The sequence below is a fragment of the Streptomyces sp. NPDC005820 genome (assembly GCF_040630255.1).
GTDB lineage: Bacteria > Actinomycetota > Actinomycetes > Streptomycetales > Streptomycetaceae > Streptomyces.
On record NZ_JBEXXE010000032.1, the window covers coordinates 1 to 115,343 of the forward strand.

General features: G+C 70.3%; 93 protein-coding genes and 9 pseudogenes (1 of these 102 running past the window's edge). 53 read left to right on the forward strand and 49 right to left on the reverse strand.

The window, feature by feature from the left end:
• The 5 genes from ABZ464_RS33410 to ABZ464_RS33430 all read right to left on the reverse strand — a co-directional run.
• A partial coding sequence (locus tag ABZ464_RS33410) for a CoA-transferase (protein ID WP_359283258.1) occupies positions 1–272 on the reverse strand: 272 nt, incomplete at its 3' end.
• A 64-nt stretch (positions 273–336) separates the two neighbouring features.
• Positions 337–1,125 carry an SDR family oxidoreductase gene (locus ABZ464_RS33415; RefSeq protein WP_359283260.1) on the reverse strand — a complete coding sequence of 263 codons (789 nt, stop codon included), beginning with the start codon at positions 1,123–1,125 and terminating at the stop codon, positions 337–339.
• Positions 1,126–1,146: 21 nt separating this feature from the next.
• Entirely contained in the window at positions 1,147–1,998 is an 852-nt protein-coding gene (locus ABZ464_RS33420) for a fumarylacetoacetate hydrolase family protein (protein ID WP_359283263.1), read from the reverse strand.
• Positions 1,995–2,867, reverse strand: coding sequence for a fumarylacetoacetate hydrolase family protein (locus ABZ464_RS33425; protein ID WP_359283265.1), 873 nt, complete (start codon positions 2,865–2,867; stop codon positions 1,995–1,997). The genes ABZ464_RS33420 and ABZ464_RS33425 overlap by 4 nt, the downstream gene beginning before the upstream one ends.
• Before the next feature lie 79 nt (positions 2,868–2,946).
• Positions 2,947–3,513, reverse strand: a complete 567-nt coding sequence (locus ABZ464_RS33430) for a carboxymuconolactone decarboxylase family protein (RefSeq protein WP_359283268.1) — start codon at positions 3,511–3,513, stop codon at positions 2,947–2,949.
• 104 nt (positions 3,514–3,617) lie between these two features.
• Between ABZ464_RS33430 and ABZ464_RS33435 the strand changes: the two genes are divergently transcribed.
• Complete coding sequence (locus ABZ464_RS33435; protein ID WP_359283270.1) at positions 3,618–4,433, forward strand: IclR family transcriptional regulator; 816 nt, start codon at positions 3,618–3,620, stop codon at positions 4,431–4,433.
• Between the two features lie 11 nt (positions 4,434–4,444).
• Here the strand turns inward: ABZ464_RS33435 and ABZ464_RS33440 are convergent, their stop codons facing one another.
• The 3 genes from ABZ464_RS33440 to ABZ464_RS33450 all read right to left on the reverse strand — a co-directional run bounded on the left by ABZ464_RS33440 (position 4,445) and on the right by ABZ464_RS33450 (position 9,435).
• The gene (locus tag ABZ464_RS33440; protein ID WP_359283272.1) at positions 4,445–5,200 is read right to left on the reverse strand and encodes an SDR family oxidoreductase; all 756 of its coding nucleotides are present in this window, start codon (positions 5,198–5,200) and stop codon (positions 4,445–4,447) included.
• A gap of 577 nt (positions 5,201–5,777) precedes the next feature.
• Positions 5,778–7,313 carry a DUF4331 domain-containing protein gene (locus tag ABZ464_RS33445; protein WP_359283275.1) on the reverse strand — a complete coding sequence of 512 codons (1,536 nt, stop codon included), beginning with the start codon at positions 7,311–7,313 and terminating at the stop codon, positions 5,778–5,780.
• An 877-nt stretch (positions 7,314–8,190) separates the two neighbouring features.
• The gene (locus ABZ464_RS33450; protein ID WP_359283278.1) at positions 8,191–9,435 is read right to left on the reverse strand and encodes a metallophosphoesterase; all 1,245 of its coding nucleotides are present in this window, start codon (positions 9,433–9,435) and stop codon (positions 8,191–8,193) included.
• Positions 9,436–9,622: 187 nt separating this feature from the next.
• On the opposite strand from ABZ464_RS33450, the gene ABZ464_RS33455 reads away from it, so the two are divergent.
• The 15 genes from ABZ464_RS33455 to ABZ464_RS33525 all read left to right on the forward strand — a co-directional run bounded on the left by ABZ464_RS33455 (position 9,623) and on the right by ABZ464_RS33525 (position 27,871).
• On the forward strand, positions 9,623–10,804 hold the full coding sequence (locus ABZ464_RS33455) for an ROK family transcriptional regulator (RefSeq protein ID WP_359283280.1): 1,182 nt from the start codon (positions 9,623–9,625) through the stop codon (positions 10,802–10,804).
• A 302-nt stretch (positions 10,805–11,106) separates the two neighbouring features.
• On the forward strand, positions 11,107–12,630 hold the full coding sequence (locus ABZ464_RS33460) for a sugar ABC transporter ATP-binding protein (protein ID WP_359283283.1): 1,524 nt from the start codon (positions 11,107–11,109) through the stop codon (positions 12,628–12,630).
• Positions 12,627–13,655 carry an ABC transporter permease gene (locus ABZ464_RS33465; protein ID WP_359283285.1) on the forward strand — a complete coding sequence of 343 codons (1,029 nt, stop codon included), beginning with the start codon at positions 12,627–12,629 and terminating at the stop codon, positions 13,653–13,655. The genes ABZ464_RS33460 and ABZ464_RS33465 overlap by 4 nt, the downstream gene beginning before the upstream one ends.
• Before the next feature lie 82 nt (positions 13,656–13,737).
• On the forward strand, positions 13,738–14,784 hold the full coding sequence (locus tag ABZ464_RS33470) for a substrate-binding domain-containing protein (protein WP_359283287.1): 1,047 nt from the start codon (positions 13,738–13,740) through the stop codon (positions 14,782–14,784).
• A gap of 67 nt (positions 14,785–14,851) precedes the next feature.
• Positions 14,852–16,042, forward strand: coding sequence for a Gfo/Idh/MocA family oxidoreductase (locus ABZ464_RS33475; RefSeq protein WP_359283290.1), 1,191 nt, complete (start codon positions 14,852–14,854; stop codon positions 16,040–16,042).
• A 31-nt stretch (positions 16,043–16,073) separates the two neighbouring features.
• Positions 16,074–17,081 (forward strand): sugar phosphate isomerase/epimerase family protein, encoded by a 1,008-nt coding sequence (locus ABZ464_RS33480; RefSeq protein ID WP_359283293.1) that lies wholly within the window; start codon positions 16,074–16,076, stop codon positions 17,079–17,081.
• 334 nt (positions 17,082–17,415) lie between these two features.
• Positions 17,416–18,567: an inositol-3-phosphate synthase gene (locus tag ABZ464_RS33485; RefSeq protein ID WP_359283294.1), complete on the forward strand. Its 1,152-nt coding sequence runs from the start codon at positions 17,416–17,418 to the stop codon at positions 18,565–18,567.
• Complete coding sequence (locus ABZ464_RS33490) at positions 18,564–19,499, forward strand: SCO3242 family prenyltransferase (protein WP_359283296.1); 936 nt, start codon at positions 18,564–18,566, stop codon at positions 19,497–19,499. Before ABZ464_RS33485 ends, ABZ464_RS33490 begins: the two co-directional genes overlap by 4 nt.
• Positions 19,496–20,374 (forward strand): sugar phosphate isomerase/epimerase family protein, encoded by an 879-nt coding sequence (locus ABZ464_RS33495; RefSeq protein WP_359283297.1) that lies wholly within the window; start codon positions 19,496–19,498, stop codon positions 20,372–20,374. Before ABZ464_RS33490 ends, ABZ464_RS33495 begins: the two co-directional genes overlap by 4 nt.
• Positions 20,371–21,009, forward strand: a complete 639-nt coding sequence (locus ABZ464_RS33500) for an EboA domain-containing protein (RefSeq protein WP_359283300.1) — start codon at positions 20,371–20,373, stop codon at positions 21,007–21,009. The genes ABZ464_RS33495 and ABZ464_RS33500 overlap by 4 nt, the downstream gene beginning before the upstream one ends.
• Positions 21,009–21,857 (forward strand): TatD family hydrolase, encoded by an 849-nt coding sequence (locus ABZ464_RS33505; protein ID WP_359283303.1) that lies wholly within the window; start codon positions 21,009–21,011, stop codon positions 21,855–21,857. The genes ABZ464_RS33500 and ABZ464_RS33505 overlap by 1 nt, the downstream gene beginning before the upstream one ends.
• Before the next feature lie 3 nt (positions 21,858–21,860).
• Complete coding sequence (eboE, locus tag ABZ464_RS33510) at positions 21,861–23,030, forward strand: metabolite traffic protein EboE (RefSeq protein WP_359283305.1); 1,170 nt, start codon at positions 21,861–21,863, stop codon at positions 23,028–23,030.
• Positions 23,027–24,409 carry a nucleotide pyrophosphatase/phosphodiesterase family protein gene (locus ABZ464_RS33515; RefSeq protein WP_359283307.1) on the forward strand — a complete coding sequence of 461 codons (1,383 nt, stop codon included), beginning with the start codon at positions 23,027–23,029 and terminating at the stop codon, positions 24,407–24,409. The genes eboE and ABZ464_RS33515 overlap by 4 nt, the downstream gene beginning before the upstream one ends.
• 59 nt (positions 24,410–24,468) lie before the next feature.
• Positions 24,469–25,647 carry a sugar phosphate isomerase/epimerase family protein gene (locus tag ABZ464_RS33520; protein WP_359283309.1) on the forward strand — a complete coding sequence of 393 codons (1,179 nt, stop codon included), beginning with the start codon at positions 24,469–24,471 and terminating at the stop codon, positions 25,645–25,647.
• Positions 25,648–25,750: 103 nt separating this feature from the next.
• Positions 25,751–27,871: a PQQ-dependent sugar dehydrogenase gene (locus ABZ464_RS33525; protein WP_359283312.1), complete on the forward strand. Its 2,121-nt coding sequence runs from the start codon at positions 25,751–25,753 to the stop codon at positions 27,869–27,871.
• Between the two features lie 71 nt (positions 27,872–27,942).
• Here the strand turns inward: ABZ464_RS33525 and ABZ464_RS33530 are convergent, their stop codons facing one another.
• Positions 27,943–28,833, reverse strand: a complete 891-nt coding sequence (locus tag ABZ464_RS33530) for a helix-turn-helix transcriptional regulator (protein WP_359283315.1) — start codon at positions 28,831–28,833, stop codon at positions 27,943–27,945.
• A 191-nt stretch (positions 28,834–29,024) separates the two neighbouring features.
• Between ABZ464_RS33530 and ABZ464_RS33535 the strand changes: the two genes are divergently transcribed.
• Both ABZ464_RS33535 and ABZ464_RS33540 read left to right on the forward strand, forming a co-directional pair.
• Complete coding sequence (locus tag ABZ464_RS33535) at positions 29,025–30,041, forward strand: zinc-dependent alcohol dehydrogenase family protein (protein WP_359283318.1); 1,017 nt, start codon at positions 29,025–29,027, stop codon at positions 30,039–30,041.
• 43 nt (positions 30,042–30,084) lie between these two features.
• Positions 30,085–30,498: a cupin domain-containing protein gene (locus tag ABZ464_RS33540; protein ID WP_359283320.1), complete on the forward strand. Its 414-nt coding sequence runs from the start codon at positions 30,085–30,087 to the stop codon at positions 30,496–30,498.
• Between the two features lie 20 nt (positions 30,499–30,518).
• Here the strand turns inward: ABZ464_RS33540 and ABZ464_RS33545 are convergent, their stop codons facing one another.
• Positions 30,519–30,761, reverse strand: coding sequence for a hypothetical protein (locus ABZ464_RS33545; protein ID WP_359283323.1), 243 nt, complete (start codon positions 30,759–30,761; stop codon positions 30,519–30,521).
• Between ABZ464_RS33545 and ABZ464_RS33550 the strand changes: the two genes are divergently transcribed.
• The 4 genes from ABZ464_RS33550 (at position 30,736) to ABZ464_RS33565 (ending at position 42,079) form a co-directional block, all read left to right on the forward strand.
• Positions 30,736–31,341, forward strand: coding sequence for a hypothetical protein (locus tag ABZ464_RS33550; protein WP_359283325.1), 606 nt, complete (start codon positions 30,736–30,738; stop codon positions 31,339–31,341). The genes ABZ464_RS33545 and ABZ464_RS33550 overlap by 26 nt on opposite strands.
• 11 nt (positions 31,342–31,352) lie before the next feature.
• Positions 31,353–39,413, forward strand: coding sequence for a type I polyketide synthase (locus ABZ464_RS33555; protein ID WP_359283493.1), 8,061 nt, complete (start codon positions 31,353–31,355; stop codon positions 39,411–39,413).
• Positions 39,410–40,903, forward strand: coding sequence for a tryptophan 7-halogenase (locus tag ABZ464_RS33560; RefSeq protein ID WP_359283327.1), 1,494 nt, complete (start codon positions 39,410–39,412; stop codon positions 40,901–40,903). Before ABZ464_RS33555 ends, ABZ464_RS33560 begins: the two co-directional genes overlap by 4 nt.
• Positions 40,904–41,308: 405 nt before the next feature.
• Entirely contained in the window at positions 41,309–42,079 is a 771-nt protein-coding gene (locus ABZ464_RS33565; protein ID WP_359283330.1) for a GAF and ANTAR domain-containing protein, read from the forward strand.
• Between the two features lie 122 nt (positions 42,080–42,201).
• Here the strand turns inward: ABZ464_RS33565 and ABZ464_RS33570 are convergent, their stop codons facing one another.
• On the reverse strand, positions 42,202–42,879 hold the full coding sequence (locus ABZ464_RS33570; protein ID WP_359283332.1) for a helix-turn-helix domain-containing protein: 678 nt from the start codon (positions 42,877–42,879) through the stop codon (positions 42,202–42,204).
• A 194-nt stretch (positions 42,880–43,073) separates the two neighbouring features.
• On the opposite strand from ABZ464_RS33570, the gene ABZ464_RS33575 reads away from it, so the two are divergent.
• Both ABZ464_RS33575 and ABZ464_RS33580 read left to right on the forward strand, forming a co-directional pair.
• Positions 43,074–43,775 (forward strand): SDR family NAD(P)-dependent oxidoreductase, encoded by a 702-nt coding sequence (locus ABZ464_RS33575; protein WP_359283334.1) that lies wholly within the window; start codon positions 43,074–43,076, stop codon positions 43,773–43,775.
• Between the two features lie 516 nt (positions 43,776–44,291).
• Positions 44,292–44,648: a DUF805 domain-containing protein gene (locus tag ABZ464_RS33580; protein WP_359283335.1), complete on the forward strand. Its 357-nt coding sequence runs from the start codon at positions 44,292–44,294 to the stop codon at positions 44,646–44,648.
• 243 nt (positions 44,649–44,891) lie between these two features.
• Here the strand turns inward: ABZ464_RS33580 and ABZ464_RS33585 are convergent, their stop codons facing one another.
• A complete protein-coding gene (locus ABZ464_RS33585; protein ID WP_359283337.1) occupies positions 44,892–45,581 on the reverse strand; it encodes a TetR/AcrR family transcriptional regulator in 690 nt (229 codons plus the stop codon).
• Positions 45,582–45,821: 240 nt separating this feature from the next.
• The gene (locus tag ABZ464_RS33590; RefSeq protein WP_359283340.1) at positions 45,822–46,688 is read right to left on the reverse strand and encodes an NmrA family NAD(P)-binding protein; all 867 of its coding nucleotides are present in this window, start codon (positions 46,686–46,688) and stop codon (positions 45,822–45,824) included.
• A gap of 63 nt (positions 46,689–46,751) precedes the next feature.
• Here ABZ464_RS33590 and ABZ464_RS33595 point away from each other — a divergent pair, with 63 nt between their 5' ends.
• Complete coding sequence (locus tag ABZ464_RS33595) at positions 46,752–47,090, forward strand: helix-turn-helix domain-containing protein (protein WP_359283342.1); 339 nt, start codon at positions 46,752–46,754, stop codon at positions 47,088–47,090.
• 14 nt (positions 47,091–47,104) lie between these two features.
• On the opposite strand, the gene ABZ464_RS33600 is transcribed toward ABZ464_RS33595, so the two are convergent.
• The 4 genes from ABZ464_RS33600 to ABZ464_RS33615 are packed head-to-tail and all read right to left on the reverse strand — an operon-like array spanning position 47,105 to position 52,054.
• Positions 47,105–47,863 (reverse strand): SDR family NAD(P)-dependent oxidoreductase, encoded by a 759-nt coding sequence (locus ABZ464_RS33600; RefSeq protein WP_359283345.1) that lies wholly within the window; start codon positions 47,861–47,863, stop codon positions 47,105–47,107.
• Positions 47,860–48,663 carry an enoyl-CoA hydratase/isomerase family protein gene (locus ABZ464_RS33605; RefSeq protein WP_359283348.1) on the reverse strand — a complete coding sequence of 268 codons (804 nt, stop codon included), beginning with the start codon at positions 48,661–48,663 and terminating at the stop codon, positions 47,860–47,862. Before ABZ464_RS33605 ends, ABZ464_RS33600 begins: the two co-directional genes overlap by 4 nt.
• A 2-nt stretch (positions 48,664–48,665) precedes the next feature.
• Positions 48,666–50,303 (reverse strand): AMP-binding protein, encoded by a 1,638-nt coding sequence (locus tag ABZ464_RS33610; RefSeq protein ID WP_359283350.1) that lies wholly within the window; start codon positions 50,301–50,303, stop codon positions 48,666–48,668.
• Complete coding sequence (locus tag ABZ464_RS33615; protein WP_359283353.1) at positions 50,300–52,054, reverse strand: CocE/NonD family hydrolase; 1,755 nt, start codon at positions 52,052–52,054, stop codon at positions 50,300–50,302. Before ABZ464_RS33615 ends, ABZ464_RS33610 begins: the two co-directional genes overlap by 4 nt.
• 424 nt (positions 52,055–52,478) lie before the next feature.
• On the opposite strand from ABZ464_RS33615, the pseudogene ABZ464_RS33620 reads away from it, so the two are divergent.
• Positions 52,479–53,027 (forward strand): annotated as a pseudogene (locus ABZ464_RS33620) (hypothetical protein); the annotation flags it as partial.
• A 111-nt stretch (positions 53,028–53,138) separates the two neighbouring features.
• On the opposite strand, the gene ABZ464_RS33625 reads toward ABZ464_RS33620, so the two are convergent.
• Positions 53,139–53,348, reverse strand: coding sequence for a hypothetical protein (locus tag ABZ464_RS33625; protein WP_359283354.1), 210 nt, complete (start codon positions 53,346–53,348; stop codon positions 53,139–53,141).
• A complete protein-coding gene (locus ABZ464_RS33630; RefSeq protein WP_359283357.1) occupies positions 53,345–53,623 on the reverse strand; it encodes a hypothetical protein in 279 nt (92 codons plus the stop codon). The genes ABZ464_RS33625 and ABZ464_RS33630 overlap by 4 nt, the downstream gene beginning before the upstream one ends.
• Before the next feature lie 100 nt (positions 53,624–53,723).
• On the opposite strand from ABZ464_RS33630, the gene ABZ464_RS33635 reads away from it, so the two are divergent.
• Positions 53,724–54,404, forward strand: coding sequence for a DUF6304 family protein (locus tag ABZ464_RS33635; protein ID WP_359283359.1), 681 nt, complete (start codon positions 53,724–53,726; stop codon positions 54,402–54,404).
• A gap of 4 nt (positions 54,405–54,408) precedes the next feature.
• Here ABZ464_RS33635 and ABZ464_RS33640 read toward each other — a convergent pair whose 3' ends face one another.
• Together ABZ464_RS33640 and ABZ464_RS33645 are read right to left on the reverse strand one after the other, a co-directional pair.
• A complete protein-coding gene (locus ABZ464_RS33640; protein ID WP_359283360.1) occupies positions 54,409–54,783 on the reverse strand; it encodes a hypothetical protein in 375 nt (124 codons plus the stop codon).
• A 253-nt stretch (positions 54,784–55,036) separates the two neighbouring features.
• Positions 55,037–55,386: pseudogene (locus ABZ464_RS33645) on the reverse strand (transposase); the annotation flags it as partial.
• Between the two features lie 199 nt (positions 55,387–55,585).
• Between ABZ464_RS33645 and ABZ464_RS33650 the strand changes: the two are divergent.
• Together ABZ464_RS33650 and ABZ464_RS33655 are read left to right on the forward strand one after the other, a co-directional pair.
• Positions 55,586–57,790 (forward strand): WD40 repeat domain-containing protein, encoded by a 2,205-nt coding sequence (locus ABZ464_RS33650; RefSeq protein WP_359283362.1) that lies wholly within the window; start codon positions 55,586–55,588, stop codon positions 57,788–57,790.
• 126 nt (positions 57,791–57,916) lie between these two features.
• Positions 57,917–58,309: pseudogene (locus ABZ464_RS33655) on the forward strand (ATP-binding protein); the annotation flags it as partial.
• 48 nt (positions 58,310–58,357) lie between these two features.
• On the opposite strand, the gene ABZ464_RS33660 reads toward ABZ464_RS33655, so the two are convergent.
• From ABZ464_RS33660 to ABZ464_RS33675, 4 genes are all read right to left on the reverse strand, one after another.
• Positions 58,358–58,633, reverse strand: coding sequence for a hypothetical protein (locus ABZ464_RS33660; protein WP_359283364.1), 276 nt, complete (start codon positions 58,631–58,633; stop codon positions 58,358–58,360).
• Positions 58,634–58,672: 39 nt separating this feature from the next.
• Complete coding sequence (locus tag ABZ464_RS33665; RefSeq protein WP_359283366.1) at positions 58,673–59,896, reverse strand: acyl-CoA dehydrogenase family protein; 1,224 nt, start codon at positions 59,894–59,896, stop codon at positions 58,673–58,675.
• 392 nt (positions 59,897–60,288) lie between these two features.
• Complete coding sequence (locus ABZ464_RS33670; RefSeq protein WP_359283367.1) at positions 60,289–62,457, reverse strand: 3-hydroxyacyl-CoA dehydrogenase NAD-binding domain-containing protein; 2,169 nt, start codon at positions 62,455–62,457, stop codon at positions 60,289–60,291.
• Positions 62,458–62,490: 33 nt separating this feature from the next.
• Positions 62,491–63,702 carry an acetyl-CoA C-acetyltransferase gene (locus ABZ464_RS33675; RefSeq protein WP_359283370.1) on the reverse strand — a complete coding sequence of 404 codons (1,212 nt, stop codon included), beginning with the start codon at positions 63,700–63,702 and terminating at the stop codon, positions 62,491–62,493.
• Between the two features lie 102 nt (positions 63,703–63,804).
• Between ABZ464_RS33675 and ABZ464_RS33680 the strand changes: the two genes are divergently transcribed.
• Positions 63,805–64,575 (forward strand): enoyl-CoA hydratase-related protein, encoded by a 771-nt coding sequence (locus tag ABZ464_RS33680; protein ID WP_359283372.1) that lies wholly within the window; start codon positions 63,805–63,807, stop codon positions 64,573–64,575.
• Positions 64,576–64,600: 25 nt separating this feature from the next.
• Entirely contained in the window at positions 64,601–65,593 is a 993-nt protein-coding gene (locus ABZ464_RS33685; protein ID WP_359283374.1) for a nitronate monooxygenase family protein, read from the forward strand.
• A 333-nt stretch (positions 65,594–65,926) separates the two neighbouring features.
• Here ABZ464_RS33685 and ABZ464_RS33690 read toward each other — a convergent pair whose 3' ends face one another.
• The 3 genes from ABZ464_RS33690 to ABZ464_RS33700 are packed head-to-tail and all read right to left on the reverse strand — an operon-like array spanning position 65,927 to position 69,376.
• Entirely contained in the window at positions 65,927–66,490 is a 564-nt protein-coding gene (locus tag ABZ464_RS33690; RefSeq protein WP_359283377.1) for a TetR/AcrR family transcriptional regulator, read from the reverse strand.
• Between the two features lie 42 nt (positions 66,491–66,532).
• Positions 66,533–68,080: an acyl-CoA synthetase gene (locus tag ABZ464_RS33695; RefSeq protein ID WP_359283379.1), complete on the reverse strand. Its 1,548-nt coding sequence runs from the start codon at positions 68,078–68,080 to the stop codon at positions 66,533–66,535.
• Positions 68,081–68,113: 33 nt separating this feature from the next.
• Positions 68,114–69,376 (reverse strand): cytochrome P450, encoded by a 1,263-nt coding sequence (locus ABZ464_RS33700; protein ID WP_359283382.1) that lies wholly within the window; start codon positions 69,374–69,376, stop codon positions 68,114–68,116.
• Positions 69,377–69,515: 139 nt separating this feature from the next.
• On the opposite strand from ABZ464_RS33700, the gene ABZ464_RS33705 reads away from it, so the two are divergent.
• The 7 genes from ABZ464_RS33705 to ABZ464_RS33735 all read left to right on the forward strand — a co-directional run bounded on the left by ABZ464_RS33705 (position 69,516) and on the right by ABZ464_RS33735 (position 76,374).
• Entirely contained in the window at positions 69,516–70,481 is a 966-nt protein-coding gene (locus ABZ464_RS33705; protein WP_359283384.1) for a PDR/VanB family oxidoreductase, read from the forward strand.
• A 13-nt stretch (positions 70,482–70,494) separates the two neighbouring features.
• A complete protein-coding gene (locus ABZ464_RS33710) occupies positions 70,495–71,319 on the forward strand; it encodes an SDR family oxidoreductase (RefSeq protein WP_359283385.1) in 825 nt (274 codons plus the stop codon).
• A gap of 10 nt (positions 71,320–71,329) precedes the next feature.
• Positions 71,330–72,712 carry an aldehyde dehydrogenase family protein gene (locus ABZ464_RS33715; RefSeq protein ID WP_359283388.1) on the forward strand — a complete coding sequence of 461 codons (1,383 nt, stop codon included), beginning with the start codon at positions 71,330–71,332 and terminating at the stop codon, positions 72,710–72,712.
• A 23-nt stretch (positions 72,713–72,735) separates the two neighbouring features.
• Positions 72,736–73,143: an SCP2 sterol-binding domain-containing protein gene (locus ABZ464_RS33720; protein ID WP_359283391.1), complete on the forward strand. Its 408-nt coding sequence runs from the start codon at positions 72,736–72,738 to the stop codon at positions 73,141–73,143.
• Positions 73,144–73,153: 10 nt separating this feature from the next.
• Positions 73,154–74,311 carry an acyl-CoA dehydrogenase family protein gene (locus ABZ464_RS33725; RefSeq protein WP_359283394.1) on the forward strand — a complete coding sequence of 386 codons (1,158 nt, stop codon included), beginning with the start codon at positions 73,154–73,156 and terminating at the stop codon, positions 74,309–74,311.
• A gap of 201 nt (positions 74,312–74,512) precedes the next feature.
• Positions 74,513–75,274, forward strand: coding sequence for an SDR family oxidoreductase (locus tag ABZ464_RS33730; protein WP_359283397.1), 762 nt, complete (start codon positions 74,513–74,515; stop codon positions 75,272–75,274).
• 23 nt (positions 75,275–75,297) lie between these two features.
• Entirely contained in the window at positions 75,298–76,374 is a 1,077-nt protein-coding gene (locus tag ABZ464_RS33735; RefSeq protein ID WP_359283399.1) for a CaiB/BaiF CoA-transferase family protein, read from the forward strand.
• Positions 76,375–76,505: 131 nt separating this feature from the next.
• Here the strand turns inward: ABZ464_RS33735 and ABZ464_RS33740 are convergent.
• The 3 genes and pseudogenes from ABZ464_RS33740 to ABZ464_RS33750 form a co-directional block, all read right to left on the reverse strand.
• A pseudogene (locus ABZ464_RS33740) lies at positions 76,506–76,918 on the reverse strand (ISAzo13 family transposase); the annotation flags it as partial.
• Positions 76,919–77,074: 156 nt separating this feature from the next.
• Positions 77,075–77,305: pseudogene (locus tag ABZ464_RS33745) on the reverse strand (acyl-CoA dehydrogenase family protein); the annotation flags it as partial.
• A gap of 9 nt (positions 77,306–77,314) precedes the next feature.
• A complete protein-coding gene (locus tag ABZ464_RS33750; RefSeq protein ID WP_359283495.1) occupies positions 77,315–78,109 on the reverse strand; it encodes an acyl-CoA dehydrogenase family protein in 795 nt (264 codons plus the stop codon).
• A gap of 71 nt (positions 78,110–78,180) precedes the next feature.
• On the opposite strand from ABZ464_RS33750, the gene ABZ464_RS33755 reads away from it, so the two are divergent.
• Positions 78,181–78,468, forward strand: a complete 288-nt coding sequence (locus tag ABZ464_RS33755; protein WP_359283402.1) for an Lrp/AsnC ligand binding domain-containing protein — start codon at positions 78,181–78,183, stop codon at positions 78,466–78,468.
• A 33-nt stretch (positions 78,469–78,501) separates the two neighbouring features.
• Here the strand turns inward: ABZ464_RS33755 and ABZ464_RS33760 are convergent, their stop codons facing one another.
• Entirely contained in the window at positions 78,502–79,809 is a 1,308-nt protein-coding gene (locus ABZ464_RS33760; RefSeq protein WP_359283498.1) for an FAD-linked oxidase C-terminal domain-containing protein, read from the reverse strand.
• A 193-nt stretch (positions 79,810–80,002) separates the two neighbouring features.
• On the opposite strand from ABZ464_RS33760, the gene ABZ464_RS33765 reads away from it, so the two are divergent.
• Entirely contained in the window at positions 80,003–81,985 is a 1,983-nt protein-coding gene (locus tag ABZ464_RS33765) for a GAF domain-containing protein (protein WP_359283405.1), read from the forward strand.
• 181 nt (positions 81,986–82,166) lie between these two features.
• Here ABZ464_RS33765 and ABZ464_RS33770 read toward each other — a convergent pair whose 3' ends face one another.
• Positions 82,167–82,331 carry a hypothetical protein gene (locus ABZ464_RS33770; protein ID WP_359283407.1) on the reverse strand — a complete coding sequence of 55 codons (165 nt, stop codon included), beginning with the start codon at positions 82,329–82,331 and terminating at the stop codon, positions 82,167–82,169.
• Here ABZ464_RS33770 and ABZ464_RS33775 point away from each other — a divergent pair.
• The 3 genes from ABZ464_RS33775 (at position 82,320) to ABZ464_RS33785 (ending at position 85,557) form a co-directional block, all read left to right on the forward strand.
• On the forward strand, positions 82,320–82,784 hold the full coding sequence (locus ABZ464_RS33775; protein ID WP_359283409.1) for an alpha/beta fold hydrolase: 465 nt from the start codon (positions 82,320–82,322) through the stop codon (positions 82,782–82,784). The two genes, ABZ464_RS33770 and ABZ464_RS33775, sit on opposite strands and share 12 nt — an antisense overlap.
• 301 nt (positions 82,785–83,085) lie before the next feature.
• Positions 83,086–84,261 carry a serine hydrolase domain-containing protein gene (locus ABZ464_RS33780; protein ID WP_359283412.1) on the forward strand — a complete coding sequence of 392 codons (1,176 nt, stop codon included), beginning with the start codon at positions 83,086–83,088 and terminating at the stop codon, positions 84,259–84,261.
• Between the two features lie 33 nt (positions 84,262–84,294).
• Entirely contained in the window at positions 84,295–85,557 is a 1,263-nt protein-coding gene (locus tag ABZ464_RS33785; protein WP_359283414.1) for an alpha-hydroxy acid oxidase, read from the forward strand.
• Positions 85,558–85,640: 83 nt separating this feature from the next.
• On the opposite strand, the gene ABZ464_RS33790 is transcribed toward ABZ464_RS33785, so the two are convergent.
• Positions 85,641–85,988 carry a hypothetical protein gene (locus ABZ464_RS33790; protein WP_359283417.1) on the reverse strand — a complete coding sequence of 116 codons (348 nt, stop codon included), beginning with the start codon at positions 85,986–85,988 and terminating at the stop codon, positions 85,641–85,643.
• Positions 85,989–86,200: 212 nt separating this feature from the next.
• On the opposite strand from ABZ464_RS33790, the pseudogene ABZ464_RS33795 reads away from it, so the two are divergent.
• From ABZ464_RS33795 to ABZ464_RS33805, 3 genes and pseudogenes are all read left to right on the forward strand, one after another.
• Positions 86,201–86,429: pseudogene (locus ABZ464_RS33795) on the forward strand (IS5/IS1182 family transposase); the annotation flags it as partial.
• A 507-nt stretch (positions 86,430–86,936) separates the two neighbouring features.
• Complete coding sequence (locus ABZ464_RS33800) at positions 86,937–87,770, forward strand: PIG-L family deacetylase (protein WP_359283419.1); 834 nt, start codon at positions 86,937–86,939, stop codon at positions 87,768–87,770.
• A 67-nt stretch (positions 87,771–87,837) separates the two neighbouring features.
• Positions 87,838–87,990: pseudogene (locus tag ABZ464_RS33805) on the forward strand (integrase); the annotation flags it as partial.
• Positions 87,991–88,308: 318 nt separating this feature from the next.
• Here ABZ464_RS33805 and ABZ464_RS33810 read toward each other — a convergent pair.
• Positions 88,309–89,229 carry a hypothetical protein gene (locus tag ABZ464_RS33810; RefSeq protein ID WP_359283422.1) on the reverse strand — a complete coding sequence of 307 codons (921 nt, stop codon included), beginning with the start codon at positions 89,227–89,229 and terminating at the stop codon, positions 88,309–88,311.
• Between the two features lie 170 nt (positions 89,230–89,399).
• Here ABZ464_RS33810 and ABZ464_RS33815 point away from each other — a divergent pair, with 170 nt between their 5' ends.
• Both ABZ464_RS33815 and ABZ464_RS33820 read left to right on the forward strand, forming a co-directional pair.
• A complete protein-coding gene (locus tag ABZ464_RS33815) occupies positions 89,400–92,267 on the forward strand; it encodes an NACHT domain-containing protein (RefSeq protein ID WP_359283425.1) in 2,868 nt (955 codons plus the stop codon).
• 686 nt (positions 92,268–92,953) lie between these two features.
• Positions 92,954–93,799, forward strand: coding sequence for an oxidoreductase (locus ABZ464_RS33820; RefSeq protein WP_359283427.1), 846 nt, complete (start codon positions 92,954–92,956; stop codon positions 93,797–93,799).
• A 109-nt stretch (positions 93,800–93,908) separates the two neighbouring features.
• Here ABZ464_RS33820 and ABZ464_RS33825 read toward each other — a convergent pair whose 3' ends face one another.
• From ABZ464_RS33825 to ABZ464_RS33845, 5 genes and pseudogenes are all read right to left on the reverse strand, one after another.
• The gene (locus ABZ464_RS33825; protein WP_359283430.1) at positions 93,909–96,809 is read right to left on the reverse strand and encodes a tetratricopeptide repeat protein; all 2,901 of its coding nucleotides are present in this window, start codon (positions 96,807–96,809) and stop codon (positions 93,909–93,911) included.
• Positions 96,806–97,276 (reverse strand): hypothetical protein, encoded by a 471-nt coding sequence (locus ABZ464_RS33830; RefSeq protein ID WP_359283432.1) that lies wholly within the window; start codon positions 97,274–97,276, stop codon positions 96,806–96,808. Before ABZ464_RS33830 ends, ABZ464_RS33825 begins: the two co-directional genes overlap by 4 nt.
• Before the next feature lie 531 nt (positions 97,277–97,807).
• Positions 97,808–99,148 (reverse strand): annotated as a pseudogene (locus tag ABZ464_RS33835) (bifunctional diguanylate cyclase/phosphodiesterase); the annotation flags it as partial.
• Positions 99,149–99,345: 197 nt separating this feature from the next.
• Positions 99,346–99,891 (reverse strand): sigma-70 family RNA polymerase sigma factor, encoded by a 546-nt coding sequence (locus ABZ464_RS33840; protein WP_359283434.1) that lies wholly within the window; start codon positions 99,889–99,891, stop codon positions 99,346–99,348.
• A gap of 334 nt (positions 99,892–100,225) precedes the next feature.
• A pseudogene (locus tag ABZ464_RS33845) lies at positions 100,226–100,692 on the reverse strand (dihydrofolate reductase family protein).
• A 203-nt stretch (positions 100,693–100,895) separates the two neighbouring features.
• On the opposite strand from ABZ464_RS33845, the gene ABZ464_RS33850 reads away from it, so the two are divergent.
• A complete protein-coding gene (locus ABZ464_RS33850; RefSeq protein WP_359283500.1) occupies positions 100,896–101,333 on the forward strand; it encodes a glutaredoxin domain-containing protein in 438 nt (145 codons plus the stop codon).
• Between the two features lie 177 nt (positions 101,334–101,510).
• On the opposite strand, the gene ABZ464_RS33855 is transcribed toward ABZ464_RS33850, so the two are convergent.
• Entirely contained in the window at positions 101,511–101,693 is a 183-nt protein-coding gene (locus ABZ464_RS33855; protein ID WP_359283435.1) for a hypothetical protein, read from the reverse strand.
• A gap of 280 nt (positions 101,694–101,973) precedes the next feature.
• Here ABZ464_RS33855 and ABZ464_RS33860 point away from each other — a divergent pair, with 280 nt between their 5' ends.
• The 3 genes from ABZ464_RS33860 to ABZ464_RS33870 all read left to right on the forward strand — a co-directional run bounded on the left by ABZ464_RS33860 (position 101,974) and on the right by ABZ464_RS33870 (position 105,412).
• The gene (locus ABZ464_RS33860; RefSeq protein ID WP_358993018.1) at positions 101,974–102,270 is read left to right on the forward strand and encodes a hypothetical protein; all 297 of its coding nucleotides are present in this window, start codon (positions 101,974–101,976) and stop codon (positions 102,268–102,270) included.
• Between the two features lie 54 nt (positions 102,271–102,324).
• Entirely contained in the window at positions 102,325–104,118 is a 1,794-nt protein-coding gene (locus ABZ464_RS33865) for a S8 family peptidase (RefSeq protein ID WP_359283437.1), read from the forward strand.
• Positions 104,119–104,722: 604 nt separating this feature from the next.
• Positions 104,723–105,412: a hypothetical protein gene (locus ABZ464_RS33870; protein ID WP_359283439.1), complete on the forward strand. Its 690-nt coding sequence runs from the start codon at positions 104,723–104,725 to the stop codon at positions 105,410–105,412.
• A gap of 48 nt (positions 105,413–105,460) precedes the next feature.
• Here ABZ464_RS33870 and ABZ464_RS33875 read toward each other — a convergent pair whose 3' ends face one another.
• The gene (locus ABZ464_RS33875) at positions 105,461–105,832 is read right to left on the reverse strand and encodes a hypothetical protein (RefSeq protein ID WP_359283441.1); all 372 of its coding nucleotides are present in this window, start codon (positions 105,830–105,832) and stop codon (positions 105,461–105,463) included.
• A 326-nt stretch (positions 105,833–106,158) separates the two neighbouring features.
• Between ABZ464_RS33875 and ABZ464_RS33880 the strand changes: the two genes are divergently transcribed.
• Entirely contained in the window at positions 106,159–107,652 is a 1,494-nt protein-coding gene (locus tag ABZ464_RS33880) for a tyrosinase family protein (protein WP_359283443.1), read from the forward strand.
• A gap of 315 nt (positions 107,653–107,967) precedes the next feature.
• Here ABZ464_RS33880 and ABZ464_RS33885 read toward each other — a convergent pair whose 3' ends face one another.
• From ABZ464_RS33885 to ABZ464_RS33915, 7 genes are all read right to left on the reverse strand, one after another.
• The gene (locus tag ABZ464_RS33885) at positions 107,968–108,852 is read right to left on the reverse strand and encodes a hypothetical protein (RefSeq protein ID WP_359283445.1); all 885 of its coding nucleotides are present in this window, start codon (positions 108,850–108,852) and stop codon (positions 107,968–107,970) included.
• A gap of 238 nt (positions 108,853–109,090) precedes the next feature.
• Positions 109,091–109,783, reverse strand: coding sequence for a hypothetical protein (locus ABZ464_RS33890; RefSeq protein ID WP_359283448.1), 693 nt, complete (start codon positions 109,781–109,783; stop codon positions 109,091–109,093).
• Positions 109,784–110,595: 812 nt separating this feature from the next.
• Entirely contained in the window at positions 110,596–110,808 is a 213-nt protein-coding gene (locus tag ABZ464_RS33895) for a hypothetical protein (RefSeq protein WP_359283450.1), read from the reverse strand.
• Entirely contained in the window at positions 110,805–111,863 is a 1,059-nt protein-coding gene (locus ABZ464_RS33900; protein WP_359283452.1) for an LLM class flavin-dependent oxidoreductase, read from the reverse strand. Before ABZ464_RS33900 ends, ABZ464_RS33895 begins: the two co-directional genes overlap by 4 nt.
• Positions 111,864–111,876: 13 nt before the next feature.
• Positions 111,877–113,553: an ABC transporter ATP-binding protein gene (locus tag ABZ464_RS33905; protein ID WP_359283453.1), complete on the reverse strand. Its 1,677-nt coding sequence runs from the start codon at positions 113,551–113,553 to the stop codon at positions 111,877–111,879.
• Positions 113,550–114,473, reverse strand: a complete 924-nt coding sequence (locus ABZ464_RS33910) for an ABC transporter permease (RefSeq protein ID WP_359283456.1) — start codon at positions 114,471–114,473, stop codon at positions 113,550–113,552. The genes ABZ464_RS33905 and ABZ464_RS33910 overlap by 4 nt, the downstream gene beginning before the upstream one ends.
• Positions 114,470–115,343 carry the 3' portion of an ABC transporter permease gene (locus tag ABZ464_RS33915; protein ID WP_359283459.1) on the reverse strand. Its footprint extends 86 nt past the window's final position, so only the last 874 of its 960 coding nucleotides appear in the window; its start codon lies beyond the right edge, outside the window; it ends in the stop codon at positions 114,470–114,472. Before ABZ464_RS33915 ends, ABZ464_RS33910 begins: the two co-directional genes overlap by 4 nt.

Here is a 115,343-nt window from a genome sequence, read left to right on the forward strand (position 1 = left end):
CCCGACAGGTACTGGCGGGCGAACTCCCTGTTCTCACCCACGTAGGAGCCCGTCACCCGGGCGATCCGGCCGTCGGCGAGGAGGACGCCCAGGCCGCGCCCGTCCACGCCGCAGTTGTTCGACACGACGTGCAGGCCGCTCGTGCCCTGCTCGTGGAGGGCACGGATGACGAACTCGGGCACACCGCTGAGGCCGAAGCCGCCGACCGCGAGGGACGCCTCGTCGGGGATGTCGGCCACCGCGTCCGCGGCGCTCGCGCAGACCTTGTCCATGGAGGGTCCTCGGAAAGTCGTTCTGGTGTGGTCCGGCGGAGGAGGAGGCGGAAGGCGGCCTTCCTCAGGCGCCGATCATGTTGAAGCCGCCGTCGGCGTTGAGGTAGACGCCGGTCATGTGGGCGGCGTCGTCGGTGGCGAGGAAGAGGGCGGTGCCGGCGAGTTCGGCCGGTCCCGGGACACGGCCCATCGGCGTCTTGGAGATCATGTCCTCGCGGCGGCCGGCCTTCCAGTCGGCGCGGTTCAGGAGCGTCTCGGTCTCGATGAAGCCGGGCGCGAAGGTGTTGACCCGCACATGCGGGGCGAACGCCTGGGCGTAGGACTTGGTGATGCCGAGGATGCCGTACTTCGCGGCGGCGTACTGCGGGGCCCGCGAGCTGCCGCGCACGATCACGGTGGAGCCGATGTTGACGATGGCGCCGTGGCCCTGGTGGAGCATGCGGGAGCCGAACTCGTGCACGCAGAGCATGGTTCCCTTGACGTCCACGGCGAGGACGTGGTCGATGGACTCCTCGGTGAGATCGCGCCAGGACATCTGGTCGCCCGCCACGTCACCCACGTTGTTGACCAGGACGTCCAGGCCCCCGAAGTGGTCGAAGACCTCCTCGGCCATCCGGACCACGTCCTGGTGGACGGCGATGTCGGCCTGGACGGTGAAGGCCTCGCCGCCGACGTCCTTGATGCGGGCGACGGTCTGCTCGGCCCCCGCGGCGGAGCTGCGGTAGTGGACGGCGACCCGGGCGCCCTCCTGCGCGGCGCGTACGGCGATCTCGGCGCCGTATCCGGTGCCGGCGCCGGTGACCAGCACGGTACGGCCTTCGAAGCGGCGCGGGATCGGGGTGTGGTCGGACATGGTGATCCTTGTCTGTGCGGGTCAGATGATTTCGGGGGCCGTGAAGCGCTGCCGGATCTCGCCGATTCCCTCGATCCGGCTGACGAGTTCGTCGTCCGGCGTGAGGTAGCGGGGCGGGTTCATCCGGTTGCCCACGCCGGCCGGGGTGCCGGTGAAGACCAGGTCGCCGGGGAACAGGGGCAGTACGGCCGAGAGGCGGGCGATGAGCTCCGGCACGGGGAAGATCATGGATTTGGTGCGGTCGTGCTGCACGGCCTCACCGTTGAGCAATCCGGTGATCTCCAGGTCGTCGGGGTCGTCGAACTCGTCCGGGGTGACCAGGACGGGACCGGTGGGACCGAAACCCGGGAAGGACTTGCCCAGACTGAACTGGGCCGGCTTCCCCTGGAGCTGGCTGACGCGCTCGGACAGGTCCTGGCCCACGGTCAGGCCGGCCACCGCGTCCCAGGCGCGGTCCTCACTCACCCGGTAGGTCTCCCGGCCGACGACCGCGACGAGTTCGACCTCCCAGTCGACCTTGCCCGGCGGGAGCGCGACGGTGGTCTGCGGGCCGGTGACACAGGCCGGGAACTTGGTGAAGACGAGCGGCTCCGCGGGCGGCGTGTAGCCGGCTTCCGCCGCGTGCGGCGGGTAGTTGAGGGCGACGGCGAACACCTGCCGGGGGCGTGGCACCGGCGCGCCGAGCGCGGCGGGGTCGACCCGGATGTCGTACGCGCTCCCGGGCAGTCCGGCCGCCCGGTCGCGCAGCCGGGCCCATTGCTCCATCAGGGCCGTTGGATCGTCGGGCAGTTGCCCCCGCGAGGCCTGGCGGATGTCCGCGGCCAGGTCGCCGCGGACGACCACGGCCCGGCCGTCCAGTACGCCGAACCTCACCAGTCCACCTTCTTCGGTACGGGGGTGCCGTGGCCGTCCTCCCAGCTGACGACCGGGTTGCGCAGGATGCCGAGGCGTTCGACCTCGGCCTCGACGACGTCGCCGGGCTTGAGGTACATGTCGGGGTCGCCGCTGAAGCCGGCGACGCCCTGGACGGTGCCGGTGGTGATCAGGTCGCCGGCGCTGTAGCCCTGCGGGGAGTGGTAGGCGACGAGGTGCGGGATGGAGACCGACATGCGGCTGGTGTTGGACTTCTGCCGGACCTTGCCGTTGACCCGCAGTTCCATGTCGAGGTTCTGCGGGTCGGGGATCTCGTCGGCGGTCACGATGTACGGGCCGACGGGGCAGAAGGTGTCGATGGCCTTGCAGAAGGAGAAGACGCCGGACTCCATCTCACGGCGCTGGATGTCACGGGCCGTGATGTCGTTGAAGACGACGTACCCGGCGATGTGGTCGGGGGCGTCGTCGACGCCGAAGAACTTGCCCGGCTTGCCGAGGACGACGGCGATCTCCAGCTCGTAGTCCAGCTCGCCGGTCAGGTGCTCGGGGTGGATCACGGGCTCGTCGGGGCCGACGATCGCGTCCACGTTCTGGAAGAAGACGATGCCCTTGTGCATGGGGTGGGACCAGTCGACGTTCTTCGACTCGTCCTCGTGCTCACGGAAGTTGCCGGAGGTGTGGAAGAACTTCTTCGGCACGATCGGCGCGCGAAGTGTCACATCGTCCAGCGACAGCCGCTCACCGGTCTCCGTGACCTTGCCCTCGCGCTCGAAGTACTCCCGGGTGCTCGGCACCTCCAGCGGCAGTACCAGCCGCTCTTCCAGCTCCAGCCTGCCGACCCGTCCGTCGTCGAAGGTGATCAGTTTCACGGGCGCCCTACTTTCGAGGAGTGAAAGTGTAGTTCACTGAGTGAATTCGACTTGAGTATTGACGGGGTGGAGTGCCCTGTCAAGGCCCCTCACCTGCGAAAACGCGAAGGTGAAGGGCGAGGGTGGCGTAGTACCCGACCAGGGTCGTGAGGTCGAACAGCGCCCGCTCTCCCACCGCGGACACGGTGGCGGCGTACTCCTCGTCGTCCAACGTGCCCCGGCTCAGCAGCGCGGAGGCCGCCCGCAGGACGGCCCGCTCGCCGGGGTCGGAAAGGTCCGGCGCGGTCCCGGTGCGCAGTGCGGTCAGCTCCCGGCCGGTCAGGCCTACGGCCCGGCCCACCGCTTCATGCGCCTCTCGCTCGAAGGCGCTGTTCCAGTGCGCCGCCACCGCGAGGATCGCCAGCTCCCGCGCCCGGTCGGTCAGCGCGGAGCCGTACCGCACCGCCGCGCCCAGCGCCTGCAGGGCGTGTCCCACCGGCGGGCTGAGCAGCATGGCGTTGAAGGGCCCGCGCAGCTGCCCGTCCGGATCGGTCAGCGCGAAGGCCTGCGGTCCGGCCGCGCGCGGGCCGCCGGTGATGGCCCGGTAGACCTCCCGCTGTTCCGCGTCCAGTTCGCCGGGCGCCAGCCCGGCCAGTCGTGCTCCCATGAGCCCTCCGTGTCCCGTGCGTGTTTCCTGCGTGATATCGACTTCCATACAATGAAAGTGAAAGTGCCCGTCAGGCATGTGCCCGTCCGGAAAGCGAGCCCCGAGTGCCGCCGCGTGATGAACCGACCTCCCCGCCCGCCGAGGACTCCCCGCCGAGGCGCAGCTACCACGTCGAGGCCCTGGCCAAGGGGCTCAGGCTGCTCGCGCTGTTCTCCGAGCAGCGCCCGTCGATGAAACTCACCGACATGGCCGCCGCGACCGACATCCCGCTGCCGACCGCCTTCCGGATGGCCGCCACCCTGGTGACCGAGGGATTCCTGGAGCAGCTGGCGGACGGCGCCTACCGGCCCGCGCCGAAGGTCCTCACGCTCGGCTTCGCGGCCCTGCGCGGCATGGACCTGGTGGAGCTGGCGGACGGACCGCTGCGCCGGCTCGCCGCGACGACCGGCCAGACCGTGAACCTCGGCACCCTGTCCGACGACCGGGTGCTGTATCTGATCCGGCTGCGCAACAACGACCTGGTGACCGCCAACATCCAGGTCGGCTCCCGGCTTCCGGCGGTCTCCACCTCGATCGGCAAGGTCCTGCTGGCCGGCCTGGACGACGACCGGCTGGCGGACCACCTCGGCGAGACCTCCTTCGCCGGGGCGACGGGGCCCAACGCGATCCGGTCGCTCACCGGACTCAGGCCCGCCCTCGCCGAGATCCGCGAGCGCGGCTGGGCGGTGCAGGACGAGGAACTCGCCTACGGGCTGCGGTCGGTGGCGGCTCCCGTGAGTGACGCGTCCGGGACGGTGGTGGCCGCCGTCAACGTGGCCGTGCCCGCGATGGAGTTCCCCGTCGCCCGGCTGCTCGACGAACTGCGCCCGCCCCTGCTGGACGCCTGCCGGGAGATCACGCTGCTGCTCGGCGGGCGCTGAGGCCGGCCGGTTCAGACGAGGGTGCGGCCGCCGTCGACGTACAGCACCTGCCCGGTGACGAACGACGACCGTCGTGAGGCCAGGTACAGCACCGCGCCGACCACGTCCTCCGGGGTGCCCAGGCGTCCGGCCGGGACCAGGCCGACCATCTCCTCGCGCATCCCGGGGCGGTCCAGGTACTCCCTGGTCAGCTCGGTCTCCGTGTAGCCGGGCGCCACCGCGTTGACGGTCACGCCGTCGGCCGCCCACTCGCGCGCCATCACCCGCATCATCTGGTCCAGGCCGCCCTTGGTCGCCGCGTACGGGGCGTGGTGCTTGTGCGCGAGCCGGGACGAGACCGAGGAGAAGAACACCATGCTGCCCCCGTCGGCCCCGCGCATCAGCCGGCCGGCGGCCCGGCCCGCGTAGAACGCGCTGGACAGGTTCAGGGCCAGGATCCGCTCCCACACCTCGTCCGGGGTGTCCACCACCGGACGGCGATCGTTCGTGCCGACGGCGTGCACCAGCACGTCGAGTCCGCCCAGTTCGGCGGCCGCCGACGCGACGACCTCCTCGCACCCCTCGGACGTCGCCACATCCGCACGGAACACGCGCAGGTCGGCGTCCGCGAGCGCCGGGGCGTCCCGCAGCGCCTTCAGCCGCGACTCGTCCACGTCCACGACGGCGAGGCGCGCCCCGGCCTCCGCCAGCCCCCGCACGCACGCCGCGCCCAGGCCTCCGGCCCCCATCACCAGCGCCCTGCTGCCATCCAGCCCCAACCATCCCACGACAGCCTCTACTCTCACATGGTAAAAGTCGCTTTCAGTGAATGCAGCCGACGATAACCCCGAAATCAACGCGATGTCCATGGCGCCGGCCTGCTGCGGGTGAGGGCGGCCGACCGCGTCAACCACGGTCGGCCGGGGCGCAAGAACCGTTACCGGCGTTCGAACCGGCCGAAGCGGAACCCCGCCCCGGCCGGTCACCGCCAAGTGGCTGCGTGACTTGGCGCCGACCAGTGGGCCGGCGGCACCGTCCCCGACTTCGTGCCCGACCCCGCCGACGAAGCCGCCCGCCGCGCCTCCGCCCCGGGGAGATGTGGCGGGCCTACGGCGACCTGGATCTGCTGCGTAGCCAGTACCCCTCGATGCGCGCCCGGGTCGACCTCGCCGCACACCGGGCCCACACCTGCCGCCGCCCCGACCGCGCCGCCACCGCCTACCTGCACCTCTCCGCAGACCTGCTCGCCCGCACCGACGGCGACTCGACGTCCGTCTTGGACGCCGACACAGGACGGCGGGAGTCCCTCTCGGTGACTCCCGCCCTCTTTCGCTGTCTCTCACCGCGCCGTTCGTGTCGTGCCGCTCAGTTCGGCCGCTGCGTACGACGACGCCACCACGCCAGACTCAGGCCGATCAGCAGGATCCCCACCGCGCCCGAGGCTGCCGACGCGGCGATCAGGCCGGTGTTGCGTGTGCCGTCGGCGGAGTCGGCCGGCCGCAGGGCGTCGCCCACCTGGTTGAGGACGTCATTGCCGCCGGTCGTGCCCTTCGCGAGCGGGCCCCGTGAACCGGCCACGGGCTCGGCCAGGTAGGGGAAGGAGTCGCCGAACTTCTGATCGTTGACGTCGACGGCGTCACCCAAGTCGTTCGCGGAACCGACCAGTTCACCCTCGACGACCTGCAGCGCGATGTCCACGACGTCATCGGTGAGCCGGCGCCCGTTCGGGAAGCCCGCCTTGTCGCCGTCGAGCACACCGAGCCGTTTCGGCTCGGCGGCCGGCTCGATCGAGGTGTTCAGGCGCAGCATCTCCGCCGGTCGCACGTTCGGCGGCTGGTTGAGGCCCTTGACGCCTTTGAGGAAGACATCGACGAGATCGTTGCGCGGTCCTGCGGGCGCCTTGATCTTGTAGACGGCCTCCATGAGCTTCGGCAGTTCCGGATCGGTCACGTTCTTCAGGAACTGGCCGTCGTTCCACGGCGAGGACGCGTTGAACCTGTCCTTGTCCTTCAGCGGGTTGACGACCTCGTTGACCAGCGGGTTGCCCAGGCGTGAGACCTGCTGGTAGGAGCCCTGGGCGTTCTTCCGCTGGGTGGTCGACCAGATGCCCACGACCGGCTGGTGCTTCGATTCGGTGATCATGTCTGTGGGCAGTTGCAGGGCGACCGAGTTGACGTCGTAGCCCTTGAGGGTGTCGTTGCCGACCTCGGAGAGGTCCCCGCCGTACAGCAGGTCGAACACGCGCAGGTCCAGGAAGAACGGGTCGTCTGCCTGGCCGGCGAACGTCCGGACACCGTCGGCGAGTTGACGGACGGCCTGCCCTCGCAGCACGCCGTAGTCCGGCATCGACGCCTTGCCGACGTTCGACGGAGCCACCGGCAGGTCGTCGGCGAGCTTCTTCTCCGACACGACCTGCTGGTTGTGCAGCTTGAACAGCTCGATGTCGTAGGTCTGCGTGACGTTCAGGTCCGGGTCGTCCAGGCTGGTGACCGGGCCTGTGGTGTACAGGAACGTCTTCTTGGACTTCGTGTGCGTCTTGAAGGTGTAGCGCAGCAGCAGTTCGCCCTGCGCGTCACCGTTGTTGTCGATGTGGATGTCGTACTGGGCGTCGTCCGCGAACGTGTAGAAGTTCGGGCCGCCCGCCGGGTCCTCGAACGGGATCCAGTTCGCGATGATCGTCGTTGTCTCCGGATTGTCCGGACTGACGAAGGCGTACACGTCCGTGTTGTCGTACCGCGGTTGTCCCGAGATCAGCGGTGCCTCCCGGTGACTGGACGCGGAAGCCGCCCCCGGTACCAGTGTCGCCACGCCGGCTGCTGCGAGTCCCCCGGCGGCCAGTGCACCCGCTATGAGGGTCGCGAGGCCCCTGCGCCCCGCACCGCTCCTGGAGATAGGTGTCATACCGTCCGTCCTCCATGCCAACTTCCCTGACACCCGAGGATTCGGAACGGCGCCCCCTGAGGATTGGTGAACATTGACCGATCTATCGGTTGATCTATCGACAGATCCCGGCGAGCCGCTGCCGTACCTCCGAGGCGCCGGGGGCACCGAGCCTGTCGAAGATCTCCAAAGCCTTGCGCCAGTAGGGCGCGGGGGGTGCGGTGGACGGTCAGGGCCTCGCCCTCGCGGCCGAGGGCGAGGAGCACGCTGCCGCGGGTCACACGGGCGGCGGCCCGGAAGTACTCGTCGACGTCCTGGTCGCAGAGGGCGGTGGCGGGTGCGGCCGAGGTTGGTCTGCCGGTGCAGCTGGTTGTGCTGGTTGTCCAGGTCCGCCGGAAGACCCTTCGCCCGGAGGAAGCAGTCGAGTGACTCCGGCAGACGGCCCAGGTGGCGCAGGACGTTCGCGAGGTTGCCGAGGGCGGCCGGGTGCCCGTCCGGCAGGCCGCTCCGCCGGTCGAGTTCCGTCGCCCGTTCCGGATGCTCCGCGCTGCGCCGCAGCCGGCCGCTGATCCGGGTGACCATGCTGAGATCGGTGTGCGCGGTGGCGGCGCCCTCCGGCCCAGTCGGCGGCCTCGGCCGGCGCGAGGAACTGCTCGAAGTGAGCGGTCGCGGTGGCGGGGCGGCTCTGCCGGATGTGCGCGATACCGAGCAGGTTGTGCACGGCGCCCACGGCCCTCGGCTGCCCGGTGACGCGGGCGGCGCCCAGGGCGGCCTGGCCCAGGGCGGTCCGGTCCACGGCGTTCTTGCGGCTCCGTGCCGAGACCGTCCAGTGGACGAACCCGGGCGGGTTCACCGCTGTGACGGTGGTGTTGAACGGTGCTCTGCAGATCTCCGGCGGCTACGCCGGCTGACTGGGCCCGCTCGCCGAGCTGATGGGCGGGTGCGGGGAGCGGAGCACGAGCAGGGTGATCTCGCTGGGGGCGAAGACGCGGAACGGCGGGCCCCAGAAGCCGGTGCCGCGGCTGGTGTAGAGGAGGGTGCGGGTGCCGTGCCGGCTGAGGCCGGCGAGGGCGGGCTGGTCGAGGCGGACCAGATGGTGGAAGGGCCAGATCTGGCCGCCGTGGGTGTGGCCGGAGAGCTGGAGGTCGACGCCGGCGGCCGCCGCCCGGTCGACGAACTTGGGCTGGTGTGCCAGGAGCAGGACGGGGAGGTCGGGGTCCGCGCCGTTCAGGGCTCCGGCGAGGTGGGCGCGGTGGCCCGCCAGGCCGGAGGACTCGGCGGTGACGTCGTCCACGCCGGCGACCACGAGGGTGTCGCCGCCGCGTTCGAGCAGCAGGTGGCGGTTGCGCAGCGGCTCCCAGCCCAGCTCGTCCATCAGGTCGACCCAGCCCTGGGCCTCGCTGTAGTACTCGTGGTTGCCGGTGACGTAGACCCGGGCCCGGGTGGCCCGCACGGTACCGAGGGGCACGGCCTGGGCGCGACGGCGTTCGGCCGTGCCGTCCGCGATGTCGCCGGTGTGGCAGACCAGGTCGGCTTCCAGGGTGTTCACCGTCTCGCACACCCGTGCCGACCAGCGGGCGCGATCGAGCGGTCCGTAGTGGGTGTCGGTGATGAGGACGACGCGGGTGCCGTCCAGCCCGGCGCCCAGTCGCGGGAGCCGCACCTTGAGTCGGCGCACGCGGGGTACCCGGCGGGCCTCGGCGTACCCCCAGGCGAGCAGCACGGCGGTCGCGCCGAGGACGGCCCATGTGACGATGCGGGCCCGGTCCTGGCTCTCGCCGACGCCGGCCACGGCCAGGGCGAGCCGCAAGAGGACGCCGAGCAGAACGGACCAGGTGAACAGGACCCAGCTGGTGCCCAGCAGGGTGTCACCGAGGATCGCCGCCCGGTCCTGCTGGCGCCGGCCGTGGCCGCGCACCATCGCGAGCGGCATACCGACGAGGCCGAGGGCGAACAGGGCGGTGCCGGCCGGCGTGACGGGCAGCGGCCAGTGCTGGCCGCCGTACAGGAGCACCCAGCAGGGCACGGCCCACAGCAGGACGGGGGCGATCAGAGGGAGGTAGCGCATCAGGCGGTGCAGTCGGCCCTGCCTCGGCGCCTGCGCTTCCCCCTCGGCGGGCCGGGCGTTGCTGGTGTCGGTCACGTTTCCCTCCCTGACCGGGCTGCCTTCTCGCGCACTGTATCCGGTCACCCCCGCACTTTGTCCTGTGCGTGGAAAAAGTGGCACCCTACTCGTGCGTAACTACTTCACAGGTTGGAAAATCGTTGTTACGTTCCTCTCCGACAGCCTGACGAAGCAGGCGGCGGAGAGAGGAGGGATCGTGAGACGGATGACTGCTCGACCTGAGAACGCGCATCAGGCGCGGCTGCTTCGTCTACTGCGTGACAACGGGTCCAACTCTCGTGCCCGGCTGGGTGATCTGGTGGACCTGTCCCGTTCGAAGCTGGCAGTCGAGGTGGACCGGCTGCTGGAGACGGGACTGGTGGTCGCCGACGGACTGGCCCCCTCCCGGGGCGGTCGGCGGTCGCACAACATCCGGCTGGCGCCGACGCTGCGTTTCCTCGGTGTCGACATCGGTGCCACGTCGATCGATGTCGCCGTGACGAATGCGGAGTTGGAGGTCCTGGGGCATCTGAATCAGCCCATGGACGTCCGGGAGGGGCCGGTGGCGGTCTTCGAGCAGGTGCTGTCGATGGCCGCCAAGCTGAAGGCCTCCGGTGTCGCGGAGGGCTTCGACGGCGCCGGAATCGGCGTCCCGGGGCCGGTCCGCTTCCCCGAGGGCGTACCGGTCGCGCCGCCGATCATGCCGGGCTGGGACGGCTTCCCGGTCCGGGAGGCGCTCAGCCAGGAACTCGGCTGCCCGGTCATGGTCGACAACGACGTGAACCTGATGGCGATGGGGGAGCAGCACGCGGGCGTCGCACGCTCCGTGGGCGACTTCCTGTGCGTCAAGATCGGTACCGGCATCGGCTGCGGCATCGTCGTCGGCGGCGAGGTCTACCGCGGGACGACGGGCAGCGCCGGCGACATCGGCCATATCCAGGTGGAGCCGGAAGGCCGCACGTGCGCGTGTGGCAACCGCGGCTGCCTGGAGGCCCACTTCAGCGGCGCCGCGTTGGCCGTCGACGCGGAGCAGGCCGCGCGTGAGGGCCGGTCGGCGCAGTTCGCCGCCAGGCTGGAGACGGCCGGGCGGCTGACGGCCGAGGACGTGTCGGCTGCCGCGGCGGCGGGCGACCCGGTGGCTCTCGAACTGATCCGGGAGGGCGGGAGGCGCCTGGGCCAGGTCATCGCCGGGCTCGTCAGTTTCTTCAACCCGGGGCTGGTGGTGATCGGCGGCGGTGTGACCGGGCTCGGGCACACCTTGCTGGCCAGCGTCCGGACCCAGGTGTACCGGCAGTCCCTGCCGCTGGCCACCCGCAACCTGCCGATCGTGCTGGGCGAGTTGGGACCGGCGGCCGGAGTCATCGGCGCGGCCCGGCTCATCAGCGACCACGTCTTCTCACCGGCCTGACGTCTGCCCGACCCATGGGCAACGCAACATCCTCGAGTCACCACAACACGCCCTAGAGCCACCGCGACACGCCTAGAGCCACCTCACCCTCCACAGCCCCGCCGTAACCACCTATGACACCTCGGCGGCCGGCTCCCACCACGGCATGGCCGCCGAACCCTCAGGCCTGCCCTGCCCTGCCCTGCTCAGCCCCCACGCCCCGGCGCCCGCGACGCCAGGGGCTCTCCAGAGCCGCCCAGGTACCCGAACCACCGTGCCCGGCCCTGCCCGCTCACGGCCCGCACCTGCCGAGGGGATTCCTCATGGCACCACAACCACCCCTGCTCACCATGTCCGGCATCACCAAGTCGTTCCCCGGCGTTCGCGCCCTGGACGGTGTGGATCTCGAGGTCCAGGCCGGCGAAGTCCACTGCCTCCTGGGCCAGAACGGGGCCGGCAAGTCCACTCTGATCAAAGTGCTCGCCGGAGCCCACCAGCCCGACGGCGGCGAGATCACCTGGCGGGGCGCGCCCGTGACCCTGGGGTCGCCGATCGCCGCCATGCGTCTCGGCATCGCCACCATCTACCAGGAACTCGACCTGATCGAGGGGCTGTCCGTCGCGGAGAACGTCTTCCTCGGGCACGAACCCACCTCCGCCGGGTTCGTCGTGCGCGGCTCCGCCGCCCGCACGGCGACCGCGCGCTTGCTGCAACGCCTCGGGCACTCGGAGATCGATCCCGCGCGGCTCGTCGGCGAACTGTCCGCGGCGCAGCAGCAGATCGTCTCGATGGCCCGCGCACTGTCCCACGACGTCCGGCTGATCGTGATGGACGAGCCGTCGGCGGCGCTCGACCCCGAGGAGGTGGACAACCTTTTCAGGATCGTGGGCGATCTGACGGCCGACGGTGTCGCCGTCATCTACATCTCCCACCGTCTCGAGGAGATCCGGCGCATCGGCGAGCGGGTCACCGTCCTCAAGGAGGGCCGGTCGGTCGCCGGCGGTCTGCCCGCCGAGTCGACGCCGACCGAGGAGATCGTGGCGCTGATGACCGGGCGGAAGGTGGAGTACGTCTTCCCCGAACGCCCCGAGGCCGGCTTCGCCGCGGGGAGGGAACCGGTGCTGAGAGTCGAAGGGCTGACCCGGCGAGGGGAGTTCGCGCCCGTCGATCTGGAGCTGCGGCCCGGTGAGATCGTCGGTCTGGCCGGGCTCGTCGGGTCAGGGCGCAGCGAGATCCTGGAGACGATCTACGGGGCGCGCAGGCCCGACGGCGGCCGTGTCCTCGTCGACGGTACCCCGCTGCGCCCCGGCAGCGTCCGCGCCGCCGTCCGCGCCGGCATCGGCCTCGCCCCCGAGGAACGCAAGGCGCAGGGCCTGCTGATGCTGGAGTCCGTCAGCAGCAACGTCTCGGTCTCCACCCTGTCCCGGTTCGCCCGCGCGGGCTGGCTCGACCGGCGTACCGAGCGGGCCGCGGCACACGGGGCGGTCCGGGAACTGTCCCTGCGGCCGGACGATCCCGATGCCGCGATCAGGACCCTGTCCGGCGGCAACCAGCAGAAGGCGGTGCTCGCCCGCTGGCTGTTGCGGGGCTGCAAGGTGCTGCTCCTTGACGAGCCGACCAGGGGTGTCGACATCGGCGCCCGGGCGGAGCTCTACGCGGTGATCCGGCGGCTGGCCGACGAGGGCCTGGCCGTACTGCTGGTGTCCAGTGAGGTGCCCGAGGTTCTGGGTCTCGCCGACCGGGTGCTGGTCCTGCGGGAAGGCAGCGTCGTGCACACGGCGGACGCCCGCGAGCTCGACGAGCACCGTGTACTCGATCTTGTGATGGAAGGGAGCCCGACGCCATGACGCAGCCGGCCACTGCGGCGCAGCAGGAAACGCCGACATCCGCCGCCAAGTCCGGGGGAGGACCCGGGAGTTCGCGCCGACTCGGTCTGCGGTGGGACGTGCGCAGCCTGTCCTTGCTCGGTGTCCTCGCCGTCCTCGTCGCGGTCGGTGGGATCACCGCACCGGACGCGTTCCTGGCGACCAGCAATCTTCAGCTCGTCCTCACCCAGGCGTCCGTGATCGGCGTCGTGACCGTCGGGATGACGTTCGTCATCACCAGCGGCGGGATCGACCTGTCCGTCGGCGCGATCGTGGCGCTCGCCTCGGTGTGGGCGACGACCGTGGCCACGCAGGAGTTCGGCTTCGCGGGAATCCTCTTCACCGCCGTCACCGTCGGCGTGGGCTGTGGTCTCGTGAACGGTCTGCTGATCGCCTACGGCAGGATGGTGCCGTTCATCGCGACGCTGGCGATGCTCGCCTCCGCCCGGGGCCTGGCGTTGCAGATCACGGACGGCAGCACCCAGATCGTGACCGTCGGATCCGTGCTCGATCTCGGAGCCAGGGACTCCTATGTGCTCGGCATCCCGCCCCTGGTCCTGATCTTCGCCGCGGTCACCGTCATCGGCTGGCTGCTGCTCAACCGCACCACCTTCGGCCGGCGCACCGTCGCGGTCGGCGGCAACGCGGAAGCGGCCCGCCTCGCCGGCATCGACGTGCGCCGCCAGCGTCTGTACCTGTACCTGCTGTCCGGACTGTGCTGCGGTATCGCCGCGTTCATGCTGATCGTGCTCGCCGGCTCGGGGCAGAACACCAACGGCAACCTCTACGAGCTGGACGCCATCGCCGCGGCCATCATCGGCGGCACCCTGCTCAGCGGTGGTCGCGGCACCATCCTCGGCTCCGTCCTCGGTGTTCTGGTCTTCACCACGATCACCAACATCTTCGCTCTGAACAACCTCGAGACCGCTGTCCAGCAGATCGCGAAGGGCGCCATCATCGTCGCCGCCGTCCTGGTCCAGCGCCGCTCGACGCACGGCGACACCTGACGCCGCCGTCCGGCACCCCTCACCTGCCCCTTTTCTCCCTCCCCATCCGACGCGCACCGCCCAGTCGAAGGGTCGATCCGCCATGGCACGAATCCCCTCCACCAGCCGCAGATCACTGCTGTTCGGCACCGCCGCCGTTTCCGCCGGCGCGCTGCTGACGGCCTGCACCAGCAATGAGCCCGCGAACCAGGAAAAGGCCGCGGACAACGCCCCGGTCGCGGACGACAAGCCGGGCAAGGCCGTCACCATCGGCTTCGCCGGCCCCCAGGCCGACCACGGCTGGCTCAACGCCATCAACGACAACGCCAAGTCGCGAGCCGAGAAGTACTCCGACGTCACGCTGGAGATCACCGAGGGCTCCAACGACATCGCCCAGCAGATCGGCCAGATCCAGACACTGATCAACAAGAAGGTCGACGTCCTGGTGATCCTGCCGGCCGACGGCAAGGCGCTCACCCAGGTCGGCCTGCAGGCGATGAAGGCCGGCATCCCCGTCATCAACCTGGACCGCGTCTTCGCCTCCCCCCAGGCGTACCGCTGCTGGATCGGCGGCGACAACTACGGCATGGGTCTCAACGCCGGCCACTTCATCGGCGAACGGCTCAAGGACAAGCCGAACGCCAAGGTCGTCGAACTCGCCGGCCTCGACAACCTCGAACTCACCCAGCAGCGCACCAAGGGCTTCGACGACGCGCTGAAGAACTACCCCAACATCAAGAAGGTGGCCCGTCAGGCGGCCGACTTCACGGTGGAGTCCGGTCAGGCCAAGATGGCGCAACTGCTGCAGGCCCAGTCGCAGTTCGACGCGCTGTGGAACCACGACGACGACCAGGGCGTGGGCGCGCTGCGCGCCATCGACCAGGCCGGCCGCGACGACTTCCTGATGGTCGGCGGCGCGGGGGCCAAGTCCGCGATGGACGCCATCAAGGCCGACAACAGCGTGCTCAAGGCGACCGTCCTGTACCCGCCGACGATGGCCGCCTCCGCCATCGACCTCGCCCGGGGGCTCGGTCAGGGCAAGGGCGTCGGCGGCCTCGCCGAGTTCGAGATCCCCTCCTCGCTGACGCTGTACTCGGCCGTGGTCACCAAGGACAACGTCGACCAGTACCTGCCGACCGGCTTCATCTGACCGGTCCGGGCCGCGGGCCCACGAACACAGCGATGAGTCACTGACACTCCGACATGGAGGAATCCGTATGGAACAGAGGGACGGTCGGACCGCACCGCCGGCACTCGGTGTGGGCATGGTCGGCTACGCGTTCATGGGAGCCGCGCACTCACAGGGGTGGCGCACCGTTGGGCACGTGTTCGACCTGCCGCTGCGGCCGGTCCTGGCCGCGATCGCCGGCCGGGACGCGCAGGCGGTGCGGGCGGCGGCCGACAAGCACGGCTGGGCCGCGGCGGAGACCGACTGGCGTGCCCTCGTGGCTCGCGACGATGTGCAACTCGTCGACATCTGCACACCGGGCGACAGCCATGCGGAGATCGCGATCGCGGCGCTGGAGGCGGGCAAGCACGTGCTGTGCGAGAAGCCGCTGGCCAATTCGGTCGCCGAGGCGGAAGCCATGGTCGCCGCCGCCGACGCGGCCCGCTCGCGCGGGCAGGTGGCCATGGTCGGCTTCAACTACCGGCGGGTGCCCGCCCTCACCTACGCTCGCCGGCTCATCGCCGACGGCAGGCTCGGCACACTGCGCCATGTGCGGGTCAGCTACCTCCAGGACTGGCTGGTCGACCCCGACTTCCCGCTGACCTGGCGGCTGCAGCGGGAGCACGCGGGGTCGGGGGCGCTCGGCGACCTCGGCGCGCACATCGTCGACCTCGCGCAGTATCTGACGGGTGAGCTGCTGGTCGGTGTCTCCGCCCAGCTGGAGACCTTCGTCAAGGAACGCCCCCGCCTCGACGGCGCCGCCACCCCGCGAGGTCCGGTGACGGTGGACGACGCGGCCGTCTTCACCGGTCGGCTCGCCTCGGGGGCGCTCGCCACGTTCGAGGCGACCCGGATGGCCTCGGGGCGCAAGAACGCCCTGCGACTGGAGGTGAACGGCGCGTCCGGTTCGCTCGCCTTCGACCTCGAGCGGCTCAACGAGCTGTACTTCCTGGACTACCGGGAGCCGGCCGCCACGGCGGGGTTCCGCAGGATCGTCGTCACCGAGGCCGAGCACCCGTACCTGGAGGGCTGGTGGCCGCCGGGCCACGCGCTCGGCTATGAGCACACCTTCGCCCACCAGGCCCGCGACCTGGTCGAGGCCATCGCGACCGGCACCGACCCGATGCCGTCGTTCGCCGACGGTCTGCAGGTGCAGCGGGTGCTCTCCGCGGTGGAGGAGAGCGCGCAGAAGAACTCCGTCTACACCCCCGTCCAGGCCGTCGAGGCCGAAGTCCGTTAGGGAACCGGCAGGAACCCCGTTGGGAGGCACCGTGCCACGCCCGTTCACCCTGTTCACCGGTCAGTGGGCCGATCTGCCGTTGGAGGAGGTCTGCCGACGGGCCGCCGAATTCGGCTACGACGGCCTCGAACTCGCCTGCTGGGGCGACCACTTCGAAGTCGACAAGGCCCTGGCCGATCCGGCCTACCTGGCCGGCCGACACGCCCTGCTGGAGAAGTACGGCCTGCGCTGCTGGGCGATCTCCAACCATCTCGTCGGCCAGGCCGTCTGCGACAACCCCATCGACGAACGGCACCAGGGCATCCTGCCCGCCCGCATCTGGGGCGACGGGGAGCCGGAGGGGGTACGGCGGCGTGCCGCGGCCGAGATCAAGGACACGGCGCGGGCCGCGGCCGCCTTCGGCGTCGACACGGTCGTCGGTTTCACCGGATCGTCGATCTGGCATCTGGTGGCGATGTTCCCGCCGGTACCGGAGCGCATGATCGAGCGCGGCTACGAGGACTTCGCGGAGCGCTGGAACCCGATCCTGGACGTGTTCGACACCGAGGGCGTCCGCTTCGCCCACGAGGTCCATCCGAGCGAGATCGCCTACGACTACTGGACCACCAGGCGTGCCTTGGAGGCGGTGGACGACCGGCCGGCCTTCGGGCTCAACTTCGACCCCAGCCACTTCGTCTGGCAGGACCTGGACCCGGTCGGCTTCCTCTACGACTTCCGGGACCGGATCTACCACGTCGACTGCAAGGAGGCCCGGAAGCGTCTGGACGGACGCAACGGACGGCTCGGCTCCCATCTGCCCTGGGGTGATCCGCGGCGCGGCTGGGACTTCGTCTCCGCCGGGCACGGTGACGTCCCCTGGGAGGACGTGTTCCGGATGCTGCGTTCGATCGGCTACGACGGGCCGATCTCCGTGGAGTGGGAGGACGCCGGCATGGACCGCCTCGTAGGCGCGCCGCGAGCACTCGCGCATCTGAAGCGGTTCGACTTCGACCCGCCTTCGGCGTCCTTCGACGCCGCCTTCGCAGGCGGCGACAACTAGGCCGGACCGTAGCTGATTTCCCCGGACGCCGAGAGCCGTCGGGGTGGTCCGCGCTGCCCCGATACGGCTTTGTCCTGGAGCGGGAAAAAGTTCGCCGCTTTCGTTGCGTGAAGGGTTTCCGTCCAGGACGAAGGGGACTACGGTCCACCTCACTCATTCTTCTCACCGGCGGCCTTCTCGCCGCCCACCCGCACGCTGTGACCGCGCCGACCACGGAGCGTCCCTCCTCGGCCGCGGCCAAAGCCGCCCTTGTGCCGGCGGTGGGCGACAGGCCCAGAGCCCCGCCCCCGTCCTCCACCCGCATCGGACCATCGACATGGCAGGGAGGCAGCCCGTGAACAACGACGGGAACGCATCGGAGCCCCGCACCGGGGAGCGGACCGCGCGCACCGGTGTCTGGTTCGTCGGAGCCCGCGGATCGGTGGCCACCACTGCCGTCGCCGGATGCGCGGCGGTCACCGCCCAACTGCATCCGCCGACCGGCATGGTCACCGAGACTCCACCGTTCGAGGGCACCGGTCTGCCGTCCCTGGACTCACTCGTCTTCGGCGGCCACGACACCGCCCACGGTCCGCTGCCCAAGCGGGCCGAACACCTCACCGAAGCGGGCGTCCTGCCGCACGGCCTCGCCCCCGCCGTGCGCGCCGAACTCCAGGCCGCGGACGAGGAGATACGGCTCGGAGGCCCGCTCCCGGGCGACACCCGCGGCGACGAGGAACTCATCGCGGACCTCGCCGCGGACCTCACCTCGTTCCGGGTGCGCCACGCCCTGGCACGGGTGGTCGTCGTCAACGTCTCCTCCACCGAGCCGCTGCCCGCGCCCGACGCCGTACGGCTGCCGCCCAGCTCCCTCTACGCGGCCGCCGCCCTTCGCGCCGGCTGCCCCTACGTCAACTTCACACCGTCCACCGGGCTGCGCGCCCCGGCCCTCACGCGCACCGCCGCGGCCGCCGGACTTCCCCACGCGGGTCGTGACGGCAAGACCGGCCAGACGCTGCTGCGGGCCGCGCTCGCCCCGATGTTCGTCCAGCGCGCCCTGGAGGTACGGGCCTGGTCCGGCACCAATCTGCTGGGCGGAGGCGACGGGGCGGCGCTGGCCGACCCGGGCGCGGCCGCGGCGAAGAACGCCGGGAAGGAACGCGTCCTGACCGAAACCCTCGGGCACACCCCGCAGGGTGAGGTGCACATCGACGACGTACCGGTGCTCGGCGACTGGAAGACCGCCTGGGACCACGTCGCCTTCGAGGGCTTCCTCGGCTCGCGCATGATCCTGCAGACCATCTGGCAGGGCTGCGACTCGGCCCTTGCCGCACCGCTCGTCCTGGACCTAGCCCGCCTGGTCGCCCGCGCCCACGAGGCGGGCCTGTCCGGCCCGCTTCCGGAACTGGGCTTCTACTTCAAGGACCCTGACGCCGGCCCGTCGGCCCTGTCGGAGCAGTTCGCCGCGCTGCTGTCGTTCGCCGACCGCCTGCGGGAGGCACAGTGAACCGCTCTCCGCGGGCGCGGCTGCGGGACTGGGCCGAACTGCTCCGTGTCCCCGCGCTGTTCACCGTGCCCGGTGACGCCCTCGCCGGAGCCGCGGCCGCCGGGCTACGGCCCAACCGGGGCACGGCGTACGCCGTGTTCGCCTCGCTCTGCCTCTACCAGGCGGGCATGGCGCTCAACGACTGGGCCGACCGAGACGAGGACGCCGTAGACCGTCCTCATCGCCCCCTCCCCTCCGGCCGTATCTCTCCGACGGCGGCGCTGGGCGCGGCCGGACTCCTGACGGCGGCGGGCCTGACGTTCGCCGCCCGGGCCGGCCGCCCCGCACTCGGGCCGGCCTCGGCTCTGACCGCCACGGTCTGGGCGTACGACCTTTGGGCGAAGCACACCGCCGCGGCCCCGGCGGCGATGGCCGCGGCCCGCGCCCTGGACCTCCTGCTCGGCGCCACGGCCACCATGTCGGCTCCCGACGCGACGCGGTCCCGCCGAAGAGCCACCGACACGGCATCGACCGCACCCGCCCTCCGCACCGCCGCCTCCGCTCTCGCGCTGGCCGCCCACACCTATGCGGTGACCGCCGTATCGCGGCACGAGGCGCACGGCGGCTCGACGCGCACACCCCTCGCCGCCCTCGGCGCCACCACCGCGCTCGGCCTGCTGTCGGCACGGACCGGACGGACCGGCGCGTCGTCGGGGATCGTCCCCGCAGGGGCGGCCGCCGCGTACGTCCGTACCGCCGCCGTTCCCTGCCTGCATGCCGCCCTCAACCCGTCCCCGCCGCTCACCCGGCGTGCCGTCGGCGGCGGGATCCGGGCCATGATCCCGCTCCAGGCCGCGCTCGCCGCCCGGTCCGGGGCGAACGGCACCGCTCTCGCCCTGCTGGGGCTCGCACCCGTGGCCCGCGCACTCGCACGGAAAGTGAGTCCCACATGAGCCGCCGGCCTCGACTCCGCCTCGGTTACGGCACCAACGGCCTCACCGACCTCCGACTCGACGACGCCCTCGGCCTGCTCGCGGACCTGGGGTACGACGGCGTCGGGCTCACGCTCGACCACATGCACCTCGACCCGCTCGCCCCCGATCTCGCCGCCCGTACCGCCCGGCTGGCCCGTCGGCTCGGCGCACTCGGGCTCACCGCGACCGTCGAAACCGGCGCCCGCTACGTACTCGACCCGCACCGCAAGCACGGTCCGTCGCTGCTCGACCCGGACCCCGCCGGGCGTGCCGCCCGCACCCGGCTGCTGATCACGGCGGTCGGTGTCGCGGCGGACCTCGGAGCGCACGCCGTGCACTGCTTCAGCGGCGTCACCCCGCCCGGAACCGACGACGACACCGCGTGGCAGCGTCTTCAGGAGGCGCTCGCGCCCGTGCTCGACGCCGCGGCCGCCGCCGGTGTGCCGCTGGCGATCGAACCCGAACCGGGCCACCTCCTCGCCACCCTCGCCGACTTCCACCACCTGCGCACCTCGCTCGACAGCCCTTCCGCTCTCGGCCTGACCCTCGACATCGGGCACTGCCAGTGTGCGGAGCCCGCCCCGCCCGCGGAGTGCGTCCGTGCCAGTGCGCCCTGGCTGCGGCATGTACAGATCGAGGACATGCGCCGCGGGGTGCACGAGCATCTGCCGTTCGGCGACGGCGAGATCGACTTCCCGCCCGTGCTGGACGCCCTCGCCGCCGTCGACTACCAGGGCCTCACCGTCGTAGAACTGCCCCGCCACTCCCACGCGGGGCCGGAACTGGCCCGATCCTCCATCGAGTTCCTGCGGACCACGGCGGCCGCCGCCACGACGGGAGTGCCGGCATCATGACGCAACCCCCTCCCTGGACGCCCGACGACGTCGCCGCGATGCTGCCCGACCGCGCCGCACGCGCCTGGTTCGACGAGGCCCTGGCCGACGCCGCGTGCGCGGCGAGAACACCACCGGCGGCCCCTTCCCCCTACCTCTCCCACCCCTGGGAGCTGCGGTTCGCCGCCGCGGGGCGGCACTGCGGGCACCACCACGCGGACGCCGTCCGTACGCTGCTGCTGGTCGAGGCCCGGGCGGGAGTCGAGACCCTGACCCGGCTCTACCGGCACGGCAGCGGCGCCGAACGCCGCGCCGTGCTCCTGGCGCTGCCGACCCTGGTCGAAGGACCGCACGCCGTACACCTCGTCGCGGACGCCCTGCGGAGCAACGACACCGGCCTCGTCTCCGCCGCGCTCGGCCCGTACGCCGCCGCCCACCTCGATCCGCACGCCTGGCGCCACGCGGTGCTGAAGTGCCTGTTCACCGGCGTCCCCCTCGACGCGGTCGCGCGCTGGAGGCAGCGGGCGGCCGGCGACGGAGAACTGGCCCGCATGCTCGGCGACTACGCGGCCGAGCGGACGGCCGCCGGCCGCGACGTTCCCGACGATCTCGGTCGCGTGCTGACCCTGACGGGCGAAGAGCCCAAGGAGCTGTGATGCGTATCTTCGACCCGCACATCCATATGACGTCCCGCACCACCGACGACTACGAGGCGATGTCCGCCGCCGGTGTGCGCGCCGTCGTCGAACCCTCCTTCTGGCTGGGCCAGCCCCGCACCTCTCCGGCGAGCTTCCTGGACTACTTCGACGCCCTCCTCGGCTGGGAACCCTTCCGCGCCGCCCACTACGGCATCGCCCACCACTGCGCCCTCGCGCTCAACCCCAAGGAGGCCAACGACCCCCGCTGCACGCCGGTCCTGGACGAGCTGCCCCGCTACCTCGTCAAGGACGGCGTCGTCGCCGTCGGCGAGATCGGCTACGACTCCATGACACCGGCCGAGGACGCGGCGCTGGCCGCCCAGCTCCAGCTCGCCGCCGACCACGGCCTGCCCGCCCTCGTCCACACACCCCACCGCGACAAACTCGCCGGACTGCACCGCACCCTGGACGTCGTCCACGAGTCGAGCCTGCCCAGGGAGCGGGTGCTGCTCGACCACCTCAACGAGACGACCGTCGAGGACGCGAAGGACAGCGGCTGCTGGCTCGGCTTCTCCGTCTACCCCGACACCAAGATGGACGAGGACCGCATGGTCGCGATCCTGAGGACCTACGGAACGGAGAAGGTCCTCGTCAACTCGGCCGCCGACTGGGGAAAGAGCGATCCGCTGAAGACCCGCAGGACCGCCGACGCCATGCTCGCGGCCGGTTTCGACGAGGACGACGTCGACCAGGTGCTGTGGCGCAACCCGGTCGCCTTCTACGGACTCAGCGGCCGGCTCCGGCTCGAGGTGCCGGAGCCGGAGGGCCTGCACGAGGGCAACTCCACCCTGCGCGGAGGCGAGTAGGACATGCGCTTCCGACACCCCGACGGCTCCACCGTCCACGTCGCCTACTGCACCAACGTCCACCCCGCCGAAACCCTCGACGGTGTCCTCGCCCAGCTGCGCGACCACTGTGAACCGGTCCGCAGATGCCTGGGACGCGACCGCCTCGGCATCGGCCTGTGGCTCGCCAAGGACGCCGCACGCGCGCTGATCACCGACCCGGTGGCGCTGCGGGGACTGCGGGCCGAACTGGACCGGCGCGGCCTGGAAGTGGTCACCCTGAACGGCTTTCCCTACGACGGCTTCGGCGCCGCGGAGGTCAAGTACCGCGTCTACCGGCCCGACTGGGCGGACTCCGAACGCCTCGCGCACACCACCGACCTGGCCCGGCTGCTGACCGCGCTCCTGCCGGACGACGTCACCGAGGGGACCATCTCCACCCTTCCGCTCGCCTGGCGCACCGACTTCGACGAGCGTGCCGCCGCCACCGCCGGTACGGCACTGACGACGCTGTCGGGACGGCTCGACGCGCTCGAGGAGCTGACCGGCAAATCGATCCGCGTCGCCCTCGAACCGGAGCCCGGGTGCACGGTGGAGACCACCGCGGACGCGATCGGACCGCTCACCGCCCTGCCCGGCGACCGTGTCGGAGTGTGCGTCGACACCTGCCACCTCGCCACGTCCTTCGAGGACCCGGCGACGGCGCTGGCCGCGCTCGAAGCGGCCGGCGTCGGCATCCCCAAGGCGCAGCTGTCGGCGGCCCTGCACGCCGAGGAACCCCGTCGGCCGGAGGTCCGCGACGCCCTCGCCGCCTTCGCCGAACCCCGCTTCCTGCACCAGACCCGCACCCTCACGCCCGCCGGACTGCGCGGCACCGACGACCTCGGCGAGGCGCTGGCCGGCGAGGCCCTGCCCGACGACGCACCCTGGCGCGCCCACTTCCACGTCCCCCTGCACGCCCCGCCCGCCGCACCGCTCACCTCCACCCTGCACGTGCTCGAGGAGGCCCTGACCCTGCTGGTGGGAGGTGTGCGGCCGCGCACCCGGCATCTCGAGGTCGAGACCTACACCTGGCAGGCCCTCCCGCCCGAGCTGCGCCCCCGCACCAGGACCCAGCTCGTCGACGGCATCGCCGCCGAACTGACCCTCGCCCGGGACCTGCTCACCGGCCTCGGCCTGACGGAGCTGCCATGAGCACGCGCCCCCGTCCGCTCCTGGTCCTCGACGTCGTCGGCCTCACCCCCCGCCTCCTCGACCACATGCCCCGCCTCAAGGCACTGGCGGCCTCCGGCTCGCAGGCCACCCTGTCCACCGTGCTCCCGGCCGTCACCTGCACCGCGCAGTCCACCTTCCTCACCGGCGCGCTCCCCGACGAGCACGGCATCGTCGGCAACGGCTGGTACTTCCGCGACCTCGGCGAGGTACTGCTGTGGCGCCAGCACAACGGCCTGGTCGGCGGCGACAAGCTCTGGGACGCCGCCCGCCGCGCCCACCCCGGCTACACGGTCGCCAACATCTGCTGGTGGTACGCCATGGGCGCCGACACCGACATCACCGTCACCCCCCGGCCGGTCTACTACGCCGACGGCCGCAAGGAACCCGACTGCTACACCCGCCCGGCGGCCCTGCACGACGAACTCACCGCGCGGTTCGGCACCTTTCCGCTCTTCCACTTCTGGGGACCGGGCGCGGACATCGTCTCCAGCCGCTGGATCGCCGACGCGACCCGCCACATCATGCGCACCCGCCGGCCCGACCTGACCCTGTGCTACCTCCCCCATCTCGACTACGACCTGCAGAGATTCGGCCCCGACGATCCCCGCTCCCACCGCGCCGCCGCCGAGCTCGACGCCGTCGTCGGCCCGCTGCTGGAGGACTCCCGCGCGGAGGGCCGTACGGTCGTGGCGCTGTCCGAGTACGGCATCACCCGCGTCAGCCGTCCCGTCGACGTCAACCGCGCCCTGCGCCGGGCCGGACTCCTCGAGGTCCACACCCAGGACGGCATGGAGTACCTCGACCCGACGACGTCCCGCGCCTTCGCCGTCGCCGACCATCAGATCGCACATGTCTACGTCCGCCGGACCGAGGATCTGGCAGCCACCCGCGAGGCGCTGAAGAACCTGCCGGGCGTCGCCGAGGTCCTCGACGACGACGGCAAGAAGGCGCACGGACTCGATCACCCGCGTTCCGGGGAGCTGGTCGCGGTCGCCGCACCGGACGCCTGGTTCACGTACTACTACTGGCTCGACGACGCCCGCGCCCCCGACTTCGCCCGGCTGGTCGAGATCCACCGCAAACCCGGCTACGACCCCGCCGAGCTGTTCATGGATCCCGAAGACCCCTATGTGCGGCTCAAGGCGGCCAAGGCGGTGGCCCGCAAGAAGCTCGGCATGCGCTATCGGCTCGCCGTCGTCCCCCTCGACCCCTCACCCGTACGCGGCAGCCACGGCCGCCTCCCCACGAGCGACGAAGAAGGTCCGCTCGTCCTGGTCTCCACCCCCCGCGCAGTATCCGGCCGCGTCGCGGCCACCGAAGTGAAGTCCCTGCTCCTGCGGCTCGCCGGACTCTCCTGAGGCGACAGCCGCCGGCCACCCGCAGCACCGTCACAACGAAGACGAAAGAGAGAACCACTGTGACTGCTTTCAACGACGAAACCGTCACCGGCGAAACCGTCACCGGCGACGCCCTGCGCCGCACGCTCGGCGTCAGCCGCCGTCGTTTCCTCGGCACCTGCACGGCCGTCAGCGCCGCGGCGATCGCCGCCCCGGTCTTCGGCGCCGCGCCCGCCCTGGCGCAGGACAGAGCGGAAGCCGCCGGCGGTGACCGGGGCCGTTCCGCTCTGGTCCCGCCGCACAAGCGCGGCATCATCCTCTACACCGTCCGCGACGCGATCGGCCGCGACCCGCTGTCCTCCGACCTGCCCTCCGGCTTCCGCGAGGTGTTCAAGCAGCTGTCGCGCTTCGGCTACCGCCAGGTGGAGTTCGCGGGCTACGGCCAGCACGCAGGCGCGCCCGGCGGCGCCGATCTGGGCACCGTCAAGGGCGCGAGGCTCATGCGCTCCTGGCTCGACGCGTACGGGCTGCGGGCACAGGGCAGCCACGGCTACATCCCGCCGTCCTGGCCGCTGACGCCGTCCGACCTGGACACCTTCAAGCGCTGGCTGGAGATCGCGAACATCCTCGGCATGGAGCACATGGGTACCGGCGCCGACCCCACGAACACCGCCTACCGGGCCGACTGGGACGTCGCCGCCCAGAAGTGGAACACCCTGGGCGCCATCGCCCGCCGCGAGGGCGTCAAGCTCTACACCCACAACCACGACAGCGCGTACGACTTCCTGCTCGACGGCGGCCCGCTCGACGCGCAGGGCCGGCCGACCCGCAGCTCCGGCATCCGGAAGCTGGAGTACTTCCTGAGCGTGACGGACCGCAAAAACGTCTACCTGGAGCTGGACATCTTCTGGGCGCACGTGGCCCGGTACAAGTTCCACACGTACACCGCCCACGACGGCTCACAGCGCGAGCGCGTCTTCGACCCGGCCGCACTCGTGGTCCGCAACACCCACCGCTTCCCGCTCTTCCACGCCAAGGACGGCGTCATCAACCTCCAGAGCGGCCTCGGCTACGACATGGTGCCGTTCGGCACGGGCGACATCGACTACCGGAGGTTCTTCACCCGGGTGGGTGCGATGAACTACCACAACCCGATGGTCGAGCAGGACAACGCGCCGAGCACCACCGTGCCCGGCCAGTCCCTGGAGTTCGCCCGGGTCGGATACGACAACCTCGCCGCCCTGCGCCCCTGTAACTGACGCAGCGTCACCCGCCATGTCCGGTCAGGCGCGCTCCGGCGTCCAACGAGCCCAGCGCGCCTGGCCCTTCACCCGCGTCCACCCTGCAGCGAAGGAGTTCTGAGTGCGTAACAGACGGATCGTCACCTTCGTAGCGGCGGCTGCGCTGGCCGGAGCCGCCGGGCTTCTGCCTCTCCCCGCAGCCCAAGCCGCCCCGTCGGACCCCGTGCCACCGGCCGCGTCGGACTTCCAGAAGGTCACCCTCAACGACCGCCCGGGCGAGCCCATGGCCCTCGCCGTCCTGCCCGACCGGCGCGTGCTGCACACGGCGCGCACGGGAGAAGTCCGGATCCACGACCCCAAGAGCGGCGTCAACTTCCTCGCCGCCGACATGAAGAAGAGCCCCGCCGGGCTCTACCAGCACGACGAGGAAGGCGTGCAGGGCATCGCCGTCGACCCCGGCTTCGCCGAGAACCACTGGGTCTACCTCTACTACTCGCCCCGCCTCGACACCCCCATGGACGACCCGGCCACCGCGGGAGTCAACGAAGGGGACGCGCCGCAGTTCGGGACGGCCGAGGAATTCGCCAAGTACAAGGGTGTCACCCGGCTGTCGCGGTTCAAGCTCGTGGGCAACAAGCTCGCCTACGCCACCGAGCAGAGGATCCTCGACGTACCGGCCGACCGCGGCATCTGCTGCCATGTCGGCGGCAAGATCGACTTCGACGGCAAGGGCAACCTGTTCCTGTCGACCGGCGACGACTCCAATCCGTTCGCCTCGGACGGCTACGCCCCGCTCGACGACCGCCCCGGCCGCAATCCGGCCTACGACGCGCGGCGCACCGCGGGCAACACCGACGACCTGCGCGGCAAGGTCCTGCGCATCAAGGTCGGGCGCGACGGCGGATACGTCGTCCCGAAGGGCAACCTCTTCGCGCCGGGCACCCCCAGGACCCGTCCCGAGATCTACGCCATGGGCCTGCGCAACCCGTTCCGCTTCGCCGTGGACGACAGGACCGGCGAGCTGTACCTCGGCGACTACTCGCCCGACGCCAACAACGCCAACCCCGACCGCGGACCCGCCGGCCAGGGCCGCTGGATGGTCATCGACCGCCCCGCCAACTACGGTTGGCCGTTCTGCGTGACCCGGGACCTGCCGTACCAGGACTACGACTTCGCCACCCAGCAGTCGAGCGGGGCGTTCAACTGCGCCAAGCCGGTCAACGACTCCCGTCACAACACCGGCCGCAGCGTGCTGCCCCCGGTCACGGACGCGGAGATCGTCTACGGCTACGGCGCCTCCGAGACGTTCCCCGAACTCGGCACGGGCGGCATCGGCCCCATGGGCGGCCCGGCCTACCACTACGACAAGCGGAACACGGCCGAGAACCGCTGGCCCCGGTACTTCGACGGCAAGCCGCTCTTCTACGAGTGGACCCGCGACCAGATGAAGGCCATCACCCTCGGCAAGAAGAACGAGGTCCAGAAGATCGAGGACGCGATCCCCTCGATCAGGACGGACGGTCCGATCGACGCCGAGTTCGGCCCGGACGGCGCGCTGTACGTCCTCGAGTACGGCACCGGGTACTTCGCGGAGCTGCCCGAGGCCCAGCTCTCCCGCATCGACTTCACACGGGGCAACCGCACCCCCGAACCCAAGGTCGCCGCGGACGTCCTCAACGGCACCAGCCCGCTGACGGTCCAGTTCTCCAGCGCCGGCACGAAGGACGCCGACGGGGACGCCCTCCGCTACGCCTGGGACTTCGACGCCGACGGCACCGTCGACTCCAGGGAGGCGAACCCGACACACACCTTCACCAGCAACGCCGTCTTCGACGCCACGCTGAAGGTCACCGACAGCACCGGACGCTCGGCTTCCGCGTCCGTTCCGATCGTGGTCGGCAACAAGGCGCCGGTCGTCTCGCTCACCACCGACCCGGCTCCGCACGGCGGCACGGCGTTCCACTGGGGTGACACGGTCACCTGGCAGGTCTACGTCACCGACGACCAGCCGGTGGACTGCTCGAAGGTCACCGTCTCGTTCATCCTCGGCCACGACTCGCACGGCCACCCGCTGTCGTCGAGCAACGGCTGCTCCGGATCGTTCCAGACCTTCCTGGACGGCGGTCACTCCGGTGCGGACAACCTGAAGGCGGTGTTCAACGCCACCTACCAGGACTCGCCCCCGGACGGTCTGCCGTCCCTGTCGGGCAGCGCCGAGGTCGCGCTGACACCGGTCGACTGACCGGCGCTCGCCGTTGGTCTGAGACCGGCAGGCGCGAGTCGGCGCGGGACTGCGGGCGCGCCCCGGGGAGGTCAGTTCCCTCCACGGGGCGCGCCCGCAGCGGTTTCCTCTGCCGCGGCCCAGGAAGCGAGCAGGCGCAGGCCCTCTTCGGAGCGTGAGCCGGGTTCGGCCGTGTAGATGGTGACGGTGAGGCCGGGTTCGGCTGCCATCTCCAGACCCTCGTAGGCGAGGGTGAGGTCTCCGACGGCCTCGTGGTGGAAGTTCTTGGTGCCGGTGCCGTGGTGGCGGACGTCGTGGGCGCCCCAGCGGGTGCGGAAGTCGTCACTGAGGGTGCAGAGCTCACCGACGAGGTCGTGCAGCTCCTTGTCGTGGGGGTTGCGGCCGGCCTCGGTGCGCAGGATCGCCACGGTGACGTCCGCGGCCGGGCCCCAGTCGGGGTAGAAGCGGCGGGACGCGGGGTCCAGGAAGGTGAACCGGGCGAGGTTCGCCTGGTTGTGGGCGTTCGCGTGGACGTCGCTGTAGAAGGCGCGGGCGAGGGCGTTGGCGCCGAGGATGTCCATACGGCCGTTGCGGACGAAGGCGGGGCCCGCGGTGATCGCGTCGAGCGTCCACTGCAGACTGCGGTGCGGGGTCCACTGCCGGGCGGGGCGTCGGCGTCGGGGGCGGGTGAGGGCGTCGGAGCCGTCGGCGGCCTGGGCCAGATGGCGCAGGTGGGCGCGTTCGGCGTCATCGAGCCGGAGGGCGCGGGCCACGGACTCGAGGACGACGGGGGAGGCACCGGCGAGGTTCCCGCGTTCGAGCTTGGCGTAGTACTCCACGCTCAGGTCGGCGAGGGCCGCGACCTCGCTGCGGCGCAGGCCGGGGACGCGGCGCCGGGTCCCGGAGGGCAGTCCGGCCTGCTCGGGGGTGATCTTGGCTCGCCGCGAGGTGAGGAACTCGCGGACCTCCTGTTGGTTGTTCACCCTTCGACCGTACGTGCGGCGGGCCGCATGAGGGGTGTACTGCCGGTACACCTGTCGACGGTGACTGGCCGGCCGTCGCCAGGGGCGGTTACCTGGAGGACGTGGCGCTGTCCCCGGCCGTCCGTCGACGGAGACGGAGACGGGGACGGGGCCGCCCGACCGGCCGACTTCACGTGAGCAAAGGAACCCTCATGCGCGGCGCAGTGATCCACGCCCCCGGTGACGTCCGCTTCGAGACGCTGGACGACCCGAGGATCCTCCACCCCACCGACGCGGTCATCCGCACGGCCGTGACCTGTGTGTGCGGCTCCGACCTGTGGCCCTGGCGTGGCCTGGAGCCGATCGGCGACGCCCATCCGATGGGGCACGAGTACGTGGGCTTCGTCGAGGAGGTCGGCTCCGAGGTCACGGTTGTGAAGCCGGGCCAGTTCGTGGTCGGCTCGTTCGCGACCTCGGACAACACCTGCGCCAACTGCCGTAACGGCTTCCCGTCGAACTGCCTGCACCGCGAGTTCATGAGCACCTGCCAGGCCGACTACGTCCGTATCCCCAACGCCCAGGGCACCCTGGTCGCCACGGACGAGGTGCCGGGCGAGGAGCTGTGGCCCGGTCTGCTGGCCGTCTCCGACGTCATGGGCACGGGCTGGTGGGCCGCCGACGCCGCCGAGGTGAAGCCCGGATCCACCGCCGTGGTCGTGGGCGACGGGGCGGTCGGCCTGTGCGCGGTGATCGCCGCCAAGGAGCGGGGCGCCGAGCGGATCATCGTCATGAGCCGCCATGAGTCCCGGCAGAAGCTGGCGCGCGAGTTCGGCGCCACCGAGATCGTCACCGAGCGCGGCGACGAGGGCACCGCCCGGATCAAGGACCTCACCGACGGCATCGGCGCCGACAGCGTGCTGGAGTGCGTGGGCACCGCGCAGGCCATGCGGCAGGCGCTGCACTCCGCCCGCCCCGGCGGCAACGTCGGCTTCGTCGGCGTCCCCCACGACGTCGCCGTCGACGGCCAGGAACTCTTCTTCTCCCACGTCGGCCTGCGCGGCGGCCCCGCCCCCGTGCGCCGCTACCTGCCCGACCTCATCGACCGCGTCGTGACCGGCCGCATCAATCCGGGCAAGGTCTTCGACCTCACCCTCCCCCTCGATCAGGTCGCCGAGGGCTACAAGGCCATGGACGAGCGCCGAGCCGTCAAGACACTCCTCAAGCCCTGACCCGTACGACATCCCCGCAGCCGCACAGCGAGGAACCCCTTCCGTGGAAATCGTCACGCAGACCCCCACCGCCAAGGCCCCCGCCGAGCGCTTCACCGGCGACGTCTACCTCAACATGATCGAGACCCCCGCCGAGCCGGCCCGGCTGGTGAGCGCCCTGGTCCGCTTCACCCCTGGCGCCCGCACCCATTGGCACTCCCACGCCAACGGCCAGACCCTCTACATCACCGACGGAGTCGGCCTCGTCGGCTCCCGTGACGGCGACGTCGTACGCGTCAGCGCGGGCCAGACCGTCAAGTGCCCGCCCGGAGAGGAGCACTGGCACGGCGGCACCGACACCACCCTCATGGCGCACATCGCCATGCTCGTCGGCGATGCCGACGGCGACGGCACCACCTGGCTGGAACCCGTGACCGACGAGCAGTACGCCGCAGCGCTCGCCACCGCCCCCCGCTGAGCCGAGTATCACACCAGGGCTCAGAGCCCGAGGAGACCGATCCCCTCCCCGATGGCGATCTCCGTGCCGAAGGGCTTGGAGAGCCATTGCAGCCGCTGGAGAATTCGGTCGGCGGCGGGCGGGTCGGCCAGGCGCGGGATGCCGCGGTCGGTGTCGCGCGGGCCGTCCCAGTGCAGTTCGACGGGGTGCAGTTCGACGGCGCGCAGGGTGCCGTCGCTGTCGTGGCGGCTGATCGCGATGACGGACTCGTACCAGAAGTTCATCACCGACACCGCCGCCGTCCGCGTCGCCCTGGAAACCCTCGCCGCGCGCGCCCTGGCCGACGACCCGGACGGGTCCCGCCGGGCGCTGCACCGCACCATCGGGGACGCCTCCGACAATGCCATGCTGAAGCGGATCTGGCCCACCGTGGAGGCACAGATCAACCTCGCCATCACGGTCGACGAGAGCACCCGGCTCCGATCCCGACCGCGCCCTGCACGTCCACGAACAGACTTGGGGGCCACGGGCCTGGAGGCCGCTGCCCTCGGGGACGGCTGCCCCGATGTGCTTCAGGACAGTGCGGGCGCGGGCGCGCAGATCGTCCGTGGTGGGCAGTGCGCTGCTGGTCACGTACGTGAAGCAGGCCAGTCCCCGGGCGGCCCGCGCGACGTCGCTGCGGGCCTCGGCGGGTTTCCGGGACGCCTGCTCGTCGACGCGGCCGAGGAGATCGTCGTAGCGGCACGGCCCTCGCGGGTGAGGGCGATGCCGTGCGCTTCTGACGCTGCCGTCCGCGAGGCCCATCGCGAGCCGCGGCCCGTCTGTCCACGTAGGCTCAACAGCGTTGCACTGTGGAGGACTTGAAAGGCAGGACCATGTGGCGTGAGGAGCTGATCCGGCCGCTGCCGGAGCTGTTGAAGGAGCATGCCGAGTCGGCGGCGCAGCGGGTCGCCTACTCCGACTCCTCGCGCAGCGTCACCTACGCCGAGCTGGAGCGTCGCACGCGCGCGCTGGCCGGGTATCTCACCCGCACGGGACTTCGCCGTGGCGACCGCGTCGCGATCTGCCTCGGCAACTGTGTGGAGATGGTGGAGAGTTGCCTCGCCGTGCTGCGGGCCGGGATGGTCGGCGTCCCGCTCAATCCGCGGTCCTCCGACGCCGAGCTGGCCCACTTCCTCGAGGACAGCGGCGCCGCCTTCGTCGTCACCGACGCCGCGCACCTCGCACAACTGCGGCGCCTGGCACCGCCGTACGACGCCTTGGACGTCCTGGTCACCGGGACCGGCACGGTCCCGGCCGGCGCCCAGCCGTTCCGGAGCGCGGTCGAGAGCGAAGAGCCCGCGGAGATCGACCTGCTGGGGCTCGACGATCCGGCCTGGATGCTGTACACCTCCGGCACCACCCACCGGCCCAAGGGCGTGCTGTCCACGCAGCGGGCCGCGCTGTGGTCCGTGGCCGCCTGCTACGCCCCGATCTTCGGTCTGTCGCCCGACGACCGGCTGCTCTGGCCGCTTCCCCTGTTCCACAGCTTCGGCCACTCACTGGCGATCCTGGGCGTGACGGCCGTGGGCGCCGGCGCCAGGATCGCCGGCGATCTGCTGGCGCCGGACGGTCTGCGGCAGGAGCTGCTCACGGCGTACGACGGGCTCGGCGGGCCGTTCACCATGCTGGCCGGCGTGCCCACGACGTATCACCGGCTGGTCGACTCGCCCGGGGACGCCCCGCCGGCGCTGCGGATGTGCGTCGTGGCCGGCGCCCCGAGCGGCCCCGCACTGCGGGCGGCCGTGGAGGAGACCCTCGGGGCGCCGCTGCTCGACGCGTACGGCAGTACCGAGACCTGCGGCATGATCGCGGTGAACCGTCCGGAGGGCCCCGGGGTCGACGGTTCCTGCGGGCCCCCGGTCCCCGGTATGGACGTACGTGTCGTCGACCCCGGGAGCGGTGAGGACGTCCAGGACGGGGCCGAGGGCGAGGTCTGGGTGCGTGGGCCGAGCCTGATGACCGGCTACCACGAGCAGCCCGAGGCGACGGCCGCCGCGCTGAGCGACGGCTGGTACCGCACCGGTGACCTCGGCCGCCGCGTCGAACACGGCCATCTCGAGCTCACCGGCCGGGTCAGCGAGCTGATCATCCGCGGCGGCGAGAACATCCATCCGACGGAGATCGAGCAGGCGCTGTCGCAGTGTCCCGGTGTGTCCGAGGCCGTGGTCGTGGGCGTGCCGCACGACGTGCTGGGCGAGGTGCCGGTGGCCTTCGTCGTGCCGGGCCCGGGCGGGATCGACGCACGGCGGGTGCTCGCCGAGTGCCGTACCCGGCTGGCCGACTACAAGGTGCCGGCCGAGATCCGCGAGATCACCGCCGTCCCGCGCACCGCGTCCGGCAAGATCGCCCGGCATGAGCTGGTCGCCCCTGTTCCGGCCGCCGCGGTCGCGGGCGACACCGCCCCGACCGCTCTGCGCGAGCGGCTCCTCCCCCTCGTGCCTGACGACCGGGAGCGTGCGCTGCGGGAGACGGTGCTCTCCGAGACGGCCGAGGTGTGCCGGCGCGCGCCGGGCGACCTGCCCGACGCGGCCGGCTCCTTCGCCGATCTCGGCATGACGTCCGTCGGCGTGGTCGAGCTGGTGGACCGGCTCGGTGCGCTGACCGGTCTGAGCCTGCCGGCGACGCTGCTGTTCGACCATCCGACACCGGCCGAGGTGGCTCGGTACCTGCGCGTCGCGCTCAGCGAGGGCGAGCCCGAGGAACGCCCGCGGTCGTACCACGGACAGGACCGGCCTCCCCAGGACGATCCGATCGTGATCGTCGCCATGGGCTGCCGGTATCCCGGCGACGTCGACTCACCCGAGGACCTGTGGGAGTTGGTGTCGCAGGGCCGGGACGCCGTCTCGGAGTTCCCGACCGACCGCGGCTGGGACCTGGACGCCCTGTACGACCCCGATCCCGACCGGATCGGCACGTCGTACGCGCGCCATGGCGGATTCCTGCACCGGGCCGCGGAGTTCGACGCCGGGCTGTTCGGGATCTCGCCGCGCGAGGCGCTGGCGATGGATCCGCAGCAGCGGCTGCTCCTGGAGACGTCCTGGGAGGTGTGGGAGCGGGCCGGGATCGACCCGGCGTCGCTGCGCGAGAGCGACACCGGCGTGTTCGTCGGCGTGATGCACGGCGACTACTCCGCCCGCTTCCCCCGATCCCACGAGTTGGAGGCGCACCTGGGCCTGGGCTCGTCGGGCAGCGTGGCCTCCGGGCGGATCTCCTACGTGTACGGCCTGCGCGGTCCCGCGATCACGGTCGACACCGCGTGCTCGTCCTCGCTCGTGGCGCTGCACTGGGCGGCGCGGGCACTGCGCTCGGGCGAGTGCTCGCTGGCGCTGGCCGGTGGGGTCACGGTGATGGCGACGCCCAAGCCGTTTCTGGCCTTCAGCCGGCAGCGCGGGCTCTCGTCGGACGGGCGCTGCAAGTCGTTCTCGGCGACGGCCGACGGCACGGCCTGGGGCGAGGGCGCGGGACTCGTCCTGCTGGAGCGCCTGTCCGACGCGCGGCGACGCGGTCATCCGGTCCTGGCCGTACTCCGTGGCTCCGCCGTCAACTCCGACGGCGCGTCCAACGGGCTCACGGCGCCCCACGGACCGGCTCAGCAGCGGCTGATCACGCAGGCGCTGGCGGACGCGGGGCTGCGCGCCGGTGACGTGGACGTGGTGGAGGCCCACGGTACGGGCACCCGGCTGGGCGACCCCGTCGAGGCGCAGGCCCTCCTGGCCACGTACGGGCAGGGCCGCGAGGAGCCGCTGTGGCTCGGCTCGGTCAAGTCCAACCTCGGGCACACGCAGGCGGCGGCCGGAGTGGCCGGCGTCATCAAGATGGTGCAGGCCATGCACCACGGTGAGCTGCCCCGCACCCTGCACGCGGACGAGCCGACACCGCACGTGGACTGGTCCTCGGGCCGGGTGGAACTGCTCACGGCGCCCCGGCCCTGGCCGGCCTCGGACCGGTCGCGGCGGGCGGGGGTCTCGGCCTTCGGGATCGGCGGGACCAACGCGCATGTGATCCTGGAAGAGGCGCCGGCGAACGAGACGAACGTCTCCCGGGAGACGGCTGCGACGTTGCCCGTGCCGTGGCTGCTCTCCGCCGCCGACGAAACCGCCCTGCGCGCCCAGGCCGGACGGCTCGCGGCCGCAGTGGCGAACCGGCCGGGCCTGTCGCCCGCCGACGTCGGCCACTCGCTGGCGGTGTCGCGCTCCGCACTCGCCCATCGGGCGATCGTGCCGGCCGGTGACCGGACACGCATGCTGGACGCGCTGAGCGCGTTCGCGCAGGGCCGGGACGCACCGGGAGTCGTACGAGGACTGGCGGACCCGGAGATCCGTACCGCCTTCCTGTTCACCGGACAAGGCGCCCAGCGCCCCCGGATGGGTGCCGAACTGCGCGCCGCCTTCCCCGTCTTCGCCGAAGCCTTCGACGAGGCCTGCCGGCACCTGGACGACCGGCTCCCACAGCCACTGAGCGCGGTGCTGTCAGCCGAGCCCGGCTCACCGCGGGCGGCACTCGTGGACCGTACGGACTTCACGCAGGCCGGACTGTTCGCCTTCGAGGTGGCACTGTTCCGGCTGCTTCAGTCGTGGGGCGTTCGAGCCGACCGGCTCGTGGGCCACTCCGTCGGCGAGCTGGCGGCCGCGCATGTCGCCGGCGTACTCGATCTGCCCGACGCGGCGACGCTCGTGGCCGCTCGTGGCCGGCTGATGCGGGCGCTGCCCGACGGCGGCGCGATGGTGGCGCTGGACGCGACCGAGGAGGAAGCCGTCACGGCGCTCGCGGAGTTCGGGGCGCAGGTGGCCATCGCATCCGTCAACGGGCCTCGTTCAGTGGTGATCTCGGGCGCGCGGGACGCGGTACTCGCGGTCGCGGCCGGCTTCGAGGCCCGAGGCCGCAGGGCCGTACGGCTGCGCGTGAGTCACGCCTTCCACTCGCCCCTGATGGAGCCGATGCTCGACGAGTTTCTCGACATCGCCCGCGAGCTGACCCTCCGGCCGCCGCGTATCCCGATCGTCTCCACCGTGACGGGCCGGCCCGCAGAGCCTCGAGACCTGTGCTCGCCCGAGTACTGGGCGCGGCACGCCCGGCTGCCCGTGCGCTTCGCCGACGCCGTGTGCCGGCTCGCGGACGACGGGGTCTCCGCCTACCTGGAGCTCGGTCCCGGACCGGCACTCACCGCGGCCGCCACCGACTGTCTGACCGGCGCGTCCCCGAACGGCCCCGTTCTCGCCGTGGCCACGCGAGGCGGTGCGTACGAGCCCGAGACGCTGCTGTCGGCCGTGGCGCGGCTGCACGGGGCCGGGGCCGCCGTCGACTGGACGGCGGTGTACGCGGATTCCGGCGCGCGGCGCGTGGACCTGCCGACGTACGCCTTCCAGAGGAAGCGGTACTGGCTGGACGCACCGCCCCCGGCGGCGGCCGGTGCCGGGGCGCTGCTGAGCCCGGCGTTCCCGGTGCCGGACACCGAACGGATCGTGCTGACCGGACTGCTGTCCCTGGCGAGCCACCCGTGGCTCGCGGACCATGTCGTCGCCGGGAGGGTGATCGTGCCGGCGACGGTGTTCGTGGAGATGGCCGTGCGTGCGGCTGACGAGACGGGCTGCGGCGCGGTCGACGACCTCGTGATGCTGTCGCCGCTCGCCCTGCCCGGTTCCGCGGGGATGCGGGTGCAGGTCGTGGTGGGTGCGCGGGACGACTCGGGCCGGCGGCCGGTCGACATCTACTCCCGGCCCGAGGAGTCCGCCGAGGACGCCCCGTGGACCCGGAACGTCTCCGGTCAGCTGGGCCGCGGACGTGCCGCGGCGGTCGAACCGACCGCGTGGCCGCCCCAGGGCGCCGAGGCGCTGAACCTCACCGACGCGTACGCCGCCCTCGCCGATGCCGGGCTCGCCTACGGGCCGGCCTTCCAGGGGGTCAGCGCACTCTGGCGGCGCGGCGACGACGTTTTCGCGGAGGTCCGGCTGCCCGCCCCGCACACCTCGGAAGCGGGTCGCTTCGGACTCCACCCGGCGCTGTTCGACGCCGCGTCGCACGCGCCGCTGCTGGCCGCGCCCGCCGACACGAGCACGGTGCGGGTGCCGTTCGCGTGGAGCGGAGTGAGCCTGCACGCCTCGGGAGCCACGCAGCTGCGGGTCAAGGTCACCCCACTGAGCCCGGACGCGGTCTCGCTGACGCTGGCAGACCCGTCCGGCCGACTCGTGGCGCGCGTGGACTCACTGGCCACCAGGGAACTGCCTGCCGACGCGGCCGACATGACGGCCGACATGACGGCCGACATGACGGACGGCGTGACGGACGACATCGTACGAAGGGCTCTGTTGCGCCCCGAGTGGGCCGCCCTCGACGTCCCCGGCGACACCGTCGAGCACGCATGGGCGGTGCGCGGGCCGGACGAGCTGAACCTCGCCGGGTTCCTGCCCGGCGCCGTGAACGCCGAGTTCGTCGCCGTCACGGCCGTGGCCCGTGCGCACGCTTCCGATCCGCTGCCCGCCGTGCACGAGTTGACCGGCAGGGTGCTCAAGGCGCTGCAGGACTGGCAGGACGATCCGGGCACGGTGGGCTCGCGGCTGGTCGTGGTGACGCGGGACGCCACCGGGCCGGTGCCGGACCTGGCGGGTGCGGCGGTCTGGGGACTGGTGCGTACGGCGCAGTCGGAGCTGCCCGGTCGTGTCGTTCTGGTGGATGTGGACGGGCGGCCCGAGTCATTGCGGATGCTGCCGTCCGCTGTTGCCACCGGTGAGGATCAACTCCGGGTGCGGGACGGACAGGTGACGGTTCCGCGTCTTGCCGCGGCCGGTGACACCTCGGCCGCGGAGGCCGCCTTCGGCGCGGGCGGTACGGTGCTGATCACCGGAGGCACCGGCGCGCTGGGCGCGGAGCTGGCGCGTCACCTGGTCGCCGAACACGGCGTACGGCATCTGCTGCTGACCGGACGCCGTGGTCCGCAGGCGCCAGGGGCCCGGGAACTGCGCGGCGACCTGGAGGAGAGGGGAGCACAGGTCGCCATCGTCGCCTGTGACGCCGCCGACCGTGCCGCGCTGGCCGAGGTGGTCGCGCACTGCGAGCCGCCGCTGACCGCCGTGGTGCACGCCGCCGGCGTCCTCGACGACGGCGTGCTGGACTCGCTGACCCCCGAGCGGATGGCGGCCGTGCTGCGCCCGAAGGCCGACGCGGCCTGGAACCTGCACGAACTGACCCGGGACATGGGTCTCTCGGCGTTCGTCCTGTTCTCCTCCGTCTCCGGCCTGCTGGGCCGGGCGGGCCAGGGCAACTACGCGGCCGCGAACTCCTTCCTCGACGCCCTCGCCCACCGCCGCGCCGCGGAAGGGCTGCCGACGCTGTCGCTGGCGTGGGGCCCCTGGGAGCACGCCGCCGGCATGGCGGCGGAGCAGCCCCCGCAGCGCGCACAGCGCCCGCACCCGAGCGACGCGCTCGTGCCGCTGTCCACACAGCAGGGCCTGGCCCTGTTCGACGCCGCGCTGCGCTCGTCGGAGCCGTTCCTGGCGCCGATCCTGCTGGACCGGGCGGCGCTTCGGTCCGGTGCGGGGCACCTGCCGCCGCTGTTGCGTGGACTCGTCCGGCAGCACCGGCCGACCGCCGCTGCGACGGCCTCCGGATCCGCCGGCTCTCCCGGGCAGATGCTGGAGCCGGGAGCCTGGCGGAAACGGCTGGCCCCCATGTCCCCGGGCGAGCGGGAGGCGGCGCTCGTGGAGCTGCTGCGGGCCGATGTGGCCGCGGTGCTCGGATATCCGCACGCCGACGCGCTGCCGGCCGGCAAGACCCTCGCCGACCTGGGGTTCGACTCTCTCACCGCCGTGCAGATCCGCAACCGGCTGAGCATGGCGCTGGGGCTCCGGCTGTCGGCGGCAGTGGTGTTCGAGCACCGCACCGCCGAGGATCTGGCACGCCACCTGCTCGGCCTGCCGGCCGGCGAACCGGCCGCCGCAGCCGCCCCTGAGGCCCCTGGTGCCGCCGGGGCGCCCCGGGCGCCCGGGGTGCCCGAGGCCCCTGAGGCCGGGCGGCCCGCGTACACCCTCTCCTCGCTGTTCCGGACGGTCAGCGCCTGCGGACAACCGGTGGCGGCGATGCACCTGCTCGTCACCGCGTCCTGGGCACTGCCCTCCTTCACGGTCGCCCAAGCCGGCGAGCACGCGCTGCCCCCGATCCGCCGTTCCCACGGCCGCCCCGGCTCGGGGAGGCCGACGGTCGTCTACTTCCCGGCCTACCATCCCTCGCTAGTGTCGGACGGCGGAGACTTCCCCCGCTTCCACCGCGCTTTCCACAAGAACCTGGAGGTCCTGGAGTTCCCGCACCCCGGTATCGGCGCCGGTGCCGCCGTCCCGGAGGACCGCGCCGCGCTGGCGCACACGCAGGCCGAGAACGTGCTGCGGCACGTCGGGGACGGGCCCTTCGTGGTCGTAGGACGGTCGGCGGGCGGCAATGTGGCGCATCTGGTGGCCCACCAGCTGGAAGAACTGGGCCGGGCACCGAACGGCCTGGTGCTGCTGGACACGTACCACATCACGCCCGACAACAGCGACAAGGACTGGCTGCTGTCCCTGGCCGCACCGTCGGCGCGGGACGCCGGACAGCCGGTCGTCATCACCGGGGACGACGACACCACCCTGGCCGCGATGGGGGCCTACAACCGGATCTTCCTCGGCTGGGAGCCCGAACCGGTCGCCACGCCCACGCTCCTGGTGCGCGCGCTGCGGCCCACGCCCGCCATGGCGGCCGCCATGGCGGTCTCCGCCGAGGCGGACGACTGGCGGACGTCCTGGCCGTCGGCGCACGACGTCATGGACGTCCCCGGCGACCATCTGACGATGATGCAGGAACACGCGGAGACAACCGTGTCGGCGATACTCAGCTGGATCGACGCACGAACGACGAAGGGAAACCGGTGAGTTCTGCCAAGCCCACGCAGCACTTCGACGTCATCGTGGTCGGCGGCGGCCCGGCGGGCGCCACCGTCTCGGCGGCCGTCGCCCTGCGCGGCCATCGGGTCCTGCTCCTGGAGAAGGAGACCTTCCCCCGGTACCAGATCGGTGAGTCCCTGCTCCCCTCCACCGTGCACGGTGTGTGCCGGATCCTCGGCGTCGAGGGCGAGATGGCCGACGCGGGCTTCAAACCGAAGCGCGGCGGCACGTTCCGCTGGGGCCGCAACCGGGACCCCTGGCAGTTCTCCTTCGCGCTGTCGCCCCGGCTGGCCGACCCGACCTCGTTCGCCTACCAGGTCGAGCGGTCCCGGTTCGACGCGATCCTCCTCGGCAACGCCCGTCGGGTCGGCGTCGACGTACGGGAGGGCTGCCGTGTGACCGGCGTGCTCGCCGACGAGGAGCGGGTCCACGGAGTGCGCTGGACCGGGCCCGACGGCGAGACGCACGAGGCCGAGGCCCGGTACGTCGTGGACGCCTCCGGCAACGGCAGCAGGATCCACCCGCACGTCGGCGGGAAACGGACCTACTCCGACTTCTTCCGCAACATCGCGGTGTTCGGCTACTTCGCCGGCGGCGCGCGGCTCCCGGCACCGAACGACGGCAACATCTTCTGCGCCGCCTTCGACGAGGGCTGGCTCTGGTACATCCCGCTCCGGGACGACCTGACGAGCGTCGGAGCCGTGGTCGCCCGCGAGAACGCCGAGGCGATCCAGCGGGACCCGGCCACCGCCTGGCGCCGCATGATCGACGCCTGCCCGGAGGTACGCGGCTTCCTCGACGGGGTCCCGCAGGCCACGGAAGTCCCGTACGACCAGGTCCGCGTCCGCAAGGACTGGTCGTACTGGAAGTCACGGCTGTGGCGGCCCGGCATGGTGCTCGTCGGAGACGCGGCGTGCTTCGTCGATCCGGTGCTGTCCAGCGGAGTCCACCTCGCGACCTACGGCGCGCTGCTCGCCGCCCGGTCCATCAACGGCAGCCTTGCCGGAACCCTGGACGAGGACCGGCTGTTCGCCGAGTTCGAGGCCCGCTACCGGCACGAGTACGGCCTGTTCCACGAGTTCCTGGTCTCCTTCTACGACATGCACCAGGACGAACGGTCGTACTTCTGGAAGGCGCGCAAGGTCACCAACGTCGGCACAACGGAACTCGAGGCGTTCGTGGAACTGGTGGGCGGTCTGGCCTCCGGCGACGCCGCGCTCACCGGGGGCGGGCCGGCGGGCGCACGGCTGACGGCGGTCGCCGACGACTTCGAGCGGGCCGTACGCCGCCTCCCGGACGCCGAGGACCTGCGCAATCCGCTCTACGAGTCCAAGAGCTTCCGACAGGTGTTCCAGGAGGGGACCGTCCTTCAGGAACGCGGGCTGTTCGGCGGACCGCTGGAGGAGGAGGCGCCTCTGCGGCCGGGCGGACTGGTGGCGTCGGAGGACGGACTGACCTGGGTCGAACCCGGGTCGTAGGGCGCAGGGAGATCAGCGCGGGATGCAAGTCCGCGAAGCCGCGCGAGGCTGAGCCGACCGGACTTCTCACCTGGAGCCGGCTGCACGGCGAGGGCACCGGCCCAGGACCGCGCCGCCGGCGGCCCTGCGCCCTCGATGAGGCCCACGACCCGCGTCCCAGCCGTTGTCCGTGCCAAGCGGCTTGATCAAGGCTGCGGCGAAGTGCGGGGTTGGCGCGCTTCGTTCGGACTGCCGACCCAAGCGACTTGATCACTCCCGCCCGGGGCCTGATGCCACCGGATTCCACCAGCACCCCGGAGTCATCTTCCGGCCTGCCGCGGGTATCCGTCTGCGATGTGATCGCGAGCCTCACATGAAAAGCTGAGTACGAGGCTTGTCCGGACGTGACGAGTAGCGGAGGACGACGTGGCCTGGGGTCGGTTCGCGGAGCAGATGGCGTCGATGGCGCGGGATCTTCTGGCACAGGACTCGGTCGATGCCACACTGCGGCGGATCACCGCGTCGGCCACCGAACTGGTCGACGGCTGTGACGCGGCCGGCATCCTCGTGCTGCACGGCTCGCAGGTGGAGACGCTCGCCCCCACTCATCAGCTGGTCGTCGACAGCGACCGGATGCAGCTGGAGCTGGGGGAGGGACCGTGCTATGACGCCGCCCGTGACTCGCACGGTGAACGGGTCTTCCGCATCGCCGACCTCACCGCCGAACACCAGCGCTGGCCCGCCTACGCGCCACAGGCACACAAGCTCGGCGTCGGCAGCATGATGGGGTTCCTGCTGTTCACCGAAGAAGAAGACCTCGGCGCGCTGAACCTCTACTCCCGCAGGCCCGGCGCGTTCACCGAGGCCAGTGAACTGGCCGGATGGCTGCTGGCTTCCCATGCGGCGGTCGCCTTCTCCGCCGCCCGTACCCACGCCCAGCTGGAAAGGGCCCTCGCCACCCGCCACACCATCGGCGAGGCCATGGGCATCATCATGGGCAGCCACCACCTCACCGAGGAGGAGGCGTTCAACGTGCTGCGCCGTTACTCCCAGGAGAACAACATCAAGCTCCGCGAGGTCGCCCGCCGGGTCTGCGAGGAGGGCACCCTGTCGCGACCCCGCGCGAGCGGCTCCTCCGGCACTTCGGCTGAACCAGAGAAGCCTGGGCCGGGCCAGTCCCCAGGGGAACGCTGCTGAACCCGCCTTGCCCACTAAGTCCCCCAAACCACCGCGCGCACACCTGCACCAGCGGATCGGACCACACAGTGGCCCTCACCCACGCAGGCCCGCGCCCCCGGACACCAGCCTCCTGTGTGAGGTCAGACGGCGGGATCGGCCGGGCCGGCGCGGAGCATGGCCTTGTAGAGGGCCTCGTGATCGGGTGAAGGGGGCAGGGCGCCGCGGGCCGGTGCCTCGCAGGACTGGATCAGCAGGGCGACGACGCGTCGCCAGGCGTCGGGGGCGGCTTCGCCGGTGGCGTTGACGACGCCGGCGTTGGCCATGTGGATCAGGACCAGGTCCGAGGGGTCGAAGTCCTCGCGCAGCCGGCCGGTGGCCTTGGCGCGGCTGATGAGCACCAGCATGGCCTCGTACGCCTGGTTGCGGCGCTGTTCCAGGGCTTTGGCGGTGGGGAAGGTCGTGGTCAGTACGTCGGCGAAGCCGTAGTCGGCGGCCTGCATCGCGCAGGCGGCCTCGATGTAACCGGTGAAGCCGTCCCACGGGTCGGGGTTGTCGAGGGCGGTGGCGACCGCCTCGGCGTAGGCGTCCATCCGGTCGGCGAAGACGGCGGCGACCAGGTCCGCCTTGGCGGGGAAGCGACGAAGGAGGGTGGCGATCCCCACGCCTGCCTCGCGGGCCACAGAGGCCATGGAGGCGTCCAGCCCGTCGCGCGCGTAGACCGTGCGCGCGGCGGCGATGATCCGTTCCCGGTTGCGCTCGGCGTCGCTGCGCAGCGGCCGGTCGGCGGGGCCGTCGGGGCGTGGAGTACGAGGGTTCATACCCGCCACAATAGCAACTGGAGTGCCCTATCCAGTTCGTGTGTTACGGTGGTTCAGCAGAAACGGAACGGCCTATCCAGATATGAAGTGGAGGGGCCTATCCGGATCGCGGGGTCTTGCGGCGTTCAGTGCTTGCACGGGCGCACGGGGCTCTCACCGATACCCACCACCAAGACATGACGAAAGGGATCGACGTGACCAGCATCGCCATCATCGGAGCCGGCCCCCAGCTGGGCCTGGCCATCGCCCGCACCTTTGGCTCCCAGGGCTTCAACGTGGCCCTGATCTCCCGCAACCGCGACAAGCTGGGCGGCCTCGTCGATCAGCTCACCGCCGAGGGCATCACCGCCGCGGCGTTCCCCGCGGACGTGCTCGACCGCGACGCCCTTACCCGGGCACTCAAGGACGCCGCCGCGCGGTTCGGCCGCATCGACGTCCTGGAGTACTCCCCGGTCGGATCGTTCGGCTCCACCGCTCTGACGGCTCCGACCACGACCGAGCCGTCCCACGTGGAGCACGAGATGAACTTCCAGCTCTACGGGGCCATCGCCGCCACACAGGCCGTGCTGCCCGCCATGCGCGAGGCCGGGGCGGGCACCCTGCTGTTCACCACCGGCGCCGGCTCGATCCGGCCGGACCCGCGGGTGGCCAACATCAACGCCGCCGCGGCGGCACTGCGCAACTGGGTGAAGAACCTGCACGGGGAACTGGCCGGCACCGGCATCCAGGCCGCCCACGTCGGCATCGACTCCTCGATCGGCGTCTCCGTCATCCCCGGACTGGAGGCGGCCAGGCCCGAGCAGATCTCCCCGCTGTACTGGGAGCTGCACACCACCCACCGCGACGAGGCCGAGCGCGTCTTCCGCCTGGAGGGTCAGGCGTTCCCCCGCCCCTGACACCGTGCCAGGGCCCCTGGGCTGCCCCTCGCCGAATTCCGACCGCACCAAGGCATGGTGGTACCCGGTCCGAGCCTGCACGTGGGACGCGCCGGCCACCCGGCCTGCCCATGACGCTCGGCCTGATCGGCGGGGACCTGCGCCACGCCCACGCGACCGTCGTGCGCTACCGAGCCGCCGGCACCGGTACCGGCCACCGCGCTGACCGGCTCAAGCTCGTGGAAGTGCCGAAAAGGCGTTCAGGGACGCCCTGATCCGCATGCGTGACGGAGAGGATCTGACGGTCGAGGACCTCGACACAACCGCCGACCTGCCGTCCCCGGTTGAGCAGGGATCCCGGACGTGCTCCACGCTCGGCGTTTCCAGGCCGTCGGCAACACCGCCGCTCGAGATCCGCACCCCCGATCGCCCACGGCGGGCCGGCATCCGCCGGACCCGGAGGTGTGCGGATCCCGGTGCAGGTACTGCGAAGCCCTCTCCGATTGATGTCGAATTCGTTGAAGATGGAGTTGACGGATGTCCTTCACTGACGCAGTGCGTACGTGTCTCCTGCACAAGTACGCGACGTTCTCCGGCCGGGCCCGGCGCTCGGAGTACTGGTGGTTCTCCGTGCTGTATGTAGTCGGCACGCTCCTACTGGCCGGTATCAGCGTCGCAATCGAGGCGCCGCTGCTGAATGTGCTGTTGCTGCTGCTCATCGTGCCCATGCTGGCCGTTTCCGTCCGCCGACTGCACGACACCGGCAAGTCGGGCCGGAGGATGCTCATCGCCTTGATCCCGGTCGCCGGCCCGGTCATCTACCTCATGGGCATGACGGTCGACAGCGTCACGGGCACCAACCAGTACGGCCCCTCGCCGAAGGCGGCCGGTTAGCACCATGTCAACGCCGCGGGCGGCGCCCTGCGCGACCGGTACTCAACCTGCATCGCCCCCTTGTACTGGGACCTGCACCAGGCGCCGGACCGAGGAGACGGCGGATCTCGGCGATGAGGTGCCGTCGGCCCACGAAGCTGGTGAAGGGCCAGTCACGCTGCGACCTCGCCTTCCGTATCCACAGCTAGCGCACAGACAGCAGTGCCTCTGGTCACCCGAACGGGCGCGGCAAGGGAGGCGGGCTCAACTGGGTGCCAGGGCCTGATCCCTGGGCGGGTGAACCGTGGTGGAAGGAGGCTCGGACGGGGTCTGCCCCGAGCTGAGCCCGTCCAGCAGGAGGTCCCCGAGTTCGGCAAAGGCGTCACCGGCGGTCAGGCCGGTGCTCTCCAGGAGGACCCCCGACTGGACCGCGTCGATGGTCACCGCCACGACCTGGGCGGCGAAGTGCCCGTTGAGCGCCCGGAAGACGCCGGCCTGTACGCCCTCCTCGATCAGTTCGTGGACCCGGTGCGCCGCGGCGGCGGAGTTCTTGCGGTAGATCTGTGCTGTCGGCTCGTAGCCGACCATGTCGTCATAGAAGGCGTGAGAATGACGGCGCATGGCCGTGCCGACGCCGGTGAGGTAGACCCGGATCCGCTGCCGGGGATCGGGCTCGGCCAGGACGGCCTGCTCGATCTCGGCTGTCGCATCCCGGAAGAAGGCGCGGGTTACCGCCAGCACCAGTTGTTCCTTCGTGGAGGCGAAGCTGTACAGCGTCGCCTTGGAGCATCCCAGTCGCTGGGTGAGCTCGTCCATGGTCACGGCGGTGAAGCCTTCGGCCAGGATGATCGCCTCGGCCTGGCGCAGCAGTTCGTCCCGTCGACGAGTGTCGACGACCCGCCTGCGTGCCGTTCGGCGCGGGCGTCGGTCGCGCGGGTCGGTCTGGGCCGTCATCGCAGCAGCCTCCCATGGTCGTCTCCGCCGGAAGAGGCGGGCGGTCGCCCGGACCGGAAGGCCGACCCTTACGAATGGGTACCAGCGTACCGGGTAACGTACCCAGACGGATCTCCCAACCGGATCTCCCAGACGGCGACCGGCGCCGTCACCTGTCGTGCGCCAAGCTCATGGACGAATCGGAGAGCTGGGCGGCTGCTCGGGACATCGGAGGTGTCTCGACCGCGTCGACGATCTGTGTCAGAGATCGATGCCGGCCAGCCACTCGTTCGCGGTCCGGGGAGTCACGCCGAGGAGCTTCTGGGCCGAGCGCTCGGCTGTGATCGAGTGGTCCGGCTGTGTGCTGACGGCCCGGTACATGTCCGCGATGGCCGCCGTGGCCTGCTCGCCCAGCATGGGCGCGAGCGGCGCGAAGAAGGCGTGGGGGTCGGTCGCCTCGTAGGTCACGGTCCGTCCGAGCCGGGTGCTGAACGCCTCGGCCAGGTCCTCTCCGCTGATGGCTGGGTACTGTCCGACGGAGACCACACCAGTGACGTCCGCGCGGGCGAACAGCACGGTGGCGGCGTCGGCGATGTCCAGGTGCGAGGCCCAGGACGCGCGGAAGCCGCTGGGCAGCGAGTAGCGGAGCACGCCCTCCTCGCGGACGCCCGCGATCACGTTCGGCAGCAGCAGGTTCTCCAGGTAGAACCGGGGCTCGATCACCGCGTGGGAGATGCCGCTGTCCGCCAGCCCGGCGGCAAGCACCGAGACGGCGCTCTCTTCCGACTGGTCGCGGCTGTTGTCGCTGTCGGTGCTTATGAGGCCGCCGCTGGTGGAGAACACCACGCGGGCGGGACGGGCCTCGCGGAGGGCGGCCACGATGTTGCGCGCGAAGACCAGGCGGTCCTCCTCCGGGGTCACCGGCAGGTGGACGAAGACCCCCTCGGCGCCACGGTAGGCGTCGGTCAGGTCCGCGGTGGAGGAATAGTCGACGGCCAGCACCCGGGCACCGTCCACGACGGTGCCCGCGTTGCGGGTCAGTGCGGTCACGGGCAGGCCCGCAGCGGTGAGGGCCGCGACGACAGGGGCACCCTGGGCGCCGGTGGCGCCATGAATCATGTAGGTCATGGAGCCATTAGTGCATGTACTGCACCGGTTACATCAACTGCACTAATGGACTACCATCGAAAAATGTCCGCTGAATCCAGCCTTCCCGAGTGCGGCGTCGCCCGGTTCATCGTCTTGCTCGACGGGCCGTGGGCCACCCTCATCGTGCGCGAACTCCTGCGGGGACCCCACCGCTTCACCCAGCTGCGCGACGCACTGCCCGGCATCAGCCCGCACACCCTGACCAGTCGGCTGCGCCAGTTCGAGAGGCACGGCATCGTCGTCCGCACCGCCTACCCGGAGATCCCTCCGCGGGTCGAGTACCGGCTCACGCCCCTGGGTGAAGGACTGCGCGAGGTCCTCGACGCGATGGCCGCCTGGGCCGTGGAGGTTCCGGACGGTGGGCCGACGGTCACCGCCTGACCGTCAAAGTGACGTCACCGGATCGAGGACCCGATGGAGATGCCGCCGTCCACGTCCAGGACGACGCCGGTGATGTAGCCGGCGGCCTCACTGGCGAGGAAGGCCGCGGCTTCGGCGATGTCCTCGGGGCGGCCGGTGTGGCGCATGGGGATCTTGTGGGTGAGTTTGTCGCGTGCGGGGCCGTTCATGGAGGCGAGCATGGGGGTCTCGATGAGGCCGGGGGCGATGGCGTTGGCGGTGATGCCGTGCCGGGCGCCCTCGAGCGCGAGGGTGCGGGTCATCCCGACGATGCCGGCCTTGGCGGCCACGTAGTTGGTCTGGCCGAAGTTCCCGCGCCAGGACATGGAGGAGAAGCTGACGATACGGCCGTAACCCTGGCGTCTCATCGGGCCGAACGCGGCGCGGGCGCAGTGGAAGCCGCCGGTGAGGCTGACGCCGACGACCGCGTGCCAGTCGTCGTCGGTGATGTCCTCGACGCGGTTGTCGCGGATGATGCCGGCGTTGTTGACCAACACGTCGAGGCGGCCGAGTTCGGTGGTGACGCCGTCGATCCAGGCGTTGACGCGGGCCGAGTCGGTCACGTCCACCACGTCTGTGCGGAGTTGTGCGTCGTGGGCGTCGGTGATGGTCCCGGCGGCGTCGGTGAGGGCCTGCTCGTTGACGTCGGCCAGTGCGACCGTGGCGCCCTCCGCGGCGAACCGGGCCGCCATGGCGAGGCCGAGACCCTGTGCGGCCCCGGTGATGGCGACGACGCGTTCCTGGTAGCGATTCACTTGTTGCCCGCTTTCGTGGTGGGGGGCGTGAGGAAGTCCCGCAGGGCGTCGGCCACCGAGCTCGCCGCCCAGTTGTCGGCGAAGGTGGCCAGTTCCTCGTGCAGGGCCTGCTCGGGGGCCATGCCGTCGATCCGGTGCAGCAGCGTTTTGAGCCGTTGCTGGGCGGGACTGTTACGGTCGGCCAACTGGCGGCAGATACGGGTGGCGGTGGCGTCGAGGTCGGCCTCGGGCACGATCGCGCGGATCCAGCCGGTGTGGGCGAAGGCGGTCGCGGGCAGCAGTTCGCCGGTCAGCAGGAGCCAGCGGGACAGGCCCCGGCCGACCGCGTCGGGCAGCCGGACACTTGACCCGCCTGCCGGTACCAGGCGCCTCTGCAGGTGACCGTCGCCGATGAGCGTGGTGTCGGCGGCGACGACTACATCGCAGGCCAGCGCGAGTTCGAGGCCCCCGGCGACGGCGTGACCGTGCAGCACGGCGACCCATGGCTTGGGGCTGGCCGAGATACGGCTGAAGCAGGCCGACACCTCGGTCAGGAAATCGACCGGGTTGTCGCCGCGGTCGTGCAGTTCAAGGAACTGGTGGAAGTCACCGCCGGCACAGAAACTCGGTCCCCTGCCCGCCACCGCGACGACCGCTGTACCGGGATCGGCCTCGGCGCTGGTGATCTGCTTGTCCAGCGCCTCTATCAGGGTGGCGTCGAGGGCGTTGCGCCGCTCGGGGCGGTTGAGCAACAGCCGGCGGACGGGGCCGCGTTGCTCGACGAGCAGGGGTTCGGTGAGGAGAGGTTCCGTGCCGGTCAAGGTCACTCCGGGGTGGTGAGTTCGGTGCGTCGGCGTTCGCGCAGCAGATAGCGCTGGGTCTTGCCGCTCGGGGTCTTGGGCAGGGCGTCGATGAAGTGGATCGAGCGCGGGTAGGCGTGGGCGGCGTACCGGGACTTGACCAACTGCTGGAGCTCGGTGGCCAGTTCCGGTGAGGCGTCGGCGCCGTCGCGGAGGACGACGTACGCCTCGATGACCTCGCCGCGGACGTCGTCGGGTGCGCCGATCACACTGCATTCGACGACCGCGGGATGCTGGGCGAGGACGCTCTCGATCTCGAACGGCCCGATCCGGTAACCGGCCATGATGATGACGTCGTCATCGCGGGAGGAGAAGAAGAAGTCGCCGTCGGCGTCGACGCGCCCCGCGTCGCCCGTGAGGTACCAGCGGCCGTCGGGGGTGAACTTGGAAGCGCTCTGTCCGGGGATCTGGTAGTTGCGGAAGGTCATCAGCGGGCTGGCCGCGACGTCGATCGCGACCCGGCCGAGCATGCCCGGTCCGGCGGGCTCGTCCTTCTCGTCGGCCAGGACGGTCAGGCTCCAGCCGGGCACCGGCCGGCCCATCGATCCCGTCTTGAGCGGACGGGCGAGTTCGCTGTGGTGGTGGTTGGCCAGAGGCATGCCGACCTCGGTCTGGCCGAAGTGGTCGTGCACGGACAGGCCGAGCGCGCCGCCCGCCCACTCGTTGACCTCGGGGGTCAGGGGCTCACCCGCGCTGGACGCCCGCTCCAGGCGCAGCCCCTGTGGCACCGGCACCGACGAGGAGCGCAGTCCCCGGTACACGGTGGGGGCGGCAGCGAAGTCGGTGACCCCGTGGTCGACGAGGGTGCGCCAGGTCGTCTCGGCGGAGAACCCGCCGGACAGCAGCAGGCTGGGGATGCCGGCGGCCATGGGAGCGACGACGGCGGAGTACAGCCCGTAGGCCCAGCCGGGGTCGGCGGCGCACCAGTAGGTGCTGTCGCGGGTGACGCCCAGGCCGTACTGCAGGTAGATCTGCCATCCCGCGATGTAGGAGACGGGGTGGATGACGCCCTTGGGCTTGCCGGTGGTGCCGGAGGTGAACATGTGCACCAGGGGCCCGTCCCCGCTCGTGGTGACCACGGGGACCGGCTCGGGCGACGCGGCCGCGACGAGGTCGGCCAGCAGCATGTCACCGCGCGAAGTGCCGGTTCCGGTGACGACGACGCGGCGCTCGGGGGCGTCCGGCAGGTCGGGGCCCGGGTCGAGTTTGTGACGCTGGTCCGGGTCGACGACCACGACGTGCGCACCCGCGCCCTCCAGACGCAGGGCGATGGCCTGGGGTGCGAACGCGGTGAACAGCGGGACGTAGACCGCGCCGAGCCGCCAGATCGCGAGGATGACGGTGACCAGGTCGCTGCTCTTGCCCATCAGGGTCGCCACCCTGTCACCCGGGCCGACACCGAGCCCCTGCAGCGCCCGTGCACAGCGGTGCGAGTCAGCGGCGAGTTCGCCGTAGGTCGTCGTGGATGCCTTGCCGGCGCCGTCGACCACGGTGAACGCGACGCGGTCGGCGGGGTGCCGGTCGCACAGCAGCCCGGCCACGTCGAGGGAAGGAGCCGCGAAGGCCGCGGTCAGCTCGGAGACCCGGTCGGCGGCTCTCACGGCTGGTCCTTCCGGTCGATGATCGGCAGCACCAGACGGCTGGGGTGGTCGGGGCCGTGATGGATGTGGTTGATCGCGGGAATCATCTGCTCCTCGCTCTCGTGAGCGATGACGCCGCCGGTGTTGGTGTTGCGGTCGTAGCGGGGGAAGTTGCTGCTGGAGACGTCCACGCGGATGCGGTGACCGGGAAGGAACACGTTGGAGGTGCCCGTCATGTCGACGGTGACCTCGTAGACCGTGCCGGGCTCCATCAGCTCTTCCGTGGCGAGGCCGCCCCGGTAGCGGGTGCGCAGGATCCCGTCGCACAGGTTGATCGCCTTGCCGTCGGGGAAGACGTCGACGAGCTTGGCGGTGAAGTCGGTGTCCACCGCCGACGAGGAGACGTACAGGGTCAGGCTGACCGGGCCGGTGACCTCGACGGCCTCGTCGAGTACGGGGGTGGCGAAGCACAGGACGTCCTCGCGGGCGGCGACCGTCCGCTGGTCGACCGGGCCGCAGAATCCCGGCGTCGTCGGCATCGACGCCCCGCCGGCCGAGGGGACCGGGCGGCGCGGGTCGTAGAGGTAGGTCTCGTGCCCGGCACCGGCCGGTGCCTCGGTGGTCAACACGCCTTCGCCGTCGGCGGTGTTGGCGCGACCGGCGCTCGTGAGGTGGAAATCGGTCCACTTCGTGTCGGGCAACGGCCACTCCTGCTCGTCACGCCACTGGTCGATGCCCATCACGAAGATCTTCACCGGCGCCACGTCGTCCAGAGCGGTGGTGTCTCCGCGCAGCCAGCGGTCGAAGAACTTCACATGCAGGCCGGACAGGCCCATCAGACGTGCGCCGGCCATGGGACCGAAGGAGCGATCGCGATAGACGCCGTCCGCGGCGAGGCCGTGGTCCCACGGACCGATGATCAGCCGCTGCCCCTCACGGGCCTGCGTACTGCCCGCCGTCTGTCGGGCGACGGTGTAGGTGCGCAGGGTCTGCCCGATGTAGAGGTCGTACCAGCCGCCGATGTTGAGCGCCGGGACGGTGACGTTCTTGAGCTCGGACGTGAGCTCCATCGCGTCCCAGTACCCGTCGTGGGAGGGGTGGGCCATCCAGTGGTCCCACCACTTCCCGTACTCCGCCAGGACCGGTACCTCGGCCGTCGGGAGTACGTCGTTGAGGGCCTCGTGGGACAGGACCGCCTGACCGAGCTCCTGGAGCTGGGGCAAGGTGTCCTCGCCGAGGGCCAGGGCCCGCTGCGCGTCAGCCGCGTACATCTGGGCGTTCCACGACGTGACCAGGCTCAGGGAGAGGGCGCCGCCGGGGGAGTACCAGGGTGCCTCGTAGTTGTCGATCGAGGTGCAGGACGGCGCGATCGCCTTGAGACAGGGGGCGCCGGTCACGGCGGTTTCCCACTGGACCATCCCGAGGTAGGACGGCCCGTACATGCCCACCGTGCCATCGGACCAGGGCTGCTCGGTGATCCAGGCGACCGTGTCCTGGCCGTCGTTGCGGTCGGCCATGTGGGGCACGAACTCGCCCTCGGAGCGGTGGGTGCCCCGGCAGTCCTGCACGATCAGCGCGTAGCCGGCCTCCAGCAGGGCCTGGATGTCGGGCATGAGCGCATGGCCGACGCCCATGATGACGTCCTTGCCGTACGGCAGGCGCACGAGCAGCGTCGGAGCCTTCCCCTCGGCCGGACGCCACACGTTGGCGGCGAGGGCCACGCCGTCACGCATCGGGACCCGGACGTCTATGGCGAATAGGTGCTGCTGCATCGGTGCTCCTCGTCGAGCAAGCGGCGGCGTGTCAGGATGTGGGTACGTTAGGAGGTACTTCCGTACCCTGTCAATTACCCTACGGGAGCTGACCTTGCCTTTTCCCGGCACGGGTTCTTGGGTCGTGCGGTCGGCGGACAGAATGCCCGGCACGTCTTGCTCTGCCACGGAGCGTGTTCCGCCGTGGTCTCCGCGGGTGTCGGACGGCCACGCGGCGACGCCCGAGCGGCGGACACCGGCACGCAGGCTCAACGGCTTACGGCCTTACCGGGGCACCCTCGCCTGGCGGTTCGGCCGGTGGATCATCGGGCAGGCCTCCTGTCGGAGGGCGATCTCGGTGGGGAGTGCCCCTGCTCGGACTGGGCGTGGCGTGCCGCGACGATCCGGCGGGAGAACCGGCGGGCCGACTTCTGAGGGGCACCCGATGGTCCGCGACCGCTTCCGTCCCGATTTCGACCCCGGCTGCGGGGGCAAGGCGCTTACCTCCGCCCGCCACGACATCGTCATCGGCCGCCGGCAGGGCCTGAGGGACCTGCTGGAAGCCAGCGGCCCCGACTGGCCACCGGATCCGGCTGCTCGGCCAGGCCTGCGCGAGCAGTTCGACGGTGGGGGGCATGGCTGGCCGCCGAGCCGCGCAACGCGGACGCGCTGGTGCTGCGGGCGGCGACGGAGACGACCCGGGCCTTCAACCTGGCCATCGCCGCGGGTCGGGGCGCGCCGATCGACGCACAGTGCGTCGACACGGCGGTGAGAGCCTGCCTGAGGGCTGCCGCAGCCTACGTGGAGGATCCGACCCCGTGGGTGTCGCTGATCTCCGTGGCCCGGCTGTACCGTCGGGAGTGCGTCGGAAGGAACTGGTTTTCTGGTGGGACGAGTTGCACCGACGCGACCCGCACAGAATCACTGGAGCCACGACGGCGCCGTGACCGACGTACGGCGCACCTGGGAACGCTGGATCACCGGCCGCGTCGAGAACACCTGTCAGGCGGGCGCCGGGCACGTGGCAAAGGCTCTGTTGGGAGTGCTCTGCTCCTGGACGCCGAGGAGGACGTGACCGCCTTCGCCGTCGCCGCTCGGAGTGATCTCACAGGTAGTCGAAGAAGCGGTCCCACCAGGTCCGATCGACGGATGAGCCGAGTTTGCCGACGCCGTCGTATCGGGTCCATAGCAGGTGCTCGGGGACGGTCGTGTAGCCGAGAGCCCCGAGCTCGTCCTCGATGCGCCGACGGTCGGCGGTCTCGAAGAGGATGTTCTCCTCTTCCTCGTCGTAGCTGCCGGGATTGCCCAGGGTCACACGGCTGTCAGGTTCCCGAAGTTGCTGACGGTCACAGTGATGCGTTCCCCACTGGCCGCGGCGGTGTCGGGGATGACGATCGTCCCGTGGTGGCTGGCGTCCTGGACGCCTCGGTCGACGCTGCAGGTGCACCGGAATCGTTGGTCCAGGCGGGTCGCGAGCCGGTCGAACCTCGCTCGTGCGGCGGCATGATCGTATCCGCGCGGACACTCCATGTGGTTCGGGTCGTCGAGGTGCCGGAGCAGATCCCAAACATGCTGGTCGTCGAGGGGCACGTACGTCCTTTCACAGCCGCTGTTCCGTAGGCATGGGCGGTGCCCGCCGCGCGTGGAAAATCCAGTATCCGCCGACGACGACCGCGGGATACTGGCCCGCATGCGTGAGACGCTTGGGTACGCGAGCCCCCAGCACTACCCTGCGGTCGTCACCGATTGCTGGGGCCGATTCGAGACGGTTTTGGTCAACAACGGTGGGACATTCACGATGGTCCTGCGTGGCAACCGCTTCGAGGGAACATCAGTCGATTCTCTTCAGCTGGTCGGAGCGCCCGCGGAGACCGTGGAACCTCCTGCACTGCACCACGGCGATCTGTGCTCGTGCGCCATCGAGTGGCGCATGCCGGTTGAGGTTTCCCTGGCCGACAGCGGACGCGTGAGCGTCCCGTTGACCGCACGACTGGTCCTTGGAGATCCCGCACCCAACAACGCCATCGACTCTGTCGGCGTGACGCTGCAGCTGCACCTGCCGACCGGGGTTGTGGAGACAACCGCTCCCCAGGGCTGGATGGAGGATGCGTTGATGGACCTCCAACGCCGACTACCGGACGGCACGCGTCTCTTGGCCTGTATCTCATGTGCCTATTCCGACTACCATCCGGCGGGCTCCGGGTTCATCGGCTCGATGGCCTGCTTCCGCGACTGCAAGGACGCCTACCGGGCTGTCGCCGGCAAGCCGGACCTGTTCGCACTCTGGGACAAGAAGAGCGGCTTCGTGCAGGAGACGTTCCACTGCCCTGACTTCGAGCGACGTCAGTCCGGCACCGGATACCGAGGCTAGGCCATCAGGCCCGATAGGTGAACCGGCCGAGGTAGTGCAGAGACGTGCCGTGCGGGTTGGCGACCACGTTGGGAGCGAAGACACAGAGTGCAGCGTCGGCCGGCTCGATCGACTCCACTTGTGGCAGCCACTGGTCAGCGTACGAGGCCCCTCGAAGAAGTACCTCAGGGACAACCGGAACGAGGTGGCCGCTGTCCTGGGCATGGATGGCTTCGACGCACATCGGTTCGAACTCGGCGATCCCGGCCTCACCCATGAAAACGGACGGCTCCGCGTCCCCGTTCTCCGACCACATCTCATCGACGTGGTCGCGGATGTCTTCAGACGAGGAGAACCGGCCGCGCGAGAGGAAAACGTGCACCACGCTTGCTTCAGTCACCTGACGATTACAGCAGGCTTTTGATCTGCGGCTTCAGTTAGATGCGGAGGCTCACTGGTCTGCCATGGGGAGTGAGGGCTGGTCGGGCACTCGGTGGGCACGGCGACTGGGTGGGCGCGGAGCGCGGGGTCGAGCAGGTCAGGGGAAGGCCGGGTTGGGGCTTCGTCCTCGCTGTGGGCGGTTGCGATGAGGAAGTCGGTCTCCATGGGTGTCAGGTTCGCGATCAGGGTGTCGAGTGGGTAGGTGTCGACTGTGGTTCATCGTCAATCAGGGCGGCCAGGACTTGCCGCTCGTCGACCTTCGGGTCGGCCAGGGCCCAGGTGACGGGCAGCCCGGCCGGCGTGCATACCAGGTGCGGCTTCAGGCCCCAGTAGAAACGGGAGTGGCAGCGGCAGTAGCCGTAGCCGGCCCAGCCGGCCAGGTCGGAGCGTTGACGGTCTCGCGGGAGCGGGCGCACTCGACGGGCGTGGAGTCCACGATCCACACACCGTCCAGCCAAAGGTCGGTGTCTGCGGCCAGCGACCTGATGGCCCGCTTGACCAGCGGCAGAGCAGTTCGCAACCGCTTGTTGTTACCCGGGCGCTGAGGCAGATACGGGAACATCCCGTGCAGGTCTGTCGGAACGCGTGTCAGTGCGTCCCTCTACAGTGCGGCCGTGTCCGACAATCCGACTCTTGATGTCTCCGAGGCTGATTCTGTGGTGATGGATGCGGGGTTGGCCGATCCCGAGTTCTTGGTGCATGCCGATCCAGCGCGGGTGCAGGCGTTGTTGGACGGGGCCTCTGGGCCGACCGAGCGGTTGATGGCGGCGGTGTACCGGGAATCGGCGCATCTGCACCGTGACGCCGACGCTCGGGTACGCCGCGAACTGCTTGCCCTCGACGCCGCCCGCTACGGGGAGCCCGAGTCGGCGGCCCGCATCGCCTCCGTGCCGCTGCCGGGCGACCGCCGCCAGGACTGGAAAGTGGTGTGGGCGACCGGTTCGGAGACCTCACCGCGCCTCCTCGCCACGCTGACCGGTCACGAGGAAGGGCTGTCCGCCGTGGCGACCACGACGACGCGGGACGGCCGCACCGTCGCGGTGACCGGCGGCTACGGGGAGTCCACCGTGCGGGCCTGGGACCTCGCGACCGGTGAGCAGATCGAGGTGTTGCGGCCCGACGCGGGGGACGCGTGGGTGCTCACCACGGCCGAACTGGACGGCCGGTCCGTCGTAGTCACCGGCAGCTACGGCAACACCATCCAGGTATGGGACTTGGCGGGCGGTCCACCGATCGGCCGGGTCGACACCGCGCCCCGTCCCGGGATCCTCTCCGGCCCCGATTCGCTCCCTGAAGGGATGTGGTACCCCGGAGGTATCTACGTGAACGCCCTGGTCTGCGCGGTGCTCGACGGACGTCCGGTCGTGGTGTCCACCGTTCAGACGGACGACAGTGACACCGACGTCTGCCAGGACTTCCCCGTCGCGGCGGTCCATGACCTGGCGACGGGCCGTCACGTCACTTCGATACCCACCGGTCACACGGGGGCCGTACATCTGGCGACGGCGATGTTGGAGGGCCGCCCAGTCCTGGTCACCGGGAGCAGCGGCGACGCGGAGGCACGGCTGTGGGACCTCGCCACGGGGCGCCCCGTCGGCGCGCCGCTCATCGGTCACACCGAGGGCCTGACAGTGGTCGCGACCACGACCCTTGACGGCCGCCCGGTCGCCGTCACCGGCAGCTATGACGGCACCGTGCGCCGCTGGGACCTCGGCACCCAGGAACCCGTCGGGGAGGTACTCGCAGGGCGTACCCGGCATTGGGTTGGGGACCTCGACGTGACGGTGCTGGACGGCCGTCCGGTCGTGGTCGCCATCGTCGACAGAGGCACGGTGTGCGTGTGGGACCTGGCCACCGGGCGCCCCGCGGTGGAACCGTTCGCCGCCCGCGACGCCGGCGCGCTCGCCGCGACCGTCGTCGAGGGACGCCCCGTCGCTGTCACCGCCATGGCGGACGGGACGGTGCGCTTGCGGGATCTGTCGCCCCGGCCGCCTGCGGGGGCCCCGGTCGGCGGACACTCCGGCACGGTCAGGAGCACGGCGATCACGGAGGTGGCCGACCGTCCGGTCGCCCTCACCGGTTGCGACAACGGGGAGGTGCACCGCTGGGACCTGGCCACCGGACAGCCGATCGGAACCCCGCTCGTCACGGACGCCGAAAGCGAGACGGCTGTCCACGCCGTCGCCACGGCAACGCTGAACGGACACCCGACAGCAGTCACCATCGGTCGGCGATCAGTCCCGTGGGGGTCGCCCAGCGGGACCGTACGCCGCTGGGACCTGAACACCGGTACGCCGGTCGGTGCGCCCGTGGTCGGCGTCCCGCAGGCGTACACGGTGGCCACCGCGGTCGTCGACGGCCGCCCGCTCGCCGTCACCGGCGGCTTCGACGACGGCTACTCGGGTGAGCTGCGGCGCTGGGACCTGGCCACCGGTGACCAACTCGGCGATCCCCTCGCCGGACACGACGGACCCGTGAATGCGGTAGCCACCACGTTCCTCGACGGCAGGCCCGTCGCCGTCTCCGGCAGCCAGGACAGAACCGTACGAGTATGGGACTTGAGGACCGGACAGCAGATCGGAACGCCTCTGACCGGTCACACGGGCCGGGTCGAGGCAGTGGCTACCGCCGCGGTCCCCGGCCGGCCGGTCGCCGTCAGCGGCGGCGAGGACGGCACGGTGCGGCTGTGGGATCTCGCCGACGGCGGGGAACTCCTCCCCGCGCTCACCGGACACACCGGCACCGTGACCGCGCTCGCCACCGGCTCCGTCGACGGCCGGCCCGTCGCGGTCAGTGGCGGCGACGACCGCACGGTACGGCTGTGCGACCTCATCACCCGCGACGAGATCAGCCACCCGCTCACGTTTCCTGAAGCCATCGGCGCCCTGGCCGTCTCACCAGGCGGATTGATGGTGTGCTTCGGTTCCGAGGCCGCGTTCCTCACCGGACCGATCTCCCCGTTTTGATCCGCGCTGCACTGAGTCCACAACCGGACCCGATGGACACCCCCACGCAAGGCTCGGCAGTTCACGAACGAGCCGGGTACGCGTTCAGCGCGGCCACGAAGTCCCCCGAGGACAGTCCGGGCAGGTGTGCTCGCCGATCTCCTGCTCCAGCGCCCCGCCGACGACGTCGCGCTCCTCCTCGCCCGCACCCGCGCGCTCGACACCTCCCAGGTCGCCACGTGGGAGATACCGGCCGATCCCTCCGCCGTCGCCCAGACCCGCAAGGACGCGTTGGCACAGGTCGAGGCCTGGGGGCTGGAGGACGCCGCCTTCGTCACCGAGCTGGTCGTCAGCGAACTCGTCACCAACGCCATCCGGCACGGCCAACCTCCGATCCAACTCCGCCTGATCCACGACAAGACCCTCATCTGCGAAGTCTCCGACGGCAGCAACACGGCCCCGCACCTCCGCCGCGCCCGCACCTATGACGAGGGCACCCGCCAGAGCGCCCGGGGCAAGACCATCTGGGCGGAACAGACCTTCGAGCCCATCCCGCCCGTCCTGATGACAGCTGATCCCGGTCGCCCGTCAGGCTGTGGGCGCCTCGAGGAGGATCTTGCCCGGGTAGGCACTCATCAGCGGGTCGGTGACCGAGGCCGGAGCGTTGGTGACCACCATCATCTTGTCGGTCGGCCCGTTGTAGGTGATCACGAGTCCGTATGTCGTGTCGCCGTCGGGTTGGATCGCCTGGTCGACCGCCTCGGTGACCTTCTTGACCTCGGCGGCGGTGAACTGCTGGCTCTTCGAGACGGCGGGCTTCTTGGACCTGACTCCGAGGGCTGCGCGGTGCCGAGGGTGGTTCACCCATCCGCCTACGTGCGCAAGGGGCCCCACCGGTTCCCGTCACCCCGTGACGTCGCGTCCGATGAGGTGACGGGCGACGATCCAGTGCTGGAGTTCGTTGGCGCCCTCGAAGATCTCGAGGATCTTGGCGTCGCGGTACATCTCTTCGAGGCGCACGGATTCGCCTGTCGCTCCGACCTGGCGGGCAAAACCGAGCGCACCGTGGATCTGGATGGCATCGCGGACGATGTCGTTGGCGACTCTGGTGCCATAGGCCTTGGCCATCGCGGCCTCGGGCTCAGCGCTGTGCCCCTTGTCGAGGAGGAGTGCCGCCTTCTGATAGAGGCTGCGAGCGGCCTCGATATCGGTCGCGTGCTTGGCCATCGTGAACTGCCAATGCTGCATGGCACCGAGTGGCGCACCGAAGACGTGGCGCGAGCGAAGTCGCTCGACGGCGAGGTCGAGCGCGGCCTGGGCGAGCCCCACGCCGGCTGCTCCGATGCCGATGCGACCACGGACCAGCGCTGAGAGCGCGACCCGCATGCCCTGGCCCGCCTCCCACAACACCTGGTTGGCGGGGACCTCGACGTCCTCGAACACGATGTCGGCGGTGATCTGACCGCGGTGGCCCATCTTCAGGTCCGGGGAGCCGATGGTCACGCCCGGCGAGGTCAGGTCGACGAGCAGCATTGTCGCGCGACCGCCGTTTTTGCCGTCGCGGCACAGGACGGAGACCCAGCCGGCCACCACGCTGTTGGTGATCCACCGCTTGCGGCCACTGATCACGAACCCCGTGGCGGTTCGTTCCGCGACGGTGGAGAGGCGCTCTGCCGTCAGGTCGGAGCTTGTCTCGGGTTCGGTGGTGGCAAACGAAAATGCTGTCGCCCCCGACACCAACTCGGGGATCAGTCGCGCCTGGACCTCCGGCTTGGCAAAGGTCAGGGTCTGGGGTACGAGGATGCATTGGCCGTCGTACACGCCGGCCATGGAGGAGGACTCGTAGGCGATCTCCTCGGCGACCGTGCAGGTGGCGAGCATCGGGTGCTCAAGGCCGGCACCGTACTCGGCGTCGAAAGGCACGGCGAACAGGCCTTCAGCCGCCAGGCCGCGGAAAGCAGCCCAGGGGAAGCTCTCCGGTGACTCCGTACGTTGCCCGATCTCCCGGGCGTACGGTGCCAAGTGGGTGGTGACGGCCTTCCTCGCGCGCTCGCGGACCTCGATGGTCTCAGCCGGCAGCCACACGTCATGGGAGACGCGGTCCTGGGTTCGCGGGACGGTGGGCATCGCACTCCTTTTTTCTTCTACAGTCAACGCTTACTCCCCGGATGACCTTGTACTCCGCTATCACCGGATATGAGACAGGGCCGTTGATGGGACACTCCACTTCCAACCGCCCTGTCGGAAGACAGGATGAGTTCAGTGCTTGACGACGGTCAGGCCGGCATCGTCGCCGTGGTCGAGGGCGCGGGCGATGGTCGTGGCCTCTGCCCGAGTTCTGGTCCCGGCACACCACCCGCCGGGTCGGGTACCTGTCCCGGCGCGGAGCTCTTCGCAGCCGTCGACGGAGCCATGGACATCTTCGGACGTGCCGACCGCCTGGCCGAGGTCGCTGGGCCGCGCTCCGGGCCCCGCGGCTCGGTATGGCGGCCGCGGCCCGGAGCGCGGCCCGGTCGGCCTCAGGTGGGGAAGGTCTCACCCTTGGCTGCGAGGTCACGCAGGTACTGTGTGGGACGCAGCTGCTCGCCGTACGCGTCGGCCAGTTCGTCGGCACGGGCGATGAACGCTTCGATGCCGATCGAGCCGTCGCGGGCCTCGTAGCCGGTGATGTACTGCGCGGCTCCGCCGGTCCAGGAAGGGAAGCCGATACCGAGGATCGAGCCGATGTTGGCGTGCGCGGCGGAGGTGAGTACGCCCTCCTCGAAGCACTTCGCGGTCTCGATCGCCTCGCGGACCAGCATGCGCTCGCGCATGTCCTCGATGGGAACCTGTGTGTCGCTGACCGGGAAGAGCTCGCCGAGCCCGGACCAGATCGCGCCACGCCGGCCCTCGGGGTAGTCGTAGAAGCCCGCCCCCTTGAGCTTGCTCCCGCGGCCTGCCTTGATCATCGTGCCGCAGACCTGCTCGGTGACGGTCGGCTCGGTCACGCCGAGTGCCTCGCGCCCGGTTCTGGCGATCTTGACCATGAGCTCCATGTTGAGCTCGTCCGTGATCTGCAGCGGACCGACCGGGTAGCCGGCCTGGGTGGCGGCGCGCTCGACGGAGTAGGGGTGCTGGCCCTCCTGGAGCAGAGCCAGGCCCTCCTCGATCTGGGCGCCGATGACACGCGAGGTGAAGAAGCCGCGTCCGTCCTGGACGACGATGGGTGTCTTCCGGATGTGCTGAACGACGTCGTAGGCCTTGGCGAGTGCCTCGTCAGAGGTCTCGGTGCCGCGGATGACCTCGACGAGCGGCATCTTGTCGACCGGTGAGAAGAAGTGCAGCCCGATGAAGTCGGCCGGCCGGGCGATGTCCTTGGCCAGCTCGGTGATGGGGAGCGTGGAGGTGTTCGAGCACAGCAGCGCGTCGTTGTCGACGAACGGAAGGACCTCGTTGAAGACCCTCTGCTTCAGCGCGACGTCCTCGAAGACCGCCTCGACGACCAGGTCGACGCCGGCGAAGTCGGCGGGGTCGGTGGTCGTGGTGATCCGGGCGAGCAGTTCCTCGGACCGCTCCCGGGTGAGTTTGCCGCGGGAGATCGCCTTCTCGTTGAGGTCCCGGCTGTAGGTCTTGCCGCGCTCGGCCGCTTCGAGGGACACGTCCTTGAGTACCACGTTCATCCCGGCCCGTGCGCAGACGTAGGCGATGCCCGCGCCCATCATGCCCGCGCCGAGGACGCCGACCTTGGTGCTCTTCCACTTCGCGACGTCGGCAGGGCGCAGGACACCCGAGTTGATCGCGTTGAGGTCGAAGAAGAACGCCTGGATCATGTTCTTCGACTGCTGGCCCACGATGAGGTTCGCCAGGTAGCGCGACTCGATGCGCGAGGCGGTGTCGAAGTCGACCTGCGCGCCCTCGACGGCTGCCGAGAGGATCGCCTTCGGAGCGTGGTAGTCGGCCTGCTTGAGCTGCCCCCGCAGCAGCGCCGGAAGAGCCGGAAGGTAGGCCGCCAACTCCGGCGATGCAGGGGAGCCGCCTGGGATCTTGAACCCCTTCGCGTCCCATGGCTGCGTCGTGGCTTCGGGGTGGGCCCTGAGCCACGCCTTGGCGGCCGCGACCAGGTCGCTCCCCGCCGCGACGACCTCGTCGACCAGGCCTTTCTCCCTGGCGGCCGACGGCTTGAACTTCGCTCCGGTGCCGACGATCTCGCTGATCGCCGTCATCAGGCCGAACATGCGGACGGTGCGGGTGACACCGCCACCGCCGGGCAGCAGACCGAGGGTCACCTCGGGGAGGCCGATGTCGTAGGTGCCGTCGACCGCGATGCGGTGGTTGGCGGCCAGCGCGATCTCCAGACCACCGCCGAGGGCGGCGCCGTTGATCGCGGCGACGACGGGCTTCGGCAGCAGTTCGAGTCGGCGCAGCGGGGTCTTGATGTTCTCGGCCATCATGACCACGGCCGGGGCGTCGGCCTTCGCCGTCTTGAGCATGCCTTTGAGGTCGCCGCCGGCGAAGAACGTACTCTTCGCCGAGGTGATGACCACACCGGTGATCTGGTCGATCTCGGCATACAGCCTTTCGACGGCCGCGCTCATCGAGGCGATGTACAGGTCGTTCATGGTGTTGGCCGACTGATGCGGATCGTCGAGGGTGAGGGTGACGATGCCGTCGGCGTCGATGTCGTAGCGGACAGCGGACTCGGTGCTCATCAGGTATTTCTCCGTTGTCTGTGTGTACGCCGGTCAGACGATCTCGACGATCGTGGCGATGCCCATGCCGCCGCCGACGCACAGCGTGGCGAGGCCGCGCTTCTTGCCGCGCCGCCGGAGTTCGTCGACCAGGGTGCCGAGGATGATCGCGCCGGTCGCACCGAGCGGGTGACCCATGGCGATGGCTCCGCCGTTGACGTTGGTGACGTCGTGGCTGATGCCCATGTCGCGCATGAAGCGCATCGCGACGGCCGCGAAGGCCTCGTTGATCTCCCACAGGTCGATGTCGTCGGCCGTGAGGCCGGCTCTGGCGAGGGCCTTGCGGGCCGCCGGGGCGGGGCCGGTGAGCATGATCGTCGGGTCGGCGCCGGAAACGGCCGCTGAGATGATCTTCGCCGTCGGGGTGAGGCCGAGCTCCTTGCCGATCGCCTCGGTGCCGATGAGCGTCAGCGCGGCACCGTCGACGATGCCGGAGGAGTTGCCGGCGTGGTGAACGTGGTCGATCTCCTCGATCCAGTGGTACTTGCCGAGCGCGACGTCGTCGAAGCCGGCGTCCTTGCCCTGCTGGGCGAACGAGGCGCGCAGGACCGAAAGGGTCTCCACAGTGGTGTCGGCCCGGATCAACTCGTCCCGGTCCAGCACCACGTCGCCCGCGACACTTCGCACGGGGATGACGCAGCCGTCGTAGTAGCCGTTGGCCCAGGCCTTGGTGGCACGGGCGTGCGACTCGGCGGCGTAGGCGTCCACGTCGGTGCGGCTCCACCCCTCGATCGTCGCGATCAGATCGGCGCCGATGCCCTGCGGCACGAACCCGGTGTCGAGGTTCGTGGCCGGGTCGTTCGCCCAGGCACCGCCGTCGGAGCCCATGGGGACCCGGCTCATCGACTCGACACCACCCGCGATGATGAGGTCCTCGAAGCCGCCGCGGACGCGTGAGGCGGCCTGGTTCACGGCCTCGAGGCCGGAGGCGCAGAAGCGGTTGAGCTGCACGCCGGCGGTGGTTTCGGGCAGGCCGGCCTTGAGCGCCGCCGTCTTCGCTATGTCACCGCCCTGGTCGCTGACCGGAGAGACCACACCGAGCACGACGTCGTCGACGCGCTGCGGGTCAAGGCTCGGGTTTCGCCTGCGCAGCTCGTCGACGAGACCGACCACGAGGTCGATGGGCTTGGTTCCATACAGGGCGCCGGTCCGCTTGCCTCGCCCGCGCGGCGTGCGCAGGTGGTCGTAGATGAAAGCTTCAGCCATGAGACGGAGTCCTCCAGGGGCTGCTTGAACAACGGTCACTAAGATAAGGTGCTCTATATTTGAAAGGTAGAGTGCTCTACATCTGGCGTCAATGGAGGTGCCATGAAGACACAACTGGCCGACGGTGTCCTTACTGTCGCGATCGACCGGCCAGAGCGTATGAACGCACTCACGGCCGAGGTGATGGAACAACTCGCCGATGCGATCGGTGACGCGGCGACGGACGACCGTGTGACCGTTGTGGTCCTCGCCGGCGACGAGCGCGCCTTCTGCACCGGCGCCGACCTGCAGACCGCCGACGTCCTCGGCGAGGACGCCGCGGTCGCCGGCGCCACCATCGACAGCGCGAACCGGTTGGTTGCCGCCATCGTCCAGAGCCCTAAGCCAGTGGTCACCCTCGCGCGGGGTGCGGTCGCCGGAGTGGGCGTTCCGATCGCGCTCGCCGCGGACCTGGTGCTGTGCGAGGAGAAGACCTACTTCATGCTCTCCTTCACCAAGGTCGGCCTGATGCCGGACGGTGGTGCCTCGGCGGTCGTGGCGGCCTCGGTCGGCCGGGCACGGGCGCTGCGGATGGCCCTGCTCGCGGAGCGGCTCACCGCGGCCGATGCGCTGGCCGCGGGCCTGGTGACCCACGTGGCCCCGGAGGGCGCCTTCGCCGCCATGGCGGCCCAGGTTCTGGCGACTCTCACCAGCGGTCCCCGGGTGGCGTTCCGTCGTACGAAGGAAGCCATCAACCGGGCCACCCTCGGTGGGCTCGAGGACGCGTTCCACCGTGAGCGAGCCGGCCAGATCGGCCTTCTCGCCGCCCACGACTTCGCCGAGGGGTCGGCCGCCTTCCGTGAGAAGCGGACCCCGGCTTTCACCGACCGCTGACACCACGATCCGTAGGAGAAAAGCCATGCCCATGCCCGAGGTGCTCCAGCGCCCGCTGTCCCTGCCGGTCGTGTGTTCCCCGATGTTCATCGCATCCGGCCCGGAGCTCGTGATCGCGCAGTGCGCGGCCGGTGTGATCGGCTCCTTCCCCTCGCTCAACGCCCGGCCTGCCGGCCAGGTCCGCGACTGGCTGGGGCAGATCGAGGCGGAACTGGGAAAGCTCGGTGCGGCTCGTCCCGGCACGCCGGTGGCACCCTTCGCGGTGAACCTGATCGTCCATCGTTCGAACGACCGGCTCGAAGTCGACGTCCAAAGCTGTATCGATCACAAGGTGCCGATCGTCATCACGTCGTTGGGCGCCCGCGAAGACATCAACGACGCCATCCACGGCTACGGCGGAATCGTCCTCCACGACGTCATCAATGTGCGGTTCGCGCACAAGGCGGTCGAGAAGGGGGCTGACGGGCTGATCGCGGTCGCCGCAGGTGCCGGCGGCCACGCCGGTACGCAGTCGCCGTTCGCACTGGTGCGAGAGATCCGCACCTGGTTCGACGGCCCTGTCCTGCTCTCGGGCGCGATCGCGCACGGGAGTTCCATCCTCGCGGCACAGGCGGCCGGAGCGGACCTCGCCTACATCGGCAGCGCGTTCCTGGCCACCCATGAGGCGAATGCCGTGGACGCCTACAAGGACATGATCGTCACCGGCGGCGCCGGCGACATCGTCTACAGCAATCTCTTCACCGGAGTCCACGGCAACTACCTGCGCGGGAGTATCGAGGCAACGGGTCTCGATCCGGACAACCTGCCCACCTCAGATGCCTCCGCGATGAACTTCGGCTCCGGCGGCAACACCGGCGCGAAGGCCTGGCAGGACATCTGGGGGTCGGGCCAGGGAATCGGCACGGTCACCCGCCGTCAGAGCGTGAGCGACCTGGTCGGCCAGCTCCGTGCCGAGTACGTCGCCGCGCAGCGCTCGTTGGCGCAGCGGGCCGACGGCTTCGCGACCGCGTCGGTGTGACCGACGGCAAGAGGCTCTGAGGTGCGGTGTCCCGGTTCGTGGCGTGAGGATCGGCTGGCCGGGTTCGCATCGATCGTCGCGGCGGCCGCCGTTCGGGCGGCTTGCGGTGGCCCCGCTGCGGCGCTTTTCGCCTGAACAGCGCTGGGGCCACCCGAAGCCGATACAGAGGGTGTCCGATGTGGGTCGAGTCGTCTCAGCCGCCCCGAGTGGGGCAGAGCTCACCGCCGTGGCCACCTTGAGCCCCACGCGTCACCGCTGAGAACACCCCCGTGCCGGTCAGGATCCGCCGCGGGCCGGCGGCGGCAGTTGCTCCGTCGGCCCGGATTCGTCAGATCAGACGTCGGCGGCCACGGCGCTCATCTTGGAACGCACGATCCGCTCGAACTCGTTGAAGAGCATGTTGAAGTCCTTCTTCGACACCGGCTGACGCCACTGCTGGAGTCCCACCAGGAGCGTCATGGCCATGGTGCCGAGGACCCGCGCTTCCTGTGCCGACGCCGACGCGGGCCGCAGAACCTGGATCAGCGCCTTCAGACGCCGGTCGTCGACCTTCTTCTGCATCTCGGCGACCTTGGGGTTGGTGTGTGCCCACGACCGGATGGCACCCTCCGCGGCATGCGGGAGGGTGCTGCCGAGCTCCTTGAGCAGGTGAATGCGCTCGGCGGGATCGTCCGGGGCGTTCGCCATGAGCACGATGCGTTTGGTCTGCGAGTCCTCCCAGTACGCCAGGAACTCGTCGATGAAGCCGTCGAGGCTGCCGAAGTAGCCGTAGAACGATCCGGTGGTCACCTTGAGCGCCTTGCACAGTGTGGTGACCTTGAGCCGGCCTGCGCCCTCGGACCCGAGGATCGCCATGGCGGCCTCGTAGTAGTCCTCGCGGGTCACCAGAAGGCGCATCGGCTCAGCTCCTAGGGCATGGGGCGTTGGTTGCTCCCCAGCCTAGTACCCGGCAGTGGCCCCTCCCGTCCCCGCAGTGAGGGCGCCTTTCACCAGCTTGCCGGTAGGGGTGCGCGGCAGCTCGTCGATGAACTCCACCGAGCGGGGCGCCTTGTACGCCGCGACCTTGGTGCGCGCATATTCGATGAGCTCCTCCGCCAGCGCGTCGCACGGGGTGATGCCCGGCCGGAGCGCGACGAAGGCCTTCACCCGCTGGCCCATCACCGGGTCCGGAATCCCGATCACGCCGATGTCGTACACCGCCGGGTGCAGGGCCAGGGCGTTCTCGACCTCCTGCGGGTAGATGTTCACGCCACCGGAGATGATCATGAAGGATTCGCGGTCGGTGAGGAACAGATAACCGTCGTCGTCGACGTAGCCCAGGTCGCCGATGGCGGTCCAGTTGGAGTGCTCCGGATGCTCGGCGGCCTTCGTCTTCTCCGGTTCGTTGTGGTACGAGAAAGGCCGCACGTCGCGTTCGAAGTAGACCCTGCCCACCTCGCCGGCGGGCAGCTCGGCGCCGCGCTCGTCGCAGATGTGGATCGGGCCGAAGACGCTGCGGCCGACGGAGCCGGGCTTCTCGAGCCACTCAGGCGTGGTGATGACGGTCATCCCGCTCATCTCGGTCGAGGAGTAGTACTCGACGAGCTTGGGCCCCCACCAGTCCAGCATCGCCCGCTTGACCTCGACCGGACAGGGTGCGGCCGCGTGGATGGCCAGCCGCAGAGAGGAGAGGTCGTACTTCGTCCGCAGAGCACTGTCGAGCTGCAGCATGCGCACGAACATCGTCGGGACCATCTGGACAACGGTCACCCGATGGTTCTGGAGTGCTTCGAGCACACCCTCGGCGGAGAACTTCTCCAGCACCACCACGGTGCCCCCGTACGCGTGCACCACTCCACACCAGCGCAGCGGCGCGGCATGGTAGATCGGGGCCGGGGACAGGTAGACGTCGTCGGGACCGAAGCCGAGGAACGTCCCCGCCAGTGCGGTCAGCGGATCGCCGGGTTCGTCCACCGAGATCGGCAGCAGCGGTGGCTTGATGCCCTTCGGGCGTCCCGTGGTGCCGGAGGAGTAGAGCATGTCGCTGCCGCGGGGCTGTTCCGTCGGCATGCGGTCCTCGGCACTTTCGAGGAACGTCTCGTACACCCCGTAGCCGGGGAGCGGGCCGTCGAAGCTGAACGCCGCCCTGAGCCCGGGGCACTCGGCGAGCACAGCGGGCGCCAGCTCGTCGAGACGCCCCGACGCGAACAGGACCTTGGCGTCCGAGTCGCGGACGATGTACGCCGCCTCGCTCGCGGTGAGGTGGTGGTTGACCGCTGTCAGATACAGGCCTGATCGCAGAGCCGCCCAGTAGAGCACGAAGCATTCGGCGGCATTGTCGCTCAGCATGGCGATGACGTCGCCACGCCGCAGGCCCAGATCGTGGAGTGCGACCGCGAGCCGGCGGGACTGGTCGTCGAGCTCGGCGTAGGTCAGGGTCCGGCCTGAGGCGGCCATGACGACGGCAGGCTTGGCCGGAGTTGTCTGGGCATGAGTCCCGGGGTACATCGGTGTCCTCCAGGGAAGCGTCGGGGTGGGTGATCAGAACGAGACGGGCATGCGCTTGATGGCGTTCACGAAGTGCCCGACCACGTACTCCGGTTCGCCGAGCCGGAGGTCGGGAACGCGCGTCAGCACCTCCCGGAACAGCGAACGCATCTGCATGCGCGCGACATGCTGTCCGAGGCAGTAGTGGACCCCGCCACCGCCGAGGCCGACGTGGGGGTTGGGGTTGCGGGAGATGTCGAACCGCCACGGGTCGGCGAAGACGCTCTCGTCGCGGTTGGCCGAGCTGTAGAACATCACCACCTTGTCGCCGGCGGCGATCTCCTGCCCGCCGAGGACGGTTGCGGCGCGCGCGGTACGCCGGAAGGTCATCACCGGGGTCGCCCAGCGCATGAACTCCTCGATAGCTCCCGGGATACGACGGTCGAAATCGCTCAGCAACAGCGCCTTCTGGTCAGGGTTGTCGCAGAGCGCCTTCATCCCGTGGCTCGTGGTGTTGCGGGTGGTGTCGTTGCCGGCGACGGCGAGCAGGCAGAAGTACGAACGGATCTCCTCGTCACTGAGCCGTTGGCCCTCGATCTCCGCCTGTACCAGTGCCGTCATCAGGTCGTCGGCGGGCGCCGAGCGCCGCGCCTCTATGAGGTTCTGAGCGATGTCGTGCAGGACACCGGCGCCCTCGAGCACGCACATGAAGGGGTCGCGGTCGCCGATGTATTCGGGATCGTTGTATCCCACCATGTCGTCGACCGCGGTCACCATCCGTTCCCGGTCCTGGAGGGGAACGCCGACCATCTCGGAGATGGTCCACAGCGGGAGCCGCTTGGAGACCTGCTCGACGAAGTCGACGGGGCCCTGGTCGAGGAGCGTGTCCACGATCGCGGTCGCCTGCTGCCTGATCTGCCCCTCGATCAACCGGATCTGGCGCGGGCTGAACGCGGAGGCGACGAGGGCGCGCGTCCGTGCGTGCCTGGGCTCGTCCATGGTGAGGATCGACTGCGTCTCCCGGAGGAGGTCCGCGGGCACGTCCTCGAACATGACACCGCCGAGATCGGGGTCGGAGGAGAACACCGCGTCGTTCTTCGAGACCGCCACGACGTCCTGGTGCCGGACGACCGCCCAGTAGCCGGAGTCCTCGGGGTCGTCCATGAGGGACCCGTAGGCCTTGGGCTGCCAGGAGACCGGACGCTCGGCACGCAGGGCGGCGAACGACCGGTCACGGTCTCGGGGCGAGCGGGACCAGAACGTCTCGCTCGACAACTCGATCTCGTCGTAGGGGGGACGGGTGACGGTGGCGGACATGGGTTGCCTCCCCGGTAAGAAGCACGTGAATGTAATGTTTCTTACGTTATCTTTGCGGGCGGCCAGGTCAACCCTTGCCACTCAAACATAACGTAGATTATGTTACATGCTCGCCACCCAGACGAAAGGAGGTCCGGCTATGACAACCGCTGCGACGGCGCCCCTGCTCGACGTAGGAGTCCTCGACCTCATGGTCGAGGCGAAGCGCCCCGTGGCCGACGGGGTTGTGGAACTGGTCCTCCACTCGCCACAACCGCTGCCGGCCTGGTCGCCCGGTGCTCATCTCGACCTGGTGCTCGCTGATGACCTCGTCCGGTCGTACTCGCTCTGCGGTGACCCCGACGACCTCCATCGCTACCGCGTCGCTGTCCTGCGCGAGCCGACCGGCCGCGGCGGCTCGGCCCACATCCACGACGCCATGCGAACCGGGGACACCGTGCGGGCCGCTCCACCGGCCAATCACTTCGCACTTGTCGACGCGCCGCGCTACCAGTTCATCGCCGGCGGCATCGGGATCACTCCGATTCTGGCCATGATCCGCGCAGTGGAGGCGAGAGGCTCCGCCTGGTCGCTGCTGTACGGCGGCCGCCGACTTGCCTCCATGGCCTACCGCGACGAGCTCGAACGCTTCGGTGACCGGGTGCGGATCCAGCCCGAGGACACCGCGGGCAGACTCGACCTCGCCGCGGAGCTCGATCCGGTACGAGCCGGGACCCTCGTCTACGCATGCGGGCCGGAGGCGCTGCTGTCGGCCGTCGAGGAGCGCATGAGCGCGTGGCCGCAAGGCAGCCTCCGCCTGGAGAGGTTCGCGGCAGCCGGTTCAGCTCATCGCGATGCCGATTCCGCCTTCGAAGTGGTCTTCGCGAGGTCGGGAATCTCGGCGACCGTGCCTCCCCGCGTCTCGATCCTCGATGTCGCGACCGACTGCGGCGTCTTCGTCCCGCGCTCCTGCAGCGAAGGAATCTGCGGCACCTGTGAGACCGAGGTCATCGAGGGTGAGCCGGACCATCGCGACTCCGTCCTGACGCCCGAGGACCGGGAGGCGGGCTCCTTCATGCCCTGCGTCTCACGGTGCTCGTCCGACCGTCTCGTCATCGATCTGTAAGGAGCACGGCATCATGACCGACAGCCTCGCCGGCCTTCGCGTCGCGATCACGGGAGCGGCTCGTGGGATCGGGCTCGCGACCGCCACCGAGCTCCATGCCCGCGGTGTGCACGTGATCATCGGCGACCTGGACGCCGCAGTCGCGCAGAACGCTGCCGCCGGGCTCGGCGGTTCCGCCGAGGCGCACCAGCTCGATGTGGCCGACCGCGCCTCGTATGCGGCGTTCCTCGACAAGGCCGCCATCGGCGGTCCGGTCGACGTCCTGGTCAACAACGCCGGCATCATGCCGATCGGCCGCTTCGTCGACCAGCCCCCGGCCGTCTACCAACGGGTACTGGAGATCAATGTCCTCGGACATCTCCACGGGCTCCACCTCGCACTCCCGGCCATGATCGAACGAGGCCGCGGCCACATCGTCAACGTCGCCTCCACCGCGGGGAAGGTCGCCATCCCGGGCGGTCTCGCCTACTGCGCCGCGAAGTCGGCGGTCGTAGCCCTCACCGAGACGGCCCGTATCGAGTACGCGGCGACCGGGATCGACTTCACCTGCGTCCTGCCGAACTTCACGAACACCGAACTGATCGACGGAACCGCCGGGATGAGGTTCGTCCCGACCGTGGAGCCGTCGGCCGTCGCCAAGGGCATCGTCAGGGCGATCGAGAAGAAGCGTGACGACGTGTACGTTCCCGCCGTCGTCGGACCGATGCTCAGATCACAGTCGCTGCTGGGCCGACGGCTGCGTGACTTCGTCAACCGCAAGATGGGCGCGTACGACGCCTTCCTCACCTTCGACCCCGAGCGCCGCGCAGCCTACGAGCAGCGCGTGCGCGAGTCCTGAGGAGCGCCCGATGACCGTACCGACGCTCACCGTCACCGCGCAGGTCGCCCGGCTGCGCGCCACGTTCGCCTCCGGTCGCACCCGGCCCATCGCCTGGCGGCTCGCCCAACTCGCGCAGATCGAGCGGATGCTGGCCGAGGGAGAGCAGCGGATCACCGCCGCTCTCGCCGAGGATCTGGGCCGGCCCCAGCATGACTCCTTCCTCGGCGACATCGCGCCGACCGCGGCCGAGGCGCGGTTCGCCCGCGAACACCTGAGGAAGTGGATGCGGCAGAGACGAGTGCCGATTCCGCTCTCGCAGTTCCCGGGGAAGGCCTGGTACGACTACGAGCCGCTCGGCGTCGTCGTCGTGATCGGGCCCTGGAACTACCCGCTGCTCCTCACCCTCGCCCCCTTGGTGGCGGCCGTCTCCGCCGGCAACTGCGCCGTGATCAAACCCTCTGAGCACACACCGCGGACGGCCCAGCTGATCACGGAGCTCGTGACGGAGTACCTCGATCCCGACGCCTTCGCCGTCATCCAGGGCGGCCCGGAAGCGACGCAGGCGATCCTTGCCGAGGGGCTCGACCACGCCTTCTTCACCGGCGGCCCGGAAGTCGGCAAGGTGATCATGGCCGCCGCGGCACCACACCTGACACCGGTCACCCTCGAACTCGGGGGCAAGTGCCCGGTACTCGTCGCGCGTGACGCCGATCTCGACGTCGCGGCACGGCGGATCGCCTGGACGAAACTCCTCAACTCCGGTCAGACCTGCATCGCCCCCGACTACGTGATGGTCGACGCGACCGTGCGCGACGTGTTCCTGCCGAAGCTCAGACAGGCTCTCGTCGAGCTGAGTCCCAACGGGGACGGCGGCGCGTCGATGCCGATCGTCAACAGCCGGCACGCCGGGCGGCTGGCGGGCATGCTGCAGGACCACGGTGGACAGGTGCTGATCGGAGGGGCCGGCGACCCCGGGCGCCGCCAGGTCGACCTCACGGTCGTGGTGGATCCGGGCGAGGGTTCGGCGCTGATGACCGAGGAGATCTTCGGCCCGATCCTCCCGGTCGTCACCGTCGGCAGTGACGAGGAGGCGATCCGCCGGATCGCCCGCGGCACAAAGCCCCTGGCGGCCTACGTCTTCACTCGTTCGCGGCGGCTGCAGCGACGGTACCGGGCCGCGGTCTCCGCAGGGGCTGTCATCAGCAATCACGCCGCAGTGCATTTCCTGGTCCCAGCCCTGCCGTTCGGCGGTGTCGGTACTTCCGGGATGGGTGCCTACCACGGCGAATGGGGATTCCAGACCTTCAGCCACCGCAAGGCCCACCTGGCGAGACCGAGCCGGCCGGATCCGCGCATCGTCTACCCGCCATACGGTCCGCTCGCCCAGCGGATGCTTCGCAAGATCTTCTGACCCACTCGCAAGGAGAGCGAACCTTGGCCACATTCGCCGACACATCCGAAGCCGAGAAGTACATCGGCGGCATCTTCGAGGCCGGCTTCGCCGACCCCGACGTGCAAAAGGCCCTGGCCAGATCAGGGCTGGTGCTCCGCATGAACCTGTCGCAGCCCGACGCCGTCATCACCGTCGATCTCCCAGCCGCCCAGGTCCACTACGGCGACGCCGACGCCCCGACGCCGAACATGACCATGACCCTCGACGGTGAGACGGCCAACCGGTTCTGGCAGGGCAAGGTCAGCATCCCGCTGGCCGTCGCCCGTAAGCACATCACGGTGTCGGGCGCACTGCCGAAGCTGATCGCCCTGCTTCCCCACGCCAAAACCATGTACGCCGTCTACATCCAGCGCCTCGAGCGGGACAACCGCGCCGATCTGCTCGTCTGAAGGGCCAGCCGTGAGCTTCTACGACACCGACCACGACGCCTACCGCTCTACGGTACGCACGTTCATCCAACGTGACGTCATACCGCACTACCAGAAGTGGGAGGAAAACCGGCTGGTCGACCGCAGCGCGTGGTCGCGCGCCGGTGAGTTCGGTGTACTCGGTATCGGCGTCGACGAGACCTACGGCGGTGGCGGCACCCGCGATTACCGGTTCCGGTTCGTCGTCGCGGAGGAGTGCGCCCACGCCGGCGTCACATCGTTCTCGGCGGGTCTCTCGGTCCAGGACGACATCGTCGTCCCCTACATCGCCGAACTCGGCGACGAGAGGCAGAGGCGGCGCTGGCTGCCCGGCCTCGCCTCGGGTGAGCTCATCGGCGCGATCGCCATGACCGAGCCCGGCGCCGGCAGTGACCTCCAAGGCACCCGCGCAAGTGCCGTACGAGACGGCGACGACTGGATCCTCAACGGTCAGAAGACGTTCATCACCAACGGCATCCAGGCCGATGTCGTCGTGGTCCTCGCTCGCAAGGACCCCGACGCCGGCTCCCGCGGTTTCAGCCTCTTCGTCGTCGAGGAAGGGCAGCACGGGTTCAAGCGCGGCCGCAAGCTCGACAAGATCGGACTCGCCGCTCAGGACACTGCCGAGCTCTTCTTCGACAACGTCCGCCTCTCCGCGGGGCAGTTGCTCGGAGAGCAGGGGCGTGGTCTGCACGCTTTGATGGAGCGGCTGCCGCTGGAACGGCTTTCCATCGCCGTCGGTGCGCTCTGCTCGGCCGAGGCGGCCTACCGGTGGGGCCGCGACTACGTCTTCGAGCGGGAGGCCTTCGGTCAACCGGTCGGCGATTTCCAGCACGTCCGGTTCACGCTGGCCGAGCTCGAGACGGAACTCGACGTGACCCGTGCCTACGTCGAGTCGGCGACGATGAAACTGAACGCGGGCACCCTCTCCGCGGTCGAAGCCGCCAAGGCCAAATGGTGGGCCACGGAACTCCAGCAGAGGGTCGTCAGCCGCTCGCTCCAGCTTTTCGGGGGCTACGGCTACATGCTCGAATACCCGATCGCCCGGGCCTTCCGTGACGCGCGTATCCAGACGATCTACGGCGGCACGACCGAGATCATGAAAGAGATCATCGGCCGCGACATCGCCGCGCGGACCCGCGCGGCATGAGCAGCCCTCTCCCGAGCCTGTAGCCCGAGGGCACCGGACACGACCGCCCCCGGTCCGACCGCACCCCTGTTCGACGACCGGGCGTCTTCCGGTCGCCTGTGGCCATGAGCGACGCCCTCACGAAGGCTTCCGGCCGGGCACGCCTCCGACGCAGGACCACGTCCGCCGGTGCGGACGACATCGATCACGACGAAGGAAAACATGGATCTCCAGAACACCGCTGCCATCGTGACCGGCGGAGCCTCAGGGCTCGGTGCGGCCACTGCCCAGGCACTGGCCGGCCAGGGTGCCGCCGTCTTCGCGTTCGACCTGCAGCCGTCGATCGACAAGGCGCGCGCCGTCGACGGCGTCACGTATGTCGCCGTCGACGTGACCGACGTCGACGGCGTGCGCCTCGCCGTCGCCACCGCTGCGGCCGCCGGACGTCCGCTCCGCACGGTCGTGAACTGCGCGGGTATCGGCACCGCGGGAAGGGTTCTCAACAAGGACGGCGGCGCGACCGACCCGGCGCTGTTCGCCAGGACCGTCTCGATCAACCTGGTCGGCTCGTACAACGTGCTCGCCCTGGCGGCGGAGCAGATCGCCAGGACGGACCCGCTCGGGGACGGCGCACGGGGCATCGTCATCAACACCGCGTCGGTGGCCGCGTTCGAGGGCCAGATCGGGCAGGAGGCGTATGCGGCGTCCAAGGGTGGCATCGTGGGCCTGAACCTGCCGGCTGCACGCGATCTGGCACAGTACGGAATCCGGGTCAACACGATCGCGCCGGGCATCGTGGAGACACCGATGCTGGCCGGGGTGACGGAGGAGTTCCAGAAGACCCTGGCGGCCGGCGTGCCGTTTCCAAGGCGCATGGCGCGGCCCGAAGAGTATGCCCGGCTCGCCGTGTTCCTGATCGAGCACGACTACATCAACGGTGAGGTCATCCGCATGGACGGCGCGCTGCGGATGGCCCCGCGGTGATCGCGACGGGACCGCTCGGAGGTGTGAAGGTCGTCGAGCTCGCGGGCATAGGGCCCGGACCGTTCGCGGCGACGATCCTTGCCGATCTCGGGGCTGACGTGATCCGCATCGACCGTCCAGGGCCCCAGCTCCTCGGGGGAGGTCCGGAGGACCTCCTGACACGGAACCGTGAACGCGTCGAGGTCGACCTCAAGTCGCGCAGCGGTGTCGAGCTGGCCCTGCAACTCATCGAGGAAGCCGACATCCTCCTCGAAGGAATGCGTCCCGGGGTCACCGAGCGTCTGGGCCTGGGGCCGGACACCTGTCTGGCGCGCAACCCCAGGCTCGTCTACGGGCGCATGACAGGATGGGGGCAGACCGGACCGCTGGCACACGCCGCGGGTCACGACCTGACGTACATCGCGATCACCGGTGTGCTGCACGGCCTTGGACAGACGGCCGACAGGCCGCAGTTTCCCATCAACCTGCTCGGTGACTTCGGCGGAGGATCCACTTTCCTGGTCATCGGCGTGCTGTCGGCTCTCCTGAGTGCCCGGATGACGGGTCAGGGCCAGGTGGTCGACGCTGCCATCGTCGACGGCACCTCCTACCTGGATCTGATGACGGCCGGGCTTCGTGCCTCCGGCCGGCATTCGCAGCCGCGGGGCAAGAACATGCTGGATGGCGGAGTGCCGTACTACCGCCTGTACCGGACGCTCGACGACCGTTGGGTCGCGGTCGGTGCCCTGGAACCGCAGTTCTTCCGGACGCTCGTCGATCAACTTGGCCTGGCCGACGTGATTCCCGCACAGGACGAGACCGAGCGCCACGGCGAGATGGCATCCATCTTCGAAGCCACGTTCGCGACCCGGACCATGGCCGACTGGGCTGCCCACTTCGAGGGAACCGACGCCTGCGTCGCACCCGTCCTGACTCCGGCCGAGGCGGCGCGACACGCCCACCTCAGTGCACGCGACACCTACATCGTCATCGACGACGTCACGCAGCCCGCACCCGCACCGAGGTTCAGCGGCACCCCCACGGCGATGCCGACAGCCACAAGGAAGTCCTCGGCGGACCAAGTACTCGCCCGCTGGACTGCCAACTCTCTTCGGCCATGACCATGCATATCCGCGGGGTATTGGGCGGACAGGCCTGCCTCACACCGACTCGGGTCGGGTGCGGTTTTTCTGAGCTGTCCGTCCAGCCAACGGCCCTGTCTCACATTCGGTGGTGACGGAGTGTGCGGAAGCAGGCTGAGGTCCTCCTCGCGTGGCAGGCCGGCGACAGTCGCGGTACTGACCCAGTGCCCGGCCTGGGTCAGCTTCCGCGCGAGCGTGCGGGGCGACTTCACCGTCCACCGCAGTGGCGACATCGGATCTCCCCGCCCATCCGGGTCGACCAGCGCCAACAGCGCCGGTCGCAGCCCCGGATCCAGATCCGCGGCCCGATTGCGGCCTCCACCCGGACGTCGCGCCCGCCCCCAGCGGCGCCTCACCGGCCTCCAGTTCGAACACACCTTTGCGGACCGTGGGCTCGCTGACCGAAGGCGCCCGCGCGACGGGCCCGAACGCCGCCATGCCACAGAGCACGCGCCTCCGCGGCCATCAACGGCCGCCGCTGCCGCTCGTCACAGCGCGGCAGCAACACCGCGAGCTTCACCATAAGTTTGGGCACGTGTCTCGTCCTGGATGCGGCCACTCCGGTGGCGACGGCGGCGATGCCCAGCCGCCCGGCCGTGAGCCCCGCGAGCGCGACGGACAGCCCGTCGCCCTCCGCGCCGATGTGGCGCCCGAGCGGCACCCTGGAGTCCGTGAGCAGCATCGCGGCCGTGGTCGAACCGGTGAGCCCCATCTTCCGCTCAGGGGTGTCCGCGACCAGCCCCGGAGTGTCGGCGGGGACCAGGAAGCAGGAGATGCCGCGCCGCTCGTCGTCGGAGGTGCGCGCCAGGGCCGTGTAGAAGTCCGCCTGCCCGCCGTGTGTGGTCCACGCCTTGGCGCCGTCGTGCGTCTCGGAGAGGCAGAACGCGCCGAGCTGCTCACCGCCCAGCACGTCCGGCAGTCACTGGGCCACCTGCTCCGCCGTACCGGCGTGGTGCAACGGGGTGCACGACAAGGTGTGGACGCTCACCCTGACGGCGACGCTCGCCCGCGCCGAGCTGAGTTCTTCCAGGACCTGGAGGAACACCTCGTATGGCTGGCCGCCGCCACCCACGGCCTCTGGGAACGGCAGTCCGAGCAATCCGGCCTTGCCGAGCGTGGCGAACACCTCGCGTGGGAATCGGCCTGTCGTCTCGTCATCGGCGGCCCGGGGCAGCAGGACGTCGGCCGTGATGTCGCGGACGAGGCGGATGAGGTCGGCCGACTCCTGCGTCGGCATGAGGCGGTGTGCCGGCACGGTCGCTCCCGGGGCGACGACCCGCAGGCCGGCGGTGTGTGCGAAGTACGCCTCAGGGGACTCGGAGTGGTGCTCGATGGCGCCGATCCCGCCGCCGACGGGGATTCGGATGACGACGGGCAGGCCGACTGCCCCCTCGGTGCGGTGCCGGTACTTGGCGAGCTGGGTGACGATCTGGTCCATCGCCGGGAAGACGAACCCGTCGAACTGGATCTCGCACACCGGCCGGTATCCGGCCATCGCGAGGCCGATCGCGCTGCCGACGATGCCCGCCTCGCCGAGCGGGGTGTCCACCACACGCAGCGGGCCGAACTCGTCCTGGAGCCCGTCGGTGACCCGGAAGACACCGCCGAGGCGGCCGATGTCCTGCCCGAGGAGCAGGACCCGGTCGTCGTCCACGAGGGCGTCCCGCAGCGCGGTGTTGAGCGCGTGCGCGAGTGCCATGGGCCGCGCCGCCACCGTGGTGTTCGCCGGAACCCTGGGGGCTGTCGTGAGGGTCATGCGGGCTTCCCGCTTTCGACGAACGCGATGTGCTCGCGCATCTGGGCCTGAAGCTGGCGGCTCGGACGCGCCGGCGTGTGCAGGAACGGGGTGTCGCCGAGTTCATCCAGGCCGTCACCGGGCAGCCCGAGGCGCTGGAGGTGCTCACCATCGCGGGGGACCCGGACGCCCTGGTCAGGATGCGGGTGGACAACGTCCAGCACCTGCAGCACGTCGTCGACGGGCTGCGCCGCACCGGCCGTGTCGTCGGTACGAGGACCCTCGTCGTCCTCAGTTCGTGGCGGCGCGGCGACGGCACCGTACCGACCACGGAGTGAACGGCGGGCCGTACGCAGGCGGCGGAGCCCCGCTCAGTCGAAGATCTTGCCGGGGTTGAGAATCCCGGCCGGGTCGAGTGCGGCCCTGACCGCGCGCTGCATGGCCATGACGTCCTTCGAGAGCTCCGCCCGCAGACCGTCCCGGTTGAGCAGCCCCACGCCGTGTTCGCCGGTCACGGTGCCGCCGAGGTCGAGGGCGTCACCGATGATGTCGTCGAACGCGGCCTGCGCACGCCTGCGGGCCGACGGGTCGTCGCCGGGCACGATGAGCAGAGGGTGCAGGTTGCCGTCGCCGGTGTGGGCGATGTTGGCGATGACCGTGTCGTGCCGCCGCCCCGCCCGTTCGATGCGGTCGAGCATCACCGGCACCGCACGGAGCGGCACACAGACGTCCTCGGTGAGCACCGGCCCGAGCCGTTCGAGCGCGGGATAGGCCAGGCGGCGGGCGGCGAAGAGCGCCTCGGCCTCTTGCTTGTCGGTGGAGCGCGCGGCCCGGCTCGCGCCGCCCCGCATGAAGCACTCGACCATCCGGTCGGCCTCGTCGTGCCCTGCCGCGCCCGGCGCGTCCGTGCGACCGAGCAGCACGACGTCCGCGTCGACGGACAGGCCCATGTTCTTCCATGCGTCGACCGCCGCCAGGCAGTGCCGGTCGACGAGTTCGAGGGCCGACGGGACGATCCCCGCGGCGCCGACCTCGTGGATGGCCTGCCCGGCGGCACTGACGGAGTCGAAGTGGCCGACGGCCGTGTGTTCCGGCATCCGTGCCGGCCGAAGCCGCACTGTCACCTCGGTGACCACGCCGAGCGTGCCCTCGGAGCCCACCACGAGCCCGAGCAGGTCGTACCCGGCGACCCCCTTCGCGGTCCGCCGTCCCAGCCGCACGACGGCGCCCGTGCCGGTGACCATCTCCACGGCGAGTACGTAGTCCCGGGTGACCCCGTACTTCACACAGCAGACACCCCCCGCGTTCGTCGCGACGTTGCCGCCGATCGTCGACCACGGGGAACTGGCCGGGTCCGGGGGGTACCACAGGCCCTTCTCGGCAGCCGCGGCGCGCAGATGGTCGTTGACCACGCCCGGCTGGACGACAGCGAGGCGCTCCAGGGGGTCGATCTCGAGGATTCGGGTCATCTGCTCGGTTGACAGCACGACGCAGCCGTCGACGGCGTTCGCGCCGCCCGACAGCCCCGTTCCCGCGCCGCGGGGCACGATCGGGACGCGGTGGGCCAGACAGGTGTGCACCACGGCCTGGACGTCGCCGGTCGTGCGGGGTCTGACGACCGCCGCGGGGAGCCCGTGGGGGGCCCACTCGGCCTCGTCGTGCGTGTAGGGCCGCATCATCTCCTCGTCGAGGAGGAGCCGGTCGGGCTCGACGGCGCGGCGCAGGGCGGCGAGAAGGGACGTCGGCGTCCCCGGTACGCGAAGGTCGGTCACGCGCCCAGTCAACCCCTTCCGGACGGGGCCATGAATGGACGGTTTCTCCATTCCGGGGCCCGGGAGATGTAGCCGGTCACCGTCGGGCGATGATGTGACGATGGACGAGACCACGACGGCCGGCCCGGCACCGGACGGCCCGGCACCGGAGGGATCGGCGGTCGCCGCGGGGTCCCGAGGCTGGCTGGGGCTGCTCGCCGACGACTGCTCGCCGGGCGACATCCAGCGGTTGCGCGCGGCTCTCCTGGCGGGAGCGGACGACGCCACCCGCCGGCGGGTCGAGGACGAGGCACAACTCGCCGAGACGATCCGTGCCCGGCTCGCGGACCGTGGCCGGGACGCCCGCGAGCTCCGCGTCCGCGACGACCTGGTGCGGCGGCTGGCGTCCCTGCGGGACAGCGCGGGGCTGCTCCAGGAGGTCGTGGCGCAGTCGCGGTTCCTGCTCGGTGTCGACGTCGCCTTCATCCTGCTGCCGACCGCCGACGGCGGCCTGCGCATCGATATCGTCGACGGCTCGCTGGGTGACGCCCTGCTAGGCGTCGTCCTCAGGGACGGTGAGGGCCTGGGCGGCGAGGTCATGCGCTCCGGCCGGCCCCTGTGGAGCGAGTCGTATCTGGACGACGGGCGGCTGCGCCGGGTCCGGTCCGTCGACTCGGTCGTGGTCAGCGAGCATATCGGCGGCGTTCTGGGCGTCCCGCTGCGGTTCGGCAGGTCGACGCTCGGTGTTCTCCTCGCCGCCGACCGCCGTCCGCGGCGGTTCAGCGACCATGAGGTCGAACTGCTCGCGGGTCTCGCCGCCCATGCCGCCGTCGCGCTGCGCAACGCCCAGCTCTTCGAGGAGAACCAGCGGGCCGTCGCGGATCTGCGGCAGTCGAACGAGGCCCTGAAACGCACGGACACACTGCGCCGACAGGCCGGTGAACTGCGCGAGCAGCTCACCGCCGAGGTCCTGCGCGGGGGCGGGATCCCCGAGGTCGGACGGGCCGTGGCGCGGGCGGTCGGTCTGCCGGTCCAGGTGTTCGGCGCGGACGGCACCCGGCTCGACGCGGGACCCGGCGCGGACGACATCGACGTGGTCGCCGTCATCGGCAGTGCCCCCGAGAGATGGCTCTCCGGCCAGGAGCCGGCCTCCCGGACGGCCATCGGCCCAGATCACCTGGCCCTTGTCCCGATCCGGATGCGCGACGGCTGCGCGGGCTGCCTCGTCGCGGTCAGCGACGCGCGGATCGGCGACGAGACCGTACGTCTGCTGGAGATCGGCGCCATGACAGCCGCACTGGTCGTCGCCACCGAGCGCAGCGTCGCCGAGGCCGAACTGCGCACGCGCGGCGCGTTCGTGACCGCACTGCTCGCCGGCGACGGGGACGACGCCGAGCTACGGCGTCGAGCCGTGGCCGCCGACATCGACATCGACGCGATCGGCGTCGTCGTCGTGCTCGACAACGCCGGACAGGACGAGAGGGCCGTGGCCGCGGCGGCCACCCGGATCGCCGCCGAACTGCGCGGGTGGGTCGCCCAGCACGCCGGCCGCTTCGTCGTTCTCGCACGGCAGCACGACGTCGCCTCGGTCCGGGCCCGGATAGCGGCTCTGTGGGACGGTGACCTGCCGGCGGCCGGCGGGATCGCACCGGCCGCCGGCGGGGTGGCGGCGGTCCGTACCGGTCACGAGGCGGCGCGGCAGACGGCGGCCGTCCTTCTCGCCCTCAAACTCCCCGGAGCTGTCGCGACCGCGGCCGAGGTCGGTCCGTACCGGAGTCTGTTCAGCCATGCCGGCCGAGATGACATCGCCGCGTTCGTCGAAGCCGCCCTCGGCCCTGTGCTCGCATACGACCGGGCCCGCGGCCGAGACCTCGCCACGACCCTCGAAGCCTTCCTCGGTCAGTCCCAGCACCACGCCCGCACCTGCGAGCAGCTGCGCATCCATCCCAACACGCTGTACCAGCGCCTGGAGCGCATCGGAGAACTCCTCGGAACCGGGTGGCGCGAGCCGGGCCGGACCCTGCAACTGCAGCTGGCACTGCACCTGCGCGGCCTCGCGCAAACCCTCGCTCCCGACACCGGACGCCGATGGACCACACCATGATCGGGTAGTGGTGGAGGTTTCACCCATCGGTGACGACCGGATGTGGGCAGCACGTCCATTGCCCGCAAAGCCGCCATCACTTGAAATAGGCCAGCGGCCCGCAACGCCGCGCGGGCATGGCCGGTGACGAAACCGGCCCGATGAACAGGACTCGTGCAATGACGCAGGACTTCCGCCGCGGTCACGGCGTCACCGGTGATGGTGTCACCGTCAGCTTCCTCGAACAGGGCACCGGACCGGTGATGGTGCTCGTGCCGGGCTGGTCGCAGACCGCCGCCCAGTGGCGCCACCGGATCGTCGAGTTCTCCGCACCCACCGCGTCATCGCCCTCGACATGCGTGGTCACGGCGAGAGCGACAAGCCCGGCCACGGCTACCGGATCGCCCGGCCGGTCACGGACCTGCACGACGTACTCGTCGCCCTCGCATGCCAGGACGTCACACTCGTCGCGCACTCGATGCGCTGCTCCGTCACGTGGGCGTACTGGGACCTGTTCGGCGGTGAGCGGCTCGGCGGGCTCGTCCTTGTCGACCAGCTCTCCGTCCTGGTCGCCGACCCCGCCTGGGCCGAGGGCGAGGCGGCGGAACTCGGGGCGATCTTCGACAACGCGACGGTCTCCTCCCTCAACGCCGGACTCAAGGGGCCGGCCGCTGCCGACGTGAGCCGCGGGCTCGTCGCCTCGATGTTCACGCCCGCTACGCCCGCGGAAGAAATCGAGTGGACGATCGAGGTCAACTCCGCCCTGCCCCGCGCGGACGCGGGCACCCCTCACCGACCACTGCTTCGCGGACTGGCGTGACGTCCTGCCGCGGATCACGGTCCCGACGCCCGTCATCGGCGGTGACGCGAGCATCTTCCCCCCGGCCGCTGTCGAATACGTCGCCAAGCGCGTTCCGTCGGCGCAGGCGCGGATCTTCGTTGCTCACCGACCGACATGCCGGTGCGCCTCGGCACGGCAGCCGCCCGTGAACCCCGCGGCGACTCCCTCTCCGCCCCCTTCCTCCTTCCCCCTTCCTCGCAGCGCCTCACCACTGTGCCGTGCGCCGCCGTATCGGCATGGCTGCGGCACAGCGTATGGACAAAGTCGAAAGGTCCTCCCCATGTCCGTCACCAGCCTTTCCCTCACCGAGTCCCTGGATTCCGTTCTGCGTGAGAGCGTCAAGTCCGGTCTGATCCCCGGAGTTGTGGCGGTGGCCGCCACTTCCGACGGTGTCGTCTACGAAGGCGCCTTCGGCCCCCGCGCGCTCGGCACCGACAGCGCCATGACCACCGACACCGTCTTCTGGCTCGGCTCGATGACGAAGATGATCGTCGCGATCGGCGCCCTGCAACTCGTCGAGCGCGGCAAGCTCTCCCTCGACGCCCCCCTCGGCACCCTGCTCCCGCAACTGGCCGAGCTGCAGGTACTGGAAGGGTTCGACGACGACGGCCTCCCCGTCCTGCGCGCCGCTCGCACCGCTGTGACACTGCGGCACCTCCTCACCCACACCGCGGGCAACGGCTACCACTTCTGGAACGCCGACGTTCTGCGCTACCAGGAGGTGATGGGCCTGCCCGGCATCATCGAGTGCAGAGAGGTGACCCTCACCACCCCGCTGACGTTCGACCCGGGAACCGCCTGGCAGTACGGGATGAACATCGACTGGGTCGGGAAGGCGATCGAGAAGGTGTCCGGTGTGTCCCTGGAGGACTACCTGCGGGCGGCGCTGCTCGACCCGCTGGGAATGAGCGACACGACGTTCGTGCTGACCGCCGGCATCCGCGCCCGCCTGGCCGGCATGCACGCGCGCACCCCGGACGGCCTGGTGCCCATCGAGTTCGAGATGACCCAGGAGCCGGAGTTCCAGATGGCCGGCGGCGCCATGTACGGCAGCGCCCGCGACTACCTCACGCTGCTGCGGATGCTCCTCGGCCGCGGTGCGCTCGGCGGCGTCCGGGTACTGTCCGAGGACTTGGTCGACGAGGCGCTGCGCAACCAGATAGGCGGCCTGCGGATCGGTCCCATCGCGACCGTCGACCCCGCCAGCTCCAACGATGTCGACTTCCTGGCCGGCATCGACAAGACGTGGGGCCTGCTGGGCCTGCGCAACGAGGCCCCCAGCACGCAGGGCCGCTCAACCGGAAGCCTGTTCTGGGCGGGCCTGGGCAACACGTACTTCTGGGTCGATCAGGGTAGCGACGACTGCGGCCTGCTCTGCACGCAGATCCTGCCCTTCGCCGACCAAGCCGTCCTCGACACCTTCGACAGCTTCGAGCGGACCGTCCACCACCGCTGACGACGGCCTGCCCGACAACCCCAGGCGAGAGCGATGAAAACCTCCGTGAACGCCGCCGGCACCGCGAGTCCCCGTGGTGCCGGTCGGCAGTTCCCCCGCTGGTCCCAGCTGGGCCCTCTGCTGCGTGCCGACCTCAGCGGCATGGGCGCCCGTGCGCGTCTGCGACGCGCCCCGGACGTCGCGGGCATCCGCGAGATCGCACGTCGGCGGGTCCCGCAGGCCGTTTTCGACTATGTCGACGGCGCCGCCGAGGGCGAGGTGAGCATGGCCCGCTCGCGCGACGCGTTCGACACCGTCGAGTTCCGCCCCCGCGTCCTCGTCGACGTCGCCGAGCCCGACCCGTCGACGACGATCCTCGGCCGCCAGGCCCGGATGCCCGTCGTCCTCGCGCCGACCGGCTTCACGCGGCTCATGCACCACCAGGGCGAGTACGCCGTCGCCGCTGCGGCAGCCACGGCCGCTGTCCCCTACGCGCTGTCCACCATGGGCACGGTGACACCCGAGCGGCTCGCCGGGACCCGGCCGGACGGTGCCGACCAGTGGTTCCAGCTGTACCTGTGGCGCGACCGGAGCCGCAGCGCCGAACTCGTGTCGCGCGCCCGCGAGGCCGGGTTCCGCACGCTCGTCCTCACCGTCGACACCCCGGTCGCCGGAGCGCGGCTGCGCGACGTCCGCAACGGTTTCAGCATCCCGCCGAAGCTCACGCCGCGGACACTCATGAACATGAGCCGGCACCCGGGATGGTGGGCGAATCTCCTGACGACCGAACCGCTGACGTTCGCCTCGCTCACCGAGACCGGTGGCACCGTCGCCGACCTGGTCGGCCAGATCTTCGACCCGCACGTCACGATCACCGACCTCGAGTGGCTGCGGGGCCAGTGGGAAGGACCGCTCGTGGTGAAGGGAGTCCAGACCGTGGCCGATGCCCGCCTCGTCGTGGACGCCGGGGCCGACGCCGTCGTCGTCTCCAACCACGGCGGCCGCCAGCTCGACCGCGCGACGACCCCGCTGGAGGAACTTCCCGCGGTGGTACGGGGGATCGGTGAACGGGCTGAGGTCTACCTCGACGGCGGGGTCCGCACCGGCGCGGACGTCGTCGCCGCCGTCGCCCTTGGCGCCCGCGCCTGTCTCATCGGCCGACCGTATCTCTACGGCCTGATGGCCGGCGGCCAGCCGGGCGTGAGCCGTGTCCTCGACATCCTCCACGCGGACATGACGCGGACCCTCGCCCTGCTCGGCACGCCGACGCTGAAGGACCTCGACAGCGACAGCGTACGGTTCCGGCGTCAGTACTGACCGGGAACCCGCTCCGCTGAGTGCTCTTTGTCGTCTGGATTTCCCGCCGGCCCTGCACACGTCCGTCACCAGCCATTGCGCTGTCACGGCGACATCGCCTTCGAGTCCCGGCCAGTCAGTGCACTATGTTGCGACTGGCCCTGTCCCGGCCCTACGGGCGCCCCTTGGGACGGACCGACCCGACCCGCCCCGCGCCCGCCGACGGGCGACGCGGGTCGGGTCTCGTGGAGGGGGACCAGGCCCACGCGGTTCTCCCCGACACCCTGCATCGGCACGAACCCACACAGCTCGAGCCCGTCACTCACGAGCCGCTCGTTGTCGCGGATGAACGCCACCGTGCGGGTCATGCCGCGCATCCGGAATGGGACGACGAGCCAGCCGCCCTCGGTGAGCTGGTCGACCCGGACGGGCGGGATGTCGGCGGCCTGCACGGTGACGACGATGCCGACGGATGAGAGGTTTCGGCCACCGCATCGCCCAGGCCACCATCCTCGACCCGCACCATTTCGCCGGCCGGACCGAAGACGAACTCGCCACCCTCGAACGCCTCATCAGCTAACAAGCCATCTCATTTGGACCGTTCAGACTGTCGGTGTGGTCTGTCGTTGGTCTGGCCGTGGGAAAACGTCAAGCGCGGCCGTGGATCGTGTCGGATGAACTGTGGTCGCTGATCGAGCCGTTGCTGCCCGTGCCGGCGCCGAAGCCGGTCGAGGACAGACCTCGAGTTCCGGACCGGCAGGCGCTGCGCGGGATCCTGTTGGAACGAGGCCGGTGTCTGAGACCGGCTTCATGTGCTGCTGCTGGAAAAGCTGCGGTCGAAGGACAAGCTGGACTGGTCACGGGCGGTGATCGACTCCTCCCACGTCAGGGCGGCCCGCAGGGGCCCAAAAGCGGGCCCAGGCGGGAGCATCGCGTTGCCGTTCGCCATCGTCGGCTACGCGAAGAACGCACCGCCCGCACCCGAACGCGCCGCGAAGACCTCGGCATCGCTGACAGGGATGCCGTCGGCGGCGTCGATGTAGAGGCCGTTGAACGGTGCCACGCAGGACGGACGCCGGTACCGGCAGGATCTGCCCTACCAGAAACGATCCGCCTTGGCCCACCCCTGCCGACCCGGTTGGTCTTGTGTGCCCCCCCACTCCCGTATCCGTGAGGGCCCATGCCCCCGGGGTTTCCGCTTACCGATGTCTGGAAGGCCGAGCGGCCGCGCTGGGAACAGCCGACCCGGCGGCGCGGTTGCATCGTCCGAGGGAGCGGCGCAGCACGGACGGGAACGCGGAGGCCACGAGGTGGTCCACCCCACCGGGATCATGGCCGCAGGCCTGCCGTACGCCCGCCGCGCTCTCGGACCAAACGTATGTCTGCAGGAGGACCGTTTCATGACTGACCGGCCGTTGACGCTCATGGCAGTGCACGCCCACCCCGACGACGAGGCCACCGGAACCGGAGGGGTCCTCGCGCGGTACGCGGCGGACGGCATCCGTACGGTTCTCGTGACGTGTACCGACGGCGGTTGCGGTGACGGACCGGGGGGTGTCAAGCCGGGCGATCCCGGGCACGATCCGTCGGCCGTCGCCTTCATGCGCCGTCAAGAACTTGAGGCGAGCTGTGAGGTGCTGAAGGTCAGCGATCTGGAGATGCTGGACTACGCCGACTCCGGTATGGCGGGCTGGCCTGGCAACGACGCCCCCGGATCCTTCTGGCAGACCCCCGTGCAGGAGGGCGCGGTACGACTCGCGGAACTCATGCGGCACTACCGACCTGATGTGGTCGTCACCTATGACGAGAACGGCTTCTACGGCCACCCCGACCACATCCAGGCCCACCGCATCACCATGGCAGCGCTGGAGATGACGGAGCTGACCCCGAAGGTGTACTGGACGACGATGCCCCGCTCGGGGATGCAGCGGTTCGGCGAGATCATGCGCGAGTTTCATGAGGACATGCCGGAGCCGGATCCCGCCGAGGCCGCCGCCATGGCCGAGATCGGCCTCCCCGACGACGAGATCACCACGTGGGTGGACACCAGCGCATTCAGCGGTCAGAAGTTCGACGCGCTGGCCGCGCACGCCAGTCAGGGCGAGAACATCTTCTTCCTCAAGATGGGCAGGGAGAGGTTCGGCGAGTTGATGGGCATGGAGACCTTCGTACGGGTCAAGGACACCACTGGCGCGGCCGTACCTGAGAACGATCTCTTCGCCGGACTGCGCTGATCCGCCGGCAACCCGGCCGGGAAAGCTCCTGCTCCGGCAGCCCCGCGTTCGGGCCGACAACGCGGCTTACGGCGTCACCTGGGGACGCGCCAGGGAAGCCGCACTCACCTTGGACGAGCACGCGCTGAACCTCGCCAAGCGGCCCTACGACCTGCGCCACGCCGGCATCTCCTTCTGGCCGGCCTCCGGTGTGGACCCCGCCGAGTGCGCTCGCAGATCGAGGAGTCGATGAATCGTTGGGACAGTTCCCCGTCTCCTGGCGAGTAGGGATGACCGGAATCTGGTCCGGAAATATTCCGGATCAGGTGGGCAACACTGGGATGCCGGTGGGATGAATCGGGCGCAAGGCACCTTTTCGCTTTGCTGCCCGAACGGCGACCGACAAGGGCGCCTGGCGGGAGATTTCCCAGCTCAGGCGCCCTTTTCCATGTCTCTAGAAGAAGCCCAGCTTCTTCGGCGAGTACGACACGAGGAGATTGGTCCGGATCTTGATCCGGAGCGGGTCACGCTTCGCCCATGCCCATGACGAGCGCTGCTTCTAGGGGTGGATGGTTGCCCCAGGGGGCGCCGGGTCGGGGCTGATGATGAAGTCCTCCGGCCAGACTGTGAGTTGAATGTCCTGGCCCGCGGCTTCGATCACGTCGTGCAGGTTGCCGTACTCGCCCTGGTCCAGCAGGAAGAGGGGATCGTCGCGGTGGACCGGGTCGCTCCGCAGCCAGGCGTCGAAGCCGTTGAAGTCGGTGGCGCCCGCCGCGAGGTAGGGCACGATCCGCCGGAACAGCTTGGGCCACATCACCAATTGCTGCAGCGCGTCGAGATCCGGGACGTGGGCCTTGCCGTTCGGGTCGGCCTTCGAGTCGGGCCACACCCCCGCCCCCGTTGTCCGCGCCGCCCGGGACGTCGTCGTCAGGTGGGTGCGGAGCGAGGCGGGCAGGGTCGCGTAGAACGCCGGGTAGGCCAGGCCCTCGGTGAGCAGTGTCGCGTTGGCGGACTGGTCCACTCCGGCCTCGTCCAGGAATACGTCCGTCCCGTCGGGCTCGGCCGGGTCGCCCGGGTAGACGAACCCGATCATGCGGCCGTTGGCGTCGATCCCGTTCGAGAGGACGTATCCGCGCATGCTGTCCTGGTCGGCCGACTCGACCTTGTTCGGATGGTCCTCGAAGAAGGTGACGTTGGTGAACCCGAGGAGCTGCAGCAGCCTGTCACGGGCCTTGTCGGCGCCTCCCAGTTCCTGGTGGGTCTCGCCGAAGTGCGTCTCCAGTGCGTCGATCGCTTCCAGTCGCACGGAGATGCCCCGGGCGTTGATGTCCGGCGGTGTACCTGACGGCCGACGCAGGCCCTCGACCAGGGCGGGTGTGTCCGGTTTGAACTTGACCGTGTCGCCGTCGGGCTCCGGCCCCTGCCTCGGGAGGTCGGGATAACGGATGACGAACAAGCCGCGCAGCAGTGTGTAGCTCATGGCATTCCTCCCGCCGATGATCAATCAGATAGTAACTTAAAGAGAGTGGATGCGCACTCTCTGTCGCGAGTGGGATGGTCGGGCTTCCGTGCGCCTCCTTCCGCACCGGTACGCAGACGCCCGACGCCTCGTTTCACCTGGGACGGCGGAGCGCGGACACGGGGCAGGCCATGGGGACACCACTCGGCGAGGCACGAGTACAACGGCGCGTCGGACTCGGGGTGGTCGCGGCGGCACTCGTCGGGCTCACCGCGGTACTGGCGAGCGGGGACGGCGACAGCGACGAAGCGTCGATGTGGATCTCCGCGATCTCGGCGTTCGTCTCGGTCTGTGCCTTCGTGGCCGACCTGCTGCGGGTACCCGAAGGTGACGGGACACATGGTGAACGGCGGCGGAGAGCCGATGAACTCGCCGAGGCGGTGGAGTCCCAGTGGGCGGCCGAGGCCAGGCTACGGCGGCTGCAGGACCCGGAGCCACTGAGCGTCCGCTGGTCCCGCGTGGGCCCACCGCTCGCGGACCACCGACGCAACGTGCGGCGCGGGCTTGTGCTGCCCGAGCCTCGCGACGGCGACCAGCGTCTCGAGCGGATCGTCGAGACGTTCAGGAGCGTCCCCTCCCGCCGACTGGTCGTTCTGGGCGGACCGGGGGCGGGGAAGACCGTCCTCGCCGTGCAGTTCGTGCTGGGGACGCTCGCCGCGCGGCGGCCGGGCGACCGTGTGCCGGTGCTGTTCGCCCTCGCGAGCTGGGACCCGTGCTCCGCCGGGCTGCGCGAATGGCTGGCCGAGCGGCTGGCCACGGAGTACCGGCCGCTGGGCACCGGCGGTGGGGAGTGCACGCCGGCCCGTGAACTGCTGGACGCCGGTCTCGTACTGCCCGTGCTCGACGGCCTCGACGAGCTTCCCGAGCGGGTGCGGGGGGAGGCGTTGCGGCGCCTGAACGCTGAACTCGACGACCGGTTGCCCGTCCTGCTCACCTGTCGCACCACCGACTGGGCCCGAGCCGTGCACGGCGGCGACGTCGTGACCGCCGCCGAGGTCGTGGAACTGCGCCCGCTGGACTTCACGACCGTGCGTGCCTATCTGGAGTCCACGGCCCCCTCGCGCGGCGACGGCTCCACCGTCTGGACGCCGGTTCTGGCGACTCCCTGTGCGCCGCTGTCCGAGGTCCTTCGCTCGCCGCTGATGGTCGCCCTGGCCCGCACCGTGTACGGGGACCGGTGCCGCGATCCCGCGGAACTCCTTGACGCCGGGCGGTTCCCGACCGCCGAACACATCGAGGAGCATCTCCTGGACGCCTTCGTGCCGGCTGCCTTCGGCGGTCCGCAGGGCACCTGGCATCCGGACGCGGCGCACCGCTGGCTGAGCTGTCTCGCCCGGGACGTGGGTGGTCACGACCGGGCGCACGGCGTCTGGCGGCTCGCCTGGTGGGAGCTCCCGACAGCGATGCCGAGGGCGATGCGGGTGATGGGGTCGGCCGTGCTGACGCTGCTCACGGCGTTCTGGCTGGTGCCGCTGGCCGGTTACGGGGACGGCGCCGCGCGTGACTGGCGTCTCTCACCGTCCGTCCTCGTCCATCTGATGGGTCTTCTCCTGGGTCTCTGTTTCGGGCTTGCCTTCCTGCTTCCCTCGAGGTCGGGCGTCGGGCGGAGTCCACGTGAGCTGGGTCGTACGGCGGTGACGCTGACCGTGGCGGTGACCGGAATCAGCGTCGTGTACGGGCTGGTGGTGCCGCCCGTGGTCGGACTGCGGTTCAGCGATGTGATCACGCCGAGGCCCGTCTGGTTCCTCAACGGATGCTTCTTCGGGCTGATCGTGTCGATGCTGTTCGCCGTCGCGGGCCTGCCCGACCGCCCGTCCCCCATGGCGCTGCCCTGGAGCGGCGGACCGAACAGGCGGGGGACCTGCCGTGCGCTGGGCGTTGCGCTCACCCTCGTCGGCGTGGTTCCGCTGGCGGTGGGCCGGCGGCATGTGCTTCTGGCCGTGACCGCCGTAGTGGCCGGCGCGATGCTGTGTCTGGCAGCACAGCGCTACGGGAAACGGGCAACGGCCCCGTACACGGTCCCGACAGCGGTACTGCGGGGCTTCGGGAGCGGTCTGCTCCGCGGCCTTTTCCTCTGTCAGGCCGTCGGCGTACTCGCCTCGGTGGCTTTCGGTGGCGTCATCGGGGCTTTCGCAGCCCACGAGATCCGGTCGGTGGCCGCGCCCGCGAGTGAGCGGGTGATCGGCGACTGGCACATCCGGATGTCGGCCGACGGCATCCGAAGCGCCGCCTCCACGAAGCCGTACCCTTTCCTGCTGCTGCACGGCGGCGACGGGGCCGAGCCGCTCGCGATCCCCAGGGACGCGGACATCGCGTACAAGGGGCGGGTGCCCGAACCCGTCTACGACAGGGTCCGGATCCGTAGGCGGAGCGAGGGGTGGGTGCTCACCTCACCGGGCCGCCCCCCGGCCGACGCCTGGAACGTGGTGCTCACCCTGCCGCAGCCGGTCCGGCTGTGGCTCGCTCAGCGGCCCTCGCTCGTCGTCGTCCGGGACGCCGTCGTCCCCTTCGCCGCCTTCGGTCTACTCATCGGGGTCGTCGGCGGCTGCGCGGCCGGGGTCCACCGTGCCCTGAGCATCCCCTCCGACATCATGCGCGTCACCGGCCCACAGAGCACGCTGCGGACCGATCGCGCGGCCGCGCTCGCGCGCAGCGCACTCGCCGCCGTGCTCGCCGGCGGGGCCTGTCTGGCACTGGTCTGGGCGGTGCCCACGGTCAGTCTGTGGAACACCATGCCCACGGAGCTGTGGACGACGATCGGTCCTGCCACGGCAGCGCTGAGCGCCTGGGGCCGACTCGGGGTGGCCCGGGTCTGGCTGGCGGTGACGGGGCGCGCGCCGTGGCGGCTCATGCGATTCCTCGACGAGGCGCACCGGCGTGGGGTGCTGCGCCAGTCGGGCGCGCACTACGAGTTCCGCCATCTGTGCCTCCAGCAGCGGCTCGCGGCGCAGAATGCCGGCGTCGGCGGAGCCCGTCCCGCGGCACGGAGCTTGCGGTGACGGCGGCCAGGGACCCGCTCAGGAGACGAACGGCCCGCACCAAGCGGTCGTCAGTCGGTCGCCGACGGCGGCGGGAGCAGTACGGAAGTCCAGGACGTAGCGTGTCGGGGTGCGGGGTGAAGGGGGCGTCGGTGGGTCCGGACTGGGCTTCGAGGATGTCGTCGAGTTCGCGCAGCAGGCAGACGTGGTCGACCCGCCCGGTCGGCCAACTTGCGCGGAGGGCACGGACTCAGAGCCCGGCCGGCAGATCCGCGCCCGGTTGGCGGAGGACAGCAAGGCCACTCCACTGCCTCCTCGGCCGGAGTGAGGGCCTCCTCCTGGTGTACGTCCCCACCACACCGGAGATCCGAAGTCACGGATCCGCCCTCCGCGAGACGCTGCGCCGGCTCCTGCACACGGTCGTCGAACACCGCGCCGGCCGTCTTGATGACGAAGCGACCGTCTTTCTGGCCGCCTCCCGCACCGTGGGACCGCCGACTGGCTGTCACCGTCGCCCTGTTCCGGCTGCTGTGCCGCTGGTCCAAGCCGCAGGCAGGCCGGTGAATACCGGCGTTTGCCGCGGTGGCGAGCGGACACTCGGAGAGGCAGACGACGGGGTCACAGAAGACGAGCCGGACCTCGACGGTCCGGACCCTGAGAGGTCGGCGGGGAGGTCCCGAACGGCAGTTGAAGAGGGAGACGAACAGATGACCCGTAAGGGCAAGGTCTGGCTGGTCACCGGCGCCAGCAGCGGCTTCGGGAGGGCCCTCGCCCAGGCCGCGGTCGACGCCGGGGACACGGTGATCGGCACGGCCCGACGGACCGAGGCGCTGGCCGACCTGGTCACCGCGCACCCCGACCGGGTGGAGGCGATCGCCCTGGACGTCACCGACGGCGAGCGGATCGACGCCGTGGCCGCTGACGTCCTGGCCCGTTACGGCCGGGTGGACGTGCTGGTGAACAACGCCGGCCGCACACAGGTCGGGGCGTTCGAGGAGACCACCGACCGGGAACTGCGCGACCTGTTCGAGCTGCATGTGTTCGGCCCGGCGCGTCTGACCCGGGCGCTGCTGCCGCACATGCGGGAGCGGGGCAGCGGGTCGATCGTCAACATCAGCAGTCTCGGCGGACAGCTGTCCTTCGCCGGTTTCTCCGCATACAGCGCGACGAAAGCGGCCTTGGAGCAGTTGTCGGAGGGCCTGGCCGACGAGGTGACGCCGTTCGGCGTCAAGGTGCTGATCGTGGAGCCCGGCGCGTTCCGCACCAACCTGTTCGGCAAGGGCGCAGCCTACTTCTCGCAGGAGCACCCGGCGTACGCGGAGAAGGTCGGCGCCACCCGGAAGGTGGTGCGGGAGGGCGACGGTACCCAGCCCGGCGACCCGGCGAAGGCCGCCGCGGCGATCCGGCTGGCCCTGGATGCAGAGAACACCCCGCTGCGGCTCGCCCTCGGCAGCGACGCGGTGGATTCCCTCGTCGCGCATCTGGACGCGGTGCGGACCGAACTGGCCACGTGGGAGGAGGTCTCCCGGGGGACGGACTTCGACACACGGTGAGCGTCCTGTCCGGGATCAGACGAAGGCGCCTCCCTCACAGCCGCTGAAGCCACGCGGGGCTCCTGGGGCCGCGTGCGGATCAGTGGCGGCCGCACCACCCCGGATGACTTCAGTCGAGCGACGCCCCTGGGGTCCACCGCCGTAGACAGGCCTTCCTGGTGATCCGTAGATTGCCGACGAGTTCCGCGTACGCCACCGGGTTCGTCGAAGCGATCCGGTCGGCCAGGGTGAGAGCCTCGTCGACCGCGGCGATCGCCTCCTGCCAGCGGCGGGCCAAGGCGAGGAAGCGGCCGATGTTATTGAGGGCGCGGACCAGCTCCAGGGTGTAGGCGGGCGGATTGTGGGCCACGACGTCACGGTAGAGGGCCGCTGAACGAAGGGTCGCTCTCAGGCCCTCGTCGGGCCGCCCGTTGGTGGCCAGGCAGAGGCCGAGATGGGTGAGCGACTGCGCCAGGTCGGGGCGGTACACCTCGGGCTCGGCGGCAGCCAGTCGCTCCCGGATCGCTACGGCCTCCTCGCAGACCTTCACTGCTTCGGCGGGGCGGTTCGCCGACAGGCGGAACCAGCCGAGATTGGAGAGCGACATCGCGAGGAGGGGCTCGTGGGCGGCGAGGTTGGCCGCGGCCAGCCGCCGCCGCAGGGCCACCGATTCCTCCGTCACCTCGATGGCCTCGTCCCAGCGCCCGGCTTCCGACAGGTCGGCGCCCAGGCTGGTGAGGGCGATCGCCAGATTCCGTTCATGCGCGTCAGGGTTGGCCTTGGCCAGCCTCCGACAGAGTTCGGTGGCCTGCCGTGAGCTCTCCAGGGCTTCGGGGCGCTTTCCCAGGGCCGCCAGGTGGTTCGCGAGATTGATGAGTGAGTCGGCCAGGTCGGGCTCGTAGGTCGCAGCGTCGCTCTCGGCGAGTCGGCGCCGGAGCGTCACCGCCTCCCTCAGTGCGGCCGCGGCTTCGGCGGGGCGGCCCACGTCGGAGAGCTGATTGCCGTGGTTGTGCAGGGCCTGGGCCAGGAACTCCCCGGCGTCCGGGTTGGCCGCGGCCAAGCGGCGCCAGACCGCCACGCTCTCTTCCGAGGCGGCCAAAGCTTCTTGTCTGCGGCCCGTCATGGCCAGCCACAGCCCGACGTTGCTCAGCGCGCCGGCGTACATCCCGTCGTAGCGCTCGGGACCGGCTGCGGCCAGCCGACGGTAGGACGACACGGCTTGCCGTGTCGCCGCCAGCGCCTCCTCGCCTCTGCCCAGCAGGCCCAGGCAGTTGCCGAGATGTGTGAGGACGACGGCGAGTTCGGGTTCGTGAGTGGCGGCATCCTGGGCGGCAAGGGGACGGTAGGCGGCACGTGCCTGTTCGAAGGCTTCCAGAGCGCGTTCGTGCTGCCCTGCGTTCGACAGGCGGTTGCCGAGTTTGCGGTACTGAGCGGCGCGGGTGGCCAGGTCGTCGCTGTCCGCGCCGGCGAGCCGGTGCTGTACCAACCGGGAGGTCACCGAAGCGATGCCCGTGTCGAGGTCGACATGGCGGCGCAGCGGGAAGTGGGATTCGATGGCGGCCAGCAGTTCGGGGGGAACGTCGTCGAGCGCGGCGAGAGCGGTGAGCGCAGCGCTTCCGGCGGCGAGCGCCAAGGCCGGATCGGCGCCGAGGAGGGGATAAAGGTGTCCGGAACCCACATGTGGCCAGCGCTGGGCGGCGGCGAGGAGAAAGGTGATCGAGCGCGGAGCCCAGGCGGGCGTCGCGGCCTGATCGCGCCGGGACAGCAAGGTCGCGACCGTGCCTGGGGACCAGGGCATGGCGGGGTAGTCAGCCGGGTGTCCCGGCAGAGTGAGCGCGAGAAAGTCCTCTGCCAGCCGGTCTGGGTAGAGCGGTTCCAGCACGGTCCCTGGGTCGGGCCCGGGCCCGGGCGCGGGGTAGCAGTACGCGTGGTCGGCGAGAACCTGCGCAGGCGGCAGGGGTGCGGACAGTTCCTCCACCACCGAGACGCCCGCCCGGGAGCTGACCGGTCCGGTGAGAGCCGCAGCGAAGACGGTGTGGTTCATCACCTGCGGCGGCGTCCTGAACTCCCTCTGTGAGCCGGCCGGCCGCTGAGCCGGTCGGTCCGCGGCGCTGAACATCTGCGCCCACTGCAGGTGTTCGCGGTCCAGGAGATAGACGGTGAGTCCGGCCGTCTCGGAAGGTGCTCGACGGCCGGTGACATGGGCGTCCACCGCCACGAGCGCCGCCATGTGCAAGGTGAGAGTGAGCCCGAAGCCCGGCTGGTCGAGCGGTCCGGGCGTGGGCAGGTCGCGTGCCGGGACCGGCAGACCGTACCGGGAGGCGAAGGCGTCGCGAGCTGCGACGTACATGTCCGCGCGTCCGTCAGAGCCGTTCGGCAACTCGGTCAGCTGCTGGATGGACGTGCCCGCCTGGTGGTTGGCCAGAGCACCCCGGACCGCGGGCCAGGACTCGGCGGTCCGCGCCAGCATGAGAACTCGCGTCCGGACACCGGGCCGGTGCAGGAGGGAGTTGCTGAGGAGCCAGGTCAGATGGGTCAGTGGCCACCGGTCGGCGTAGTCGACCAGGAGGACGATGCCCTGGCCGGCACCGGATCTCAGATCCTGGCTTCCCGGTGGAGGCTGGACGGCACCGGGGCCGTGAGTGGCGGTGACCACCTGCCACCCCGCCTCCGCGGACTGTCGCGCGAACTGGGCTGCGAGCCGTGTCTTGCCTTGGCCACCTGGCGCGTGCAACCACCGCACGGCAAGGCGTGAACCGTTGTCGCGCCACTGCAGGAGTGAGGCCAGTTCGGCCTCACGGCCGGTGAACGGGACGACGGAGAAACGGGCGTTGAGCATCCGGCTCGGCAGCTCCGACAGCCACTCCGCGTCGGCCTGCGGGGAAGGACGCCAGCCGGCGAGCAGATAGACGGGCGTCCCGTCCCCGAACACATGGATGTCCGCCCCGATCGTGCCGTAGGCGAACCCTGCGGTCGCGGTGACGCGCTGCTCGAGATGGCGCTGCGGATCACCGGGCCTGTCGGCCGTCATCGATCGGTGGCCGGAGCGTCCGGGGGCTCGGGGGCAGGAGGCGGCGGCGGTGGCGGTGACGCATGGACGATGACGTTGCCGCCCAGTGCGGCGAAGACCTGTCCGTGATCCCGTGCGATGTTGTTCTGCACCCAGTGACGCTCGTGCTGCGGTAGTGCGGCCAGGGAAGCGGATATCAGGGCTCGGAGTTCATCGGCGGCGTCAGGGTACTGACTCACCAAGGTCTCCAGCCGTAACTGCCACGCTGCCAGCAGAGCTTGGCGCGCCTGCACGGCGTCGGACGCCCCAGCCACCAGGGAGGCGTCGTCCTCCAGGCATAAGCGGACGGTCGTCTGCTGCCCTTCCCCGGCTCTGCGGAAGAGCCGTACCACCGCCGCCCGCGTGCTCGCCCAGGCATCGGTGGCCATCGCGGCGACGATGGCGGCACCGCCACTGGCAGCCAAGGCAGTCAGCGACTCTTCGAGCATCGTGCCTCCCTCAGTCGCCCCCGTGAGAGGCGATCCGCGCGATACGGCCTGTCTCCCGTGGTCGGAGAAGGTAACACGGGTCCCCGGGCGAGTGACGGGGCTTTGGCCGGCCTTCTCGGTGGGAGACGCCACGGGGGTCGGCCGAAACGTGACTGGCCGGGCCCGCTCGGAATGCCCGTCGTCTGCTGTGGTTGCCTCGCCTTGGCACAGTGGCGGTCTGCATCCGCTTCCGCACACCTCCGTCGCGGGCGATGTCGGAGGAAACCGTGTATCAGGATGCAGTCGGGCAGTCAGGAAGCAACACGCTGGTGCCGGCCGGCACCTCTGCTGAGATTGCGTCGCGGGCCGTGTCCTCGGTCGCGGTGAAGGTGATGATCTTCCGGAGTTCGCGAGGCTCCCCTGCCGCCGCACAGCCCCGTGGTCGCCCGCCGCCCGATCGCCGCGTCCCGAGCCGACCCCGCGGGGTGGTCATGGAGCAAGGCGCGTGTCGGCGGTCGGCAAGCACGAGGGGCTGCTGGGCCGCGACAGCCGTCATGCGGAGCTGTGTGGGGTGTTCGTGGGCGAGCCGGTTGGGGCCGGACCGGTATGACCTTCGTGCGTACGGGCCAGCAGCCAGGCAGTGGTCTCCTCCGCGGACATCACCGGCGCGACCAGCCATCCTTGTACGGCGTCGCAGCCCAGGTCGCGTAGTTGCTCCCAGGTCTCGTCGTCCTCGACGCCCTCGGCCACCACACCGAGCCCGAGTGAACGGGCCAGGTCCACCGAGCAGCGCACGATCTCGGCGCTGGCGTGGTCGGCGGCCATCTCGGCCACGAACGACCGGGCGATCTTCAGCTCGCCGAGCGGGAGCCGGCGCAACTGGGCGAGTGAGGAGTAGCCGGTGCCGAAGTCGTCGAGAGACATGCACACGCCGTGCCTCGTCAGCTCGGTGAGCGCGGCCGTGACCTGCGGCAGGTCGTTGAAGGCCTCCGCCGTGATCTCCATCTGCAGGGCGGTCCCGGGGAGCCCGTGACGGGCGAGCGCTGCCGTGACGAGGTCCGCGAAGCCGGGTGAACGAAGGTCCCGGGGAGTGGTGTTGAACGCGACCGACACGCGCAGACCCCTCGCCCGCCACCGGGCCACCTGGTCGAGCGCCGTCTCCAGGGTGTACCGGGTCAGAAGCGGACGAAGCCCTGACGACTCGGCGATCACACCGAGCTCGTCCGGTGTCAGGTCACCGTGCTGGGGGTGGTCCCAGCGGGGCAGGGCCTCCAGACCGACGACCCGGCCGTCGAAGCCGACCTTGGGCTGGTAGCGCACCTGGATCTCGTGCCCGTCGAGGGCCCCGCGCAACTCGCCCAGCGCTTCGAGTCGGTTCGGTGTGCCGGTGGTGCGCGGGGGGTGGTAGAGCTCGACGCCCGTACGGTCGCGCTTGGCCTGGTACATGGCCAAGTCCGCGAGGCGGAGCAGCTCCGCCGCATCGCGGCCGTGGTCCGGGTAGACGGCGATCCCCACGCTGGTCTCCAGGACGAGGGGGAGCCCGTCCAGGTCGAACGGCGAACCGAGCGAGGCGGCGATGTCCCGAGCCACGCGGACCGCCGACGCCGCGGTGCCGACGACCGGCAGGACGACGGCGAACTCGTCACCGCCCAACCGTGCCACGTCCGCACCGGCGGGCACGGCATGGCGGAGCCGGTCGGCGATCTTCGTCAGCAACCGGTCACCAGCCGGGTGGCCCAGGGTTTGGTTGACTGCCCGGAAGCGGTCGAGGTCCATGACGATCAGAGCGGCCGGCACACCGATGCCCTCGGCCTCGTCCAGGAGCGACGCGGTGCGCTTCATCAGCCATGACCGGTTCGGCAACGTGGTCAGCGGGTCGCGCTCGCGCCGCTGGAGCATCCTGGTCCACCGCCATGTCCGGCGGCCGCCGGTGGCCGCGCGGTGCTTGAGCGCGGCGAGGGCGTCCGCCTGTCGGTCGTCGGCGGGAGCGGTGTCGGTGAGCACGGTGTCCAGCACCTCGGCGGAGTGGATCAGGTGCCCGCGGATGAGCGGATCGTATGCCGGGGACTGGGCGGGCCTGCGGAACCAGCTCACCGCTGCTCCTCTCCGTGGTCGTCGAAGCGGTCGAGGACCTCGCTGTGCGGCCCGAGTTCGCGGGCCAGGTGGGCGTAGGCCCGGGCCAGGTGCGCCGCCACGGTGCTCCGCGAGATGCGCAGCTGCGTCGCTATCGATTCCGGCGAGCAGCCTTCGTACCAGTAGAGCACCACGACGGCGCGCTGCCGTTCGCTGAGTCCGGCGAGGGCCTTCCGTACGCGGACGTAGTCCTCACGGAGTTCGAGCAGGGCGGAGGGATCGGGGGCGGTGACCGAGCGTTCCACCGCGTGGATGCGGCCCAGCACGGACTGGAGCCGCCCCAGACGCCGCGACCTCTTGTAGACGCTGCGGGCGATGACCGTCCTGAACCATGCGCGAGGGCTGTCGATCCGGTGCCACTGCCGGAACGCCTTCTCGAAGGCCTCGTCCACCAGTTCCTCCGCCTGGTGGATGTCTCCGGCCAGCATCTGGGCCGCCGTCACGACGAGGCGTTGCCGGTGTTCCCGGTAGAACCTGTCGTATTCCGCGATGGATCCACTCATCGTCCGTCTCCCTCCCCGTGAGCGGACGGGATCCGCAACTCCCATGCTGATCCGTCGGGTTGGAGCTCCGTCAGGGAGCCGCCGCGGGGCAGGGAGCCGGCCACGGCCCGGTACAGCCTTTCGCGGGAGCGGTCTCGCAGCCAGTGGACTCCTGCCGCGGTGAGGGCCATGGCAATGAGCCCCAGTGTCGTCAGTAAGGTCAGCACGTCGGTCCTGTCGCGGGGGTACGGAAGCGGGCTTGCGGTCACCCGATAAGAGCCCCGGGCCGAACGCGTCAACGACACCCCCCGCCAAATGTGACCCAGGTCACAACACGGCGCGTGCGGGAGCCTTGTCAGCGGACGACATCGAAGACGTTCTTCTGCAGACCGTTGGCGTAGACCTCGTGCTCGACGAGCTTCAGCCTCTGGGTGTCCTTGTCCGTGGTGCTGAACAGACGCTTGCCCGCCCCGAGCAGGAGCGGGAAGACCAGCAAGTGGAAACGGTCGATCAGGCCGGCGTCCGAAAGGGCCTGGTTCAGCGCCGCGACGTCGTCGAGCGAGCGCAGGATCGCCGTCTCGCCCCAGTTCGACACCAGGGCGTCTTCGCTGAGGGTGGTGGACACGACGTACTTCGGCATCACCTTGTAGTCGGCGAAGTCCGCCATGTCCGGCCACACCGGGCTGAACGCCTCTTAGCTGACGCGCCCCATCAGCATCGCGGTGGCCTTTCTGCTCGCGGCCCTTGATGTCGAACGCCTCGGGAAGGTGCCTCCACGACGCCGTCGAGCGAGATGAAGGCGGTGCTGATCAGGGTACGCATCTCAGGTTCCTCGTTGTCTCGTGTCCCGTTCTTGGCATGCGGCACACCAACCATGGCTCTGACTGCGGATCGCGGAGAAACTCATCGGTCGCCGCCCCGTCCGTCCCAGCGCTTCAGCCTTCCTGATCATCCAGCCGAGCTCGGTGATGCAGCCGAAGCCCCTGGTGCGAAGCGGTCTCGACTCATCGATAGCCTTCATCTTCATGACACGCGCCTGGATCTTGCCGCTGCTGCTTGTGCTGTGCGGATCAGCCCTCGCGGCTGGGCTGTTCGTCGGCGGGACGCCCGGCGCAGCCGCAGGCCTTCTCGCGGTCTTCGTGCTGCTCGCGTGTGTGAACTCACCTGTGGTCTTCCCGAGGTCGATCGGCGCGCTGGAGGCACAACGCCGCAGCGCGGTCGACGGACGGCCGATCGTCTTGTGGCGACCTGGCTGCATGTACTGCATGCGCCTGCGCATCAGGCTGGGCCGTAGAGCCCGCCGGATGCACTGGGTCGACATCTGGCGCGACCCGGTCGGAGCCGAAGCGGTGAGGGCGGCCAACGATGGCAACGAGACCGTGCCGACGGTCATCGTGGCGGGCCAGGCGCACACCAACCCCGATCCCGCATGGGTGCGCAAGCAGCTCTCCCGTTCCGCGTGATCGGGAGCATCACGGAGGTGGCCGCGAGGTCGTCTGCACGGCGGTCATGTCGCTCGACCCCATCGGCGAAGGCCAGGCTCGCGGAGGGGGCGTCCTTGGCGGCTGACGCTCGCTGAGCAGGTGCTGTCGGTGGCGGCCTCGGGCGAGGACCGCAGGACGTCCGGCCAGCCGCGATCCTCACCAGTGGGGGCTGCCCACCAGGTAGGCGATGCCCGCGAGAACCGCCAGGACCAGCGCCGGGATCGCCAGACCCTTGGCGATCGAGGTCAGTGTGCGGGTACGGCTCTCCGCCTGCCTCGTGTAGTGCCCCTGCTCCGATCCCAGATCGCGCCGGGCGAATGCGCCGACCCCCAGCGCCACCGCACCGGTGATCAGACAGACGATGAGCGACTCGAGGCGCGGGCGTTCCGCCGGGAAGCCGGACGGGCGCGGAGGGACACGGATGCAAGCGATCCTGTGTCGAGCGTGGGCAGTTGGTGTGCTTGAAGGGGCCGCCCGAGGCCGTCCGCGGCGGAATGGCGTGCGACGCATGTCATGCCTACGGTGGTAACAGAGGCAATGCGGAACAGTCGCCGACAGCAGCACGTCGACGCACCGCGTTCCTACGGACGAGGGCCACTCACCGGAGCAGGTGGGGACGATGCGCGCGGACAAACTCGGCTCCGCCGCACGGCGTGCGCTGGCGAACGCCGGTGAGTCGGTCGCCGCCCTTCCCTTCCGGGTGCTCATCCGGGTGAAGGGGGAGCCTGGCGAGGAACAGCATCGGCAGATAACCGACGCCGGCGCACGGGTCGGGATGGCCGCGGGCGATGTCCTGACCGCGGTGATCGCCCCCGGCGATCTCGGACGCCTGACGGAGGTCGACTGCGTCGACTACGTGGAGCTGGCCGAGCCCCTCCACCCCGAGACAGGCGCCCGGCCACACCAGAGAGAGTGATCACCCGCCTTGCACCGTGACAGGCCGGTGATTTCCCCAGAGAGAAGGCCGCTCATGCTCGACTCACGGCTGAAGTTCCTGACGTCCCGGGCCGAGGAAGGCCCGGCAGAGCTGGCGGACCTGGAGTCCACCGGCCGTTTCGCGCTCACGACCGAAGGGGTGAGAACGCCCCGTGTACGCGTACTCCTGCACATGGCCGAGGGACACGGCGCCGACGACCTGGCAGACCTCTCCCGGCAGACGGGTCTGACCGTGCTCGTCCGGGCCGGGGACGTGGTGGGCGGAGACATCGGAATCGACCGTCTGACGGAGCTCGACGAGCTGGAAGCCGTCGGCTACGTCGAGGCGTCCCGGCCCACCCTCCCGGAACTGGACGCCGCCGTGCCCGAGACCAAGGCCGACAAGGTCCACACCGGGCCGCCCGGACTCCGAGGGGCCGGTGTGATCGTGGGCGTGGTCGACAGCGGCATCGACTGGCGCCACGGCTGCTTCCGGGACCCGACCGGGAAGACCCGCATTCTGCGTATCTGGGACCAGAACCTCGCTCCGGAAGCCGGAGAGTCCTCACCGCCACCGTTCAATCACGGAGTGGAATACGCACGTTCCGCGATCGACACCGCATTGGGCTCTACGGACCCGATGAGCGTGGTGCGACACATGGACGACAGTATCGGCCATGGCACCCATGTGGCGGGCATCGCCGCCGGTGACGGCTCGTCGGCCGGCAACGGCAAACCGGCCTTCACCTTTGTCGGAGTCGCACCCGAGGCCGACCTGGTCGTCGTCGCCAACCAGACGACGACGGAAGCACTGGGCGATTCCATGAGCACGCTCGAGGCCGTCGGTTACGTCTTCAAGGTCGCCGAGACCCTCGGGCGGCCCGCGGTCGTCAACATCAGTCAGGGCGACAATCTGGGACCGCACGATGGTTCCAGCCTGCTGGAACGCGGAATCGACAACCTGCTGAACGCCCCGGGGCGCGCACTCGTGAAGTCCGCGGGCAACGCGGCGAACGCCGGCGTGCACGCGACGGGCCAGGTGACGCAGGGAGAATCCGACGTCGTGCAGTTCCTGGTACCCGTAGGCGACAACACGCCGGACACGGTGGACATCTGGTACCCCGGCGCCGACCGTCTCTCCCTGCGGATCACCACCCCCAACGGCACGGCGAGCGCCGAAGTCACCCCCGGCACCACAGTCCCCGATCTGGCTCTTCCCGGCGGCAACAGGGCCTTCGTCGACTCGGTCGTGCACCACCCCCAGAACGGCGACAACCGGATCTACGTTCAGCTGAGCCCGGGCAGTCAGACCGCCATCCGGCCCGGCACCTGGAGCCTCACGCTCATCGGCCAGACCGTGGCCGACGACGGCCGCTGGCACGCCTGGATAGAACGAGGCCAGACCGTTCCCCAGTTCATCGGCTCACACCGAAACGACGAGATGACCATCTCGGTACCAGGGACCAGTCGAAAGGTCGTCACCGCCGCCTCCTACATCACCAAGGGCGCGGGGCAGGGCAACCTTTCCACGTTCTCCAGTCGGGGCCCCACGCGCGACGGCCGCCACGCGCCGACACTCGCCGCGCCGGGCCAGGCCATCACCTCGGCACTGGTAGGGGCCGCGGGTGCGAACCAATACCAGCCCATGTCGGGCACGAGCATGGCCGCACCGCACCTCACCGGGGTGTGTGCCCTCATGTTGCAGTCGACTCCCACGCTGACCCAGGACGACCTCGTCCTCCTCCTGACCAAGACGGCCCGGCTGGACCCGTTCACCGGCGGGGCGCCCAACAACGACTGGGGCGCGGGCAAGGTGGACGCGGCAGCTGCGGTCGACTCCATCCCCTGACCGACAGCCTTGTCGCCGGACGGCTGACGGGGATTCTCGCCGCCGCTGACAGGGCTCTCCTCGCTCGCTGGACACGGGCTCCCTGCGGGCCCGTGTCCCAGGCGTCAGCGTCACCGGGGTGCGCGTCGACCAGACGCGGGCGGAGGCCGAGGCGTACGACGCGTGAGACGGAGTGGCTGCGCGACGAGTGCGTGATGGCGCGGGGATGCCGGGACCGACACAGGAGCCCGACCGGGGAGATCGAGGCTCCTCGCCCGGTCCCTCCGGCCCACGAGCGGGACGATCCGCGACCGCCCGCCGCACGGGTCGACGCGTGGCTCCGGCTGACCGACCTCGTCGACGAGACGTGGTCGACGGCGCCGGGTCGGGTCCTTCACCCGAGTGCCCCTGGAGCAGGCCGCCAACATGCGGCCGAGCAGCAGCTGTGGCAGCGTCACGAAAACCCGGCCCAGTGCCGTAGTCCGGCGTTCAGCACTTCCTCGCCGGGCTTCGGGGCCCCGGCTTGTCGACGGTGCTGGTGCCCTTGCTTCAGGAAAGGCGAACGGTGGTTGGTGCGGTTGTCGAGGCAGGTGCACAGGTCGCGGCGCCATGGGGAGAGTTCGGTGTGAGGCAGTACTTGGGGCTGGTGCTGATCACGGCGGGAACACTGGTCGGAGCCTGGTCGGGACGACGTTGGTCGCGGCATTCGACGGTCCTGCTCGGGGCTGCGTCGGGTGTGCTGCTGGCAGTGGCCGGGTTCGACATCGTGCCGCATGCGCTTCATGAGGCGAGCGAGGTGGGGCTGTCCGCCTGGGCTGTGCCGGTGACCACGCTGACGGCTTTCGCACTCGCCTCGGCGGGGCACCTGATGCACAGACGGGGTGAGCCGGGGCGTCTCGTGAGTACCGGGACAGCCCTGGCCCTCATGCTGCACCGGCTGGTGGAGGGCATGACGGTGGTCCTGCTGACCTCGGTTCTCGTGGTGGCCGCGCTGGTCGTGCACTCCGTCAGTGAGGGACTCGCGCTGACGGCGGTCCTCGACGCACGGGGCCGACGGCGCCTGACGCCGTGGCTGCTCGCCGTCTGCCTGAGCCCGCTCCTGGGCGGCTGGATCACCGAAGTGGCTCCCGTTCAGGAATGGGTGCATGTGCTGCTGCTGGCAGCGGTCGCGGGGGTGCTGCTGCGGGGTGCCGGTACGGCCCTGGCGCTGGCCCAGCGCCGACGCCTGACAGGGGAGCTGGCGGGGCCGCCCGTGCTGCTGGCGCTCGGGACGGCTGCCCTCGTCACCATGACGGCTCTGCTCGTCATGCGCTGACCACGCCGCTTTGAAAGGAACCGGACCGAGCCGGAACAGCCCGCCGGGTCAGGCCTCGCGCTTCACCGCCAGGAAGCCGGCCGTCTGTCCGGCCTTGGCCAGGGTGGGACCACTCCCGTGGTCCTCGGCGCGCAGTACCGTCCCGGCGAGGGTCATCCGCTGGCCGATCCCGGTCTCCCAGTGGCGCAGGACGATGCCGTCGTACTCGTAGTGGAAGTCCGCGATGGGGCCGTCCATGGCGAGCGGGTCGGCTCCCGGCTCCTCCGGGAAGACCAGCTCCCCGCTGATTGCACCGTCCGGATCGACCGCGAGCCTGAGCTCCAACTGCGCGAACCGGAGCTTGTTGAAGTCGTCAACTGGCTCCGGCCGGTTCAGGAAACTCCGGTACGTGTACGTCCCTGTCAGCTCTACGACGCCCATTTCATCTCTCCCGCACAACGGGGATGCGCAGTGAGCGCACCCCTCCAGGGTGCTGCGACCGCCCCGACTCCGCGACCGCAGGAATGCCACCCGCATGCCGTACGCGAGGGTGCGTCACCGCCGAACGGAAGGCGTTCCCCGCTCCGCGCGTACCGCTCGTCTGGATGGCACGGCGGGGTTCACCTCTCAGAACGTTTCTGGGCGAAACGCGGTGGGGCGGCCGCCGACGCCGGTACGGATCTGGGGCGTCCCACTCGGGCGCCCCGACCAGAGCTAGGAGCAACATGGCTAACGGTGTCGCGTTTGAGCGGCGAGACGCGAGCAACATGAGCGACTGGGATCCAGCGCTGTACTGGTACGCCCGGGCCGTGGGGAGGATGCAGCAGCGGCCGGCCACGGACCCGACGAGCTGGGTCTTCCAGGGGTGCATCCACGGTGTCCCACCCACCATCACCGAGACGAACGCGGCCTTCAGCCAGTGTCCGCACGGTGGCTGGTTCTTCCTGCCGTGGCACCGGGGCTACCTGTGGTACTTCGAGCGGATCGTCAGGGCGACCATCAAGGAGATCGCCGCCGAGGAGAACATCACCCCCGACCCCTCCACAAGCTGGGCCCTGCCCTACTGGGACTACGCGCTGAACGCTCCCGCCTCGCGCCCGCTCGAGGACTTCACCTCGCGCGCCCTTCCGGCAGCCTTCCGCAGTCCGATGATGCCGAGCGAGCCGGACGGCACGGACCTGACGATCGACAACCCGCTCTACCTGCCGGAGATGCAGGTGCCTCAGGCAGACTTCTGGAAGACGCCGCACCGCAGCCTGAAGACGAACTCGGCTTTCGAAGTGCTCCCCTACAAGGACATCAATCCCTTCGTCGCCATGAGCCAGACGGTCTTCTCCGCGACGCACAGCCGTCGGACGGTTCAGCCGAGCTTCGGCAGTGAGATCACCTACACCTCCATGGAGCACTTCCGCCCCGACAAATTCGGTGAGCTGGAGAGCGTCCCGCACAACCAGGTCCACGATGGAATCGGCGGCTGGATGGGCACCGTGGAGGGCTCGGCCCGTGATCCGATCTTCTGGCTGCACCACAGCAACATCGACCGGCTCTGGTCTAGTTGGCTGAGCAGGGACAACCGCAACCCGGACGACACGTCCTGGCTGGACCACAAGTTCATGTTCTTCGACGAGAACGGGCAGCTCCAGGAGCCCACCCCCAGGGAGTTCCTGGGGGTCGACCCGCTCGACTACGGATACGAGTCGTTGACCGACGGAACGGGGACACGGCCCGTGGTGGTGCCGCCCGCCCCGGCTCCCGCACCGGGCGAACGGGTTCTGGCGTCCGCCGCCGGCAACCCTCGGCAGCTTCTCAGCGTCCATGGGCCGACCGAGGTGTCCCTGGAGCCGGCCGGCGACGTCAGCGAGGCCATGCGATCCATGACCGCCCGCAGCGCGCCGCAGACCCTGATCCTCACCGTGCACAATGTGCGCACCGACGTGCCGCCCGGAACACCGTTCCACGTCTTCCTCAACGGCCCCAGCGGTGAACTCGACCCGGAGGGCCCCTACTTCGTCGGCTGGATCTCCTTCTTCGGCGCAGCCGACGTCGGCGGTACAGCACACGACCACGGCAGCCACGACGTGAGCTTCGACGTCACCGATCAGGTCCAGCGGCTGCGCGAGCAGGGCCTGCTGCCGGACGGGCCGGTCACCATCTCCATCGTGCCGTCCGTCTCCCAGCCGGTGGCGGGTGCCGCCGAAGCCGCCACCGAGGCGCCCGCACCGCAGCCCAGCTTCGGAAGTGTCAGCCTCACCACGGTCTAGCGACCTCGTGCACGGTGGGCCGGGGCGTGTGAGTTGGTCGTGGTGGAGTACCGCGTGGGGTGATGCCTTTCGGCGCCGTTTGGTCCGCGACTGGTCCGGGAGGCACTCCCTCGGATGCCAGATAGTTGCCCTAGGGATCCAGCCACAACGATGCCTCCAGGCAACCGACTTTAAGGCTCTGGAAGAACCCAAGTTTCTTGGGGCTGTAGGAATCCGAGGCTGCGGTCGTCTCACCGCCAAGGTGCCTGGGCGCGCTGTGCGGGCCGCTTGGGTGTTCCACCAGCGGGGACATCCTGAGGCCGCCAGCGGGGACGATCAAGAGGCCGTTGACAACCCGTCGAGGAGGGTGAAGAGCCGGGGGACTGCCGTCAGGTGGTGTCGGCTGGGGCCAGCTTGGCGGGCACCGCCTGGATATTGGGCCCAGAGGAGGTACTGGGCTGGCCACGGCAGATCGATCCCCTCTCGTCCGTCATACGCCACGACCACCGGCTCGGCCATGGAAGCGGCGATGCCGGTCACCATCCCGCGCCCCGCAGGGTGCAGTTGATCGGCCAGCCTGACCACCCACGGTTCATCCCGTAGGTCGCGCTTGATCGCCCGCTCCAGGGCGTCGTATGCGCGCGCCCATCGTGCCGCTACTGGAGAGGCGTGGTTGCTCTGCTCGGCAGGAGTGAGACGCACCAGGGCCTGCAGCCACCTCTCGCACCATCGGTCGAAGCCGGACTGGTAGTCGTAACGTGCCGTGCCCGAGAAGGTGTCTCTCCTCTCCTGTGCGTCCAAGGCTTCCTCGCAGATCTCTTCCCAAGTCTCCTGCCAAGGGAGCCGGAACTTCCCAGGCCGACGGCGTCGGAAGTCGGAGTCGAGGAGCGCGGCTGTGCCGATCAGGAGCAGCTCTTCTTGGGCCCTTCCGCCGCGGTAGGCGTTGGCATGGCGTTCCGCCAGCCGATCGCGCGCGGCGCCCAGTGCCGAGTGCGGCTTCCGAAGGAGGCGGTGAATGTCTCCCGTAGTGCTGCTTCCTGGTCCAAACATTCTGAAGGTGAGGACGTGGCAATACGCCTCCAGGTCATGCCCGGAGTCGAGCCGACCGGCCAGCGTTGCCAGTTCTTCCATGCCTGAGATCAGACGACGGGCCTGCGTGTAGTAGTCGGGGAACGGGTTGGGGCAGCGCCGACACCCCCCGGGCTCGGGAACGTCGGCCATGCTTCCACGATCCGGCCCCCGCAGGCTGACGTCAGCCCGCTGCGGAGGACCACGGAACGCCCCGCACTCTGCCACGTCTTCTGCCGTGGGAAGGGGTACCTGGTCATGTGCTGCAACGCTCGCGGACATGCTCGTGAGCTCCTTCGCCGATCGAGTGACGGCACCGAGGTCCATTCCTGCTGGGCGGATAGGTTTGCTGCACATGCCGGCTGGCTCACTCACCACAGTTTTCTGGTGCCTATGTCACTTCGTCATCAGGCTGGAGGAGATTGAGTAGATCTTGTACGGCCCAGTCCGGAAGGGTGACTGCCGCGGTGGACGGCAAGCGAGCGCTTCGCAGGAGAGAGCCTTCCTTGAAGACGGCTCGGGTGAGCCAGGAGAGGGTGTCGTCGTCGAGGAGGTCGGGGTGTACGGCGGCCGCTTCGGCGAAGTGCTCCGCATCGGGGAAGACACTGGGTACGACCGTGGGCAGGTCTCCGTCACTTGCCGCACGGAGAACGGCGCGGCGGACCATCGTCTCGTACCAGCCAGATCCCCACCATTCGCCGATCGACTCGGTGCGTGAACCGTGCATTGAGAGCAGGCGCAGGGTGGCTTCCGGGCCGAGGTTTTCGTCGACCTGCTGCCAGAGGTCGATCTCCCGGTGGATGGATGCGAGGATCGGCGCCCACCCCTCCTCGAAGATGTCCTGTAGGGCTTGGCCGTTCGCGAGTCGGCGAGAGGGCGCGGTGAGGGCGAGGCGCACGGCTGGCCAGTCGACGCCTTCGGGGTGGACGTGAGGCAGGACGGCACGGGTGGCTGCGATGTTGGCATGTGCCATGGCGACGTCATCGATCTTGAAGTGCCATTTCTCGACGTCGCTTTCGCGTCGCCGGCACCATTCGGCGATGCCTCGGGCCGCCGCGGTCGGCACTGCGTCGGGGACGATCACCGGATAGGCGCGCAGTCCGCTGCCGATCCGCCAAGAGAAATTCTCACCTAGCGCCTCGATCGCGGTTTGGCCGTCGTTCCCTCGCCGGTGGCGGCCGATCGGCTCGTGGATGTGGTCGGCCCAGAGCAGCAGGACCAGGTTATGGCGCAGCGCCGATGCGTCCTCGGGCAGGTGGATTCGGGTCGCGTCGAGGAGCCCAGCCGCGGCGAAGGCTCGACGGGCGGCCTCTGCCTTCGCCGCCTGAGTGGGTTGGGCGCTCAGGTCAATGCTGAGCGGCTCGTCGAGCGGGAACAGCGGGGGCAGGCTCTCTGCCCAGTCCCAGCCGTCGGTGGGGTCATCGACGACGAGGTGGCAGCTGGCGGGGCACCAGCTGATGTGGAGGTGGAAGTTCGAGCGGGAAACCCCATCGACGTGGTGGCGTCAGCCGGGCTCCCTTCCTCCTCATACCACTGCTCTTCCTCTTCGATCCAGCCGGCCAGCCGCAGCGGTGTGGTGAGCCGTCTGAGCAGCTGCGTGCCCAGTGCATGCGGCGACAGAACGTTGTCCGAGGTGCTGTCCACGGAGATCCTCATCAGTTCTGCAGGAGGACGGGATGGTCTTGGAATGGGCGAAGCGGGACATCAGCGGTCAGCGCAAAGTCGAGCCCGAAACTCTCCCTCCTTGTCTCGGCTTGCGGGCCTAACGCGGAGCACTGACACGGGCCCCGACTACGACGATTCCACGCGCGCGGTAGAGGAACGGAAAGGCCAGGCGTAGCGGGACCGTTACCCGCCCGCTCTGGCTCAGGCCCTGCCCGCGGGTTCGGGGGACCATCATGGAAGCCCGTCCTTACACCGAGACTGAAGTCCAGGTGCCAGGTCGAGGTCGGGGATCGCGTGGTTGACGGCGGCCTTCGGGTCCATGGTGTAGTGGGCGGTGGCGGTGAGCACTTCGTACGCCCCGATGCCGGGGAAGCGGTAGGCCTCGGCGAACGGCTCGCGGGCGTGCACCTCCAGCCGGACCGGGCGATGCTGACCAGGGCTCACCGGCCCGCCTCCTGAACCGCCGGAGAAGCGGGACGCCAGCCCAGCTCGGGGGCGATCAGATGCCGGACGTCGTGCAGGATCTGTTCGTACTCCTCGCGATGGAACTCGTACGGCAGCTCCAGGCGCAGCTCCGACACCTGCGCGACGACGGGATCGGCCGCCAGCTGCTCCAGGATCTGTTCCGTGGTGCCGACCACGTCCGGGGCGAACAGGAACCGCTTCCCGCCCAGCGCCGCCACCGTCTGCGGCTTCAGGGCGCGTTCGTGCCGACTGGCCGCGTAGTTCCGGTAGCGGGCCCGGGTGGCGGCGTCGGCGCTGTCGAACGGCACGATCACCCGCCCGAGCGCCACCCGCGCCGCCGGCCGGTCGTCGCGCAGGCTGCGCCGGTACTCGGAGAGCAGGTTCAGCTGGGCGGTGGTGAAGTCAGCGGTGTCCTCGCCGGAGACGATGTTGCCGGACAGCAGGTTGAGACTGTTCTCGGCGGCCCAGCGAACCGAGCGCAGGCTGCCTCCGCCGTACCAGATCCGCTGCACCAGGCCGGGGTTGTGCGGCTGCAGCCGCGGCCGCTGGATGTTGCCGGGCGAGTGGATCACGGTGTCCGGGCCGCCGAGGTAGTCGCCGCGCAGGTTGTCGACGAGGCGGGCGATCCTGCCGTACGACAGGTCGAAGCCGCGCCAGTCGCCGTCGTGCACCAGGTCGCCGAGCAGGTCGGCGTGCGGCATGCCGGTGCTGAAGCCGACCTGGAGGCGGCCGCGGGACAGCACATCGGCCAGGGCGAGGTCCTCGGCCAGGCGGAAGGGGCTCTCGTAGCCGATCGGGATGACCGCGGTGCCCAGCTCGATCCGCTCGGTGCGCTGGCCGGCCGCGGCGAGGAATACGGCAGCCGAGCCGACGCCGTGTTCGAGGTGGCGCTGGCGGATCCAGGCGCCGTCGAAGCCGAGCCGTTCGCCGTACCCGAAGAGTTGGAGTGTCTCCTCCAGGCCGGTGTACGGGTCGTCGTCCGCGAAGTTGCCCGGGGTGAGAAAGGCCAGTGAGGTGATGGTGGGAGTGCTCATGCGACCGTGGTCCTCAGCTCGTGGTGGTCTCGGCGGCGGAGGTGGGGACGCGGCCGCCGGGGATCGCCACGAGTAGTTCGCGGGTGTACTCGTGGCGGGGGCGGGTGAAGAGGTCCTCGGGTCGACCTGCCTCGACGATGCGGCCCGCCCGCATCACGGCGACCTGGTGCGCGATCTGCCGTACGACGGCCAGGTCGTGTGAGATGAAGAGGTACGCCACCCCTGTGTCGGCCTGCAACTCGGCCAGCAGGTCGAGGACTTGGGCCTGCACGGACACGTCGAGCGCGGAGACCGGTTCGTCGCAGACCACCAGGTCGGGGGAGAGGGCGAGGGCACGGGCGATGGCCACGCGCTGTCGCTGCCCGCCGGACAGTTCCGCCGGGCGGCGCTCCAGCGTCGTGGCCGGAAGGGCCACCCGGTCGAGCAGATCACGGGCCCGGGTGAGCCGGGAGGCGCGGTCGCCGACCTTGAAGGCGCGCAGCGGCTCGGTGATCACCTCGGCGATGGAGAATCGGGGGTCGAGCGAGGCGTAGGGGTTCTGGTAGACGAGCTGGGAGCGGCGGCGCAGCTGCCTGGCTTGGGCGCCCTTGGCGGTGGTGATGTCGGTGCCGTCGAACAGGATCTGTCCGGCGGTTGCGTCTGCGAGACGGAGCACCAGGCGGGCCGTGGTGGACTTGCCCGAGCCCGACTCGCCGACCAAGGCGAGGGTCTGGCCCCGCTGAAGGGTGAAGCTGACGTCGTCGACGGCGCGCAGAGTGCGGGGCCCGTCCCCGGCGCGGGGCAGCCTGAACTCCTTGACCAGGTTGCGAACCTCGACCAAGGGCGCCGTCTCCGCCTTGGGGAGGGAGGCCGGGGTGCGGGGCCGGGCGGTGGTCAGGCTCGGGGCACTGGCCAGCAGGTGCCGGGTGTAGGCGTCCTGCGGGTCGGCCAGGACGTCGCGGGTGGGGCCCGCCTCGACGACCTTGCCCTGGGACATCACCACCAGCCGTTGCGCCCGGTCGGCTGCGACCCCGAGGTCGTGGGTGACGAGCAGGACCGCGGTGCCGGACTCCTCTGTGAGGCGCTGGAGATGGTCCAGGATGATCCGCTGCACGGTGACGTCGAGCGCGCTCGTGGGCTCGTCGGCGATGATCAGCTCGGGCTTCGCGGCGATGGCGATGGCGATCAGGGCGCGTTGCCGCATGCCGCCGGACAGTTCGTGCGGGTACTGCCGGGCGCGGGTGGCCGCGTGGGGCAGCCCGGCCCGGTCCAGCACGGCGACCGCCTCGGCGGGAGCCGATCGGCGGGTCGCCAGACCGTGGATGCGCAGCACCTCGGCGACCTGGTCGCCGATCCGCTTGACCGGGTTGAGGGAGACCGTCGGGTCCTGCGGGACCAGTCCGATCCGCGCCCCGCGCACGCTGCGCAGTTCCGCCTCCGACAGGGTGGCCAGGTCGTGTCGGCCGAAGCGGAGGGTGCCCGCGTCGATGCTGCCGTTCGCCGACAGGAGCCGGGTGATCGCGTGCGCGGTCGTGCTCTTGCCGGATCCGGACTCGCCGACCACCGCCGTCACCTGTCCCGGCCACACGTCGAGATCCACGCCCCGGACGGCCTCGACCGTGCCGCCCCGGGTGCGGTACGACACCGACAGGCCGCGTATCTCCAGCAGTGGTGTGCTCACGTCCTCACCGTTCTTACGTTTGTCGGTCATCGCTGCCGGGACCATTCGCCGTCCAGAGCCCGGGCGATACGGTTGGTGGCCAGTACGGTCGCGGCGATCGCCAGCCCGGGCAGCGCGGTCAACCACCAGGCGTTGGCGAGGTAGTTGCGGCCGTCGGAGATCAACGTGCCCCACTCCGGGGCCGGCGGGGGAGCGCCGTAGCCGAGGAAGCTCAGGGCGGAGACGGCCAGGATGGAAGAGCCGAAGTCGAGGGTGGCCAGGACGATCACCGGGCCCGCGGCATTGGGCAGCACATGCCGGCCCAGCACCGAGTACCAGCGGGCCCCGCTCGCGCGCGAGGCCTCCACGAACACCGCCTGCCGCACCCGCAGCACCTCGGCGCGCGCCACCCGCGCGAAGGAGGCGACGCTGGCGATGCCGACCGCGACCGCCACCTTCACCGTGCCGTAGCCCAGCGCGGTGACCAGGGCCAGGGACATGAAAAGCGCGGGGATGGACAGCAGCACGTCGACGAAGCGCATCAGCACGTCGTCCACCCAGCGGCCCACGAACCCGGCGACCACCCCCAGCAGCCCGCCGACCACGAACGCGACCAGCACCGCGATCAGCGTTGCCTTCAGGGACAGTTGGGCGCCGTGGACCACACGGGAGAAGACATCGCGGCCCAACTCGTCGGTGCCGAACCAGTGACTACCGCTCGGAGCGCGGAAGTTCTGCGACGGGACGCCCTTCAGCGGGTCCTGCGAGGTGAAAAGGCCGGGCCAGAACGAGGCCAGCACCACCAGCACGAGGACGACCACCGACAGCAGCAGACCCGGGCGGCGCACCACGAAGCGCAGCAGACGCCGTACGTCCACGCGGTGTCCCGGCTCCGGCCCTGACCGCGCCTCGACCGGGCGGGCCAGTCCCAGTGCGGCCTCGGCCGGGTCGTCGACAAGGCTTTGGCTCATGCGAGGGCCGCCCTTCTGCCCGAGGCTACGACGATCCGCGGGTCCAGGAGTGGATAGACCAGGTCGATGACCAGGTTCGTCGTCACGAAGATCAGCGCCCCGAACACCACCACCCCCTGGACCAGCGGGATGTCCTGGGCCGTGACCGCAGCCGCGGTCACCCGGCCGAGACCGTCGCGGGAGAACACCGTCTCGACGACCACCGAACCGGCGATCAGCTGCCCCACCAGCAGGCCGACGACCGTCAGCGCAGGCAGGGACGCGTTGCGCAGCGCGTGCCGCAGATGGATTCGCCACCGCCCGGCGCCCTTGGCCCGCGCGGTCTCCACATACGCCTGGTCCAGCGCGGTGAGCAGGCTCTTGGCGAGCACCTGGGCGATCTGCGCGCCCGTCGGCACCGCCAGAGTCAGCGCCGGCAGCACCAGCCCTTTGAATCCGTCGTTGCCGAACGCGGGGAACCAGTGCAGCCGGAAGGAGAATGCCTCGACGAGCAGCAGCCCCACCCAGAACGTCGGGACGGACACCCCCAGCGGCGGCAGGGACAGCAGCAGCTGCCGCAGCCAGCGCTGGGCGGTGTATGTCGCCAGCACCGCCAGGCCGCCGCCGAGGAGCACCGCGAGCAACAGGGCCGCGCCGGTCAGCTGCAGCGTCTGCGGCAGCGCGTCGGCCAGCGTCGAGGTCACCGGCCGACCGGTGGAGACCGCGTCGCCGAAGTCCCCGCGCACCGCCCGGCCGAGGTACTCGGCGTACTGCACCAGCACCGGTTTGTCGAAGCCGTACTCGTGCCGCAGGGCCGCGATCTGCTTCGGGTCGACCTGCCCCGAGTCCATACCGGCGCCGGCCATCGCCGTGACCGGGTCGCCCGGCAGA

Bases quoted from the DNA above. Each gene is read 5' to 3' on its own strand.
- ABZ464_RS33415 (WP_359283260.1), bottom strand. From the start codon at position 1,125: ATGTCCGACCACACCCCGATCCCGCGCCGCTTCGAAGGCCGTACCGTG.
- ABZ464_RS33430 (WP_359283268.1), bottom strand. From the start codon at position 3,513: ATGGGAGCACGACTGGCCGGGCTGGCGCCCGGCGAACTGGACGCGGAA.
- ABZ464_RS33445 (WP_359283275.1), bottom strand. From the start codon at position 7,313: ATGACACCTATCTCCAGGAGCGGTGCGGGGCGCAGGGGCCTCGCGACC.
- ABZ464_RS33455 (WP_359283280.1), top strand. From the start codon at position 9,623: ATGACTGCTCGACCTGAGAACGCGCATCAGGCGCGGCTGCTTCGTCTA.
- ABZ464_RS33460 (WP_359283283.1), top strand. From the start codon at position 11,107: ATGGCACCACAACCACCCCTGCTCACCATGTCCGGCATCACCAAGTCG.
- ABZ464_RS33465 (WP_359283285.1), top strand. From the start codon at position 12,627: ATGACGCAGCCGGCCACTGCGGCGCAGCAGGAAACGCCGACATCCGCC.
- ABZ464_RS33470 (WP_359283287.1), top strand. From the start codon at position 13,738: ATGGCACGAATCCCCTCCACCAGCCGCAGATCACTGCTGTTCGGCACC.
- ABZ464_RS33475 (WP_359283290.1), top strand. From the start codon at position 14,852: ATGGAACAGAGGGACGGTCGGACCGCACCGCCGGCACTCGGTGTGGGC.
- ABZ464_RS33495 (WP_359283297.1), top strand. From the start codon at position 19,496: ATGAGCCGCCGGCCTCGACTCCGCCTCGGTTACGGCACCAACGGCCTC.
- ABZ464_RS33500 (WP_359283300.1), top strand. From the start codon at position 20,371: ATGACGCAACCCCCTCCCTGGACGCCCGACGACGTCGCCGCGATGCTG.
- ABZ464_RS33505 (WP_359283303.1), top strand. From the start codon at position 21,009: ATGCGTATCTTCGACCCGCACATCCATATGACGTCCCGCACCACCGAC.
- eboE (WP_359283305.1), top strand. From the start codon at position 21,861: ATGCGCTTCCGACACCCCGACGGCTCCACCGTCCACGTCGCCTACTGC.
- ABZ464_RS33515 (WP_359283307.1), top strand. From the start codon at position 23,027: ATGAGCACGCGCCCCCGTCCGCTCCTGGTCCTCGACGTCGTCGGCCTC.
- ABZ464_RS33535 (WP_359283318.1), top strand. From the start codon at position 29,025: ATGCGCGGCGCAGTGATCCACGCCCCCGGTGACGTCCGCTTCGAGACG.
- ABZ464_RS33550 (WP_359283325.1), top strand. From the start codon at position 30,736: ATGACGGACTCGTACCAGAAGTTCATCACCGACACCGCCGCCGTCCGC.
- ABZ464_RS33545 (WP_359283323.1), bottom strand. From the start codon at position 30,761: ATGAACTTCTGGTACGAGTCCGTCATCGCGATCAGCCGCCACGACAGC.
- ABZ464_RS33555 (WP_359283493.1), top strand. From the start codon at position 31,353: ATGTGGCGTGAGGAGCTGATCCGGCCGCTGCCGGAGCTGTTGAAGGAG.
- ABZ464_RS33570 (WP_359283332.1), bottom strand. From the start codon at position 42,879: ATGAACCCTCGTACTCCACGCCCCGACGGCCCCGCCGACCGGCCGCTG.
- ABZ464_RS33580 (WP_359283335.1), top strand. From the start codon at position 44,292: ATGTCCTTCACTGACGCAGTGCGTACGTGTCTCCTGCACAAGTACGCG.
- ABZ464_RS33585 (WP_359283337.1), bottom strand. From the start codon at position 45,581: ATGACGGCCCAGACCGACCCGCGCGACCGACGCCCGCGCCGAACGGCA.
- ABZ464_RS33590 (WP_359283340.1), bottom strand. From the start codon at position 46,688: ATGACCTACATGATTCATGGCGCCACCGGCGCCCAGGGTGCCCCTGTC.
- ABZ464_RS33595 (WP_359283342.1), top strand. From the start codon at position 46,752: ATGTCCGCTGAATCCAGCCTTCCCGAGTGCGGCGTCGCCCGGTTCATC.
- ABZ464_RS33615 (WP_359283353.1), bottom strand. From the start codon at position 52,054: ATGCAGCAGCACCTATTCGCCATAGACGTCCGGGTCCCGATGCGTGAC.
- ABZ464_RS33635 (WP_359283359.1), top strand. From the start codon at position 53,724: ATGCGTGAGACGCTTGGGTACGCGAGCCCCCAGCACTACCCTGCGGTC.
- ABZ464_RS33650 (WP_359283362.1), top strand. From the start codon at position 55,586: ATGGCGGCGGTGTACCGGGAATCGGCGCATCTGCACCGTGACGCCGAC.
- ABZ464_RS33665 (WP_359283366.1), bottom strand. From the start codon at position 59,896: ATGCCCACCGTCCCGCGAACCCAGGACCGCGTCTCCCATGACGTGTGG.
- ABZ464_RS33670 (WP_359283367.1), bottom strand. From the start codon at position 62,457: ATGAGCACCGAGTCCGCTGTCCGCTACGACATCGACGCCGACGGCATC.
- ABZ464_RS33675 (WP_359283370.1), bottom strand. From the start codon at position 63,702: ATGGCTGAAGCTTTCATCTACGACCACCTGCGCACGCCGCGCGGGCGA.
- ABZ464_RS33680 (WP_359283372.1), top strand. From the start codon at position 63,805: ATGAAGACACAACTGGCCGACGGTGTCCTTACTGTCGCGATCGACCGG.
- ABZ464_RS33685 (WP_359283374.1), top strand. From the start codon at position 64,601: ATGCCCATGCCCGAGGTGCTCCAGCGCCCGCTGTCCCTGCCGGTCGTG.
- ABZ464_RS33690 (WP_359283377.1), bottom strand. From the start codon at position 66,490: ATGCGCCTTCTGGTGACCCGCGAGGACTACTACGAGGCCGCCATGGCG.
- ABZ464_RS33695 (WP_359283379.1), bottom strand. From the start codon at position 68,080: ATGTACCCCGGGACTCATGCCCAGACAACTCCGGCCAAGCCTGCCGTC.
- ABZ464_RS33700 (WP_359283382.1), bottom strand. From the start codon at position 69,376: ATGTCCGCCACCGTCACCCGTCCCCCCTACGACGAGATCGAGTTGTCG.
- ABZ464_RS33705 (WP_359283384.1), top strand. From the start codon at position 69,516: ATGACAACCGCTGCGACGGCGCCCCTGCTCGACGTAGGAGTCCTCGAC.
- ABZ464_RS33710 (WP_359283385.1), top strand. From the start codon at position 70,495: ATGACCGACAGCCTCGCCGGCCTTCGCGTCGCGATCACGGGAGCGGCT.
- ABZ464_RS33715 (WP_359283388.1), top strand. From the start codon at position 71,330: ATGACCGTACCGACGCTCACCGTCACCGCGCAGGTCGCCCGGCTGCGC.
- ABZ464_RS33730 (WP_359283397.1), top strand. From the start codon at position 74,513: ATGGATCTCCAGAACACCGCTGCCATCGTGACCGGCGGAGCCTCAGGG.
- ABZ464_RS33760 (WP_359283498.1), bottom strand. From the start codon at position 79,809: ATGATGCGGCCCTACACGCACGACGAGGCCGAGTGGGCCCCCCACGGG.
- ABZ464_RS33765 (WP_359283405.1), top strand. From the start codon at position 80,003: ATGGACGAGACCACGACGGCCGGCCCGGCACCGGACGGCCCGGCACCG.
- ABZ464_RS33775 (WP_359283409.1), top strand. From the start codon at position 82,320: ATGCGTGGTCACGGCGAGAGCGACAAGCCCGGCCACGGCTACCGGATC.
- ABZ464_RS33780 (WP_359283412.1), top strand. From the start codon at position 83,086: ATGTCCGTCACCAGCCTTTCCCTCACCGAGTCCCTGGATTCCGTTCTG.
- ABZ464_RS33785 (WP_359283414.1), top strand. From the start codon at position 84,295: ATGAAAACCTCCGTGAACGCCGCCGGCACCGCGAGTCCCCGTGGTGCC.
- ABZ464_RS33800 (WP_359283419.1), top strand. From the start codon at position 86,937: ATGACTGACCGGCCGTTGACGCTCATGGCAGTGCACGCCCACCCCGAC.
- ABZ464_RS33810 (WP_359283422.1), bottom strand. From the start codon at position 89,229: ATGAGCTACACACTGCTGCGCGGCTTGTTCGTCATCCGTTATCCCGAC.
- ABZ464_RS33815 (WP_359283425.1), top strand. From the start codon at position 89,400: ATGGGGACACCACTCGGCGAGGCACGAGTACAACGGCGCGTCGGACTC.
- ABZ464_RS33820 (WP_359283427.1), top strand. From the start codon at position 92,954: ATGACCCGTAAGGGCAAGGTCTGGCTGGTCACCGGCGCCAGCAGCGGC.
- ABZ464_RS33825 (WP_359283430.1), bottom strand. From the start codon at position 96,809: ATGACGGCCGACAGGCCCGGTGATCCGCAGCGCCATCTCGAGCAGCGC.
- ABZ464_RS33830 (WP_359283432.1), bottom strand. From the start codon at position 97,276: ATGCTCGAAGAGTCGCTGACTGCCTTGGCTGCCAGTGGCGGTGCCGCC.
- ABZ464_RS33840 (WP_359283434.1), bottom strand. From the start codon at position 99,891: ATGAGTGGATCCATCGCGGAATACGACAGGTTCTACCGGGAACACCGG.
- ABZ464_RS33850 (WP_359283500.1), top strand. From the start codon at position 100,896: ATGACACGCGCCTGGATCTTGCCGCTGCTGCTTGTGCTGTGCGGATCA.
- ABZ464_RS33860 (WP_358993018.1), top strand. From the start codon at position 101,974: ATGCGCGCGGACAAACTCGGCTCCGCCGCACGGCGTGCGCTGGCGAAC.
- ABZ464_RS33865 (WP_359283437.1), top strand. From the start codon at position 102,325: ATGCTCGACTCACGGCTGAAGTTCCTGACGTCCCGGGCCGAGGAAGGC.
- ABZ464_RS33875 (WP_359283441.1), bottom strand. From the start codon at position 105,832: ATGGGCGTCGTAGAGCTGACAGGGACGTACACGTACCGGAGTTTCCTG.
- ABZ464_RS33880 (WP_359283443.1), top strand. From the start codon at position 106,159: ATGAGCGACTGGGATCCAGCGCTGTACTGGTACGCCCGGGCCGTGGGG.
- ABZ464_RS33885 (WP_359283445.1), bottom strand. From the start codon at position 108,852: ATGGCCGACGTTCCCGAGCCCGGGGGGTGTCGGCGCTGCCCCAACCCG.
- ABZ464_RS33900 (WP_359283452.1), bottom strand. From the start codon at position 111,863: ATGAGCACTCCCACCATCACCTCACTGGCCTTTCTCACCCCGGGCAAC.
- ABZ464_RS33905 (WP_359283453.1), bottom strand. From the start codon at position 113,553: ATGACCGACAAACGTAAGAACGGTGAGGACGTGAGCACACCACTGCTG.
- ABZ464_RS33910 (WP_359283456.1), bottom strand. From the start codon at position 114,473: ATGAGCCAAAGCCTTGTCGACGACCCGGCCGAGGCCGCACTGGGACTG.